The following is a 115343-nucleotide window of genomic DNA, read 5'->3' as shown; positions in this document are numbered from 1 at the left end:
TTATATAACAAACATAAAAATTGAAACAGGGAATTTATTTGATATCGGTTTTAGAATTGGAGACGGAATTAATACGCCAGATGATATTTTTATGTCTGACGGACCTTGGGGAGTTGATGATTCTCAAGCGAATACTAAAGTGATTGATTATGTTGTTTCGGCAAATACTCTTGATTTTGAAAATACCGATTTCCCAATAGAGCGAAATGTCGCGTTAGAGGTAACAACGGATTCTTATTTTGCAGTGCACAGAGCTTTAACGCCACGTTTTAAACCTGTAAATTTAGCAGATTATAATAGTTTTAATTTAACAGCAAAGGGAACAGGAAATGTTGAGGTTACATTTATAAAACAAAGTATTGCTACTTGGGAAGAGCAATTTAAAGCAACAATTGCTGTAACAGAAAATTTTGAAGATTATGTAATATCTTTTTCAGATTTTAAATCAACTAATGGAACAGAGCTTATTTTAAATGATATAACAACTATTGTATTTACCATGTTATCTGAGCAAGGAGCGATGGTTACAAAAAGAATTAATTTAGAAAATATCCGATTTTCGACAAGTACTAAAGTTGTAATACCTGAATTAATTACCAAAGGAAATGCTTTAAAAGCAGCTCCAAATCCGTTGGAAACAATATCTGAAATTTATTTTAATACCAAGCAGATAGCAATGGTGCGACTGGTTATTTACAATCAATTAGGAAGAGTAGTAAAGGAAATTCCTTACACAACAATAGTTGGTGAAAATAAGATAATACTTAAAAAAGGACGCTTAAGTACAGGTTTGTATTTTTGTAAAATTATAGGAGCCTCAGAAGATCATAAAGTTGTAAAGTTAATAATCAATTAGAAAATAAATAATTTCTTTATTATTAAAGGCTATTTTTTTAAGCGCAAAGAGTAAAAGAAAACTTTTACTCTTTTTTTCTAAATACAGGTTTTTTTAAGAGATACCATTTAAAGCGTAAACCAATTTCAGTAAAAGTGAAATCAGCACTACTTGAAATAGCCGAGGCAGAAGCAATATTACTTTGAGTACCATAGATATTTAATAAACTACGTTCTGAAAATTTATATCCTAATTTAGCTTGAATTCTGTAGGTACTTTGTTTTTTGTTTTTTTCAATAAATTGAAATCCTGTAGCGGCAGTTAGTTCATAAAACCACTCTTTATTTTTCGCAATATTTTCATCTTTTATAATATTGATGAAAATTTCAGCAGCACTAAATGTACGCGGGCTAAAATAAATTGTAGGAACTTGATTTTTAAAAGATATGTTCTGATAATTGACACCCGCTTTTAAAGATGGTTTCTTAAATATATTATAGTAAAGCGAAGTAAATAATAAGTTTCGTGTATTTTCATCACTTTGAGAAGTGTAGTAAAGTTGTGTGTACCAACCTAGATTAAAATTGGTATTCAAACTATAATTTATTAAAAAATTATTCTGAATAATTTCTTTGTCTAATAAATCGGCATTAAAATTTTGGACTTCTCTTTTGTAACCTATTTCTAAATCTTGAAGCTTAAAAGGTTTTATTTTTAAGGATAAATCTGCTAATAATTGACTGAATTTATTTGTATCAGTATCGGAAGCACTAATACCTAAAGTTCCTTTAAAAGTTGCATTGTTTAATAATTGATACGCTATTCCTGCTGAAAAATTATTAGAAATTCCACTTGCTTTAGTTACAGAATTACTTGTTGTTCTGTAGCTGTAATTACCAAATAATTTAAGTTTTGTTGAAAAAGGAAATTCTAAATTAGCAGCATATAAATACGCTCTATTATCAGCATTATCAAATGAATATGCTGTTTTAACTTCAACAAAAGGCGTAAATGATTTATCTAAGTTTTTAATAAAATTAGTCGCATCTTTCTGTTTTTTGTAAAAATTTAAAGTGTTTTCAGCACTTTTATAGGCATCTATAAAATAGCCAGAAGCTTTTAGTGCGTTTGCTTTACCTAAGTTACCATCAAAAGAAGCGCTATCTTTTTTTAATATCAAATTATAATCAGCAATACTTTTTTTAAAATCACTTTTATAAATATTTAAAGTGGCTCTTAATGAAAGTATCCAATTTTCAGGATCTTTATTATTGACTAATAGTTTATTAATCTCTTTTTGGGCTAAATAATATTTGTTATTCCATATTAAAGCTTGTATAAAACGTTCTTTTGTTTGATTTTTTATTAAGGTATTAGTTGTTTTATCTAAAAGATGAATAGCCTTTTTACTGATGATTAAAGCTTCTTTATCATCACTTTCAAGATGATTTGCCAACGAAAGCCCGTTTAAAGAGGTTAATTTACTTGCTGAATCTTCACCAATAATAATATATGTTTCTTTAGCTTTGTTTATTTGATTTGAAATTAGATAAAGATTAGCTAAGTTTAATAGAGTTTCTTTATCTTTTTTAAAATCGATAAAATTTTCTTTTAGTATATTTTCAGCTTCTATATATTTTTGATCTGTCACTTTACTATTTGCCAAACCTAAACGCATATATTTTTTAGAAATCAACGCATTTTGATTATTAGGCAATACGATTAACGCTTTGTTTACGTAAGTAATCGCTTTATTAAATTTTTTTAAATTAGATAAGGTATTCGCATAGCCTAAAAGAGCAGGAAAACTTTTATCATTTTCTGATATTAAATTTTTATAATATTCTTCAGCTTTATTATAATTTTTATTCCAAAGTAAAGATTCAGCGTAGTTTAATTTTACTTCAAAATCAGTAGGAAAATCATTTAAAAGATTCGTAAATAATGTAACTGCTTTATAGGAATCACCATTTAAACCAATAGCTCTACCGTAGCAAAGTCTTGCTGTTTTATTGGTTGGATATGTTTTTAAGATAGTTTTAAAAAAAACTTCTGCTTGTTGGTATTTTCCTGTTTCTAAATAGGTGAAACCATCTTTCATCTTTTGTGAAAAGATAGCAGTAGTTGTAATAAAAAACACTAAAAATGCAAGGAGTTTAATTTTCATATAGCTTTTTTCTTATTTGCAAGTTAAGGAATCGATTTCATCATTCAACTAAACAAAATAGTTTTTCATCGACAATAGTTAATTTTTTAATGGTTTTAATAAGATATTGGTGTAAGTATTAATCATTAAAAACAATAATTATGGCTTTACAAATTACAAGAAGAAATGGGAAGTTTCACCTAAAAGGAAAATTAAATAATACAACATCTAAATTCCTTATTGCTTATTTTGAGCATTTTATCGCTAGAAATAAAAAGGTGATAATAAAAATAGATAAAGTAAATGAAATTACTAGAGATGGTTTAAGAGCAATAAGTACGTTGATTTCGATTGCTTTTAAAAAGAATAAAAAATTTGCAGTTATAGGCTATGGAGCTAAAGAGATTTATGATGAATTTAATCAGATGGATGCAGTGTAATTAATTTTTAAAAATAAATAAAATGATTGAAGTTTTAAAACAAGTAAAGCATAAAATATCATCAGAACAATTGTTTATGATAAGTGTTTTACTTGTAAATGGCGGAAATTATGTATATAATTTAGCTTTAGGAAGAATTTTAGGTCCTGCAAAGTTTGCAGATGCGGCTATTATGATTACTTTTTTATTGGTGCTTTCATTTATAGCAATGACTTTTCAGCTAGTTACCGCTAAATTTTCAGTATTGTTTGAAGATATTGTTTTTAAAAATTTTATATCAAAAATATATAAGAATTCAGCTATTGTAGGAGTGGTTTTAGGGATAATAATCATTGTATTTTCATCAGAATTACAAGTGTTTTTTAAAACGACATCTGCAACAATGTTTATTGTATTTGGAATTGGAGTTCCAATTTATTTTTTAATGAGCGTAAATAGAGGTGTTTTTCAAGGTAAAAAACAGTTGAAAAAATTATCTGTTACTTATCAGTTAGAAATGATAAGCCGTTTATTAATTACTTTTGCATTATTATATTTTTTTAATATTGAATCTTCGATATTAATTGCTTTCGGAATTTTATGTTCTTTCGTATTTGGATTAATTCCATTTGAATTTAAAAATATTTCTTTTTCTAAAATAGTATCATTAGAAAAATCGGAATCTAAAATGGTTCGTAATTTTTTTATAATTACAGCATTTTACGAGTTAACTCAAATAATCATAAATAATAGTGATATTTTATTAGTAAAACATTACTTCGAGCCTTACGATGCAGGTTTGTACGCTTCACTTGCCTTAATAGGTAGAGTAGTTTATTTTATTGCATGGATGTTTGTAATGTTATTATTACCAACGGTTGTTCAATTAAAAAAAGAAGGAAAACCTACCGTGCCAATTTTACTAAAATATGTGGGGTATATTTTTGTAATTTCATCATCAATAATAATGGCGTGTTATTTTTTTCCTGAACAAATTATAGCCATTTTATTTGGAGATGAATATATGGCAATAACGCCTTTATTATGGAAATATGCTGTAGCGACAGGTATTTTTGCTATTTCGAATATTTTTGCATATTATTATTTATCTTTAGATAAATACATTCCAGTTGTTATTTCAGGGCTTTTCGGAATGCTACAAATAGGTTTAATTATGCTATTTCATAAAAGTCTAGAACAGGTTGTACACGTACAAATTTTGGCAATGGTTTTATTATTATTGATGCAATTATCTTTTTTCTTTTTGAATGATAAAAAATAGCGTTAAAAAATAATATCGAAACTTTTAAACCTTTTAACGATATGTGATTTCATTTCAACTATAGTAATACCTGTAAACTCTTTTTTATTCCGAAATTGAATATAATCAAAAAGAAAATACTATGAAACTAGCTATTGTAACGGCATATCCGCCAAGTAAAGTAACTTTAAATGAATATGCTTATCATTTGGTAAAAAGCTTTAGACAAAATAAAAAAGTAACGGAATTAATTTTATTAACTGATGTAACTCCAGCACAAAAAGACATTCATTTTACTGAAGATGGTTGTAAAATTACTGTAAAAGAGTGTTGGGAATTTAATAGCTATACAAATATTATAAAAGTAACAAAAGCTATACATGCTATAAAACCAGATGCGATATTGTTTAATTTACAATTTATGAAGTTTGGTGATAAAAAAGTTGCTGCCGCTTTAGGATTAATGTTGCCTTTAGTTTGTAAGATAAAAAAAATACCTACCATTGTATTATTACACAATATTTTAGAACAAACAGATTTAGAAAGCGCAGGTTTTGCTTCCAATAAAATAGTACAAAAAGTATATAATTTTATTGGAGAAACTCTAACTAAATTAATTTTAAAAGCTGATATTGTAGCTGTTACTATGCATAAATATGTAACTACTTTACAGGATAAATATAAAGTGAATAATGTAAAAATGATTCCTCATGGAACCTTTGAAATTCCAAATAAACCATCACATATATTGCCAAAAGGAGCTTTGAAAATAATGACTTTCGGTAAATTTGGTACTTATAAAAAAGTTGAAAAAATGATTGAAGCTGTTCAAAAAGTTAGAGCTTCAACAGGTTTAAATTTAGAAATAGTAATTGCAGGAACAGACAACCCTAATGTACCAGGTTATTTAGCATCTGTACAAGAAAAATACAAAAATGTACCTCAAATAACATTTACAGGTTATGTGGAAGAAGTAGCAGTAGCTCCTTTATTTAATGAAAGTGCTGTTGTAGTGTTTCCTTATACATCTACAACAGGTAGTTCAGGTGTTTTACATCAAGCGGGTAGTTATGGAAAAGCAGTTGTAATGCCTAATTTAGGCGATTTAGCAACTTTAATTGAAGATGAAGGATATAGAGGCGAGTTTTTTGAACCTGAAAGTGTAGCTAGTTTAGCGAATGCTATCGAGTTAATTGTAATGAATAAAGCACATAGAATCGCTTTAGGAGAAGCAAATTACAAAGCAGCTACCGCATTTCCGATGCAAAGAATTACAGCAATGTATTTAAATCAGTTTAAAGCGATTATAATGGTTAAAAAATTAGCTAAAAAAGTATTAGTTGAATCATAAATTATTTAGAAATATAGTTAAAAGCAGGTTTTTTACGTCCTTTTTTATCAATAAAACCAAATTCTTTTTGAGGGTTTATTCGCCAAGGAAGTTTACCAACAACTTCCTTTGGTACTTTGCGAAAATCATATAAAGTCCACGACATAAAAGGAATATTATTTTTTGTAAGTAGTTGTTGCATTATTTTATAATAATTAGCTTGTTTTTTTACGGAATTTCCAAAAGGTTTCCAAATACCATTATAAGACGAAACTCCAAATTCACCTAAAATAATAGGTTTTTTAGGTATTTTAGTTTTTAATGATTTATAGTTTTTTTCAAAATTATGAATGTCTTCATAATAATGAAAAGAAACAAAATCTACTTTATCTTTTAAAATAGGAGCACTTTCAATGTTTGACCAACCAATGGTAATAGCGTGTTTTTTATCAATAGATTTTACTAAAATAGCCATATGATTTAACCAAGCAATAACATTTTCTTTTCCTCTTGATATAAAATCTAAATTCGGTTCATTTTTAATATCCCAAGCAAGTATTGCTTCATGGTTTTTAAATTTTGATACAATAATTTCTGCATGTCTGTGGTTTAAAGTCCAATCTAAAACGTCGTAGTTTCCATAAAAATCAAATAAAGTAACAATAACTTTTAAATTGCTTTTTTCAGCAGTATCTAAAACTTGTTTTAATTTATTTAGTTTACTAATTTTTACATTTGCTTTACCAAAATCTTCATATTGAAGAAAAATTCTAATCGTATTTAAGTTTGCTTTTTTGATGATTTTAAAATCATTTTCTATAATTTCCATATCAAAATTATCACCAAACATATCCCAAGGTGTATCTTGTGGATAATAATTAATTCCTTTTATATTTAATGAATCGATAGGGGTTGTTTTAATGGTTTTATCAAAAATTGATGAATTTTCTTTAACTAAGTGTCTAATTCTCCAAAAACCATCTTCTAATAATAAGACCATTTTATAATCGGATACTTCGGTAGTTTCTAAAACTAGTTTTTTATCTTTAAGTATTTTTTTATATTCAACAACATTTTTATCTTCTAAAACAATTGATTGCCCATCTTCACTAAAAAATATAAGATTAGGATTATGTTGTAATGTGGTACTTTCAATAGTGATTTTTTCTTTTTTATTGTGTGCTATAAAATTGAATAAATTTTTGCGTGCATTTTTTGTAAAATAATCATTAATACCACTTTTTAGGTTTGTTTTATTGGCTATATGCTTTACATACCAAGCATCGATATAATCATTTTCGATATTATTTAAGGTTTGTTCATCAATCTGTCTGCCTTGGTTACCATCTTCTTTCCAAGTTATTTTAGGTACATATTGATCTACTTTTTTGACTTCAACATGTAACATTTTACGTCTATCTGCACCTGTGTTAAAATGAGTGTATAATGAGCTTATTAAAAAGATAACAATTGACATAATAAGAACATAGGACGAAATTAAAATACCTCTGATTATGTTTTTATTAGTCTTATCCATTTTTAAAATATTTTTGGTGTTTACCATAGTTTTTTAGCTTCAAAAGTCTCAGTTACTGATGCCGCAGTAATTTTTATAGTGTAATTTCCATTTTTATAGATGTTTGAATTTAGTTTAAAATAAACAAATCCATCATTAGATTTTTTTATAATATCGTTTAATAATTTTTCATCTTTATAAATGGCTAATTTTACTTTTAATCCGTCAGGAATCATCTGATTCATAAAACTGTTTAAAGGTCCAACTTTAACTGTTCTATTATTATCAGAAAATTTCACATCAAATTTATTTATAATTTTTTGATAACTTATTTTTAAAATATCACTTTCCGAAATACCAGTTATATAAGCTTTTACTTTCCAAGTATCTTCAAATTCGGGATGAATCATTTTAGCATAAGCAATACCATTTATAGTAGTTCCAGCTGTTTTTAGCATATTTCCTTTTTTATTAGTGATAAAAAAATCAACAAAACTACCATCACTAATAACATTCTTATTTTTATCTTTTATAATAGAAGTATAAAAGGTTGTTATTTGATTTCCGTCTGCATATTTATGATTTCGTTTAAAAAATAGTTTAAAATCAGTACCTATAGCAGGCATTATATTTAGACTGTATTCTTTAGAATTTAAACCTAAAGATGCTGATGATACAAGCATTCTTCCGCTTTTTAAAGGGGAGTATATTTTTTTAAATGCAATTAAATTATCCGTTAAAACGTTTGTTTTTCTTTCTGATTTTAAAAATTGATATTTCACTTTTACCGAAGTACCTTTTTTTAAAGGATTGTCTAAATCATCTGTAGGTATTACAACTAGCATAGTGTAATCTATGCTGCCTGCTTCAATACTTGGCGGACCTAAATAAGTTTCTAAAGAAACAGGTTTAGGTTTTGGTATTATTTTAAATTGTCCTGAAATATTGTTTTTATCATTTACAATTTTCCAATTTACAATTCCAGATTTATTACTGACGTAAGTAGGTATTTTAAAAATTATAGTATCATTATTAATTTCAGAATTAAGCAAAGTGCTTCCGTAACTATTGCTGCAATAAATTTGATAGTTTTTTTCATTATTAGCATTAAATTTTAAAAGAATAGTATCTCCCGCAATAAATTCTTTTTGTTGCGTTAATAATTTTATGGTATTTTGAGCTGTAGAAACATGTGTTACAAAGCACAAAAAAAGTAAAAAAAGGGTCTTTATAAAATTCATTATTTAGGATTTCCGATGTAATTATTCATTTCAATTTTGATAAAAGAATACAGCGGATGCTTTATTTTTTGAAATTGAGTATTTGCATGATTTTGTATTCTGTTAGGTATTATTTTATCTGAAATATCTTCATTTGGTAGCCCGTTAACGTAACAATTGGTCATATCATCATTAATAATAATAACTTCGTCATTTTTTAAAATAGTGTATTCAAAATATTGTTTTCGTTGTTGTCTTATTCCGTTTTCTAAAAATAAATGGTCTACCCAAACGAGTACTTTATCTTTATTATAATAAGTGATTAATAATTGAGGAATCGTTATTTCTTGTAAACCACTATTAAACAAAGTTCCTTGTATTTTTTTAGTATCGATATTAATATCGCTTAAAACGACATTTTTATAGAGGTCTGAATTAGAAACATTTCCTGCTGCTTGTAAATTGAATTTAGTAGGTTGTTCTTCAAATTCAACAGGTGTAAATTCATCAGGATTAAATGTTTTAGGAATAGCATCTTTTGTTTTAGACCATGCTATTCCTTCAAAATTAATTCTAAATGAACTAATTTCTTTAGGCATTAATTTGTGTTTTATATGATATTTAGCATTATAAGTAGCTAGTTTTTTGTTTTCATCATTATATAATGTTCCTTTTAAAACAACATCGGCAGGCACATTATCTATGTTTTGTACTTCTCCGATAAGTGCATAATGATTTTTAAATTTAACCAATTTAGCAGAAACAATTTCTAAAACAGGTTGTTTTAAAACATCTTCGTGATGTGTTTGTTCTGTGGTTATTTTTCGTCTACCTTGATTAAAATATCCTGTTACATTATTCGAATACAATTGATCAGGCGGTACATCAGAATCCATATTTTCGGGTAAAATAAACCATTTTCCTTTTCGATTAACTAATGTTTTAAAATCGGTTTTACTAATTTTTTCAAGAGGAGTAATCCAGTTTGTATGTATTTTTAAAATAGCCAAACTAGCTGTTTTTTTAGTGATTATAGTTTTTAAAGCATCTAATTTGGCATAAGAACCTAATAAACCATCAGAAACAGAAATTTCTAACATAAATTGTGCAATAGAGATACCACTTTTAGGGTCTATTAATTGATAACTTTTTTCATATTCTTTAAAATTAATGGCATCATAATAGGCTTTTATGACATTTTCAGGAGTTCTTTGTGAATCATTTTTTATATAAAATAAATAAGAACTATAAAATAAAATTCCACATAATATAATAGCCCAAATATGTGTTATTCTTAAAAGCCCTTTAGAAAAAACAGTGTATTTATTTTTAAATTTACTATTTAAATATGGTGGTAATATTCTTACTTTAGTTTTTAAACTACGTATAAAAATAGCTTGAATATTTAAAATAAAGGCAATAATAGCGGTTAAAAAAGGAATAATACCCCACATTATTTTTTGCCAAGTAGCAACATCTTCTTTTGGTAAAATAGAAGAAAGTGGTGGTACATTTAGTTTTTCCCAAACCATAATTCCGTTTTCTAGTTGTGGTAAGCGTTGCCATCCACAGAAATAGAGTATCGGGTCGTAAAACTTATCATTAGAAAAAATATACTTTAAATTGTATTTTTCTGGAGTTGTTAAAAATTGTTGTAAAGATCCAATTCCTGCAACACCCTTAAATTTTGAGTTTTCTAAACGTTCTATCGGTCTTGTTGTTAGTTCAGGTAAACGCCTTGCTGAGTGGTAATTTCCATCAACAGTCATTGCTTTTGTTTGTGCCGATAACCCCGCCATTTGATCGCCAAAACCTAAGGTTAAATATCTCCATAAATCATGTTGATCTTGATTAAGAAAGTTAACAATAGGTAACATTTTAATTTTTTGTGGTTGCGAGGGTCTAAAATAGCCCAAACTCATGGTGAAAATAGTCATCAATAAAAATAAAGAAGCTAATAATCCTCCTATTAAACGATGATATACTGCACCAAATTTACGTTGAATTAATACTTTTAAATCACCTTCTATAAAGCGATAAGCAAATTCACCAAATAGTGGTAAAGCCATAATCGATGCCCATAATGTAAATCTATCTAACGTTAAAATATTAAAGGCATTGTGTCCTAAAATCATTTTAGGAATAGGCGTTGTTCCTCCTGTGCCCAAAATCAATAACATTGTAAAAGAAATTCCGAAGAATAAATATCTTTTTTGAAAAAATCTGTAAAAAAAATATGGTAAAAGGAATAATAAAACACCCCAAGGAATTATAAAAAAAACAAGCCCCGATGAGGTGATTTCTAAAAAATTATCTCTAGAACCGTGGGGAATAGGAACTTGTGTAATCGGGTTTTTTTTAGAATTAATCCAATAAGGTAAGAGGCAGGAAATAATTATAATCAAAGAAAAAAAACCAAAACTAATATTTCGTTTAAATTGTTTACCGAAATTTTTTATAAATAGTTTAAAAGTAACTTCTTTATAGGAAGTTACTTGTTCACGAGAAATATCTAAAATAACCATTCCAATTAAAGGAAATATAAAAAAAATCATTCCAAAAATAGGTGTAACATGATGCGAGGTAACTGTAACGGAAATTAAAGAAAGTGCTGTAAATAAATAGCGATATTTACCTGTTTTTAGCCAAGAATATACCTCGGGTAAAGCGTGCATTAAAACAGCAATACCAATAATACTTGGTAACTGCCCGAAAAGATGAAGTGTTTCTACAAAAGAAGATGAAAAAACAGCTAAAATAGCCGCATAACCAGCCGCGGTTTTATTAGAAGTCATCAATACTGAAAAACGATAAACTCCTGTAATAAATAATAGAATTGCAATAATAGCGACACTAAAAAGCCCGAATTTTAAACCACCAATTAAAGATAAAGCCCCAATAGATTGATGTACTAAAGGCGGATAACTCATTACCGTAAAACCAGTGTACCATTTAAAGTTCCAAGGTTCAAACCAATTATTTGCGTAATGATCGGCAAAAAACAAGTGAATTAAAGCATCATAAGTAGTTTCTAAAGTGAAAAAAATAGTACTTCCATGAAAGGCAATAGCGAATAGTATTGCAGATATTAAATATTTATTAGAAGTCTCTTTCATAAAACAAAGTGCTCTTTTTCAGTAATGTAAATATAAATCATTTTAAAGGATGCTTGAATGATGCTTGAATTTTTTATTTAACAGCGCTAATCTTCCATTGGACTAAAGAAAAGCTCCTTTAAAGGCGGTGCTATTTTTTTTAGAAAAAACTACGTTATTTTTGAATTAAATGTTATTTGTTATGAAAATATTAGCGATAGATGATCAAAAATTAGTTTTAATACCATTAGAAGTTCGATTAAAAGAATTGGGTTATGAAGTTGTAACAGAAACAAATGCTTTAAAAGGAATTGCTTTATTCAGTTCTTTTCAGCCAGATTTAGTAATTGTAGATCTTAATATGCCAGGGATTTCAGGCATGGAAATAGTAAAACATATTAGAATAACTAAAAATTCAGACACGCCTATTATGATTTTGTCAGGTAATACCGACGATAACATGATAACACAAGGTTTTGATTTAGGTATTAATGATTATATGAAAAAACCGCTAAGTTTAGTAGAAGTCTGCGCTAGGGTAAAAAGACTGATAGGCATTGCAAAGGCTGTCAATAAAAATATAAAGTATAAAGGTGTCATTATACAACAAAGATGTGTTGGTGTTGTAATACCTTGTTATAATGAAGAAAAAAGACTTTTAAGTAAAGAGTTTACTGATTTTATTGATAAGAATTCAGGATATCATTTATGTTTTGTAAATGATGGTAGTAAAGATAAAACATTAGAGGTTTTAAATGATTTAAGAAAAGGAAGAGAGGAATTTATTACGGTATATAATTGCGAGAAAAATGGAGGTAAAGCAGAAGCTGTAAGGCAAGGAATGTTATATCTTTCAAAACAAGACGATTTAGATTATATAGGTTTTTTAGATGCCGACTTATCTACAGATTTATCTGATTTTGATGATTTAGTTTCTACTATTGAAAACTCTGATTATAAAATAGTGAGTGGTTCTAGAATTAGTAGAATGGGAGCAAATATCAATAAAGAATCTGCCAGAGAAATAATAAGTTTAACTATAAATTTTATCATAAGAAAAATTCTTTCAATGGATTTTAAAGACACTCAATGTGGGGCTAAAATTTTTAAGAAAGATGTTATTGAAATTTCATTTGGAGAAAAATTTGTAACACAATGGATTTTTGATGTTGAAATATTTAGAAGAATTACACTCCATTTTGGTTTAGAACAAGCAAAAAAAATACTGTGTGAGATGCCTTTAAAAAGATGGATTCATGCAGATGGTTCTAAATTATCGATAAAAGATTCTGTTAAAATCATAGGACAATTAGGGCAAATAGCCTGGTCTTATAAAAAATAATCATAACTTAATATTTAGCAAGTGTACTATGAAGAAAGGACTCATTATTATTTTTGAAAAAAAAGACGCAGCTATTTTAAATACTTTTTGTTTAAGGTCATTTATAAATCAAAAACTAAAAATAGTATTAATTAATAATGGCAATCATCAGGTGGTATTTGAGTTTTTAAATATTTTGAAAGATACATCAAAATGTGATGTTTCTATTTTAACACTACGGCGAGAAAAAAAAGTAATATCAGCTATAAAAGCAGGGGTACGCTTTTTATCAACTATAAAAAATATTGGTTTAATTATATATACAAACCCAAGAAATATGTTAAATGCTACCTGGATTGATCAAGAATTAGATTTATCTAAGATAGAATTACCACACAAAAAAAACGAAAGAATATTACTAAGAAAGGTGTATTCTATGAATGAAATAATTAATTATTAAAATAGGAGATGATGATTTTAGAACAAACTATTCATAAAATTTTTTTAATCGAAGGAAAAATACAGCGATATGATTGGGGAGGTAAAAAATTTATCTCAAATTTAATCAAAAGAAGAAAAAGCATCGCTAATTATGCCGAATATTGGTTAGGAGCGCATTTAAAAGCGCCATCAATTATTAAAACAAAGGCAGGTAATATTTCTTTAGATTTCTTTTTAAGACAAAAACCAATTGAGTTTTTAGGATTAAGAGTCGCTAAAACCTATGGTAAACTCCCGTATTTATTTAAAGTATTAGATGTTCATAAAATGCTGTCAATACAAGTGCATCCAACAAAAAAAGCAGCAGAAATAGGCTTTAAACGTGAAAATAAAAAAGGAATTTTATTAACGGCAAGAAATAGAAATTATAAAGATAAAAATCATAAGCCAGAGGTAATGGTTGCTTTAAGTGATTTTTGGCTGTTACATGGTTTTTTAGAAAGTGAAAAAATAATAAATAATCTTGAACAAACAAGTGAGTTGCGTTTTTTACTGTCAACTTTTCAAGAATCGAATTATTTTGAATTGTACAAAAAAGTGATGCAGTTTTCTCAAGAAGAAGTAAATGAAATTTTAAAACCTTTGGCGAATAGAATTTTACCAGATTTTTTAAATAATAAAATAGCCAAATCATCGCCAGCATATTGGGTTGGGAAAGCTTTAGAAAATAAAAGTCTAGAAAATATTGATAAAGGAATTTTTTCTTTCTACTTTTTTAATATTGTAAATTTATCAAAAGGTGAAGCTATTTTTCAAGACGCAGGAGTTCCGCACGCATATTTAGAAGGAAAAAACATTGAATTAATGGCTAATTCTGACAACGTTTTAAGAGGCGGTTTAACAACGAAACATATCGATGTTGAAGAACTTTTGAAAAATACCAAATTCGAAGAAACAATTCCAACTATTTTACACGGTGTTAAAAGTCCGCTTAACGATGAATTAGTATATCAAACAAAAGCAAAAGACTTTAAATTAAGTAAAATTCAATCAACCGATGCTATAAAATATAATTCAACATCAAAATCGATAGAAATTTTAATTATTTTAGAAGGTAATGCTACGGTTATAAGACATAAGAATCGTATTAATATTGAAAAAGGACAAGCTGTTTTAATAAAAGCAAATACTCGTTATAGAATTGTTTCTTCAAAAGGTGTTGAAATTTATAAAGCAAGTGTTCCTGATTCTGAATAATTTTATTACAATAAAAAAATATGCTTTAATTATTAAAGCATATTTTTTTTGAAAATTATTCTATAACTTGTTTTACACTTCCGCATTTTAGCATTTTGTTTCCAAAATAAGGATTTTGTACTTTTTCCTCTTTACTTAACCAATATCCGCCTTTATTATTGTCTGCCATTGGGCAGAATTGACGATACATTTTTTCATTGATACCAAAGGTTTCTACAGCGTTTATGAAAACTAATGACAGGTTTTTAAACTGATTTCTTTGTTCTTTTATAGTTGTTTCTTTTGATATAGCATAAACAGCATTTTTAATTTTTTTATCAAAAGACATCCATTTTAAATGTGCGTTATTGTTTTTTAATAGTTTCATATCAACATTTTTTAAATTATTTAAAATGTTTTTTGAAGCGATAACTACATTTTTTTCGTCTTCATTAATTAAATAATTTTTTAGATTGATATAATCATTAACAACTATTTTTAATTGTTCTTGAAATACTTTTGAAACTTTAATGCGTTCATTTTTAAGCGTGTTTTTTATTTCTTTTTCAAGATGATTTTTATGATTATTTATCACTTCCGTTGTTTCCTCATCTTTTACAGTATTTCTACTCATCATCGATTTTTTACCGTGTAATTGAGCAGAAGCATCAATAGTAAAAGTACCGTTTGTCACAATTTCGTCACCATTTACAAGTCCATCGATAACTTCATATTTATCACCCAATTGCTTTCCTATAGTTATTTCTCTCATTTCAAAAATAGGCTGGTCAGGCGTTGTTTTTATATAAACTACCGAGCGTTTTCCTGTCCATAATATTGCTGATGCAGGAATCATTAATAATTGTTTTTTATCAGAAAAACTGTTTTCAATAGCTCCTTCAACAAACATTCCTGTTTTAAATTCTCGTTTTTTATTATCTAAAATTACTCTTAGTTTTAGAGTTCTAGTTGCTGAATTAAAAGTTGGATCAATAAAATCGACTTTCTTTTTTAATTTTTTATTTGGATACGCATTTGTAGTAATTGTAATATTCTGACCTTTTTTAAAGAAGTCAATTTGATTTTCATAAACATCAAATAACGCCCAAACAGTCGTTAAATTTGTGATTTTTAATAGTGCCTGTCCTTGTTTAACGTAATCGCCTTGTGCAACTAATTTTTCTGATACTGTTCCTGAAACAGTTGCATATATTGGAAAGTTTTGTTTTACTTTTCCTGATTTTTCAATTTGATTAATTTGATTTTCAGAGATTTTCCAAAGTTTTAATTTATTACGAACAGCATTGTATAACGCAGGTTGTGATGTTTTTAAACTTGATGCCGTAATTAATTCTTGTTGTGCGGCAAATAATTCAGGTGAATAAATAGTTGCTAATAATTGTCCTTTTTTAACTTCTTCACCAACCGAACTAATATTTAAACGTTCTATTCTTCCAGAAAAATAACTTGCTTGTACTATTTTTTCATCTTCGCTTTCTGTTATTTTTCCAGATAATTTTAGTGTCGCATTTGTATTTATATTATCACCAACGACCAATGTTTGAATATTAGCCAATGCCATTGCATTTTTAGTTAGCTTAAATTCATTCGGATTAAGCCCTTCAGAAGTTGTTTCGGCAGGAATTAAATCCATTCCGCAAATTGGGCAATCGCCTGCTTCGGGTTGCATTATTTTAGGATGCATTGAGCAAGTCCACATTTTATTTACTGCTTCTTTTTCTGAGTGATTATGTGATGTTTTTCCCTTTGGAGAATTACCAAATAAACTCCATCCTAACAATAAACCAACAGTTAATATTCCTATATAAATTATATATTTTTTCATTTTAAAAGATATTTACTAACATTATTATCATCATTTTAACCTGATAAAAAAGAGCAATACAGTACTATTATATTCAAAATAAACAGTACTTGTATTGCTGATTTTTAAAATTTAGTGCTTATGACCGTTTGCGCTATGAATTTTATTATCTATGTAAGTCATTCCACAAGTTGGACATTTACCTTCTTTATCACTTCCGCTATTTTCACAATGCATAGGGCATACGTATGCTGATGTATGTTCTTTTCCTTTTTTTTCTACGGATGTTTTTTCAGTAGTTTTATTTTCTTTTTTAGCATCTTTACACGACATTGATGTAAATGTTAATCCGATTACTAAAGCGGTTAAAATTGTTTTACTGATGATACTGTTGTTTAATAAATTCATTTTGATTGATTTTAAGGTTAGTGAATAATTTAATTTGTTAAATAATTGATGTTAGTTTTTTGTAAATAATAAGCTGTAATTGCTTCAATTTTATTGATTTGAAATTTTAATTGTAATTCTTGAATATCTAAAATATCATTAAAATTAATAGTTCCTGTTTCGTAACTTTTTACCAAAATAGTTTCTGCATTTTTAGCTTTTTTCAAATTTTCACTTTGGATATTGAAACGTATTCTTGCCGAATTACTATTTTTAATAGCTTTATCAAGTAAGGTTTCTAAAGTATTTAATCTGTTTTCTTTTTTGGAGATAATTTCTCTTTGTTGTAACTTATTTTGTTTGCTTTTCGATTTGTATTTATTATTAAAAATAGGAATAGAAAGACTAATCATTGGCATCAAAATATCTTTTCCATTATCACTAAAATCCATATTTGGTCTTTCAGAAACGGCTACATAATCTAACCCAAAACCAAACATCGGATTACTTTCTTTTTGATTTAAAAGTTCAGATTTTTCAACTGATTTATAAAGTTTATCGTATTTTAATAATTCAGGATGTAAGGTTAAATTATTGTCATTTATCAAATTATTTTCTGAAGGAATTACAAATTCAGTATCAATAGTAATTTTAATATTTTTTTCTCTGTTTAATAATTTATTAATTACGGTTTGTTCTGCTAAGTAATTTTGTTCTAAAATCTGTTTTAATTGCTGTAATTCATTCTGACGTATTTGTAAACGCAATACATCAACAGCCGACGCTTTACCAACTTCAATAGCTGTTAAAGCTAATTTTTCATAGGTTTTAAGGAGGATTATATTATCCTCTAAAACCTCTTTTTTATCTTTTAAAGCATATAAAAGATAATAAGATTTAGATATTGAAGCGACCAATTTCCGTTTGATAATAACAATATCTTCATAAACGGCATCTGCAACAGAATTAAGATAATTTTCTCTAGCAGTTATTGTTCCAAAAGAAGGTAGCATTTGTTTTGCAGAAATTTTAAAACGTTGAGCACCTGTTCTTGTTTCGGGTTCGCTTACAAAATAACCAACACCTATTTGTGTATTAGGTAAGGTATTTGCTTCGTTTATTTTTTCTGATGCAATTTGATGTTTTAATTTAAAAGATTGAATTTTAGGGTTTTTTGATAATCCTTCTTCGATAAGTGTTTTGAGTTGTTGTGCATTTCCTTCTGTAAAAAAGCAAAAAAATGACATCAAAAAAACTGTTTTTAAGTATGATTTAAAATGTTTCATATTATTTCTTTTTAAGTTTTAATTCTTGTTTCCAACTAAATAAAACAGGTACTACAAACAAGGTGATTAAAGCAACTAACATTCCACCAAAACTAGGTATTGCCATCGGAATCATAATATCACTTCCTCTTCCAGTAGCTGTTAATACTGGTAATAATGCTAAAATAGTTGTAGCGGTTGTCATTAAACACGGGCGGATACGTTTTTCACCAGCCTCTATAATCGAAGCTCTAATTTCTTTTTTACTGATTGGTTTATTTTTATCAAATATTTGTGTTAAATAGGTTGCCATAACAACGCCATCATCCGTAGCAATACCGAATAAAGCGATAAAACCAACCCACACAGCAACACTCAAATTGATAGGATGCATCTGAAATAATGCTCGTAGATTTTCTCCAAAGAAATTAATATTCAAAAACCAACCTTGTCCATATAACCAAATCATAATAAAACCTCCAGCAAATGCGACAACAATTCCTGAAAAAACCATTAACGATGTTGCTACTGATCGAAATTGAAAATATAGAATCAAAAAGATAATACCTAATGCCAAAGGAACTACTACAGATAATGTTTTTTCGGCTCTTATTTGATTTTCATAAGTACCCGTAAATTGATAATTAATCCCTTTAGGAACGATTAATTCACCTGAATCTATTTTTGATTGAATTAAAGCTTGTGCATTTTCAACAACACTAACTTCAGCATATTTATTTAGTTTATCAAAAAGTACATAACCGATTAAAAAAGTATCTTCACTTTTAATAACCTGTGCACCTTGTTCGTATTTAATAGTTGCTAATTCGCTCAAAGGAATTGCGCTACCTTTTGTAACAGGAATATAAATGTTTTTTAAATCGGTAGGAGTGGACCTTAATTCTCTAGGATAGCGAACACGCACGCCATATCGCTCACGACCTTCTACTGTTTGTGTTATTTCCATACCACCAACGGCAACTTTTAGTACATCTTGAACATCTTGAATTGTTATTCCGTAACGTGCAATTTTTTCTCTATTAATATCGATAAGTAAATAAGGTTTTCCAACAATTCTATCAGCAAATACAGCTTCGGTTTTAACACCTTCTACTTGTTTTAAAATCGATTCTAATTGCATACCAAAATCTTCAATTTGTTTTAAATTTTGTCCTTTTACTTTTATTCCCATTGGTGCACGCATTCCTGTTTGTAGCATTACCAAACGGGTTTCAATAGGTTGTAATTTAGGAGCTGAAGTAACGCTAGGTAATTTTGTTACTCGTACAATTTCATCCCAAATATCATTTGCTGATTTTATTTTTGGTCGCCAATTTCTGTAAAAATCACCATTATCATCTTCAATAAGATTTTTGACTGTAATTTCAGGCATTGAAACATTATTTTCTGTATTATTTGGATTTTCAATAGTTGCTCCTGATTTTAAAACAAATAATCCATTATTAGTTGTTTTATAACGTTGTCGTTTTCCATTTTTATTCAGCATGTATTCTGGTTTATACTGAATTAAATTTTCATACATCGAAAGCGGAGCAGGGTCTAAAGATGAGCTTACACGACCTGCTTTACCAACAACTGTTTTAACTTCAGGAATACTGGCTACAGCCATATCTAATAATTGTAAAGTGCGTTTGTTTTCTTCAACACCTGCATGTGGCATTGATGTTGGCATCAGTAAAAAAGAACCTTCATTTAAGGAAGGCATAAATTCTTTTCCAGTATTTTTTAGGATAAAAAAACCACAAATTACAATAGTCGTAGGGATAGAAAGAAACAGTATTTTATTGTTTAAAGCCCAATTTAAAATACGAGTATAATATGTTCTGAATAAGGTGAAAACGCCTAAAAGTCCAAAACAAATGATAGCTACAAAAATTAAATTCCAAAAGATATTTTTATCAACACCTAATGGTCGCCAATATTCTGCTAAAAGAAACACAATTGCCAGCGCAGAAATACCGATATTAATATAATTTACTTGTTTCTCATTAATTTTTTGTTTCGATTTTAAAATAGCAGATATTCCAAAGGCAATCAAAATAATAGCAATCCAATATCCATAAATTACGGCTGCTATTCCAATCAAAATTAAAAAGCTACTGATAAAAATTCCTGATACTTTTTTGATGCTTCTTTTTTTGAATAAAAATGCCGCAAAAGGTGGAATTAAAAATAAGGCAACAATAATAGAAGCTGTTAAAGCAAAAGTTTTAGTAAATGCTAAAGGTCTGAATAGTTTTCCTTCAGCTCCAATCATGGTAAATACAGGAATAAAACTTATAATTGTTGTTAAAACTGCTGTTATAATAGCTCCTGAAACTTCGGTTGTAGCGGTATAAACTACTTCATTTATAGGGGATTTATCATTGTTTTCGTCTAAATGTCGAATGATGTTTTCTGAAAGAATTACGCCAACATCTACCATTGTTCCGATGGCAATTGCAATTCCTGAAAGTGCCACAATATTGGCATCAACATTAAAAATTTTCATGGCGATAAAAACCATTAAAACAGCAACAGGAAGCAAACTTGAAATAAGAATAGAAGCTCGAAGATTAAATGTCATAATAATGATGACCAAAATAGTAATTAATATTTCGAGTGTAAGAGCTTCATTTAGTGTGCCTAATGTTTCTGTAATAAGTTCTGATCTATCATAAAAAGGAACAATAGTAAGTTGAGAAGTTGTTCCATCTTTTAAAACCTTTGAAGGCAATCCTGCACTTAATTCTTTTATTTTTGATTTTACATTATTGATAACTTCCAGTGGATTTGCTCCATATCTTGCAACGACTACGCCACCAACAACTTCAGCACCTTCTTTATCTAAAATACCACGTCTTGCTTTTGGTGCAAGTGTTACTTTGGCAATATCTTTTATTTTGATAGCCGTAAAATCTTCCGAAGTAACGACTGCATTTTCGATATCTGAAATAGATTTTATATACCCTAAGCCACGTACTAAATATTCAACTTTGTTAATTTCTAGAGTTTGCGCACCAATATCTTTATTACTTTGTTTTACGGCTTTAACTACTTCATTTAACCCAATTTTATATTGACGCATTAATTCAGGGTTTACATCTATTTGATATTCCTGAACATATCCACCAATTGAAGCGACTTCTGAAACTCCGCTAGCGGATGAAAGCGCATATTTTACATAGTAATCTTGTACGCTTCTTATTTCGTGTAAATCCCAACCACCAGTTACATCACCTTGTTTGTTTCTTCCTTCAATAGTGTACCAGAATATTTGCCCGAGTCCTGTTGCGTCAGGACCTAAAGATGGATTTACCTCATTAGGAAGTAAATTATTGGGCAACGAATTTAACTTTTCGAGTATTCGACTTCTGCTCCAGTAAAAATCTACATCTTCTTCAAAAATGATATAAATACTAGAAAAACCAAACATAGAAGAACTACGAATTGTTTTTACTCCAGAAATACCAAGTAATGATGTTGTTAAAGGATACGTAATTTGGTCTTCAATATCTTGAGGTGAACGACCATCCCATTTTGTAAATACAATTTGTTGATTTTCGCCAATATCAGGAATTGCATCTACGGCAACAGGGTTGCTTGGTAAAAAGCCAGTATTCCAATTAAAAGGGGCGTGTACAATTCCCCAGCCGATAAAAATTAAGAGTATTAAAACGGCTACGAGTTTATTTTCTATTAAAAATTTGATGCTTTTATTTAGCATTGCTTTATTTTTTTAAACAGTTAGACATTGGTATTACGAGAATACCGAATACAAGAAAATATCCTAATGGAAAAAATCCATAGGACAATACAGTCTATTGTTTAAAAATTAAATTAAATAAGTTTCGTCAATTTTGTAGAGTTGCTTTATGACGAGTAGCGGTTTGTATGCCGTGTAAAAAGGTATGTTATTGTTTACAGTTTTAAAAAGAAGACTATAACTGTAAACAAATGATGATATAAATACTTGTTGTTCAAAAGAAATAGAATCAACTGTAATTTGTAATTCATCTTGTGCATCAACTGCAATTTGGGTATCATTACAACAATTTTTCTTTGTTATACTACATCCTTTAGTTGCTGATTTTTGCATTTTCATTCCACATGATTTTACTTTGTGAAATACTGCTGTATCGATTAAAGTATCGCCACAAAAGTGCATATCAATAGTAAACGACATAGTAGCGAACAACACTACTAAAGCCATTAATACAGACATTATTTTATGAGATATTTTTTTCATACAGATTACAAAGTTACTGAAATTTAAATAAAATTCATATTAAAAAAATCATAAAAGAATTATTTTTAGTGTTTTATAGCCTGTTTAAATTTCATTTAAAAAAGTTTTTTAGTATAAAACGAGAAATTTAATTTGTCAATTCGAGTGATTTTAATTACTAAGTAAAAGGAATTAAAATTGTATCGAGAATTTTATTTTGATTGATTTAGATACTAAAAAGTTCTCGATACAATTTTTTTGAAGGAAAAAAATCACTCGAACTGACAGTTTATTTAATTTTTAAACAGGATTTTAATAGATATCATTTAAATTTTAGAAATTAGAAAGATAAATAATAACTAAAATTCAAATGATATCTATTGATGATTTATTAGGTGTTAAACTCTCACTGCATCAGGGACTAAACCTGTATAATCGCCATCATTTCTAATTACATCACGTACAATTGATGACGAAATATAACTTTTTCCTGATGATGTTAATAAAAATACCGTTTCTATTTCTGAAAGTTTTCTGTTGGTGTGTGCAATAGCTTTTTCAAATTCAAAATCGGCAGGATTTCGCAAACCTCTTAAAATAAATGCTGCATTTTCTTCTTGACAAAATTTTACGGTTAATCCGCTATAAATAACAACCTTAATTTTAGGCTGATTTTTAAAAGTTTCTTCAATAAAACGTTTGCGTTCTTCTAATGAAAACATGTATTTTTTATCAGCATTTACGCCAATTGCAATAACAACTTGGTCAAATAAAGTAACGCCACGCTCAATAATATCTAGGTGTCCTAGCGTAATAGGATCAAAAGATCCTGGGAAAATAGCTTTTTTCATGTTTTTAATTATTTAAGATCGTTTTTTAAAGCCATTTCAATAGCGTTGCCAAATAAATCGGTTAAATTAATACCCGCACAATTTGCTTGTTGTGGTAAAATACTTGCTTGGGTTAAACCAGGAACGGTGTTTATTTCTAAGAAATGAGGTTCATCATTTATAAAAATATATTCAGAACGGGTAAAACCTTTCATTTTTAAAATATCATAGACTCGTTTTGATATTTCTGAAACACGGTTTTCTTGCTTTTTTGAAATTCTAGCAGGGGTAATTTCTGTTGATTTACCTTCGTATTTTGCTTGATAATCAAAAAAATCGTTTTCTGATACAATTTCTGTAATCGGTAAAACGGTGGTTGCTCCTTTATATTGAAAAACACCTACAGAAACTTCTGTACCGTCTAAAAAACTTTCAATTAATATTTCGGTATCTTCTTTATAAGCTACTTTTAAGGCAGGAAGAAAGGCTTCTTTGCTGTGTACTTTTGAAATACCAAAGCTAGAACCCGCATTATTGGGCTTTACAAAACATGGCAGGCCAACTTTTTCAATGATTTTATCAACATCAATAAGATCACCTTGGTTTAAATACACCGAAATTGCCGTTGATATTCCGTAGTTTTTTAAAACACTTAAGGTATCTCGTTTGTTAAAAGTTAATGCCATTTGATAAAAAGGAGCTGAGGTATGCTTGATTCCGATTAAATCAAAATAGGCTAAAATAGCTCCGTTTTCGCCAGGTGCGCCATGAATGGCATTAAAAACAACATCAAAAGTAATTTTTTTACCATGTACATCCGCAGAAAAATCATGCTTATTGATGCTATATTCTTGATCGTTATCATCAACTAAAACCCATTTATCTTTTAAAATATGAATTTTATATGCCGTATATTTTTCTTTGTCAAGATGCGTGTAAACTACTGTTCCGCTTTTTAAGGATATTGCTGCTTCCGAAGAATATCCTCCCATAATAATCGCTATATTTTTTTTCACGTTACTATTTTTAAATTATTTTTTTGTAAAAATTAAGGGTGTAAAACAGGCAAACTTACTAAAAAAACTCGTTAAAGACTTAATGAGCTAAAAATACTAATATTTTTACTGTAAATTTGCAACCGTATTAAAAATAATATTCAAAAAAACATATCGCTAAAAAAGATTCAAAAAAACAGCTAAAAAATATGAGTAATTTTTCAGAAAAACTTAAAAATTTATTTCAATTTATAAAAAGTAAAACATTTTTTATACAAATAGGAATTGCCGTAGTTTCGTTATTTATAACTGTTTTTGTATTAAAATGGTGGTTAGGGTTTACAACGAATCACGATCAAAAAATACAAGTACCTAATTTACATAAAATGTCGTTAGCACAGGTTGAAAAGAAATTAAAGGAACTTAATTTAGACTTTATTATTATTGACAGTGCTACTTATAATCCGGAGTATCCAAAAAAATCAGTGATAGAACAAAACCCAGCGGTAAACGATTTTGTAAAAGAAAAACGTAAAATTTATTTAACATTAAATCCGTCTAAATATAGAGATATTGAAGTGCCAAATTTAAACGGTCGAACAAAAAGGCAGGCAACAACACATTTACGATCGCAAGGTTTTATTGTTGGTAACGAAATTACATGGGTAGAAGATATTGGTAAAGATGTTGTAAGAGGCTTAAAATACAACGGGAAAGAAATTACAGTAGGAACAAAATTGCCTAAAAAAACAACGATCAACCTAATTTTAGGGGATGGTAATGGTAACTAATTTATATAATTGATTAATGCAGGAAGACACGAATTTAGAAATAGAAAATAGCGAATTGCACGAACATCACAGGTTTGTGGCAACAGAAGGTCAAGAACCATTAAGAGTTGATAGGTTTTTAATGAATTTCATTGAAAACTCAACTAGAAGTAAAATTCAGCAAGCAGCGAAAGCAGGGAATGTGTTGGTAAATGAGGTGGCTGTAAAACCAAATCATAAAGTAAAACCAAAAGATGTTGTTCGTGTTGTTTTAGCATATCCGCCAGCGGAAAATTTATTAGTAGCCGAAGATTTACCGCTTGATATCGTTTATGAAGATGATGACGTAATTGTGGTAAATAAAGCTCCAGGAATGGTGGTGCATCCAGGGCATGGAAATTATTCAGGAACTTTAGTAAACGGGTTAATTCATCATGTTGAAAACTTGCCTACCAACTCAAACGAGCGTCCTGGTTTAGTACATCGTATTGATAAAGATACTAGTGGTTTATTAGTGGTTGCAAAAAATGAATTTGCAATGACTCATTTATCAAAGCAGTTTTTTGATAGAACCACCGAACGTTTATATTACGCTATTGTTTGGGGTGATGTAAAAGAAGATACTGGAACTATCGAAGGAAATATCGGGCGTAGTTTTAAAAATCGTTTGCAAATGGATGTTTTTCCTGAAGGCGATCAAGGAAAGCATGCCGTAACACACTATAAAGTTTTAGAGCGTTTGACCTATGTTACATTAGTACAATGTAAATTAGAAACAGGAAGAACGCACCAAATTAGAGCACACTTTAAGCATATTGGTCATACCTTATTTAACGATGAGCGTTATGGTGGTGACGATATTTTAAAAGGAACAACTTTTACAAAGTATAAGCAATTTGTGAAAAACTGTTTTAAAACCTTGCCAAGACAAGCTTTACATGCTAAAACATTAGGATTTACACATCCTGTAAGTGGTGAGTTTATGCAATTTAATACAGAAATACCTGCTGATATTGAAGCCTGTTTAGTAAAATGGCGTACCTATTCTGAAAATTCTAAGTTACAAGAATTAGACGAAGAATAATTTTTTTCAGAAATATTTATATAAAAAAACCAGCTTTTTGGCTGGTTTTTTGCGTTTAATATTGTTTTAAATAGTAAAATATTTAGAAGCAATTTCCCGCTTTCCGCACTCGCTTTTTTTTGAAGAAAAATCAAAAAAAGAGCTCAAACAAAGCTTCAATCGGGGCTAGGCATTTGTGCTAGTTTTTTTATGAAGACAATCTCATTTTTACTAAGCTCATAATTCTATCAAATTGGTCTTCTAATCCCATATTAGAATTGTCAAATTCTATGGCATCATCGGTTAAAATTAAGGGCGAATCTTTTCGGGTAGAATCAATACGATCACGTTCTTGAACATTGTGTAAAATTTCTGGATAATTTACATTGTCGCCACGGTCTAATAATTCTTTATAACGACGTGTTGCTCGTTTATCGGCAGAGGCGGTCATAAATAATTTTAATTCGGCATCAGGAAAAACAACCGAACCAATATCTCTACCATCCATTACAATACCTTTATTTTTACCCATTTCTTGTTGTTCGCTAACTAATTTTCTACGAATCTCTGAAATGGTTGCAATTTTACTAACAAGTCTTGATACTTCAATGCTTCTAATTTGAGTTTCAATATTATTATTATTTAAGTACATTTCAGCAAACCCTGCTTTTTCATTAAAAATAAATTTAAGTGAAATATTCTGTAAATCAGCAATTAAATCAGCAGAATTAAAATGCGTGTCTGAAATATAATTATGTTGCATTGCGTACAAGGTAACCGCTCTGTACATAGCGCCTGTATCAACATAAATATAGCCTAATTTTGTTGCTAATTGTTTGGCAATCGTACTTTTTCCTGTCGATGAAAAGCCGTCAATGGCTATGGTAATTTTTTGTGTCATAAAATAATAAAAAATAGAGGTACGAATATACAATAGATTTTACGATTCTCTTTGGGGTTTCTAGTTAATAATTCTTTAAAAAAGCTTGTAACAAGTCTATTTTTATGGTTTTTATAGTTTTTTTGTTTATTTTTACATATATTAGATATAGATTTTGTATTTACTGTTTTTTTTCTGTAAAAAAGTTTACATTTGTTCTTTCTCCCCTCTAAGTAATATTTTAAAATGAAAATAATTAAAAGCACCTACATACTTTTAGGGATATTTCTCTTTTTTATGAGTACTTCCATTGTATCTCAAACATTGTTGAAGCCTGAATTAAAATTTACATCAGCGTGTGATGATACTACAAGCACCGATTACACGGTTACGTTTAAGTATAAAACATCTACATTCGCTACCGACAATACATTTACTATTGAATTGTCTGACGCAAATGGTACTTGGGATAGCCCTATAAACTTAGCGACAGTTGCTACTGAAAACGATACCTTTACTTTTTCAAGAACTTTTCAATTACCAGAAAACACTTTTGGTAAAAATTATAAAATAAGATTAGTTGCAACTTCGCCTGCAATGACAAGCCCCGATTCTGAATCTTTTGAGGCGTATAAAAAATTGAATGGAACCTTAATTTTAAATGATTTTGAAGATGTAGTGCTTTGTGATGGTGCTACCACTGAATTAACATTAAACACCGATCAACAAGGCGCATACACTTGGTATAGAGATGGCAGTATAATTACAACAACAACGGATCCTTTTTTAGAAGTTTCAGCTTCGGGTAAGTATCAGGTTAAAATAGATTATGGTGCTTGTGGTTTTAAAGATTCAACCTTAATAGACGTGGTTACTTTTAGTGAAACAGATGCACAAATTAATAGCCCTGATGTTGTTGAAATTTGTGGTGATGAAGCACATACTTTTCAAGCGAATGTTACGGACACTTCTTATATTTATACTTGGTTTTTAGACAATCAAGAGGTGCAGTCTTCAAATAGTTCAACATATACAACGCCCACTGTAGGGCAGTTAGGGGTTTATTCTTTAGAAATTGATACAGGTGTTTGTGTAACTACCTCAAATAATGTAAGCTTAAATCAAAAAAATGCGCCTAGTTTTACCATTACAGAAAATACCCCTTTAGCATCGGTATTATTACCAGGAGAAGCTAAAGATATATCGATTACAGTAAATAACGCCGCTAATTTTGAGGTTGAATGGTATAAAGATGATAAAAGATTATTTGGTGTAGATGGAACGTCTTTAAATGTGAATCAGCCAGGTACTTATATTGCAAATGTTGTAGAAACAGCTACAGGATTATGTTCTTCAGGCTTGTCATCACAGCCAATACGCTTGTTGAGTGTAAAAAGATTTGAACCTGTTATGATTACAGATGACAATTATGAAAGTTGTAACGCCACAGGTGTTGATTTAAAACTACAACAAGTAAATGTTATTGCTCAAGATGATAACGAGTATGTTTTAACAGCGGAACAATTAGAACTATTAAATTATCAATGGATTTTAGACGGTGTAAATATTGTTAATGCTACAGATAACAAATTAACACGTAGTTCATATACGCAAAACGGAATTTATACGTTAGGGATTAGCGCAGGACATTTAAATAATGTATCTTCTAGCGAATTAGATATTAAACTAATCGCTAAGCCAGCAGTAGTAACATCAGAACCGTCTTCAAACTCATTATGCCCAGGAGGTATTATTACCTACACAATAAAAGATGTAGTTGATGGTTATACGTATCAATGGTTTAAAAATGATGATCAAACAGCTTTAGGAACTGATGTAGCCGAGTTTGTAGTAAATGAAATAGGTACTTATACCTTAAAAATGACAGGCTTTGGTTGTGAAAAAATAATAGAAACACTAGAAGTTGTTTTGTTTGATGCAGCAGCGATTGTTGTAACACCATCAGAAAAGGTAGTGCTTAAAGAGGGAGAAAGTACTGCAATAACAGCAGCAGGTGCAGAGTCGTATGTGTGGTATGAAGGTGAAAATACCGATGGGATGCTTTTATCAACAAGTGAAACCTTAGAGGTAACATCTTTAGGTTTTTATACTGTAGTAGCCACTGCAGGAGCCTGTGGAATAGAAAAAACAATTGAAGTGATAGCGCAAGATGATCAGGTAATTGTACCAAATATTGTAACCCCTAATGCCGATGGTGTTAATGATACTTGGAGTATTTCAAATAAATATGCCTTTCAACCAACGGTAAGTGTACAATTATATAATGCCAACGGAAAAGAAATATTTAAAACAAATGATTATCAAAATGATTGGCCTTTTGAAAGCTTAGGCAATCAGCGAGTTTTTTATTATAAAATAATAAAAGAAAATATATTGATTAAAGCAGGAACAATATCTGTGTTAGATTAAATGTTTAAAGATGATTAAAAGAATTACATTATATATTATAACGCTATTTTTTACCGTTCTTTCATTAGAGGCACAGGTATCTAGTAGCGGGCAGCAGTACAATAGTTTTACTTCACGTAATTTTATGAAGTTTAATCGTTTTTTAACGATACCAACTTTTTCATCATTGCGAGAGAGTAAAACAACAATAACGGCTATTGCTCGTAACAGTAATATTGATTTTGAAGACAACCCAAGGTTGCATGTAGTTTCTTATGCAGGAAAAATGCGTGAAAACATAGGTGCAGGCTTTGCTATTTATCAGCAAGAAGTTGCAGGAATGAAAGATTTTGGCGCTATCGCGAATTACGCTCAGCGATTGCAGTTAAGCCAAAGCCTAGATTTAACTTTTGGTTTTAATTTTTTATATAGTAGAAGCAGTTTAGATTGGGCTAGGGTATTGGTAAAAAATAAAGAGGACTCTTTTTTAAGTAATTTTCAAGATATTCCTATTGTAATGCTACAGCCTGCGGTAACCTTATCGTTTGGTAAGTTTGATGTAGGAGTGTTTTTTGAAAATTTAGTTGATTTTAATTTGAAAAATAACGAATTAGCAACTACTTTTGGCGAAAAAACAATATCAGCTCACGCAATGTATTCTCACGAGTTTACTTATGCTTCAGGTATTTTTGAAGGTACAGATTTGAGAACATTAATAATTGCTAGAAAAGAAGGTACAGAAGGCTTTAGTGGTGCAGGTACTGTAATATTAGATTTGCCTAAAGCAGGTTGGATAAAAGCAGGTTACGATAAAACGTATGGTATGTCTGCTGGTTTAGGTGTTAATATTTCTGATAAACTAGCTATAGGATTTAGTTATGAAAAAAATAAATTTTCGGCAACGAATGAAGTTGGTTTGGTTTATACTTTAGGGCAAAAAAGATATACTCGAGAAATATCGAAGAGAAGAACGGGTAAAGTAAATATTACCTTGCCAAAAAGAAAACCTAAGAAAAAACCTGTATATAAAGACGAAGAACATCATGATTTATCTGATGAACTTCAGCAAGCACAAGACTCTATTAATAATTTAAATAAAAAAGTAGATGAGGTGCTTCGAATTTTAAAAAATCAACCAGCACTAATAAAAGAGGTAATAAAAGAACCAAAAACATTTATTCCTAAGGAGATTAAAGGCGATGAAAAAGACACTTCTTTAAAAAGAAGATCAAAAGCACCTTGGCGTGAAAGCACTATTACGAAATCTGACGGTGGCGGAGGCGGAACTATGTATTATGTAGTTTCAGATAGGTACAGAAATAAAGAAAATGTAGAGGTTCTAATAGAAAAATGGAACAGATTAGATATAGAAGCTAAATATATTTACGACCCTACCGATAAATGGTATTACGTATATATTGACAGATACGCAAAGGAGTCGGATGCTGAAGATAAAGTGTACGATTTTAACGATAAAACCCGTTTGTTTGAAAATAACGACAAAAATGATCAATCATCAATAAAGATGAAAAAAGGAGGTAAAGATCCTGTTTATGTAGTTAAATTAACTATTGGTGAAAAAGGTGATTCATATAAAGAGCCTAAAAAACAACCGCCAGCAAGGGTAAGAACTATGTCAAACTCACAAGGAATTGAGCCAGGGTATTATTTACAAGTTTATGTAAATTCAAAAAAACCATTAGCAGATAGAAATGTAGACGAGCTAAGAAATGACGATATTGAAGCAGGATATTTTATAAATCCAACCACGGGTTATATGCATGTGTATATAGCAAAAACAGATAATAGAGAAGAAATTATCCGTTTATATAATAGCAATTTAGATGGCGCGTTTTACGATCGTAAAACGATAGTACATATAAAATAATTAATTTTTTAAGGATTTCCCCCGATAAATTTTCATAATATGATAAAAAAAATACTTTTATTAGCTAGTTTATTTTTTACACTAATTTCATTCTCGCAAAAAATAGATGCTTCATTAGAGCATTTAAGAGAAGGTGAGAGTGTAATGATGGAAAGAACAATGCCTTTAGCATTAGGGCAGAGACCTTCAGGTTTTACGCAAAGTGATATTGATAAAAGCTCAGCAGGTATGGATTTAACTTTGCGAGGTAATATGACTTTTATAGGGAATAATAACCTTAGTGTTGATGTTAAAAAAACTAGAGATTTTAGAGAGTTAAATAAAGCATTTGATTTATATCGCTATCCTTATATTTTGAATAATGGTAGTGTTTATACAGGAAATGAGACGCCAAATGACTCATATGATTTAGATTTGTATATATATCAAAATGGTAATATAAGACAAGATTTAGGTAATGGTTCTGCTTACATGGATTATGTTGATGTTGATGGTTCTGTTGATGAGAATGGAGATGGAAAAGATGATACTTTTTCATCAAGCACATCTACTTTAAGTTTACCTAATTGTTCACGTGTAGCTTATGCAGGGTTGTATTGGGCAGGTGTATATCCAAGAGAACATTGGCTTACAACAACGAATCCCTTAAGGTCGGATGATTATGATAAGATAAAATTCAAATATCCTTCATCAACTACGTATAAAAATATAACAGCTGATGAAACTATTTACAATAACAATGAGCCTTATATCTGTTTTAAAGATATAACGACTGAAGTACAAGCAGAAGTAAACCCTAACGGAGTCTATACAGCAGCAAATATTAGAGCTACTAGAGGAGTCGATCATTATAGAGGTTTAGGAGGTGCTTCTGGTTGGGTAATGATTGTAGTTTATGAAAATGATAATGAGTCAAGTAAGAAGTTTTCAGTTTTTGATGGATTTGCAGATATACATGGAGAAACAAAAGATGCTAGTGGTAATGTAATAACTCCAGCAAATGAAGCGGAAATAACTTTTTTGAATTTTAAAACCATACCAAAAGGACCTGTTAATGTAGAGTTAATAATGGCTGCCTTAGAAGGGGATAAAGCAATTCCAGGGGATAATTATCAAATTAAAAATGCAGCAAACAATTATGTAAATGTATTTAACACTATTAGTCCTCAAGATAATTTTTTTAATGGGTCTATTAGTGTTTTTGATACTTATTTAGCTGGCAGAAACCCAGCGAGTACCAATACCCTTGGTTTTGATATAGATCATATTAAAATAAATAACCCAAATAATAGTATTATAGGTAATAATGAAACATCTTTAGATGTTAAGTTTACTACAGGAGGAGATGTTTATTGGCCATTTTTAAATGCGATGTCTGTTGAGGTTGTAGAGCCTAAAATAAAATTAGTAAAAACAATTACAGATGCTTCAGGGGGGAATATTTCGGGAACACCTGTAGGTTTAGGTAGTTCTTTGTTTTATGACTTAACCTTTAGTAGTGTAGGTACCGATAATGCTAAAAACACGGTAATAATAGATGAATTACCTAAAAATGTAAATTTATTACCAGGAGATATTTTACCTGCGAGTATACAGCTCGTGGCTACAGCACCTGCGTACCCAAACACAAACACAGATATTGTATATACTTATGAACCACCTGTTTCAGCAAATGGATTTAGAGGGAAGTTACGTTTTTATATACCTGATAGTTTTGTTAAAATAAAAGGCGCTGAGCACTCAATAAAATTAAAAATTGAAGTTGTTAGTGATTGTAGTAAATTACGAGATGTTTGTTCTGATAAAATAGAGAACCAAGCTTACGCTAATTATAGTAGGGATTTATCTGCATTAAATGTAGGGGATTTAGGCTATATTCCAGGGTATAACAGAATAGAAAATACACCAAGTTTTTCAGGAATTGACGCTTGTAATTTAGGGCAAGCAGGGAGTTCTAATTTTTTAATTGATACCAGTGGATGTACCTTTGAAAGAACAGAAATTCTTTGTGGTAAAAACATTCTTCTTGCTGCCGGAACAGGTTTCACATCATATTCATGGGTAAATGAAAATGCACCATTAACAGTGTTAGGTACAAGTCAAACATATAACGCAACACAAACAGGAACTTACCTTGTAACAAAAGTTGCGCCAACAGGTTGTGTTACTTCTACCGAAAAAATAATAGTTATTCCTTATAGTACAGCGCCAAACCCTTTACTACTTTTAGTAGATCAAACATTAACAAGTTGTACTAGTAATTCTGTTGAGTTGTCTCAAATATATTTATGTGGCGCGGGAGTTTCAAAAAAGATAGATTTACCATTTACAGGAGCAACAGGAACTACGGTAAAATGGTTTCAGTTAGATGAAACCTGTGCTTTTAAGGCCGTATCAAATTGTGCTAATTTAGACACTAGCTGTACTTGGAATGAAATAGGAACAGCTTATTCTAAAGAATTTTCAACAGAAGGACAGTATAAAGTAGAGGTTTTATACGATGGTAAATGTCCTTCTACCTATTATTTTAATGTCTATACATCAGCATTAAACCCTACCATTGTAAAAAAACATATTACTTGCGGTACTGATGCTAGTATTACTATAAATAGTGTGCCAGCAGGTTACGGATATCAATTAACAAAACCCGATGGAACTACTATTCCTGTTAATGGTTTTCAGAACGGAAATGCTTTTACAGGTTTAAAAGATTCAGGAGATTATGAGGTAACAATAAGATTACAAGGGTCACCAGCAACATCATGTAGTTATACCGAACCGTCTATAAATATTCAAAAACAAGCACTAGGTTTAACTGTTGACCCTGAATTTAATGCTGGCTGTGATGGAAAAGCAATAATAACAGCACAAGTAAACGGTACTTTACCAGGTAATTATATTTATACATTATTAAATAGTGTTGGTGGAGTTATTGAAACAAAGGCAGCAACTCCTGATAGAAGTGTGACTTTTGAGGTAACAACAGCAGGGGTGTATAGTGTAAAGGTAGCAACTACTACGACTACTTGTACAGAGACAGTAACAACCAGAGTTATTAAACCAACTCCGCTTATATTAACCGCAGTAGCAACTAAAAATATTACCTGTACTGCAGGTTCATCGGCAGGAATAATAACTTTAGCAGGAGCTAATGGTGTACCAAATGCTACAGGAGACAAATATTCATACGCATTATTATCAATAGATGGAGCAGCTGTTAGCCCAAAAACCTATTTTACAGATACAACATATAATGTGGTAAATGGTACAGAAGGTGATTATATTTTTGAGGTTACCGATAGTAAAAACTGTACAGCAACCGCTACCGCTACAATTAGTGTAGAAGCGCCTTTGCAATTTACACATAAAGAAACTCAAGTAAATTGTAATAAGAAAGGAACTATAACAGTTGATGTTACTAATAATACGGGTTATAAATTAGAATATAGTATTGATAATGCTACTTGGAAAACTACAGGTTTTTTCGATGGTTTGGATGCTACAACAGCAGCAACATTATATACCGTTTATATTAGAGCAACCAAAGGAACATATCAATGTAATTACCAAATACAAAATATTGCTATTACAGAAACTGGAGGTTTATCGGCAGGTAAAGCAGTTGCTACAGGTTTAGAATGTCGTTGGGGAAATACGCAGTCTAGTCCAATAGGAACAATTACGTTTACCCAGCCAACAGGAGGAACAGCACCTTTTACGTATTTTTATAAACTTGCTGCGGATACTAATTTTACAACAGTAACCTCTGGAACAACAGCTTCAGTTCCTGTTGCAGGAACATACAATACAAAGGTAGAAGATAAAAATGGTTGTTCTTTAGCTTTAGATACCATTACTATTGATGCTTTACCAACAGAGCCAACTATAAAACATGAAATATTAATTTGTGGTAATACAGCAACAGTTATTATAACACCAAAAGATGCGTCTTATAGCTATAGTATTGATGGTACAAATTTTCAAGCTAGTAATGTCTTTGAAAATGTACGTCAAGATTGGTATAAATTTAGCATAAAATATGGTAAATCGTGTACTGTAAAAACCCCGTATGTATCTCTTTATGGGCAACCACTGACAGGAAGTGTTACAGCTACTACCGATAGTGATTGTTCTGGTTCGGATAATGGAAGTATTACAGTTAATGCACGTAATTTTCAAGGAGGAAGCTATGAGTATTCTACGGATGGTGGAACTACTTGGGAAGAAACAGGAGATAATCCATATCGAATTGTAGGGCTAGCAAAAGGAGATTACGATTTAAAAATTAGAGAAACAATAGGAACAGCACCTAATCTGGTTAGCTGTGAAGTTGATTTAGGTAAACATACCATAGGTGAGCCGACTAAACTAGAATTAATAAATACAGGTATTACAACGCCTGCAACTTGTGTAACAGGGGCAACAATTACTGTAGAAGCATCAGGAGGAACACCACCTTATAAATTTAGTATTGACGGCGGTACTTCTTGGCAAAATGCAAATTTAAGCAACCAATATATATATACTGATGTAGCAGTACGCGCTAAAAAATACCAGGTAATGTTATTGGATAGTAAAAAATGTGATGAATGTGGTTGTACCGATAATCCTTTTGAAAATGGAAGTTTTGAAGATCGTTATTTTACAGGCAATTATCCTTATATAGCAGATGAGTCTAATTTTACAGGATGGGAAACTACCGCAGCCGATAATGAAATGGAACTTTGGTACAAAAATAATTTTGAAGGTGTTCCTTCTTATGATGGGAGTGATAATTTTGTTGAATTAAACGCTAATACAGTAGGGTCATTATATCAAGAATTTTGTACAAAACCAGGTGATGTAATTAATTGGTCTGTAGCTCATAGAGGTAGGTTAGGACGTGATGTAGCTACTGTAAAAATAGGGAAGAGTCTTGCGACTGCAGTGATTAAAGAAACAATGTCTGACGGTAAAACTTGGAAAGAATATTCAGGAGCTTATACTGTGCCAGCAGGTCAAACAACAACAGTAATTTCTTTTGATGCTGTAAGTACATTTACAGGGGATAAAAGTACTGGTAACTTTATTGATGCCGTAAAAATAGAAATTGTAAGAGCTACTTGTGTTCTTAAAGATATTGAAGTAACAGCTGCAGCGGCTGCAACACATACGGCAACAGTTACAGATAGTTGTACTGATCCTAAAATAGAAATTACAGCAACAGGAACAGCGCCATATCAATTTACTATTGATAATGGAGCTACTTGGCAAACGTCAAATAATGCAACGTTTGTATTTGATACTACCAACGGATTAGCATTGCCAACTACTACGGCTAAAGATTATCAGGTAAAAACAAAAAATGGGGGCGGTTGTGAATCGCCAGTGAGTACGCTTACTGTTTATCCGAAGTTAATAGCTACAGTAACACCAACAAATGAAATGTGTAAAAAAGGTTTTTTTACAATTATAGATGTAAAAGGAGGTAGCGATACAAATTATGTATATGCTGTTGTTCTAAAAGATGAAATACCAACAAATACCGATTTTAAACCAATAACGAATCCATCGACTAAAAGTGGTGGTTTATCGGCAGGAAACTATGATATTTATATAAGAGATAATGGAGGGAATGTTGGTTTTTGTGAGTATAAAAAAGCTTCAAAAATTTATGACGCAGGATATTACTCAGGAGCTCCTCATTATACTAATACAAAAATACCACCAATACAACCAAAGTGTTTTGGTGAAAAAGGAACTATTTATTTTTCAGTAGGAGGTAACGGACTAGCGCCATTTACTTATACTTTAAATGGATTAAACCCTAAAGTAATCGATGATTATGTTTATTATACAATAGATAATTTAGACCCAGGGAAATATGTAATTGGGGTTACTGATGCTAGTGGTTGTACCTCTAATTTAACTCAAGAAATTTTTAAAGCTCCTGAGAAACTAGAAAAAGATGCAGATGCAACACCTATACATTTTACGTGTAAAGCAGTAACAGCAAAAGGTGGAATTAATTTTATGAACCCTACGGGAGGAACAAAACCTTATACTTTTTATTATAAAGCAAAAGATCCTTCTGTTGTAAATTATAGTGTAGTTACAGGAAATATAGCAACAGGTTTACTTGAAGGAACTTATGTAACGAAAGTAGTAGATGCAAATAAATGTGAAATAAATTTAAATGATGTTACAATAAAACCTTTACCAACAGCACCAACATTAATAGAATCGGTAGCTTATAATTGTGATGGAAAAGGAACGATTACAGTAAAGCCTTTTGACGCTAGTTATACATATAGCCTAGACGGAGCAACACCACAAACAGGAGCTAATCCAAATGTATTTACTGATTTAGTTGCAGGTTCTTATACGGTTTCTGTAAATTATGGAAGCGATTGTACTACGGATGTTATTGTTGAGGTTAAAGCTGGTCAGAATTTTACGGCAGTGGCTAGTTTTGTTGAAAACCCAAGATGTAAAGACGGAACAGACGGAAAAATTAAAGTTGTCGCTTCTTTTGGTTTGGTTACTGTTGATAAATTTCAATATTCTATTGATGATGGAAATAATTGGATTCCTGTAATAAATTCAGATGAAGTTATAATTGATACATTTGGTGAAGGAACTCATACAATAAAAGTTCGTCAAAATGCAACAGGTTGTAAAACTACTTCAAATGCAATAACATTAACAGCACCAACATCAGCAGTAATTGTAAATCCATCAACAAAAATATTAACTAAAGAAATTACGTGTAATCCAAATACAGGAGCAACTATAACGCCAACAGCAAGTGGAGGAAATGGAGCGCCTTATACTTTTGAATTATTTGATAATGCAGGAACATCTAAAGGTGATACATTTACAAATTTATCTGAAGGAAAATACACCATAATTGCAACAGATAAATTAGGATGTAAGTCAGCACCAATAGATGTAGAAGTTGAAGCACCAAAAGACATTAAATTTACCGCAACACCATCTGTTTGTCATAAAGGAAGTGATGCAAAAATTGAAGTTACAGGTATTACAGGAAACGATGCTAATTTTACTTTTAGTGTACATGATGGAACATCAATAATAAGAACAGGAAGTGTAACAGGAACTGCACATACAATTTCTGGTTTATCAAAAGGAACATATAAAGTAACTGTAACTGATGGTTTTGGTTGTTCAGAAACAGAAGATGTTATAATTAATGAGAACTTAACAGTTTCAGCAACAACAACACAGCAAACTTGTAAAGATGGAATATTAGATATTACAGCATCAGGAGGAAAAGATACAAATTATGTTTATGCGGTTGTAATTAGTGGAGCAGGAGTTCCAGCAGATACAAGTTTTAGTGCTACAAAACCTACAACAATTACCGCAGGAATTTGGGATATTTATGTAAGAGATAATGGAGGAACAGGAACTTTAGGTACGGATTATTGTCAAGCAATATTTACGACCAATAAAGTAACTAAAATTCCAGACTTAAAAGTAGAAACAGTAACGGCTATACAACCAAAATGTAGCACTGACAAAGGAATAATAAATGTAACAGTTTCAGGAGGAACAACAGATTACACAGTAACTTTAACAGGTTTATTGGGAACAACATCAGTACAACCACAAACAGGAAATTCATTAAACTATGAATTTAAAGATTTAGTTGCAGATACTTATACAATTACTGTAGAAGATATTAATACTTGTACAGGTACGGCAGCTTCTACCCAAGAAATTGTAGTTCCATCAGTATTAAAAGATGGTAAAGCTGCGCCTACTGATTTAGCTTGTGGCGTATCAGGAGGAAGTATTACGTTTACAAATCCTACGGGAGGAACACCAGATTTATCAGGGAATTATACTTTTTATTATAAACTTACAACTGATGCAAATTTCACACCAGTTTTAGGAAATAATACAAATACGGTTACAGTAACAAATTTATCGGCAGGAGATTATTTAACGAAAGTAGTCGATTCTGAAGGTTGTTCTTTAGATTTAAACACAGTTACAAATCCAATTACAATAAAAGCATTACCAGCTGTACCAACTTTTGACCCTACAGCAATTACCTATAATTGTGATGGAACAGCAACTATTAAAGTAACACCTACAGTTGCACCAACACCTACAGTTGCACCAACACCAGTAACAGCATATAGTTATATGCTAGATAAAGATAAAACAACAACTAATAATACAGGAGAATTTACAGCTGTAGCACCAGGTTCTCACACGGTTTCTGTAGATTATGGAAGTAATTGTTCTACGGATATTATTGTTGAGGTTAAAGCAAATCAGCAATTTACGGCAAGCATAACAGGAGAAACAAATCCTGTGTGTAAAGATGAAGCAAACGGTAAAATTGAAGTAACGGCTTCTTTTGGTTCGGTGGCTGTAACAGAATTTCAATATTCTACGGATGGAACAACTTGGAAAGATGCAAATACAAACCCATTTACAATTGATGGATTTAATGTAGGAACTACTGCTCACACGATAAATGTTCGTCCAACAGGAAAAACATCGCCATCAGCTTGTGATGTTACTTTAACTAAAATATTAACAAACCCAACGGAAGTAAAAGTTACAAAAGCACCGCATACAAAAATTACGTGTACTTCAACAACAAGTACGATAACACCGTCAGCAAGTGGCGGAAATGGAGCAGTTTATACTTTTGAATTATTAAATAGTGCAAAAGCTTCATATTCTCCAGTAAAAACAACGACAACTACATTTACAAATGTAGCTGCAGGAACTTATTATGTTGTAGCAAAAGATAAAGAAAATTGTCCATCAGCACCTTTTGAAGTAACTATTGCTGATAAAGAAGATGTTGAATTTACAGCAACAGCATCAGCTTGTCATACAGGAAATGATGCGTCAATTACACTAGATGTTACCAAAGGAAACGGAACTTATAGTTTTGCTTTAACTGGAACATCAACAGGAGGAGGAAATATAACAGGAACATCACATACAATTCCTAATTTATCCGCAGGAATTTATACCGTAACTGTAACAGATGGTTTTGGTTGTGAATTGGAAGTAAAAGACATTACAATTAATGCAAAAATTACAGCAACACTAAGCACAACACAAGAAACCTGTAAGGATGGAACTTTAACAATAGCAAGTGTCGCAGGTGCAAGCGGAGCAAATTATGTGTATGCCGTTGTAGCTGAAGGAAGTCCTGTACCTACTACTTTTATAGCAATAACAAATCCACTAACAACAGTTAGTTTATCCAAAGGAAAATACGATGTTTATGTAAGAGATAATAACGGAACAGGAACTTTAGGAACTGATTATTGTGAATTTAAAATATCAAAAGAAATAACTAAAATCCCTGATTTAACAGCAACAGCAAAAACGCCAATACAACCAAAATGTAATGGTGAAACTGGTAGTGTTGTTTTTGAAATATCAGGAGGAAAAGCAACTTATACTTATACTTTAAATGGGGCAGCAGTTCCAGCAACAGCAACAGTTACTGTAGTAGGAAATACACATACAATTGCAGGTTTAGCTGATGGAACTTATAAAATTACTGTTACAGATGCAAATACTTGTACTGCTACAATTCCAACTCAAACAATTAAAGCTCCAGGTAAATTAGAAAAAGTTGGAGAAGCAACGCCGATACATTTTACTTGTAAAACAACAAAAGGAGGAATTGATTTTGTAAGTGTGAATCCTAAAGGAGGAACAGGTGTTTATACTTATTCTTATAAACTTACAACTGCTGCAAATTACACATCGTTATTAGCAGGAATAACATCAGTATCAAATTTAGATGCAGGAACTTATAATATTAAAGTAAAAGATGCGAATAATTGTGAAATATCTTTAAACGATGTTACAATTAATCCATTACCAACAGCACCAACATTAACAGAATCGGTAGCTTATAATTGTGATGGAAAAGGAACGATTACAGTATTGCCTTCTAATTCGGCTTATACTTATACTTTAGATGATACTGCAAAAACAAGTAATGCAACAGGTATTTTTGCTGATTTAGATGCAGGTTCTTATACGGTATCTGTAGGTTATGGAAGTGATTGTTTTACAGATATTGATGTAATTGTAGCAGCAAATCAAGAATTTACGGCAAGCATAACAGGGCAAACAAATCCTGTGTGTAAAGATGAAACGAATGGTAAAATTGAAGTAACAGCTTCTTTTCCATCAGTAACACCAATATCTTTTGAATATTCTACAGATGGAACAACATGGAAAGATGCGAATACAAACCCATTTATAATTGATGGATTTAATGCAGGGACTCCTGATATTATTCACACAATAAAAGTTCGCCCAACAAACGAAACATCAACAGCTTGTGATGTTACTTTAACTAAAATATTATCAAACCCAACAGCAGTAGTTGTAAGTCCATTAACAAAAGTAACCAAAGAAATTACTTGTGACCCAAATACAGGTGCTACCATAACATTATTTGCGGGTGGTGGAAACGGAACTCCTTATACTTATGAATTGTTTGATGGAGTTACTTTAAAAGAAACGACATTAGCAGGTGTAAATACATTTACTGATGTTGCAGTCGGAAATTATACGATTAAAGCAAAAGATTCAGAAGGTTGTGAGTCAGTGGCTTTCTCGATAGAAGTTGAAGCTAAAATTGACGTAAGTTTTGATGCAAAAGCATTGTGTTACGATGGAAGCAACGGAACAATAGAGGTTACTAATGTCCTAGGAAATGGTGCATTGAAATATACTCAAAATGGCGGTACGACTTTAAATGCAATACCTGCAGGAGCTACTTCATTTACAATAACAGGTTTATCACCAGGAGTTCATAAAATAAAAATAATCGATGAAAGAGGTTGTTCTTTAGAAAAAACAATAACTATTTATCCTGAATTATCGGCTACTGCAACACCAACAGATTTAAGTTGTACACCAGCAGGAGCTCCGACAGGACAAATATTAGTAGTGCCAAGTGGTGGTACTGGTGTTGTTACTCCTACAGATTATCAATTTTCAGTAGTAACAGCAAATGCCACAGCACCAGCAGCAGGAACATATTTAGCAACAAACCTAATTACAGGTTTAGCCGCAGGAACTTATGACGTTTATGTAAAAGATGCTCAAAATTGTCAATATATAGTAGAAGACGTAATTATAAAAACAATAACGCCTGTTGAAATTACCTTAACACCGAACAACCCTACATGTACTACCAATGGAAATGTAAGTGGTATAATTACGGCAAATACTGGGCAAATTGAACATACAATTACTTTAAAAGATAATGCAGGAGTTTTAATAGAAAACATAGCAAATCATAGTTTATCTACCTTTAGTTTTAATGATATTCCTGGGGGAACAGGTTATGAAGTTGAAATAATCGATAGCCTTGGTTGTACAGATACTAAAACTTTTGATTTAGTAACTCCACCAGTTTTAACGGCAACATTAGCATCAATATTACCTGATTGTGATGTGCCTTTTGTAGGAAATGAAACGCTATTTGGTTTTAAATTTGAAAATATTACAGCTGTAGCATCTCCTTATGCAATTGAGTATAGTAAAGATAATGGGATTACTTGGGAAACATCTCCAGTTTTTACGAGTATTAATCAAGGAACTGTAGTGTACCCAGTAATACGATTATTAGAAAATGGTGTTGTAAAATGTATAGAAACATTTAATTCGTATGAAATACCTTTTAATGTAAGTGGTTTAATTGTAGATCCTATTGCTGACCCTGCAAATTGTGCTTTAGGTTTTTCTGTAACAGTACAGGCAATTAATGGTGTAGGTCCTTTTGAGTTTGCTATAAATGATATTACCTCGCCAACAGCATGGCAAAGTGCAGATAATTTAATTAATACTGATAAGAACGGAGTTGTAATTGATGCGGATAGAACTTTAACATATAACGGTTTAACCCCAGGTTTAAGTTATGTGTTTTATGTAAGAGACTCTAGAGGATGTATTGAAAAAAATAGTGAAGATTTATACGTAGATTTTAATCCGAGTGTGCCTATTACAGGACTTGTAAATAACCAAACCTGTGCAACGACCGATAATGGAAGTATTACTTTTTTAATAGATAATAACTCTGGTGATTTATCTAATGATTTTACTTGGACATTATTTAAAAGAGATGAAATAACTAATTTAGGAGTAAAAGTTTCTTCATATATAGACAAACCACAAACAGGATTTACTGATATTATAGTAAATGGTTTAGGAAAAGGGAAGTATTATCTTGAAATAGAAAATAATATAAAAACCTGTATATTTGGTAGTCAGGATGTTAAAATAGAACCAATTGCACCTATTAACGGAACTTTTAAGAAAATTAACGATATTACTTGTTCTGTTGATGGAAAGGTTTTAATTGAAAATGTAACAGGAGGTCTTCCTGCAACAACAGGAGCAGCTTATACTTACAAGGTAATTAATCTAGTAAATGCTACAACTGCTACCGTAACAGGTAATAGCATAACAGTATCCCATGCTGATGTAACAGATGAAGCATTACCAGTAACCTTTGATATAGAAGTTGTAGATGCAAATCCTGCTCCAAATTCTTGTACAAAAACGATAGGAAATGTAAGCTTAACAGTAAGCGAAAAGCCAACAACTAACATTGTAAATGTAAATAGTTGTGGAGCTGTAAATACTATTGATATTAATACAACAGGCGGATTAGCTCCTTATAGATATTCTATTGATAATGGCGTAACTTTTACTGCTCCTTTTACACCTGTAAATCCTACGGATAAATATACAATGAATGTTACTGATGGTTTAAATCAAACATTAACAGTAAAAGATGCAAACGGTTGTATTGCTACTGCTACTGCTACATTTAATGTTTATCCTGATATTACTTTTGATATTGATAACATAACAGTACCAAGTTGTGATACTAGTAATAATTCAGCGGATAATGCAACAGCAACTATAACCGTAAATACAGGTTCAGGAAATTATGAATATAGTTTAGATGGTGTTTTACCAGCTGTAGATATTATAGGAACTACGGTTACTTTACCTATAACTTTAACACCAGGGGATCATACTATTAAAATTATTGATAAACTGAATATTACTTGTACATTAGAGAAAACATTTACAGTATCAGAACCGATAAAACCTAGTTTTACGCATACGTTTACCGATAGTAAATGTGCTACGGATAATTCAGGAACAATAACATTAATAAGTACTGAAGCTTTAACATATACGATATTACCAGTACCAACAAATATAGAATATAGTTATAACGGAACAGATAAATTTACAGGTTTACCACCAAATACCTATACCGTAACAGGAAAAGGAACTAACGGTTGTACAACTGAAATTAAAGATATAATAATAACAGAATTTAAAGCAATAACAGTACCTACACCAACGGTAGCAAATGGAGGTATAACAGAGTTTGCGTGTACAACAGGAAACACAAGAAACAGTGCAATTGTAAAAGTTGATAAAACAGCCATAACAGAAGGAAGTGGAACTTATACAAAAGCAGAATTTGTATTTACGCCAAACGGTGGAGGAGCTATAGAAACACAAGCAGCTTCATCAAGTTTTGAATTTACTACGGATAATGTTTTAGGTGGAACAGTTGATATTACTGTTTATGATGACCAAGGGTGTAAAGGAACAACATCAGCAACAATAGCTGCTTTTACACCGATTGCAGATTTATTAGCAATACCAAAAACAGCAATCACTTGTTCAACAAATGAAAGTATTGAAGTAACTTTTACAGGAATTGCAACGGAAATTAAAGTCGTAGATGCTAATGGAATTAATTATAATTCAACGCCAGCAACAGCATCAGCATCAGGAACAATATTTACAGGTTTACCAGTAGGAAAATACACAATAACGGTTAAACAAGCAACAGGTTGTACTTATGAAATTCCTCATACAGTAAAAGAAATTCCTGCTTATACTATTCTTCTTTCTGATAAAGTACCTACAACTTGTGTAGGTTCAAGTACAGGAAGTATTAAATTTGATGTTGATAATTATACAGGAAATTATGATTATACAATAACAGGAGCTACATTAGTAACTGCAATTACAGGAACAGGAACAGGGACAATACCAGTAAGAACATTAACTGAGATTAAAGATTTAAAAGCTGGAAATTACACAGTTAATATAACAATTGGAGCAGCAGGTACAAATCCTCAAAATTGTACAGTTACTCCAATAGATTTTAAAATTGAAGATGCTCCAGCAGTTTTAAGTGTAAAAGCAGAAGAAACATCAGCAGTACAATGTATAGATGATGCAAATGCAACAATTACTGTAACCGAAACAAAAGGCGGTTGGGGTAGTTATGAATATCAATTAGAAATAAAAGATGCAACAGGAACAAATTATACTGTTGTAAAAGATGCTTTATCAAATGATATTAATTTTGTAAATAATGGAAATAATAAAATATTTACAGGTTTATCTCATGGAACTTATAAAGTAAAAGTAAAAGATGCTTTAGGGTGTATTTCAGAAATTACTGATGCGATAATAATTACAAACCCAACAGAAGTTAAGTTTATAGTAACTAAAGATGATACGGTTTGTGATGTAAATATCGCAGGAAGTATTACTGTTGATTTAAAAGATGCAGTATCAGGATTAGCAGGCGGAAAACCTCCTTATACTTATACTTTAACAAATACAACTTCAGGAGTTGTAAAAACAAAAACTATAACCGATACAGAATACACATTTACAGGTTTATCAAAAGCAAATTATACGGTAAGCGTAAAAGATGCGAATTTATGTGATGGAACAGTAACAGGAAGTACGAATGCCGTAGAAATTTATGATGATATTGTATTTAATGAGCCAACACTTGTTACAGGATTAAAATGTCAAGCAGGAGTTTTTCCAAATACAAATACAGAAGCCGTTTACAATATAAATGTAAGTGGCGGAAGTGGAAACTTTACGTATTCAGTTATTGATAAAAATGATACAAGTAAGGTTATTACAGTTACACCAGCAACATTAACAACTCCACCAACTTTTACAACAAGCGAAGCAGGAGATTATACCATAACAATTACAGATAAAGTAGGAAATTGTCCAATAACAAGAGATTTTACAGTTAAAGAATCTGTTAAGCCAGAATTTGTACCAGAAGCAACAACAACGAAGATTTGTAACGGAAGTTCAACAGGTGTAATTTCGATAACTTCAGAATTACAAAATGGAATTAATGATTTAACTTATACGATAAGTCCGAATATTAATAATGTAATTCCTTATACTGGAACTTTTAATACTACAACAAAAAGTTTTGAAAATTTACCAGCAGGATTTTATACAATTACAGGAAAAGGAACAAATGATTGTACATTTCCTTATCCTGATGAAATAGAAATTGAGCAATTAGATGAGGTTAAAATTGAAGCAAATGCAATAAGTGATGTTGCATATAATTGTACAAATCCAATGGCAACGATAAAAGTTGATGAAACAAAATTATCAGGAGGAAGTGGGAATTATAATGTAGCATTTGTGTTTACGCCAACAGGTGGAGCAGCAGAAGCACCAATTTCAAACTTTACGTTTACTACGGATAACACTTCAGGAGGAAAAGTTAAAATTATCGTTTCTGATGACCAAGGATGTTCATCTACGGAAGAAGAAGTAATAATTCCAGCTTTTGCACCGATTTTAGATTTAAAAGTAACTCAGAAAACTCCAATAACTTGTTTAGCAAATGAAAGTATTAAAGTAAGTTTTACAGGAACGATAAATAAGATTACAGTTGTAGATGATAATGGAACAACTTATAATTCAACTCAAGTAAATCCATTAACATCACCAATAGAATTTACAGATTTACCAACAGGAAATTATACCATATCAGTAATCGATGCAGTAACAGGTTGTGATGCAACAACATTCCATACGGTAGAAGCTGCACCAGTTTATAATGCAGTAATTACAAACCCTGTAAATGTATCTTGTAAAGGAGATACAGGAACTGCAATTTTAAATATTAAAGAAACAGGAACAGCATTACCTTATACAGGTGCTTATGATTATGAAGTATTGGATGAATTAGGGGTTTCATTTAGTCCTAAGAAAGAAAAAATAAATGTTTCAGGACAAGAAACAATTTCAAATTTAAAAGCAGGGAGATACACCGTTAAAATTACGATGAAGGCTTCTCCAAATTGTTCGCCAATATCTAAAGTCTTTGAAATTAAAGAACCAACAGATGATTTAAGTGTAACAGGAACACCAACAAAAGTAAGTTGTATCGGGCAAGAAGATGGAACAATTACTGCAACAGCAACAGGCGGTTGGAATAGTTCTTATGAATATCAATTAGAAGATACTTCGGGAACTGCTATTACAGTAAAAGATGCTTTAGGAGCTGATGTTATTTATGATTTTGCAAATAACGGAAGCAACAACATTTTTGAAAACTTACCTGCAGGAACTTATAAAGTTAGCGTAAAAGATGCTTTAGGTTGTGATGTTAAATCTGTTGATGAGGTAAAAGTAGAAAATCCAATACCTGTTACATTTAGTCTAATAGAAAATAGTACATCTTGTGATAATAAAATCGGTGGAGAAATTACGGTAACAGGTTCTGGCGGAACAGGAACTTATACTTATGTTTTAACAGATGATTCAATTCCTGCAATAGTAAGAACACAAACAGGAGTTACAGCAGATTACACATTTACAAATTTACCAGCAGCAGTATATACGGTAAGCGTAACAGATACTAATTTATGTGTAGGAACAGAAAACCCAACAAGTATAAACCCAATAACAATTAATCCTGATATTGAATTTACATTAGTAGAAACAAAGAACGTTGATTGTTCAACATCTCCAAATGGAATAGTTACAGTTACTTTAAAAAATTGGAGTACAACATCAAATTATACATATAGTGTTTCATCTCTATTAAATCCAGGTTCAATATCAGGAGGTAATGTTACGAGTAAAATATTTACGATTGCAATTCCAAGCATAAACACAACGCCACAAACTTATACTGTAACTATTAGTGAAAATGGTTCAAACTGTGGGATTTCAAATACAATACCAATAGCACCGAAATTAAAACCAAGTTTTGAAGCAACTCCTTCAGATAAAATCTGTAACGGAACTGCAACAGGTGTAATTACAATTACTGATGAAGTTTCTAACGGAATTAAGGATATAGAATATACAATAAGTTTAAATGGTGGAACTTTAACTTCAACTCAAGAAACTTTTGATGCAGTAACAAAAACTTTCACAGGTTTACCAGAAGGAACTTATACAATAACAGCAAAAGGAGATAATAAATGTCCGACAACTAAAACTAGAGAAATTGAGCAATTAGATAAAGTTACAATTGGAGCAAATGCAATACAGAACGTTACTTATATTTGTGATGTAGCAAACCCAGCGGCAACGATAACTGTTGATAAAACAGATATTAAAGGCGGAACAGGAAATTACAATGTAGAATTTATATTTACGCCAACAGGCGGAACAGCAGAAGCACCAATTTTAGATTCTACATTTACAACGTATAATGTTTTAGGAGGAACAGTTGAAATTAAAGTTACAGACGACCAAGGCTGTGATTCAGATATAAAAACAGTTACTATCCCTGCTTTTGCACCGATATTACCAAGCGATATTCAAATATCACATACACCAACTTGTGAAGTTGATAAGCAAAGTATTACTGTTAAATTAGATAATTTAGATGTTTCAATAAAAGCTCAGGCTTCTGTTCAGAATCCAATAAAAGTTGAAATTAAAAAAGCAGATGGAACAGGAACTGCAAGTTTACAAGAAATAACAGCGACTCCTTTTGAAGTAACTTTTAATGATTTACAAGTAGGAGAATATGAAATTTCAGTAACGCATCCAATAACAAAAAATTGTGTTACAACTAAAACCTATACAATTGAAGAACCTGTTTATAATGTTCTTTCTTCTAGTATTGAAAACACAACTTGTACAGGTTCGGAAACAGGAAGCGTGGTTATAGATGTCCAAAAAGGAAATTCACAAGAATTTTATACAGGAAAGTATGAATATGAAGTTTTTGAAGGAAATTTATTAGTAAAAGATGGAAATGTACAACCAGCAACAGGAACAACAAACCCGCTTAAAATTTCAGGTTTAAAAGCAGGAAGTTATGTTGTGAAAATTACAGATATTGATAATGCTACAGCGTGTAGTTTTACATCCGAAGTATTTACAATTATAGATGCTCCAAATGGAAAATTAGAAGTAACAGCAGATATTTCATCAGAAATAACTTGTAATAACGATAACAATGCAACAATTACTGCAACAGCAACAGGCGGTTGGGGAAGTAATTATGAATATCAATTGGAAGATAATTTAGGAAATACTATTACAGTAAAAGATGCTTTAGGAGCTGATGTTATTTATGATTTTGCAAATAATAAAGGCAATAACATCTTTAAAAACTTACCTGAGGGAACTTATAAAGTTCAGGTAAAAGATATTTTAGGATGTGACAACGTGTATTCTAAAGAGCAAATTATAGTAAACCCAAAACCAGTTACTTTTGAAACGGAAATGATTGCCAATATTTGTTCAGATACAAAACCAGCAATTAAAGTAACCGCAAAAGGAGGTTCAGGGGAGTATATTTATACATTAAAAGATAGTGCAGGAATCGAAGAAAGTATTAAAACAACTTCTTTAACACATACTTTTGAAAATTTATCTGTAGATAATAACGAAAATTATACGGTAAGCGTAAACGATGTAAAAGGATGTGTCGGAACTCCTGAAACAGTAAATGCAGATGTCGTAACAGTTTATCCTGATATTGCTTTAGGCTTAACTCCAGGTAAATTAACCTGTCAATCTGATGGAACAACTACTGAAAATGCAGAGTATATCATAAATGTAACAGGCGGAAGTGGTAGTTTTAGTTATTCAGTTGTTGATAAAAATGATGTGAATAACATAGTTACATTTATAACAGGAACAAATCCTCCAACTTTTAGTATCAGTAAAGCGGGAAGTTATAGCGTAACTATTACAGATTCAATAGTAGCATCTTGTAATTCAATTACAAAAGATTTTATAGTTGATGATAAATTAGTACCAGATTTTGAACCAGTAAAACTTGTTGATAATATTTGTAACGGAAGTTCTGATGGCGTTATTTATATTCCAAACGGAGCTAATCCTTTAACATATACGATAACATCGGATCCTACTAATGCAATTGCATATAGTGGAACTTTCAATCTAACAACAAATAAATTTGAAGGATTATCAGCAGGAACTTATACTATTACAGGAAAAGGAACTAACGGCTGTATAGCAACTGAAGATGTAACGATTGTTGAAAAATCAGAAATTACTATTGATATTGTTGAAATTCAAAATTCGGTAGTAGAATTTTCTTGTGCAACAGGAGCTAACCAAACAAATATGGCAACGGTAAATGTTACAGATGCAATTAAAGGCGGAACAGTTCCTGGAGGCGTTCAAAATATTAACAGAATCGTATTTGTGTACGATAACGGAACACCTTTAGATGCTACGGATGATATTGAACAAGATGAAAATGATTTGATCTTTAATATTGTTAATAATAATAACGATATTAAAGCAGGAACTGTTACAATTACGGTTTACGATGCACAAAATTGTTCATCAGCAACAACAACAGTTGCTATTGGTGCTTTTCAAAAAATAGGAGATGCAGAAATTAAAATAATTCAAAAATTAGATTGTACCAATAAAGAAACAATTACTGTAAAAGCAGACCTTGATATCGCAAACTTAATTTATACGATAAAAGGAACGAACACAACTTATGATGAGCAAGAAACAATTGTTTCTGCAACAGGTATTGCAACATTTACAGGTTTAGATCCTGATGTTTATAACATAACAATTACAAACCCAGCAACAGGTTGTATATTCACAACAAATCATACTGTAAAAGATGAACCAACATTTAATATCAAAATTGGTGGTAATAAAAGAACTTGTTTTGACGCAACAGGAATTGCAACGGCAACAGTAACTTTAGATATTGAAACTATTATTGCAGATGCTGATTACACAGGCGCTTATACTTATGAAGTTGTAGATAATACAGGAACTTCATTAACAGCTCCAATAACAGGAAACGGAACAGGCGGAGTTCAAAATATGATTTCAGGCTTAACTGCAGGAACTTATAAAGTAAAAGTAACGATGACCGATGCTCCTGGATGTGATGTTTTATCTGAAGAATTTACGATAAAAACGCAACCTGAATTAACTTTAGATGATAGTATTGTAACGTTTATCAGTTGTAATTCTGGTGAAGGAGCTATTATTTTAAAAGCCGATGGCGGTTGGGGTAATTACCAATATCAATTAGAAGAAGCAACAGCAGGTATAGTAAAACCTTTTAGTAAAAATAATAAATTTGAGAAATTACTAGAAGGAATCTATACTGCAACGGTAAGAGATATTAATAACTGTGAAGCAACGTTTGATTTTGTATTAGAGAAAGGAGTAAAATTAACTGTGAAAACTGAAGTTAAAAATAATGTTTGTGAAGGTGAAAAAAATGCAAGTATTAAAGTAAACGTAATTAGTGGCGGGCAAACGCAAGACACTTCAATAAGAGCTTACAGTTATATTTTAAAATACCCGACTGAATTAGGTGGATTAGAATTAGAGCAAACCTCAAATATTTTTACAGGCTTACAAGCAGGAAATTATCAAATAAGAGTGATTGATAATAAATACGGTTGTACCACAGGAGCTTTAAAAAATGTTGAGGTTGAAATTAAAGATCCTAATAAAGTAATAATATCATCTGTAAATATTACAAAAGATATTACTTGTGAGAATAATTCAACAGCAAGCGTTGAGGTTACAGCAGGTGGCGGAAAAGCACCATACGAATTTAGTACCGATGGAATTAATTATACAGCATCAGCAAGTACTACTTATGCTTTTACAGGGCTTAACCCAGGGTTAAATACATTTTATGTAAAAGATACTGAGCAGTGTGTAACAACAACAACCGCTACAATTGCTAAATATGTGCCTTTAAAAGCAACTTTAAATGTAGATTTAGGTTTTATTACTTGTAAAGATGATAGCAACGGAGTGTTATCGGCAACAGTAACAGGTGGTTTTGGAAATTATGAATATCAATTACTAAATAATGCAGGTTTTCCAATTACAGGAATCTGGCAAACATCAAATACTTTTTCAGGCTTAGGAGTAAATACCTATAAAATTAAAGTTAAAAGTATCAATAGGTTTGGCAAGGAATGTTTTGCTGTAACAGGTGAACATAAAATAGAAGAACCTGAAGTATTAAAGCCTTTTATTAAATCAGTGAAACATGTAACCTGTAATGGTGGAAGTACAGGTGTTATTACAGCATCGGCAACAGGTGGTAATTTAGATGAAAATGGAAAAGGAAAGTATGAATATAATATTTACACCATTCCATCAAGCGCTGAATATCCTGAAAATAAATTTGTTCAAAGTGGTGTGTTTACAAACTTACCTGCTGGAGAATATTATATAATGGTAAAAGATGTTATTCGTGGTTGTATTTCGCCAGACCCCGACAAAGCACCAATAAAAGTAACTGTTAAAGAGCCAAATGTTTTAGAGATAAACCCTGGAACGATAACTCAACAAATTTGTATTAATGATGCAACACCAACCATAACAGTTAATGTTACAGGAGGAACACTGCCTTATTACATCAGTATAAACAATGAAGATGAATTTGAAGCTCCATTTGATTCAAGTACAAATCTAATTACATTAGGTAAAGATGAAGGAATTGAAGCAGGAAAAAAGTATTCAATTAGCGTTCGAGGAAAAGACGAAGGTTGTTCAGTAGAAACCTTAGCTACACAAACAACAGAAGCTATTGATTTAGAAGTAGAAGCCGTTTCTAATTATACTTGTGATTCAGGGAATTTTATCAAAGCCTTTGTTGCTGATAAATATAAAGATGATGTAATTTTTACTTTAGATAACGGTATAAATACTCCTTTAACTAATACAACAGGTGAATTTATAGATGTAGCCCCAGGTGATGGTTATAAAGTAACGGCAACGCATACTGCTTCTAGTTGTACAGAAACTTCTACGGATGAATTTGATATTCAAGACATTCAGGCATTAGCAATGACTATTGATGATTCGCAGAAAAATAAATTAATCGCCAATGTTAATTTCGGTTTACCGCCATATAATTTCACTCTTGACGGCGTAGATTATGGACAAGACAATGAGTTTACCATTTTACAAACCAAAGAATATGAAATTAAAGTAACCGATGCTAGAGGTTGTGAGGTAATGTTACTTGTAACAGGAAGATATGTAAGTATAAGTGTATTGAACTTATTTACACCAGATGGTGATGGAATTAACGATTTCTGGTATCCTTTAGAAGTAGAAAATTATCACAATATAAAAGTGTATATCTATGACCGATACGCTCGTAAAATTCAAAACTACCAAGGATTAACCCAAGGATGGGACGGAACTTACCAAGGGAAACCATTACCAGCAGGAGATTATTGGTACACCATTTATTACAATGAATTATCAGGAGAAGAGAAAAAATTAATGGGTCACTTTACTTTATACAGATAAAAAATGAGAAAAATATTCATAACAATAAGTATTCTAATTTGTAGTGTAAAGTTAGTGGCTCAGGAAATTAATTTACCACAATATGTAAGCCACATGGCAGATAATCCATTTTTAATATCGCCAAGTTATGCCGGTATTGGATCGGAATTTAAGGTTCGATTAAATGGGGTAAGTCAGTGGCTTGGGGTTAAAGGATCTCCTGACACACAATCGTTAATTATAGACACTCGTTTGGCAGAGCGTTTTGGTGGCGGTATAACTATTTTTAATGATAAAAATGGGTTTACAAGTCAAAAAGGAATTAAATTATCGTTGGCAAGTCATTTAACGCTAAGCCAATTTCACGATAGTTTTTTATCCTTCGGATTAACCTATAATTTTGTGCAATTTGGTATTGACACCTCTCAAAATAATTCAGGGCAAATAGTACCTAACAAATCAGAAACAAATTCTAATTTTGATGTAGGGCTGTTGTACCGTTACGAACGTTTTAGTATCAGTGTAAACGCAAATAATATTTTAGATAAAAAAATAGAGAATCTATTAACAAGTGAACCTGAATCTTTAGGGCGTTATACACTTTATACTTCCTATGTTTTAGCCAGAATTAGTAATAAGATAGAAATAGAACCCTCTATATTTATAGAATACTATGAATCTGACAAAAGATCAAGAACAGATTTGAACGTAAAGGTTCGAAAAGGTATTTATGATGGTTATGTTTGGGTAGGGGCAAGTTACACCTCATTAAATGATCAACTATTTAAGCCTCATGCTATTGCACCTTTAGTAGGTTTAAAAAAGAATAATTTATATATGTCGTACGGTTTTAGTATCGATTTAAATAAAACACAAAATTTTAATTACGGAACACATATGATAACCCTTGGTTTTGATTACGATAGACGCCCAAGTTTAGCACGATGTACCCAAAAAATGATTATTTTTTAAAATAATAATAATAATTAATGAACATCCTCAAGTAAAACTTGGGGATTTTCTTTTTCTTTGCACTAATGGAAAATCAAAAAAACAACAATAAAGTTTCAGTAAATCTTAATAAATTTATCAGTAGTACCGGGATTTGTTCTCGTAGAGATGCTGAAAAATATATTAGATCAGGTAGAGTTACCATCAATAAAAATGTAGCACAATTAGGAAATCGAGTTTCTAAAGGAGATGACGTTCGGGTTGATGGCCGACGTTTAATAGTAAAAGAAACGATACTTTATATCGCTTTAAATAAACCCGTAGGTATTGTTTGTACGACCGATAGTCGAGAAAAAGACAATATTGTAAAGTTTGTAGGGCATCCCGACAGATTATTTCCGATAGGTCGTTTAGACAAACCATCGGAAGGGTTAATTTTTTTAACCAACGATGGCGATATTGTTAATAAAATTTTAAGAGCAGGAAACAATCACGAAAAGGAGTATATTGTTAGTGTTGATAAAAAAATAACTGACGAGTTTATTGCTAAAATGAGTAACGGAATACCGATATTAGGAACAGTAACTCAAAAATGTAAGGTTGAAAAAATAACAGATTTTATCTTTCAAATTACCTTAACACAAGGATTAAACCGTCAAATTCGTAGAATGTGTGAATATTTAGAGTACGAGGTAACTAAATTAAAGCGTAATCGTATTATGAATGTTTCTTTAGGAAATTTAAAATCTGGAGATTGGCGCGAGTTAACCGAAGAGGAAATGAACGAAATTAATGAAATGATTTCAAGTTCGTCTAAAACCGAAGAAGCTTCTGATTTTAAGAGTGATAAGTTGATGCAAAGCAAGCTAGCAAGGGAAGAAAATCAAGCAAGGCAAGCAAGGCAAGCAAGTAAATCAGGTCAAAAAGGGCAGGCAAAACAAGCGAAAAAAGCAAAGAAAAAAGAGCTAGTTAACAAAAAAAGTGCTGCTTTTAGAAAAAATTCTCCTAAAACCATACGAACTGTAAAAGCAAGTGCAAAAGGAAAATCGGCAAGAAGACGTAAATAAAGTACGTTTTATAACGGATAAAAAATAATAGCTAAAAAAAACCTAAAAACACCCCATACGTTTATTTTTTAGTAAATAAACGTATATTTGTCGCCTATGCAATTCGACTTAAAAATAACAGACCCAAAAAGTAAAGCCCGCGCAGGAGTTATTACTACAGATCACGGAACAATTGAAACACCAATTTTTATGCCAGTAGGAACTGTTGGTACAGTAAAAGGTGTGCATCAATCCGAACTAAAAGATGAAATAAACCCCGATATAATTTTAGGAAACACCTATCATTTATACTTACGCCCAAAATTAAAAACTTTAGAAGCCGCAGGTGGTTTGCATAAGTTTATGAATTGGGACCGCAATATTTTAACTGACAGTGGTGGATATCAAGTATATTCATTATCAGGAAGAAGAAAAATAAACGAAGAAGGCGTAAAGTTTAAAAGTCATATTGATGGTTCAATGCACTTTTTTACACCAGAAAATGTAATGGAAACTCAGCGTACTATTGGTGCTGATATTATCATGGCTTTTGACGAATGTACGCCATATCCTTGCGATTATAACTACGCAAAACGTTCTATGCACATGACGCATCGTTGGTTAACACGTTGCGTAAATCACTTAGAAAAAGTACCTTTCAAATACGGGCATAAACAAGCATTTTTCCCGATTGTTCAAGGAAGTACTTATAAAGATTTAAGAAAACAATCTGCAGAATATATCGCATCCGTAGGAGCAGAAGGAAATGCCATTGGAGGATTATCAGTAGGTGAACCAGCCGATGAATTATACGCAATGACCGAAGTTGTAACGGCTATTTTACCTGAAGACAAACCTCGTTATTTAATGGGAGTTGGTACGCCAATTAATATTTTAGAAAACATCGCACTAGGTATTGATATGTTTGACTGTGTAATGCCAACACGTAACGCTCGTAATGGAATGTTATTTACCGCACACGGGTCTATCAATATTAAAAATAAGAAGTGGGAAAACGATTTTTCTCCTATTGATGATATGGGAATTACCTATGTAGATACCATGTATTCTAAAGCATATTTACGCCACTTATTTGCGGCAAAAGAAATGCTAGGAAAGCAAATTGCTTCTATTCATAATTTAGGGTTTTATTTATGGCTTACAAGAGAAGCTAGAAAGCATATTATTGCTGGCGATTTTGTACAGTGGAAAGATAAAATGGTCAAACAAATGGATAACCGTTTATAAAATATTTTTTTTTGAAGATACTTGATTGGTACATATTAAAGCGTTTTTTGGCAACATTTCTATTCACCTTATTAATATTAATACCTATTGCGGTAGCTATTGATATTGCCGAGAAAATAGACAAGTTTTTACGAGAAGAAACCTTAACATTTTTTGAGGTTGTAAATGATTATTATGTGAATTTTATTATTTACTACGCCAATACATTTATGCCCTTGGCATTATTTATTGCGGTAATATTATTTACCTCAAAACTAGCAAACAATACCGAAATTGTAGCGATAAATGGATCGCAAGTATCTTTTACCCGATTTTTATATCCTTATTTTATAGGAGCAACAATTGTGTGTTCGGTGGCTTTATTGATGAATCATTTTTTTGTGCCATCGAGTAGTAAAACCAGAAAGAAGTTTGAAAGAACCTATTTAAAAAAGCGAAAATACTCCGATCATACCATTAGAGAGTTTAGTTTACAATTAAATGACAGTACGTATATTTATCTTCAAAGTTTTGATTTAAAAAGAAATACAGGCTATAATTTTACCACCGAAATTTACGATGGAATTCAATTAAAACAGCAATTATCGGCCGATAATATTAATTGGAGTGAAAAAGACAGTACTTTTAAGCTTTATAATTGGAAGTTAAGAAAAATTTTCAAAGCCCGTGACAGTATTTTTTCAGGAAACAATGTAGATACCACCTTTGCTTTTACCCCTAAGGACTTTAACTATAAAAATGTAATGGCGCAAGAAATGCGAACGCCAGAACTAATAAAATTTATAGAAATGTCTAAAGATAGAGGGATTAAAAACTTAAATATGTATTTGGTTGAACTGTATAAACGTACCAGTTTGCCAATAGCCTGTTATATTTTAACCTTAATTGCGGTAGGCTTGGCATACAAGAAAACCCGAGGAGGAATAGGGGCTAATTTAGCATTAGGTATTTCGTTAATGTTTCTTTATGTATTCTTTTTAAAGGTAGCAGAGGTACTAGGAGCGGTGGCAGGAGCAAACGCCTTGCTAAATGTGTGGATACCAAACATCGTTTTTGGTTTGTATTCACTTTATTTATATTTAAATGGAAGAAAATAAGTTAAAAAACTATCTTCATTTACATTTCATTGTATTTATTTGGGGTTTTACCGCCATACTTGGTGCGTTAATTTCAATAGATTCAGTACCCTTAGTTTGGTATCGAATGTGTTTGGCGGTGGTTTTTATAGCTATTTATTTTTTTTTTCAAAAAACATCCTTTAAAGTTGATAAAAAAGGACTTTTAAAATTTGCTATTTCAGGCGTAATTATTGCCGTTCACTGGATTACTTTTTTTGAAGCGATAAAGGTATCAAACGTATCGGTAGCCTTAGTAACTATGAGTACAGGCGCTTTTTTTGCAGCACTTATTGAACCCTTATTTTTTAAACGAAAAATAGCCATTCTCGAAATTGTATTAGGGATGCTAATTATAGGCGGTTTATACCTAATTTTTAATTTTGAAAGTCAATATACCTTAGGAATTATATACGCCTTGATATCTGCTTTTTTATCGGCATTATTTGCGGTTTTAAATGGTATTTTTATCAAAAAATATGAGGCAAAGATTATTTCATTTTATCAATTATTATTTGGAGCTTTAGCCATTACTTTGTATTTGATTTTTACCCATAAATTTACTGTTGATTTTTTTCAGATACCAACAAACGATTGGTTATATTTACTGCTTTTAAGTAGTATTTGTACGGCGTATGCGTTTATTGCTTCGGTAAAAGTGATGAAATACATAACACCTTACACGGTGATGTTAACCATAAATTTAGAACCCGTTTACGCTATTATTTTAGCCTTAATAATATTTGGTGAAAAAGAACAAATGAGCGCTGCTTTTTATTACGGAGCAGTGGTTATTTTATTAATTGTTTTAGCCAATGGAATTTTAAAAAATAGAAGTGAAGTAAAAAAGAAATTCACTAAAAAATAATCTTTTTTAAAAAAAGTAAAAAGCTAAAAATTACAATTTTTTAGTATGTTTGCTTTTACAAACAACAAAAATATAATCAAACTATATATAATGGAATATTTAGATTTTGAACTACCTATAAAAGAACTAGAAGAGCAGTTAGCAAAATGTATTGCTTTAGGAGAAGAGAGCGATGTTGATGTTACAGAAACGTCTAATAAGATTGAACTAAAATTAGCAGAAACCAAAAAAGAGATATATAAAAATATAACCCCTTGGCAGCGTGTACAATTATCACGTCATCCAAACCGTCCTTATACTTTAGATTATATTAAGGCTATTTGTGGCGATACTTTTATGGAATTACACGGTGATCGTAATGTAAAAGATGACAAAGCGATGATTGGTGGTTTAGGTAAAATAGGCGATCAGTCGTTTATGTTTATTGGTCAGCAAAAAGGATATAACACCAAAACACGTCAGTACCGTAATTTTGGTATGGCAAACCCTGAAGGATATCGTAAAGCGTTGCGTTTAATGAAAATGGCAGAGAAATTTGGTATTCCTGTGGTTACTTTAGTAGATACTCCTGGAGCATATCCTGGTTTAGAAGCTGAAGAACGTGGACAAGGAGAGGCAATTGCTCGTAATATCTTAGAAATGACCCGTTTAAAAGTGCCTGTTATTACCATTGTTATTGGTGAAGGAGCATCAGGAGGTGCTGTAGGTATTGGTGTTGGAAACAGGGTTTATATGATGGAAAATACCTGGTACACGGTAATTTCACCAGAATCTTGTTCTTCTATTTTATGGCGTAGTTGGGAGTATAAGCAAAAAGCTGCCGAAGTGTTAAAATTAACGGGGGAAGATATGAAGCGATTAGAATTAATTGACGGAATTATTGAAGAGCCATTAGGAGGAGCACATGCTAACAGAGAAGGCGCATTTAAAGCGGTACAAGCACAAATAATAAGTGCTTTTGCTGATTTAAAAGATTTAAGCGAAGCAGAATTAATTACCCAACGTATGGATAAATACGAAAAAATGGGTGTTTATAATGAGAAATAAAAACTATTTTTTAGTTATTACATAATAAAAAAGCAACCTATTAAGGTTGCTTTTTTGTTGTTTTTATTAATTATTTAAGGAATATTTAAAAATTTATGCGTTTGTAACGAAATGCGCCATTTTGGGTTTTTCATCACATAATCTATTATTAACGGAGTCATTTCTTCTTTTTTACTCCATTCAGGTTGTAAAAATAATTGGCATTTTTTGCCAACCTTATCAGCTTGTTCTTCCGCAAATTTAAAATCATTCTTATTATGAATAATCATTTTTAACTCATCGGCTTCTTTGTAGCATTCCTTTGTAGGTAATTTTGTTTTTTTAGGAGATAAGCAAAACCAATCCCAAACACCAGAAAAAGCATACGCTCCTGAGGTTTCGATATGTGTTTTCATGCCGTGATCCTGTAGTTGTTTTGTAATATAATCTAAACTCCACATTAAAGGCTCTCCACCAGTAATTACTACGGTTTTAGCTAGTTTTTTAGCGTTTGAAACAATAATATCGGTTTTGGTTGGCGGATGCAAATTAGCATCCCAACTTTCTTTAACGTCGCACCAGTGGCAACCCACATCACAACCTCCGATTCTAATAAAATAAGCCGCAGTACCTGTGTGCGATCCTTCTCCTTGAATAGTATAAAATTCCTCCATTAATGGAAGCATTTGCCCTTTATCAATTAACTCTTGTACTTCTTTTTTCAACATAAGGATGCAAAGATAGTTAACATTAAAATTTTATGGATCATTTTTGTTACTTTTACGTTATTTATCAAGAAAAAAATAATGCAACCTAACTTTTAACTTTAAATAATTAATAAAAACTAGATGAAAAGTATAATCAAACCATTAATAATCGCTTTAATATCAGTAGTATTCATACAATGTGAAAATAGTAAATATGATATTTCTAAAGGAAAAGTAGGTGAATTAACCAGTAAAACAACCCTGAAACAGGTAGATGTCATTTTTAAAAATGATTCTATTGTAAAAGTTTTAAGCGAAGGAGCAAAGGGAAGCGACTTTTTTCAAGAAGATGATAAGTATTTAATTTTTGAAAAAGGCGGGAAGCATTTATTAACAATTGTACCAAAAGAACAGTTAGATTCAGTATCAACAATTAAAAGTATCGAGGTTTTTGATAAACGATTTAAAACCGCTTCTGGTTTAAATATTAATTCGTCATTTCAAGAAATTAATACGAATAACAGCATTAGCAAAGTAGAGTCATCATTTTTATCAGTAACCTTATTTATTGATGATTTAAACGCTACAATTTCTTTAGATAAAGAAGATTTAGGTTTAAAAGATTTTAGTACTCAAAAAGTAAGCATTGAGCAAATTCCTGATTTAGCAAAAATTAAATCATTTACAATTTGGTTTAATTAAAAAACACAAAAAGTAGAGACGCGATTTATCGCATCTCTACTTTTATATATGGAATTATAAATTAAAGTGTAAAAACAGTAAGCAAAACGCCTAAAATAATTGCTGTAAATTTCTTTAAATTAAATTTATGATTTTCTGAACTTTCAAAAAGTATGATGGTTGAAATATGCAGAAAAACCCCAATAATTAAAGCGGTAATTTCTGTGTGATAATCGCTAAAAAAAGCTACTTTATCAGAAACTAAAACACCTAACGGGCTCATAAACGCAAAAATACTTAAAAATAAAATAATTGTTTTTTTACTGTAGTTTGTTTGTAATAAAAAGGTAGTTAAAACAATAGCAATCGGAATTTTATGCACAATAATTGCTCCTAGCAAGTTATCGCCAGCATGATGTATTGGTAAGCCTTCCGAAAATGCGTGAATACACAAACTAATAAACAACAACCACGGAAATTGTGATTTATCGGAATGTACATGAATATGCCCGTGTTCAGCTCCTTTTGAAAAAGACTCTAATACCGATTGAATAACAATTCCAACCAAAATTAAAATTCCAATTTTTTTAGCATTGTGCGTGTGCATATAAACCTCGGGAAGTAAATGTAAAATAGTTACCGATAACAAATAAGCACCACTAAAGGCAAGTAATAATCGAACGTGTTTATTGTTTGGTTTTAATATTAAAACGAGCAAAGCGCCAATTAAAACGGCAATAATTAATAATATATAACTCATGCTATTCTCCAATCAAAATTAATCTATCCGAAGTGTTTTTATCAAATTCATTTAAAGCATAATCACCAAAAACATGCTTTAATTTTAAGCCAGCTTCTTTAAAATACAATTCCATTTTATCAAGGGTTAAAAATTTTACCTGCTCAGTGTAATTGTGTTGTTTTTTATCGGCAATAAATGAAATGTGTTTTAAAATAAAACCATCTTTAATTTCTCTTTTAATATTGAATTCAATGCCATCAATGGTTTTTACTTCTGCATTAACCAATGATTTTTTTACTTTTTCAACATTTAAAAAATCTAAAACGAATACACCTTGCTTTTTTAAGCCATTTTTAACACTTTTTAAAATAGCAATATCTTGCATATCGTCATCAAAATAGCCAAAACTGGTAAATAAATTAAAAATAGCGTCGTATTTACTTTCTAAAGCATTTCGCATATCCCAAACTTCAAAATTGAGTGTTTCATTTTCAAACTGTTTAGCATATTCAATACTATTTTTACTTAAATCACCACCTGTTACTTTGTAATTAAGGGAGTTTAAATAAAGCGAATGTCGTCCTTTACCACAAGCTAAATCAGCAATATGGCTTGTTTTAGGGAGTTGTAAAAATGTTGTTATATTGCGCATAAAAAACTGTGCATCGGCATCGTTTCTGTGCTTGTATAACGTGTGATAGTAAGTTGTGTCGAACCAAGAGGTAAACCAGTCTGTTGTTTTCATAAGTATAAAAGGTCTGCAAAAATACATAAATCTTAGCTTTTTTAGATTGAAACAAGAAAAGATTCCTATCAAGCCAAAATTAGCTGTACTTTTGTAACGAAATTTTACAGTTATATGGAGAAAGATTTTAAAATGACTGCCGTTACGATGGCAGGTTTAGAAGGTGTACTAGCAGATGAACTAAGAAAGCTTGGTGCCCAAGAAGTTAAAGAAGGAATACGTAATGTTTCTTTTAAAGGAGACACGGGGTTTATGTACAAGGCAAATATTGCGTTGCGCACAGCAATTCGTATTTTAAAACCAATTAAAAAAAGTAAAATTTTTGATGAGGAAGATTTATACGAGGCAATTCAACGTATAAAATGGGATAAATACATTGATGTTGATGGAACTTTTGCTATTGGAGCGGTTGTAAATTCTAAGAATTTTACAACAAATTCACATTATATCAGTTTAAAATCAAAAGATGCGATTGCTGATTATTTTGTGAATAAATATAAAAAGCGCCCGAATGTCGATTTAAAACACCCTGATGTTAAAATTCACATACATATTCATAACGAATGGTTAACAATTTCGTTAGATTCTTCTGGTGATTCATTACATAAAAGAGGCTACAGAAGCGCTACAAATATTGCGCCAATCAACGAGGTTTTAGCAGCAGGATTAGTATTGTTATCGGGGTATAAAGGTGATGAAAACTTTATTGACCCAATGTGTGGTTCGGGAACTATTTTAATTGAAGCAGCAATGATTGCTAATAATATTCCTGCAAATATTAACCGTAAGCATTTTGCTTTTGAAGGCTGGAAAGATTACGATGAAGATTTATATTTTGTAATTCAGGATGCTTTGTTGAAAAAAATTACAAGCTCTCATTTTAAAATAATGGGGTTTGATAAAGCACCTTCGGCAGTTACCAAGGCGAAGCAAAATGTTATTAATGCTAATTTAGAAGAATTTATAGGAATTCACCACGTAAACTTTTTCAATTCTAAGAAAGAGGTATTTGGAAACACTACTATTTTATTTAATCCTCCTTATGGAGAGCGTTTAAATATTGATACTGAAGAGTTTTACAAGAAAATTGGAGATACTTTAAAGCATAATTATCCAGGCTCAATGGCATGGTTAATTACTTCAGATATACAAGCATTAAAACATGTTGGTTTACGAACTTCAAAAAGAATACCGCTTAAAAATGCCGATTTAGATTGTCGTTTTGTAAAATATGAACTTTATGAAGGAAGTAAAAGAATTAAAAATGATTTTGATGATGAAAGAGAAGCTTAATATTATTATATAATAAAAAAAATCCGAAGTAAAATTACTTCGGATTTTTTTGTGCTTTATTTTAATTGTTCACCTAACAGGGTTATTTTTTCTATCCATTTGTTTCTAAACGAAATACTAGAGTTTTTAATAGGCGAAATATAGGTTGTTTTAACAGGGCTAATACCACAAAATTCTAAAGTTCCTTTTTTAAATTGACGTAGGGCAGGGCTTTTCATCACTAAAAAATCATACCATCGAGGCGTATCGGTGGTGATAATTATTCTTGCCGATTTTCCTTTTAATAATTTTTCAGGAAATGGTTTTCCTTCTATAGGTTGATAGGTAATACCTGGCAAAAATGTACGGTCAATAAATCCTTTCATAATAGCGGGAGTGCCTTGCCACCACATCGGGAATATCCATACGATATGTGTTGCTTTTTTTATTTTATCAATAGCGATTAATAAATCGGGCTCTAGTTCGGTTCTTTTACGATATCCAAAGGCTAAATTCGGGTTAAAATCTAAATCAGCAATATTAATTTGAGATAAAACCGCCGTTGTTTTACTAGCACCTTTTAAATAAGCTTCGGATAATGCGTAATTATAACTCTGTTTATCTGGGTGTCCGTTAATAATTAAAACATGTTTCATGATCATTGTTTTAGAATAATACTAAAGTATAAAAATCAATAACAAAAAAAACAGCATTTAGTTTCCTAAATGCTGTTTTAAAATATATTTTAAGAAAAATTCTTAGTTGTTTACAGAATCGCTTAAACCAGCACCTGCCTTAAACTTTACTACATTTTTAGCAGCAATTTGAATTTCTTTTCCTGTTTGAGGGTTTCTACCAGTTCTAGCAGCTCTTTCAGAAACAGACCAAGTTCCCCATCCAACTAAAGCAACTTTTTCTCCAGCTTTTAAAGAAGTAGTAACGTTAGTAGTTAAAGAGTCTAATGCAAGTTTAGCAGAAGCTTTAGAAATTCCTGCATCAGCAGCCATTGCATCGATTAAATCTGATTTGTTCATAATTTTAATATTTTTAAAAATTAATTTTTGTTTTTCGCTTAATAGCTCAACAAATATAGTAGGAATGGAGTTCCTTGCAAGTTTTTAGATCAAAAAAACAGTCAATTGTTAATAACATTCCTGAAATTGTTAATAACCCTACTTGTTTTTCGTTAAAAATGGCTAAAGCCGATGTATAAAGGCTTACAGGGCTTTTGCATCTTCAGAAAATTGAAAACCATTTAATAAACTTTTAGCATCCATTAATTTTTTACCTGAAATTTTAATTTCATTAATAATAAGATACCCCTCTTTTACGGCAATTTTTAATTCTTTTTTAGAAGTTACAAGAGTTCCATTGGCTAAATCATGCTCGGCAAATTCTTTTGTTGTTCCGTATATTTTAGCTGAAATTTCTGTTTCGCCATTTTTTATGCTTGTCCAAGCGGCAGGATATGGGTTTAATCCACGGATATGATTGTAAATATCATTTAAAGATTTAGACCAATCTATTTTACAGTTATCAGCAAACAGTTTATGTGCAGGCTTTTCTTCTAATTCGGGTTGTTTTGTCGTAGGAACATTTCCTGTGGCGATTAAATCTAAGGTTTCAGCAACTAAACCAGCACCTAAATTCATTAATCGGTCGTGTAGCTGCCCAACAATTTCATCATCTTTAATAGCTACCGATTTTTGTAAAATAACTTCACCTGTATCTATTTTATCATCAATAAAAAAAGTAGTAACACCTGTTTTAGTTTCGCCATTAATAATAGCCCAATTAATAGGAGCGGCACCACGATAATCAGGCAATAAAGAAGCGTGCAGGTTAAAAGTACCAAATTCAGGCATTGCCCAAACTGTTTTTGGCAACATTCTAAAAGCAACGACAATCTGTAAATTAGCGTTCCATTTTTTTAAATCTGCCTGAAAGGCTTCATCTTTTAAATTTGTAGGCTGTAAAATAGGAAGCTCTTGAGAAAGCGCATATTTTTTTACAGCAGATTGGTTTAGTTTACGACCTCTACCAGCAGGTTTATCTGCCGCGGTAATTACGCCAACTACATTATAATCATTTTCGATAAGGTGTTTTAAAATGGTTACCGCAAAATCAGGCGTTCCCATAAAAACGATGCGTAAATCTCTCATTTATAGTAAAGTTTATAGTAAAAATTATAGTAAAAAATATTTATTGTTAGTAACGCTAATTTTTTCTTCGGATAAAAGCGTTCGTAAAAGTATTAAAATGTTAGCTTCTTTTTGGTGCAGGGCTGTAGCTATTTGAGCAACAGTTAAAGCATCTTTTTTGTTTAATAAGCTAATAATTTGCTTCGGATTAATATAAAACGTTTGTTTATGTTGTAGGCAAACATCGCAAATACCACAATTATTAGTAGTCTCTTCATTAAAATAATTTAATAATTGCACGCTTCTACAAAGGTCATTATTTTTTAAAAAATGAATTAAATCTTGCTGTTTTTTCTTTTTTTGAGCTAAATACAGCTCAATATTTTTTGAAACCCTATTAATTGTTTTATCATCTTCTCTTGGCTGTAAAAAAAATAATTCAGAATTATCATTTGCTTTTTGGTATTCAAGTATATTTTTTTCAAGCATTCGTTCTAATTCCTTTACAACTTGCCAGGAGGTAATGCCTGTTTTTTTGGCGATATAAAATTCATCAATTTTTACAGGATTTTCAAAAACTCCGCCATATAAACGCAAAAGTGTTTGTATAAAATTTTTTGCTGCTGGATTTTGCTGCCAATATAAAATCACCTGTTTGCTTGAAACGATAAAATAAATGCTTGATTTTTGTTGAAAATTGGCATTTAATTCAATAATTCCGTTGCTATTTAACAGTTGTAGAACAGCATGTGTTTTAGTTGCGTTAAAGGTATATTTTGTACAAAATTCTAAGAAATTAAAATCGAAAGCTGTTTCAATCAATTCGCCTTTTGTAATTTGAAATTGCTGATATAATTTTCGATGAACTAATTTTATATCAGCAATATTAGGAAGTGATTTTTCTAATAAATCAGTACTTTTTTTGAGGTCATTCTGATTGTTTAAAACTACTGAGAAAGCTTTGTTTCCGTCTCGTCCGCCACGCCCAGCTTCTTGAATATAATTTTCGATAGATCCAGGAAGGTTTAAATGAATTACCACCCGCACATTTGGCTTGTCTATTCCCATTCCAAAGGCATTTGTGGCAACTATAATGGGTGTTTTTTCGGTCATCCAATTATCAAAAGCACGTTCTTTTTCTTGAATTGTTAAGCCTGCATGATAAAAAGAACTCTTAAATCCTTTCGCATTTAAATAGCTGGCAATATTTTTTGTTTTGGCTCTTGAATTTACATAAACAATTGCCGAACCTTTTGTTTTGGTAAAAATCTGATTTAGTTTACGAAGTTTATCATCGGTTTGAAAAATTTGATAGGCTAAATTTTTTCGATAAAAAGATTTTTTGAAAATTTTAGGGGTATCAAGTTTTAGCGAAACAATAATATCGTTCACAACCTTTTTAGTTGCCGTTGCTGTTAAGGCGATAAAAGGGACTTTTGGTTGCAGTTCTTTTAAAATAGCAATATTTTGATACGAAGGACGAAAATCGTGTCCCCATTCTGAAATACAATGCGCCTCATCAATGGCAATTAAATTAACCGCTAGTTGTTTTATCTTTTCTTGAATAAAACGCGACTGTAAACGTTCGGGAGAAATGTATAAAAATTTCGTTTTTCCGAAGCGAATATTGTCAAAAAGTGTAATTATTTCGTCTTGAGAACTTCCTGAAGGAATTATTGTTGCTTTTATTCCTCTATTAACAAGGCTATCTACCTGGTCTTGCATTAGGGCAATTAGTGGCGAAATAACAATGCAAACGCCATCGTTAATTAAAGCAGGAATTTGAAAACAGATAGATTTTCCACCGCCCGTAGGTAACAAGGCGATGGTATCTTTTCGGTTTAAAACAGCCGTTATAATTTCTTGTTGAGGTGCTCTGAAAGATTGATGCTTCCAGTAATGCGTTAATATTTCTATCGATTTTTCATACATTTTTTTAAATCGATTGTAAAATAAAATCGCAGCGTTCCCTTACAGTTCCAAAAGGAACAGTTATAATTTCATAACCAATTTCTAGGTATGATTTTTTTAAAAATTCATCAATCTCGACTGCTTGTTCAAAGGTTTCATATCTTTCATTATCAGATTTATAAATACTTTTCCATGGTGGGCACATAAATACTTTAGTATATAAATACTGACCACTTTTTTGTTTGAAAATAGGCGGGTATTCACTTCCTAAATAATTCATGTACGCATGTACATCTGGTATTCCTCTGTCAAAAAAAATGATATCTGCATCATTCTTTTCAGCATCTAAATATTGTTGTTCTCTACCTTGCAGTAGCATTTCACTAAAAAGCAAAGGTTGTTCTAAAAACAATTGCTCTATTCCTTCTTTTTTGGCCTTTAGCGTTACTTCTCTCGAAATTTCAGGCATGCAATTATAACCAAGATTTATAAACTCGTTTAAAATTGAAGACTTGCCTGTGCCAGGACCACCTATTAAAACTATTTTTTGTTGCATGCTGCAAAAATATAAGTTTCAATTTATAAATGTAATAAATAGTGTAATTTTGTGCCAGATCATTTTTTAAGGATGAAAAATTAATTTTAAAAACGATAATAGTTAAGTATTATGTCAGATAGAGAAGCATTTTATATTAAATTGAAAGGACAATTAGAAGACACAACAACATTTCCTACGAAATATTTGTTTAAATTTATTGTACCTACGGATGAAAATCAGGCAGAAGAAGTAAAAGAAGTGTTTAGTAATGGGGGGGCGGTTATTAAAACCAAACAGTCAAAAACAGGTAAATATAACAGTCTTTCTATTTTTTTAAATGTTAAAAATGCCCAAGAGGTAATTGCTTATTATAAAAGAGCAGATGTTATTAAAGGTATTATTTCATTATAATATCAAAAAAAATTTTTGAATAGCCTTAAAAATTTTAATAGTTTTTAAGGCGTTAAAAACCGATTTGTAGTTGTTGCAAATCGAAAAAAAGAAGTAAAAATAAACGCAAGTATATTTAAGTGAGTTTAAAAAAACATATAATCAGTAAAAAAATAATTAAAAAAACACTCTTTTTTTTAATTGCATTATCTGTTGTTTCCTGTGATTTTATCAGTTTAAAAACAAAAAAAGTATCAGAACAGCACAAACCTATTGCAACGGTTTATAATAAAAATCTTTATAAAAAAGATATTGAAGAGCTGTTACCAAAAGATATAAACCCAAAAGATAGTGTTGTTATGGCACGAGGGTTTATTTACTCATGGGCAAAAAAACAATTATTATTAGCTAAGGCAGAAGAAAATATATCGGAACTTAATAGTAAAAAAATAGCGGACCTAGTTCATAATTATAAAAACAGTCTGTATATAAATGGCTACAAAGAACGTTTAATAAAACAACAGTTAGATACTGTTGTAGCCTTGCAAGAAATAGAAACGTATTATTATAAAAATAAAGAAAATTTTAAATTAAACGAAGAAATTTTACAATTTGAATATATTAACTTTGGAAAAGATTTTTTAGATAAAGCCGAGGTTATTAAAAATTTTAAATCATCAAAACAATCCGATAGAGAAGAATTAGAACGTTATTTGTTAAACTTCAAATCGTATCGATTAGGAGATACAACCTGGGTGCCATTTTCTTATTTGCCTAAAATAATCCCTCCTTTTCAGCTGCAAACCACGCAAAGTTTGTTAAAAATTTCAAAATACATACAAAAAGAAGATAGTTTAGGAGTATATTTGGTGGCTGTAAAAAAGAGGTTGCCAAAAAATGCGAGCGCCCCTTTAATATTTGTACGTCCTAGGATTAAGCAAATAATTTTACACAAAAGAAAATTAGAATTAATTAGAGAGATAGAAAAAACCTTGATAAATGATGCAATTCAAAATAAAAACTTTAAAGAATACTAGCCTGTTATTTACCTTTTTTTTGGTAGGTTTAGGGAGTGTAAATGCACAACAAAACAAAGTTGATGGTGTGGCTGTGGTTGTTGGTAAAAACATTGTTTTAGATTCTGATATTGATAAATTTAAACAAGAAGTTGAGGTTAGAAGCGAAGGGAAAATAAAAATTTCTAACTGTGAAATGTTAGAGGAACTAATGGAACAAAAATTATTAGCTCACCATGGAGTTATTGATAGTGTTGTTGTTGCTCAGTCAGATGTTGATAGTAAAGTACAACGAAGTATTTCTTATTTTACCAACCAATACGGAAGTGAAGAAAAAGTAATTAAAGCCTATGGTTTTAACGATATTGAAGACCTTAAAAAAGAATTAGCGAGGGTACAAAAAGAAAATATTCTTATTGAAAAGGAGCAGTTAAAGATTACAGAAAAAGTAGATGTAACTCCCGAAGAAATACGTGTTTATTTTAAAGGATTAAATGATAAAAATGAATTGCCAGAAATTCCTGCGCAAGTATCGATAGCGCAATTAGTTTTAAATGCAGAACCAACACCGCAAGAAATAGAACGTGTTATTAACAAGCTTAATGAAATTAAAAAGCAGGTTGAAAATGGTGCTAGTTTTAAATTAAAAGCAATTATAAACTCTGAAGACCCAAGTGCTGCTCAAAACAGCGGAAACATGGGGGTTATTACCAAAGAAACTAACTTTGTAAAAGAATTTAAAGAAGTAGCTTTTTCATTAGAAGAAGGGCAAATATCAGCACCTTTTAAATCGCCTTTTGGATACCATATTATTTTACTAAATAAAATAAGAGGTAACGGACGTGAGGTTTCTCATATATTACTACAGCCAGAAATTGCTGATGAAAAATTAAAAGAAACAAAACAAGCTATTCAAAATATTGTAAAAGATATTAAAGAAAAGAAAATAACTTTTGAAGATGCTGTAAAAAAATATTCAGAAGAAGAAGAAACTAAAAACAATGGCGGGTTATTAATTAACCCATATACACAAGAAACTACTTTTGAATTAACTAGAATGGCACCAGAATTATTTGGTAGAATTAGCGAGCTTAATCAAGGAGATTTATCAGATATTCATTATGATGAAACTCGAGAGGGTAAAAAAATGTATAAAGTGATTTTATTAAAAACAAAAACACAAACACATAAAGCAAATCTGGTAGATGACTATGTGAAATTACAAGAATTTGCCTTGGCGAAGAAAAAAGAAGAAAAAATTGCCAAGTGGTCTAAAGAAAAAATACAAGAAACCTACATCAAATTATCAAGCGATTATAAGAAGTGTGTCTTTAAAAAAGACTGGAAAAAAGAACATAAATAATCCCTACTAATTTTAGTAAAACAAGAATCCCGCCTTTAGCGGGATTCTTGTTTTTTAATAGTTTCTAAAACACTATTTTTGAAATACGTAAATTTAAAATTTATTCTATGTCAGATGTAGCCGCTGTAAATAATTTAGTTAAAAAATTCAGTCAATTACAACAAGAAATAGGTAAGGTTATCGTTGGGCAGCAATCGGCTGTTGATTATACGCTATTATCTGTTCTTTGTGGAGGTCATTCTCTTTTAATAGGTGTGCCAGGATTGGCAAAAACACTGCTAGTAAATACCATATCGGAAGTATTGGGTTTGCAGTTTAGTCGTATTCAGTTTACACCCGATTTAATGCCTTCGGATATTTTAGGAAGCGAAATTTTAGATGAAAACCGTCAGTTTAAATTTATAAAAGGACCTATTTTTTCTAATATTATTTTAGCTGATGAAATTAACCGTACACCGCCAAAAACCCAAGCTGCTTTATTAGAGGCGATGCAAGAAAAATCAGTAACTATTTCTGGAAATCACTATAAATTAGACCTGCCATTTTTTGTGTTAGCCACCCAAAATCCTATAGAGCAAGAAGGAACATACCCGTTGCCAGAAGCCCAATTAGATAGGTTTATGTTTTCTATTCATTTAGAATACCCTACATTTGAAGAAGAAGTTCAGGTAGTAAAAAATACCACATCAACAAATAAACCAGCCGTAAATTCTATTCTTTCTTCTCAAGAAATTATTGAAATGCAACACCTAATTCGAAAAATTCCAGTAGCCGATAATGTTATTGAATATGCTGTTGGTTTGGTGGCTAAAACACGCCCAAAATCGGAAAAATCAATGCCTTTAGTTAAAAAATATATCGATTGGGGAGCAGGACCAAGAGCTTCACAAAATTTAATATTAGCCGCTAAAGCATACGCAGCTATAAAAGGTAAGTTTTCGCCCGATATTGAAGATGTTCAAGCAGTTTCAGTACCAATATTATCGCACAGAATTGTTAAAAATTACAAAGCCGAAGCCGAAGGAATTACTATTGAACAAATTATTAAATCATTATTTTAAGATGAAAAAAGTATTTATAGCAACACTGTTATTATTAATTAGTTTCTCTTGTCAAAAGGAAGTGTCAGAAAAAGAAGCAAAGAAAGAAATTTTAGCCGTTATGAAAGCCCAAGAAACCGCTTGGTCAAACCATAATTTAGAAGGCTATATGCAAGGCTATTGGAAAAGCGATTCTCTAAAATTTTACGGAAGCAACGGGCTTACCTATGGATGGAACAAAACCCTATCGAACTATAAAAAAGGCTATCCAACAAAAGCGCATTCAGGAGTTTTAAAATTTAAAGTAAATGATATTTCAAAAATAACCAATGGCTCTTATTTTGTAATGGGCGAATACCATTTAACCCGAAAAGTAGGGAATGCCAAGGGTGTTTTTATGATTATTTTTAAGAAGATAAAAAATCAATGGAAAATTATAGCAGATACTTCTTGTTAATAAATTAGCTATTTATAAAATTAAAAACCCGCTTTTAAAGCGGGTTTTTTGTTGTTTTTAATGTTTGAAAAAATATCAAAATTATTTTTTCGCCTTATTTTTAAAGCGGTTAAATTTACTTGTTTTTTTCTTAGGCCAGCTGTTATTTGTAGTGTCAATATCAGCAGTTTCTAAATCAGGATCTATTACAAAGCTTTTTATTTCTTTATCCGAAGAAAAAACACGGAATGCTTTTTGATCATTATTCATCCAAATTTGAGCAGGAAAAGTTTCTCTCTTTTTACTGCCATCAGCGTATGTTAATTCGATAATAATTGGCATTGGTAAACCTCCTGGCTTTTCAAATTCAACCTGATACATATACTTTGGTAATGCTTTTAAACGTGCTTTTTTATCGGCAGGTAAACTATTAATATAGTTTTCTACTTCCGATGAATTTGCAGCTTTTTTATCGGTTGTTAAAAAAACTAATTTACCTAAACCAGCAAAGTAAGAAGGATATTTTTCTTGTAGTTTTTTCGTTTTTTCGTTTGGTTTATTCGATAAAAATAACGATTTTACTTCTTTTATTGCAATATCAGTATAATCTGTTGAATAAAACCAACCTCTCCAAAACCAGTCTAAATCCATACCAGATGCGTCTTCCATAGTTCTAAAGAAATCAGCAGGAGTAGGGTGTTTAAACATCCATCTTTTAGCATAGGTTCTAAAAGCATAATCAAATAATTCAGGTCCCATAATGGTATGACGTAACATATATAAACCAGCGGCAGGCTTTGTATAAGCATTTGGTCCGAAGTTTTTTACGTAATCACCCTGCGACATAATTGGCGATAATCTGTTTTGATCTAAACTCATATAACGCACAATATCTTTGGGTAAATTACCCGTATTGAAGTTTGGGTCGTAGTCTAATTCTGCTAAGGTTTCAACAAAAGAATTTAAACCTTCGTCCATCCAAGTCCATTGACGCTCATCAGAATTTACAATCATCGGGAAAAAGTTATGCCCAACTTCGTGTGTAATAACACCAATCATTCCGTTTTTAACCCTATCAGAATAGGTTCCGTCGGCATTAGGACGTCCGTAGTTAAAACAAATCATCGGGTATTCCATTCCTTGTTTTTTTGCATGAACAGAAATTGCTTTTGAATACGGATAATCAAAAGTCATTTTAGAATATTCTTCTAAAGTATTGGCCACAACCCTTGTTGAATGTTGCTCCCATAAAGGGTTTCCTTCTTTTGGATACAAAGAAACCGCCATAATATTTTTACCATTTATTTTTACAGCCATGGCATCCCAAATATATTTTCTTGAAGATGCAAAAGCGTAATCACGTACGTTATTTGCCTTAAAGTGCCATGTTTTGGTTTTGGTAGATCTTCCTTTTTCGTTTGCTTCTGCTTCTTTTTGGGTAACAATAAAAACAGGGTTTTTGTACGATTTTCTAGCCTTTGCAAAACGCTTACGTTGTTCTTTGGTTAGCACCTCTTTTTCATTTTGTAATTGACCAGTAGCATCTACAATATGATCGGCAGGAACGGTTAATTTAACGTCGTAATCGCCAAATTCTAATGCCCATTCACTACGTCCCCAAAATTGCATGTTTTGCCAACCTTCAACGTTGTCATAAACAGCTAAACGAGGGAAAAACTGCGCAATAGTATAGTTTTTGTTTCCGTCAGGAAATAATTCAAAACCAGAACGCCCACCGTCATCAACAGAATTATTAATTAGGTAGTTCCATTTTATTTTAAAACTAAAAATTTCGCCCGATTTTAATGCTTTTGGTAAATTAATACGCATCATTGTGCGATTAATGGTATATGATAAATCATTTCCATTTTCATTTTTTACTTCTTCTATTTTGAATCCAAAATCTTTAGAAATCCCTAAGTTTTTTGCTACAAATTTTTCAGGAGTTTGAAAAATACTCGCTTTTTTAGACTCCGCAAGCGGGCTTTTAGAATCTGGAGCACGCATATTTTGATCTAACTGCACCCATAAATAGTCTAAATTATCTTTAGAATTGTTATGGTAGGTAATTGTTTGGTCACCATATAATTTATTAGCAGCTTCGTCTAAATGTAAGTTCATTACATAGTCAACTTTTTGCTGAGTATATTGATGTCCAGGCGCTCCTGATGCTGTGTGTTGGTCGTTTGGTGTAGCCAACACATTTTTTAATTGACGAAATTTGTTCTGATCAATATGACCTTTTTGAGGCTCTTTATTTGTTGTTTGTGCAAATAGTGATGCAGATACAAAAAGAGCTGAAAATAGTAGTGTAGAATATTTTCTCATTTTCTTTTTTTAATTTTAAAATATCGTGGTAAGTTACTGAAATTTGAGTAGTAGAAAAATTTGTTTTAAAACTTTAACAAACCTTTTATAGCCTGTTTAATTTGTATAAAAAAAGCGATACTTTTAAGAGCATCGCTTTTTTATAAAAGATGATTATTTGTTTTTTATAAAAGATGATTATTTGTTTTTTATCTGTAGAAAATAGTTAGATTATTAAAATCAAGTGATAAAAAGGTAAGTAGATAGTTTTGAGTATTTTAATAAAAATAACCTTAAAATTTCAACAATCCTGTATTGTTTTTTTTATCTAAAAATAAACTTTTACGTTCTTTTTTTACAGAAGCTTTTACTAAATTTTGTTGTTCAGCAAAGTACTTAATTAACATGTTATTTTCTATTTCAATGGTTTTTAGGCTTGCTATGTTTTCTATTTCCAAATAAAAATAGATAATATCGCCATCGTATTCTTTACCAATAAAATGATAAGCAACCTGTTTTTGGTTAATTTTAATCTTAAAATTTTTTTCTAAATACTTAACAAAAAGTGAGTCAACATTTTTCAATTCTTTGTTTGATGTTAATTGTAAATCGACATTATACTCTTTATTTATGGCTGTTTCTATGTCGTCCATAAAAACATTCATAATCATTTGTACTGATTTTGTTTCTTCTTGATAGCTAATTTCAGTTAATGAAATATAGTATTTATGAAGGCTAAAAGCGAGTAGTGGAAGGATAAAAAAAAGTAGGCTTATTTTTATGATATTTTTATTCATGTATCTTTTTAAGTTTATTTTTTGATGTTTTTATACTGATAAATGCGCCAAATTACTCTTTTTTACTCTTTGTAATCGTTTAAGTTTAATTTTTTGAATTTTTCGGCCTTCTTTTTTAAAAATAAAATCATATTTATTTCGCCAGCGTGATAGGTTTCTTCAAATTTTTCATCCGAAGTACAATAATAAATAAATTTATAAATGTCTGCTTTTTTTATCTTGTATTCTTGCACAATAGCCGCCGAATAACTGTTTTTTATCTTGTGTACTTTTACTTCTAAACTTTCGATGGCTTTTAGTTTTTTAAGCTTTTTTATCCTTCCAGAAGCGCTGTTTATAATGTAGTCTAACGAAATTACATTCGCCAAACCAAAGGTAAAAGGCTTACTTCCTCCCATAGCGGTTTGCAGTGTTCTTTCGGCAGGTGTTAGTTGTTTAGAGCCTGCATAAGGCAGGTTTAATGTTGTCGCATTTATTTGAGCTGTTGTTTTTATATTTTTTATATCGGAGGATAAAAAGCCTAGCAAATCATTTTTTTTAAGGGTTATTTCATCTAATTCATAGGCTTGTTTATGTAGTTTAAAGCTGTTTTTTTGAATCCCGAAATGATTTGTGTTCACTTTAATACGGATTGATTTATAACCAACAAACGATATTTTTAAAGAATCATTTACTTTAGCTAAAATTCTAAACTCCCCCGCTTGATTGCTAAAAGTTCCTTGTTTTGTGGTTAAGTTGATGATGTGCGCATTATAAATAGCGGCAATTTTATCGTTCACGCTTCCGTATAAAAATTTTCGAGGTATTTGTTGTTTTTGCGCCTGTATTTTTAAACAAAAAAGTACTAAAAACAAGATATAAACTATTTTTTTCATTCTACTGAATTTATAATTTTTAAATAATTTTCACTTTGTTGTTGAAGTATTTTAAGCATTTCTAAAACCCTGCCTTTTTTGTATAATTCTTCAATACCTAAATAATTGCAATAATTTAAAAAGTGATGGTATTTTTCTTTGGGGATTTTCAACTCGATAAAAAAGAATTTTTCACCAAATTCCGATAGCAATATTTTAGGAAAGTTCTCTTTAAATTGAATTTCTTTTCGAAGCCTTCTTTTTTCGGCGGCATATTGGTCAATTCCTGCTCCAGATTTGATAGAAACACCTTCAAACCTTGCTGTAGGATCAACTTGCTTTCTCATGTCGGGCGCTTTGATACGCGCTGTTGCATCAATTTTTGAAATAACAATTTGGTTAAAATCAATCATTGAAAAATCTACTGCTTTTTTTGATTTTATCGCCCCAAAATTTGTAGGAACTTCTTTTAAATCGCTGAATAAACGCCCTTTTAATTGATGCTTTTTTAAGGTAACTTCGTCTAGTTCAAAAGTTTCTTTACTTAAAATAAAGCTGTTTTTTTGAATCCCAAAATGATTTGCGCTCACTTTAATACGGATTGATTTATAACCAACAAACGATATTTTTAAAGAATCATTTACGCTTGCTAAAATTCTAAACTCACCAGATTGGTTGGTAAAAGTTCCTTGTTTTGTCGTTAAATTGATGATGTGCGCATTATATAGGTTTCCAATAGTATCTTTAAGGTTTCCGTATAAAAATTTTCGAACTGTTTTTTGCTTTTCTTGAGAGATAGTAACTTTAATAACACTAAAAAGGAATAAAATTAACAGGTATTTTTTTTTCATATATTTTTTTTGAACACTGGTTATTTTTATTTTTAAAAATCGTCAAAAGCACTTCATGTTACAAATAAACCACCTAATTGTCTTAAAAATGTTGTAATGCTATGGTAAATTTTTGTTAATTTGACCTATGAAAAACATGATAATAGCAAGTACATCGACTGTTCACGCAAGTGGATATTTAGAATATATAACCGCAACACTGATTAATTTATTTAAAGATACCGACACTATTTTATTTATTCCCTACGCACGCCCTGGTGGAATTACCTATGACCAATATACCGATATTGCCAAAAAATATTTTGCAAAGCTTGATAAAAAAGTAAAAGGAATCCATGAATTTGAAAATCCGAAGGAAGCTTTAAAAGTAGCAAAAGGAATTTTTACAGGAGGCGGAAACACTTTTGAATTGGTAAATCAATTATATAAAAATGATATAATTGACACTTTAAAAAATGTTGTAGAAAACGGAACAGCTTATTTAGGAACCAGTGCAGGAAGTAATATTTGTGGCGTAACGATGATGAATACCAACGATATGCCTATTGTATATCCGCCGAGTTTTAACACCTTAAATTTGATTCCTTTTAATATTAACGCGCATTATTTAGATCCTATAAAAAACTCAACTCATATGGGTGAGACTCGTGAAACTCGTATCAAAGAATACCATGTTTTTAATGAAACACCCGTTTTAGGATTGCGTGAAGGAAGTTGGTTAGCGGTAACAGGAGATGAAATTGTTTTAAAAGGAACTTTATCGGCACGTTTGTTTCAAAAAGATAAAGAACCAATAGATTTACCTACAGGAAAAGGGTTAAATAGTTTTTTTTAATAAATTATAAGAGCCTGTTTAAAAATTAAATAAAGACTAAATTCAGGTTGACGTATGCGATTTCTTATTTTTATGTCATATTTTTTTTCAAATGAAATTTAAACAGGCTCTAAATTATAAATAAAAATCCCGCTTAGTAAATAAGCGGGATTTTATTATATATCAAAAAATAGTTTAAAAAAACACTATTTTTTATAATTTTATTATGAATTTCTATGGCAAGCTAACAAGGTGTTTTTTAATAACATTGCAATAGTCATAGGACCAACACCGCCAGGAACAGGCGTTATAAATGCTGATTTTTTTGAAACTTCATCAAAAGCAACATCACCAACCAAGCGGAAACCGTTCTTTTTAGACGAATCGGCAACACGGGTAATTCCTACATCAATTACCGTTACATTTTCCTTTACCATATCAGCCTTTAAAAATTCAGGAATTCCTAAAGCAGCAATAATAATATCAGCCTGTAAGGTAATTTCTTTTAAATTTTTAGTTCTACTATGTGTTAAAGTAACAGTCGCGTTTCCAACGCTTCTTTTTTGAGATAATAAAATACTCATTGGGCTACCAACAATATGACTACGCCCAATAACTACGACGTTTTTACCAGAAGTTTCTACCTTATAGCGGTCTAATAATTCTAAAATTCCAAAAGGAGTTGCTGAAATAAAAGTAGGTAAATTTAATGCCATTTTACCAACATTCGTTGGATGAAAACCATCCACATCTTTGTCGGGGTTTATTGCCATCAATACTTTTTGTTCATTAATATGATCGGGTAGTGGTAATTGCACTATAAAACCATCAATATCATTATCAATGTTTAAAATAGCAATTTCATTTAATAATTCTTCTTCTGTGATATCTTCTGATAATCGAATTAAAGAAGATTCAAAACCGACACGATCACAGGCTTTTACTTTTGCATTAACGTAGGTTAAACTTGCGCCATCGTTACCAACTATAATAGCAGCTAAATGAGGGGTTTTTTTATCCTGATTTTTTAAATCTAATACATCAATAGCAATTTCTTCTTTAATATCTGCTGATGTTTTCTTACCGTCTAGTAAAATCATTTTGTAGAGTGTTGTTGTTAATAATTATATCTAAATAAAAAGAGAAGCCACGGCTTCTCTTTTTAATATATTGTATTTTAATTATTTCATGTTTTGCATCATTTGCATCATCTTTTTTCCGCCACCACCTTGCATCATTTTCATCATTTTGCTCATTTGGTTAAACTGCTTCATCAATTGGTTTATTTCTTGAATTGATGTTCCAGAACCTTTTGCAATTCGTTTTTTACGACTCGCATTAATAGTCGAAGGTGTACTTCTTTCTAGCGGAGTCATTGATTGAATAATTGCTTCAATCCCTGTAAAAGCGCCTTCATCAATATCGACATCTTTTAAGGCTTTACCCGCCCCAGGAATCATTCCAACTAAATCTTTCATGCTACCCATCTTTTTGATTTGTTGAATTTGACTTAAAAAGTCATCAAAACCAAATTGATCTTTTGCAATTTTTTTCTGAAGTTTTCTAGCTTCATCTTCATCGTATTGCTCTTGGGCACGTTCTACTAATGAGATAACATCTCCCATTCCTAAAATACGATCTGCCATACGATCGGGGTGAAAAATATCAATAGCATCCATCTTTTCACCAGTACCAATAAACTTAATCGGTTTATTTACGACTGATTTAATCGATAATGCAGCTCCACCACGAGTATCACCGTCTAATTTTGTTAGTACAACACCATCAAAATTTAAAATATCGTTAAAGGCTTTTGCGGTGTTTACAGCATCTTGCCCTGTCATTGAATCTACTACAAATAACGTTTCCTGCGGATTAACAGCTTTATGAATGTTTGAAATTTCATCCATCATTTCTGTATCAACAGCCAAACGACCAGCGGTATCAATAATTACGACATTTTTCCCCGTTGCTTTTGCATGCTTAATAGCATTTTGAGAAATTTCAATCGGGTTTTTATTGTCAACCTCGGCATAAACTTCAACACCAATTTGCTCACCAACAACTTGTAACTGATTAATAGCGGCAGGACGATACACATCACAACCTACTAATAATACTTCTTTCGACTTTTTAGTTTTTAAGAAGTTTGCTAATTTACCTGAAAAAGTAGTTTTACCAGATCCTTGTAAACCAGACATTAGGATAACGCTCATTGAACCTCCTAAATTAATACCAACAGTGTCACCACCCATTAAATCGGTTAATTCATCTTTAACTAATTTAACCATTAATTGCCCTGGGTTTAACGTAGTTAATACGTCTTGTCCTATGGCTTTTTGCTGTACTCTTTTAGTAAATTCTTTGGCGATTTTAAAATTAACATCGGCATCTAATAAAGCTCTACGAACTTCTTTTAGTGTTTCGGCAACGTTAACTTCTGTAATCTTTCCGTGTCCTTTAAGCGTATGTAACGCTTTATCTAACTTTTCACTTAAATTATTAAACATGTATCGGCTTCATTTTTAGAGCTACAAATATAATAATTTAGTTGTTAGGACTATGGTTTTTTAAGAGCAGTTTGTTCGATTTTGTTCAATTTGTTGCTTTTTATTTAAATTAAAATAACTTTTATAAGCAATGTAGTTTGTATTTTTAATAAAAGCAGCAAATTCCTAGCCCCGATTGTAGCAATTGTTTGAGCTCCTTTTTTGATTTTTTTTCAAAAAAGAGCGAGTGCGGAAAGCGGGAAATAGCTTCAAATAATTTTTTTTAAAAAGAAAATTGAACTTTAGAGTAGTAAAAAGCACCGCTAGTACCCATTTGAGTAGCATCCCAAACGCCGCCGCTATCGGTATATTTATCTTGAATTGTTGGATAGATATTAAAAATATTGGTAGCGCCTGTTTGTACAATTATATTTTTAAAAAGATGGTATTGAAATTGTAGGTCAACCGTGTATTTTGGAAGGTAAATATCGTTATTCATTTTCCAGTCAATTAATGTAACACCGCTAAACCTAGTAATATTTGTGTTGATATTGATTTTTTCTTTTTGGTAATTAAAATTTAAGATAAATTTATTTTTAGGGGCAGAGGCTAGTAAAAAATGACGCTCTCGAAGCCCAAAAAAAGTTTCTTTATCGAGGTTTTTATGCGCTATTTTATCTATTTTCATCGTATTGATGTTTCCAAATAAATTTATTGAAATTTTAGCGGTATTAAACTTTTTAAACCAATTTATTTTTACATCTAAACCGCGGGTAGTGCTGTGTACGCCGTTGGCAAAAAATTGAATATTTTGGGCAGGTAAATTTAAGGGAGCAGCATTAAAATTACCACTTAATATAATTCGGTCTTTTATTGATATTAAATAAGCATCAAGATTAACAATAAAATTATATTTAGGAGTATAAGCAATTCCAAAGCTCGTATTTTTAGTTTTTTCCTCTTTTAATTTATCGACTCCAAATGTGCGGGAAATAGGGCTGTTATTGGCAATAAGTACCGATTCGCTAGGAGTATTTCCGATGTAATTTGTAAACGAAAAATTATAATAAACCTGTGCCAACGAAGGTGCTCTAAAGCCTGTGCTAAAAGAAGTTCTTAAGTTAAGTGTGGGCAAAAGTTTAATTCTGCTAGCTAATTTATAATTAATGGCATTGCCAAAATCGGTATAATGTTCATATCTGAAAGCGGTGGCAAGCATCCATTTTTTGGTGAAATCTACTTCAGAATCTAGGTAGAAACTTAAATTGTTACGGCTTTTTTGTAGCTCATTTTTAGGTGAATACCCAGGAAATCCTTGCGATGCCCCAGGTCTTATTTTCGTGTTTAAAGTAACTAATTTTTCCTTTAATGTTAAAGGAGTAACTAAATTACCCTGTGTGTCGTAGGAACTATAAGAGGCTTGTTCGCCTGAAAAAATTTGATATTTTTCTAGCCGATGCTCTGTTCCAAAGGCAATATTAATTCCTTTAAAAAATGTAGGAACGTTTTTAGAAAAATCAATACTTGTGGTATTTTGACTCAATAAATGACCGCCTGCATTAAAGGTTTTAGGCGATTTTTCTAACAAGGTAGCATTTAAGGTGTTTTTAATAAAATAGTGAAAATTGTTTATTCCAAAGGTGTTATTAACATCAATATTCCAATTATTGTGGGTTAATTTTAAACCTGTAGAAAAAGATTTATCTGAAATTTTGGCTGTTATTAAAGGGTCAAAACCTTTCGGGTAAAGCGCTGTTATATTTCGTTCGCTATCCGTTTTTCGTGAAAATGCATAGGCAGCAGTGTTTTTAAAATGATATCCGCCGTTTGCATAGAACACTAAATTTTTAGCAATAGGGATTTCTGAGTTAAAAAAGCTACTTGTTTTTTTTATAGCGGCATCGCCATATTTTCTTCTAATATCGGTTCCTAATCTGCTGGTTTGGTCTTTTGATAAAAAATCTGACGAAATATTTAAAAATCCTTTATTAAATAATTTAGTGCCGTAATTAATAGCAATTTTATAGGTAAAACCATCAATATGACCATCAATATTATTTGTAGCATTGGTGTTTTTACTAGCGTTATTAAAACCAAGAGTTGTCTGTACGTTTAGTGAATTAGAATCGTTTTTTAAGAGGATATTTATAACCCCCGCAATAGCATCAGAACCGTATTGTGCCGATGCGCCATCTTTTAAAATTTCAATTTTTTTAATCGCCGATACAGGAATGGCGTTTAAATCGGTACCTGAATTTCCTCTTCCACGAGTTCCGTGTAAATTAATAAGCGATGCTTGATGCCTTCTTTTTCCGTTAATAAGTACCAAAGTTTGGTCGGGCCCTAAACCTCTGTACGTGGCAGGAATACTGTGGTCAGCGCCATCGGCACCAGATTGTTTGTTGGCATTAAAAGAAGGAATGTTTTTTTGTAAAAAGTCATTGATTTCTAGCAAACTGCTTTTTGAGGCTATTTTATTTAAATTGATAATATCAGTAGCAATAGCAGCATCTTTTGTTGCTCTAAGATTATTTCGAGAACCAGTAACTAACACTTCGTCAAGCTGTAAATTAGCTTTTAACGTGGTGGTTGTTTTTTTATCCGAAGTAAAAATACGTTGCGGTTTTGTAGCATATAATACATAATAATTATTGCCTAGTGCATCAATATTTAACGGTGTGATTTTTTTTAAAAGATGTAATGATTCTTTTAAAGATAGCGTTTTAAAAGGCACTTTTTTAAAAGTAAAATTGCTTAAAATCTGTGGATTGTAAGTAAAGTGTACGGAGTGTTTGTCGCTTAAATAAGTTAGTAATTGAGCAAGCGAAAGGCTATCTTTTTTATTAATGTTATTTTGACCACAAAGCGAAAGCGTCGTAAAAAAACATAAAAACCAAAAGAGGATTATGTTTATTGATATACTTTTTTTTAAAGAGACAGATTGTTTGATAAAATGAAAAATTACTTTTTAGAAACAACTAATTTAGTGTTTTCTTTTCTAATGTGAATATTAGCAGCCTTTTCAATCGCTTTTAAACAAATAGATAAGTTTCTTGTTGGTATACTTCCTGAAATTAACGTGTTTTTAATCGCAGTATTTTTAAAGAGAATTTTATAGCCGTAAGTATCAGCAACCTTTTTAAATACCTCGGATAGTGTTGCGTTGTTAAATGTGAAGTATCCATTTTTCCAGGAAGTATTTTCAGAAGCATTTACTTGTGTACGTGTTTCTAAAAATTGCTGTTTTTGGGCAGAATAAGAAATAAAATCACCGGGAAGCATTTTTTTAGCAGTGCCATTTTTTAAGTCGAGCCATATATTTCCTTCTTCTAAAAACACCTGTGTCTTTTTTTTATTAGAATTTACATTAAACTTTGTACCATAAACTTCAATTTTTAAGGCATTTGTACAAACCCAAAATTTGGCATTGCTAGTTTCTTTTTTAGTAATATTAAAATACGCTTCTCCTTGTAGTTTAATTTTTCGTGGAGCATCTTTTGAATAAGAAATAGATGAATTGGCATTTAGAGTAACCAAACTACCATCTTGAAGTTTAACCTGTAAAACTTCACCAAAACCACTATTATAGGTTGTAGTAGGGTTGTTAAAACTATAAAAACCGATGCCTATAAAAAGTGCAATACTAGCGGCAATACCAAGCCATAACAGTTTACTAACAGCAGTGTTTTTATTGGTTTGTTGTTTTTCTAAAATTTTAGCTTCAAAAGTATTCCAAGCAAGGTTTACTTGTTTGGTATCAATAGGATTTTCTTTAAATTGAATCCCTATAATAATTGCTTTAGCTTCTTGGGCGAGTTCTTTTTTATCGGCATTATTTTTTAGCCAATATTCCCAAAAAGAAACATCGCTTAGGTTTGAATTTAAAGCCCAATTTTTAAACGAAGTATCTTTTAAAAAATCGGTAATGTTATGGTATGTTTTGTGTGTCATTTTGCAATAGTGCCAAAGAAATATACTATTAGAAGTAATTTACTAAAATTATATACTCTTTTTAAGATTGCAAATTTAAGCATTAAATAATTGTAAAATTAAAACGTCTTCGCGCAATCGTTTTATAGCTTTATGAATATGATTAAGTACACTTTGGTAGTTAATATCCATAATTTCGGCTATTTCAGGTGTTTTTAGGTTGCAATTATATTTTAAATACAATACTTCTCGTTGTTTTTTAGAAAGTTTATTTAACGAAGCTGTTAAATTTTTGTTTCTAAAAACCGTTGCTTCTTGATGCGTAAGAAATTCTTCAGGGGTAAAATGAATATCAACAATAAGTTGGTTTATATCTCGAACAAGTTTATTTTTTTGATTTTTTTGAAGAACTTTAATTAAAAACCTTCGGTAAGAAACAAATAGATAAGGCGCAATTTTGGTTAAATCGCTTAAGTTTTCACGATGTTCATATACATAGATAAAAAAATCTTGAAGAGAATCTTCGGTAATTATTTTATTTCCTGAAATTTTTAGACCGTATTTAAATAAAGGCTCGTAATGGTTTTTAAAAAGCGCTTCAAAAGCAATTAAATCACCTTCTTTTAATGATTTCCATAAAATTTCGTCAGACAATTTTTTCATAAAGAAGGCTTGATATTTAGGTTAATACGTTTTAAATGTAGTGAAAAATATTTTAATCAATTTTTATTTCGTTTTAAAAAAGTCAATTCAACTTTAAATAAACGGTTAAAATTGAAAGCAAACAAGTATATTTGCAAACGCAAATTTTCAATAAAAACAATACATAATAATAGTATGAAAGCCGGAATTGTAGGATTACCAAACGTAGGAAAATCAACATTATTTAACTGTTTATCAAACGCAAAAGCGCAAAGTGCCAACTTTCCATTTTGTACGATAGAACCTAATATTGGTGTGGTAAACGTACCAGACCCACGAATTCAGGTTTTAGAAGGTATGGTAAACCCAGAAAGAGTAATGCCTGCAACGGTTGAAATAGTAGATATTGCTGGTTTAGTAAAAGGAGCAAGTAAAGGAGAAGGTTTAGGGAACCAATTTTTAGCAAATATTAGAGAAACAGACGCTATTATTCACGTATTACGTTGTTTTGATAATGAAAATATTATTCACGTTGATGCTTCTATTGATCCTATTAGAGACAAAGAAACCATTGATATTGAGTTACAATTAAAAGATTTAGAAACCGTTCAAAAACGTTTAGAGCGTGTAAAAAGAACGGCTAAAACTGGTAATAAAGAAGCGCAAATAGAATTAGAAATTTTATTAAAAGTCGAAGAAACTTTATTACAAGGAGTATCAGTAAGAGCCATTGATTTTTCAGAAAAAGACCAAGAAATTGTAGCGAGTTTACAATTTATTACGGCAAAACCAGTATTATACGTTTGTAATGTTGATGAAGGATCGGCAGTAAACGGAAACGATTATGTAACCAAAGTAAGAGAGGCTGTAAAAGACGAAAACGCACAAGTAATTGTGTTAGCTGTAGGTACCGAAGCTGATATTACCGAGTTAGACGACTACGAAGAACGTGAAATGTTTTTAGCCGATATCGGTTTAAAAGAAGCAGGAGCATCGGTTTTAATTAGAGCCGCTTACAGGTTATTAAACCTACAAACTTACTTTACTGTAGGAGTAAAAGAAGTACGTGCTTGGACCATTAATATTGGCGATACTGCACCACAAGCAGCAGGTGTTATTCATACCGATTTCGAAAAAGGATTTATTAGAGCTGAGGTTACAAAATACAACGACTACATTACTTTAGGTGGTGAGCAAAAAGTAAAAGAAGCAGGTAAATTAGGGGTTGAAGGAAAGGAATATATTGTACAAGATGGCGATATTATGAACTTCAGATTTAACGTTTAATTTTTTAACTTTTAAAATAATAATTAGGGCGTTCGGGCGGGCTTTCACTACTCGCTTTTTTTAAATAGAAAAAATTTAAAAAAGAGCTCAAACAAGCCGTTCAATCCCTAACGCAAAACCAGAACGCTGTAGATTAATTCTGCAGCGTTTTTTTTGTATCTTATCAAACATAAAATAGCGTTAATAAATATGCAGGTAGATAAATCAATATTTCAATATTTAGAAAATTTAAAACAAAATAACAATAGAGATTGGTTTACCGATCAAAAACCACGTTTTGTTGAGGTTCAAAAAAGCGTAAAAGAGTTTTATGGAAAAGTAAGCGAAAACCTAGAAACACACGATGTTATTGATAAGTTTAAATTATTCCGAATTTATAGAGATGTTCGTTTTTCAAAAGATAAAACGCCGTATAAAACACATTTTTCAGGGTCATTTTCACGAAAAGGAAGTCATTTAAGAGGTGGTTATTATTTACAAATTGAACCAGGAAACAGTTTTCTAGCTGGTGGATTTTGGCAGCCCAATAAAGAGGATTTACTACGTATTAGAAAAGAAATTGAACTCGATGCTTCTGAGTTTAGAGAAATTTTAAACAACCCTGAGTTTGTAAAAAATTTCGGAACTAAATTTGAAGGCGATGAATTAAAATCGGCACCTAGAGGTTTTGATAAAAACCATCCTGATATTGATTTATTACGAAAAAAAGGCTTTATCGCTGTGCGTAATTTTACCGATAAAGAGGTGTTGTCTAATAATTTTTTATCAGAAATTGATACTTCTTATAAAGCGTTGCGACCTTTTTTTAATTTGATGAGCGACGTATTAACAACCAATTTAAACGGTGAAAGTTTACTTTAAAATCCTCAAAAGAAACAGACCTCACAGGTTTTTAAAACCTGTGAGGTCTAGGAGCTTGTTTAAATTTTTTCTACGATTTTTTTGATGATTTTTGTCAAGATTTTTGTCAATTCGAGTGATATTAATGACTAAAAAGAATTAAAATTATATCGATAATTTGAATTATTTTAGGCTAAAAAAGTTCTCGATACCATTTTTTTGAAGGAAAAAAACCACCCGAACTGACAGGTTGTTTTGAGTTTTTATAATAGAATGTAAGAATTTAAACAGGATTTAAAGAATTACAGGTTATAATCAAAAGAATCGAATGGCTTGAAATTAGTACAAATGCCTAGCCCCGATTGAAGCTTTGTTTGAGCTCTTTTTTGTTTTTCTTTTAAAAAACAAAAAAAGCGAGTGCGGAAAGCGGGAAATTGCTTCAAAAAATAATAATTTGCCTCGGTTATAATGTTACTGAAATAAAAATGTAATTAGAAAGAAAATTAAGTGGTATTTTAAGTAACATTCATGTAGTTTTGTTTTATGAATTTTTATGAAAAAATATATACTGTTACCACAAACGAAATTGATGAATACCAACATGTTAATAATGTAGTGTATGTACAATGGATGCAAGAGGTATCTGCCGCACACTGGTTATTGCTAATTAAAAATATTGCTAAACCTGATTATGTTTGGTTTGTAATTCGTCATGAAATTGATTACAAAAAACAAGCGGTTCTAGGCGATGAAATAAGTGTAAAAACATGGGTTGGTAAAACCGAAGGAATTCGTTCTGTTCGTCATTTTGAAATACACAAAGGCACTGATTTATTAGTGAAATCGGAAACTACCTTTTGTTTATTAGATGCAAAAACACAAAAACCAAAAAGAATAACTAAAGAAGTTACAAACGTACTTTTAGGAAAAAAATAAGCAATATCTTTGCATATTATATATAGAAATAATGACAACATTTACAGGGTTAGGAGTACAAAAGCAATACGTTGAAGGACTGAAGGAATTAGGGATTACAAAACCTACCGAAGTACAAGAAGCGGCAATACCATATTTATTGCAAAATAATGCTGATTTTATTGGGTTAGCGCAAACAGGAACGGGTAAAACTGCGGCTTATGGCTTGCCTGTTTTACATAAAATTGACGCTTCAAAAGATACGGTTCAAGCTTTGATTTTATCGCCAACAAGAGAATTGGTGCAGCAAATAAAAAAACAATTATTTAAGTTTACAAAATATGTAGATGATAAAATTTTTATAGAAGCTGTTTACGGTGGTGAAAAAATTGATCGTCAAATAAATAATTTAAAAAGAACGACACACGTAATTGTAGCTACTCCAGGGCGTTTAATCGATTTGATTGAAAGAGGTGAAGTAAATTTAAAAGATATCAATACTTTGGTACTTGACGAGGCTGACGAAATGCTAAGTATGGGGTTTAAGTTAGACTTAAATCGTATTTTAAAATACACTTCAGGTACTAGAAAAACATGGTTATTTTCGGCAACAATGCCCGATGAAATTAGAAATATCATCAAAAAATACATGGATTCATCGGCAAAACAAGTGGAGGTGAACAAAAATTCGTTGGTAAATGCTAATATTACGCATCAGTTTATACAAACGACTATTCCTGAAAAAGTAGATGTAATTGTAAAGTTTTTAGAAAAAAGACCTAGCGAAAGAGGTATCATTTTTGCTAGAACAAAAGCAGGTGTGCAAAAATTAACAAAATTGTTACAAGATGATGGTTTTTCGGTTGCCGCTTTAGAGGGTGATATGCAGCAAAGAGATCGTGAAAAGGTAATGCGTGCTTTTAAAAACGAGAGTCTTCAAATTTTAGTTTCTACAGATGTTGCTGCAAGAGGTATTGATGTACGAGATTTAGGTTTTGTAGTACACCATCAATTACCAGAACAATTAGAATATTACACACACCGAAGTGGAAGAACTGCAAGAGCAGGGAAAAAAGGTGTTTCTTTAGTATTAATTTTAAATAACGAAAGAAATAATATTAAAGAGGTGGAAAGAACATTACAGATAAAGTTTTCAGAAATTAATATTTAATTAGTATTTTCAGTGGATATTATTTACGCTCTTGATATTGCAGGAACATTTGCCTTTGCCATTAGTGGTGCTTTGGTGGCAATGAAAAAAGATTTTGATGTATTTGGTGTTGTTATTATCGCCTTTGTTACCGCTGTAGGTGGTGGTATGATACGAGATGTTTTGATTAACGCGCATCCTATAAATTGGATTAGTGACCTTAATTATATTTGGACAATTTTAACTGCCGTTGGTTTTACTTTTTTATTTAGAAGTAAAATAGCGCCACTACGTAAAACCATGTTTTTATTTGATACTATTGGTATTAGCGTATTTACTTTGTTGGGCTTAGAAAAAGGTTTATCGTATGATTTACATCCTTTTGTAGCCTTGGTTATGGGAATGGTTTCCGCAGTTTTTGGAGGTGTTCTTAGAGATGTGCTTACCCGAAAAGTTCCTTTAATATTTAAAAAAGAAATATACGCATCCGCTTGCCTAGCAGGTGGAGTCGTATATCTTATTTTAGAAGAATTTAAGATTAATAAAGACCTTCAGTTTGTAATACCAACACTGGTTGTTTTTTTAATAAGATCAATTGTAGTAAAGTATAAATTAGAATTACCAAAAATAAAAGCCGATGCTTTGGGTGAATTGGGGTAGTTTTAAAAAAAATGTTTTATCAAAATTAAAATAAACGAGATGAAGAAAGAATTTAGTTTAGTGTTTTTATTGTTTATAAGTATAACTGTTTTTTCACAAGATAAAAAATTACCAGCAGGATGGGATGTTATTAGCTTAGATAATAAAACAGCTTATATGAATTTAATTACAGGAAGTATTTCTAAAAAATATCCTACAAAAGCTGCGGTAAAACCTTCGGGGAAGCTAGCCTTTGATCCAACAATTACACATAAAGTAAAAAAAGGAGAAACATTAAGTACTATTTCAAGAAAATATGATGTAAAACTATCTAGGTTGTACCGATTAAATAGCATGACTAATTTCGATACCTTAAAAATAGGACAAGAAGTTGTAATTGGTTACGGGCAAAGTAAAGCAGAAAAAGTTGCTTTTTTTAAGAAAGTGAACTCTAAAACTCAGGTAGAAACAACGCCTAAACCGTTAGATAAACCAATTGCTAAAAATAAAGTAATAATAGCAAACAAAGCTAAGGTTAAAGCTGAAATAAAAACTAAAACGAGTTCTAAAGATACCCCTAAAACTAAAACGGCTTTAAATAAAGAATATGCAAAACGTTTTGCGCTTATTGTAGAAAAAGATCCTGTTGTTGAAAAGAAAGTTATAGCAAAAAAAGTAGCTGTTGTTACAGGTAAAAATGCGGTAGTTAAATATCATACTGTTACAGCAACAGAAACTTTATACGGAATTGCTTCTAAATATAAAATAGCTGTAAAAAAATTAAAAGAATTAAATAATATTAAAAATAATACGATTGCTATTGGACAAAAGTTGAAAATAAAATAATAATTCTTTATACATTAAAAAAGCTCGAAACTTTAAAGTTTCGAGCTTTTTTTAATGTATGAAATGTCGCAAAAAATTATTTTCTTACTAATTGTGCCATGTAAAAACCGTCAAATCCAAATTCATGGGCTAATACTTTATGGTCTTTTACAAAGGTAAAATCTTTTCCATCTTCCGATGCTAAAAACAGTTCAACTTGTTCTTGATTTTCCGAAGGTAACACAGAACAGGTAGCATATACTAATTTACCACCTGGTTTAACCATTCGTGAATAACGCTGTAAAACGTCTTGCTGAATTTCTTTGATATTATCAATAAATTCAGGTTGTAATTTCCATTTACTATCAGGGTTTCTACGTAAAACACCTAAACCAGAACAGGGTGCATCAATTAAAACTCTATCGGCTTTACCGTATAATTTTTTAATTACTTTGGTAGAATCAATTACTTTTAAATTGATATTACTAACACCATTTCTACGAGCTCTAATTTTTAACTTTCTCAATTTACTTTCGTAAATATCCATGGCAACAATTTGCCCTTTATTTTTCATTAATGCCGCTAAATGTAATGTTTTACCACCAGCACCCGCACAGGTATCAATAACTTTCATTCCTGGAGCAACATCTAAATAAGCCGCTACTAGTTGCGAAGAAGCATCTTGAACTTCAAAAAATCCTTTATGAAATGCTTCTGTTTTAAAAACATTGGCACGTTCTACTAAACGTAATGCATCGTCACAGCCTTCTATAAATTCTGTTTCAATACCTTCTTGTTGTAAATCTTTTTGTAAATGCTCTTTGGTTACGTTTAATGTATTGGTACGTAAAATAACATCGGCACGTTTGTTTAACGCCGCCATTTCTTTAGTCCAAACAGTTTCGCCTAATTCTTTAACACCTAATTCATCAATCCAATCAGGAATAGATTCTCTGTATTTTCTAATTTGAGAAAGTTCATCGAAACGTCCTTTGATTCGTCTTGTAGGCGTTTCTTCAATCTGATTCCAATCTGGTAATTTGATTCCTTTTAATACACACCAAACTACTAGCAAACGCCATAAATCTGGTCGTGAATATGGAGTTTTTACATCTGCAATTTCGGCGTATAAACGCTTCCATCGTACGATGTCATAAATAGTTTCGGCAACAAATTTTCTATCACGTGCGCCCCATCTTTTATCTCTTTTTAATGCCTTTTCAACAGCTTTATCGGCATATACGTCATCATTAAAAACGTCACGTAAACTGTCAATAACTGCGTAAACTAAATTTCTATGTAATCTCATTTGGTGAATTTATAGGCGCAAAGATAGTGGATTTTAATGGTTTTTTGTACTTTCGTTTTGAGTAAAAAATCATGCTAAAAAAGTAATAAATGAACAACTGATGCTAATTTTAATACTGTTTTTAATGTAACAGCTCAAGAAAACATCTTTGGAAAAGAAAATGAATTTCCAGCGAATTAAATAAGATATGTTTTTGGAGATAATGTAAAATTAAGAGAAGCTTCCAATAGTAACTCTAAGGTGATTTCATTATTAAAAATAGCATATAAAAATTCGATAGGTTTTATTTTAGGTGGGCTTATTTCTTTAGATAAAAAAGAAGTTGATAATTCTAAATATTTACTTTCTTTGAAAAAAGAAAATTCAGCCTATTATATAATAGTAAGAGTTGTTAATAAAGATAAACCGTATTTAGAAAATTCATCTTTATTAGGGCTTGAACAAGGTTTTTTAATGAAAACTTTTGATAATCAAGGTGTAGTGTCGATAGAAAACATGGCTTATATCGATTTTATGGTAGAATCATGTGGTTTTAACGGCGGAGGTTATTATTTGTTTAATGATGTAGAATTAACTCAAATAGGAGATGGAGGAAATTGGTTTGGAGAGGAATTAATTTTTCCGACAAATAAAAATGGTAAGGAAGGAGTCATTTTATATGAAAAAGAAATAGGAGATGTTTTAGACGAAAAAACAAACCATACCAAAATAATTATAGAAAAAAAAGAGTTAATTTGGAAAGGAAAAACATTTATTCAACATAAAGATTAGTTAGTATTTAATGAATTTAAATCACCCGATAACATATATAAAAGGCGTTAGTGTAGCGCGTGCCGAATTGTTAAATTCCGAATTAGGGATTAAAACCTGTAATGATTTATTACACCTTTTTCCGTTTCGTTATATTGATAAAACACAGTTTTATACGATTAACCAATTGGCTCAAAATACGGCTGAGGTTCAGGTAGTTGGTAAGATAACAGCGATTAAAGAAATTGAACAAAAACGAGGAAGTAGGCTAGTGGCAACTTTTTCTGATGGCACAGGTTTTTTAGATTTGGTGTGGTTTAAAGGTGCTAAATGGATAAAAAACAGCTTAAAAACCGATGTTCCGTATGTAATTTATGGAAAATTAAATTGGTATAACGGCAGGGCAAATATGCCACATCCAGAAATGGAAACAGTAAAAGAACACAAAAGTAATGTTCAAACAGCCATGCAACCCGTATATCCATCGACTGAAAAATTAGCCAATAGAGGAATTACTAATAAAATATTGCGGGGTTTTATTCAAGAACTTTTCAAAGAAATAGTTCAGCAAATAGAAGAAACATTACCTGATTATGTATCCGAAGAAAATAATTTATTAGCCAAAAAAGAAGCCTTACTAAATATCCATTTTCCTAAAAGTCAAGAATTATTAGCAAAAGCACAATATCGCTTAAAATTTGAAGAATTATTTTTTATTCAAATTCAATTATTACAGAAAAAACGCATCCGTAAATCAAAAATAAAAGGCGCTGTTTTTGAAAAAGTAGGTGAAAATTTCACTGATTTTTACACCAATAAATTACCTTTTGAATTGACAAATGCTCAAAAAAGAGTGTTAAAAGAAATCAGAATAGATGTGGGTTCGGGCAAACATATGAACCGTTTATTGCAAGGTGATGTTGGTTCAGGAAAAACAATTGTGGCGCTGTTAAGCATGTTAATTGCCATTGATAACGGCTATCAGGCAACTATTATGGCGCCAACTGAAATTTTAGCGATTCAACATTATAACGGAATTACGGAGCTTTTAGAAGGAACAACGATAAAAGTTGAATTATTAACAGGTTCAACCCGAATTAAAAAAAGACGTGAAATTCATACGAATTTAGAAGAGGGTTTAACGCATATTTTAGTAGGAACACACGCTGTTTTAGAAGATAAAGTCTGTTTTAAAAACTTAGGGATTGCTATTATTGATGAGCAACATCGCTTTGGTGTGGCACAGCGATCTAAATTATGGCAGAAAAATCAACCGCCTGCAATTCTGAATGAAAAAGGTAGAAATCTTCATCAAAAATATAAGGATGAAAATTCAGAGTCTTATCAATTAATTAAAGAAATCGCCTTTAAACGAAAAAATAAAACATCGAAAGCCGAAAGAGCCTTGTGGGAGGTTTTAAGCAGTAAACAAACAGGTTTTAAGTTCCGAAGATATTATATTATTGATGGATTTTTAATTGATTTTATCTGCCTAGAAAAAAAACTGATTATAGAGGTTATAGGAAAATATCACACGACCGAAAAACAGCAAGAAGCCATGAATTTGCGTACCGAAATTCTAACAGCATTCGGTTATAAAGTGGTTCGGTTAGGTGAAAATCAAATTCTAAATTCGTCTGAAAACAGCCTAAAAAATAGCCTTGAAAATAGACTAGATAAAACAACAAAAAGAATCATTGCAACTTTAAATAGTTTGCCTACGGTTTCAGTAAGAAAATCGGTTCCGCCACATGTTTTGGTGATGACTGCAACGCCAATTCCACGAACTTTAGCGATGTCGGTTTATGGTGATTTAGATATTTCGGTAATTGATGAATTACCGCCAGGGCGTAAGGAAATTAAAACGGTACATCGGTATGATAGCAATCGTTTATCGGTGTTTAAATTTTTAAAAGATGAGATAAACAAAGGGCGACAGGCGTATGTGGTGTATCCGTTAATTGAAGAGTCGCAAGCGATGGATTATAAAGATTTAATGGACGGTTACCATAGTATTGCTCGTGATTTTCCATCGCCAAAATATCAAATAAGCATCGTTCACGGAAAAATGAAACCTGCGGATAAGGAATTTGAAATGAATCGTTTTATAAAAGGCGAAACCCAAATAATGGTGGCAACAACGGTAATTGAAGTTGGTGTAAATGTGCCAAATGCGTCGGTAATGGTTATTGAAAGTGCCGAGCGTTTTGGCTTGAGTCAGTTGCATCAATTACGAGGTAGAGTTGGGCGTGGAGCGTCACAAAGTTATTGTATTTTATTGTCGAGTTTTAAATTATCATCCGATAGTAAAACCCGTTTGCAAACCATGGTTGATACTACCGACGGTTTTAAAATTGCCGAGGTAGATTTAAAACTTCGAGGTCCTGGAAATATTATGGGAACCCAACAGAGTGGTGTGTTAAACCTAAAAATTGCCGATGTGGTAAAAGATACGGCAATCCTACAAAAAGCCCGTCAAACCGCAATCGCTGTTTTAGAAAATGATGCAACTTTTTCTAAACCTGAAAATGCAAATCTATTGAAAGTCTATACGCAATTACAAAAATCAAACGGGCTTTGGAGTAATATTAGTTAAGAGGTTTTTAAAAATATAAAATTATTTAGGAATTAATAATGATGGCAATGGGCTAAAGCCCGTTGTTGAGGTGTTTTTTTAAAAAATATAAAATTCTTGGTCTAAACCTTTTTTTTCGATATTAATAATTTGAATAAGTTTTAATAATTCATTTTCTTGAATATTTTTTATATCAAAATTTATTTTTTGAATATTATATCGTTCTCTATTTCCGTTTTCGTGTATTGCTTTTTGAATATTTTTAGGAATAAAAAATGTTGCTTTTTTAGTAAGATGTTTTTTATACTCATTGATATAAATTCCAATACCTGCAATATCAAAATCGCCAAAATGCAGGTAATTATTAGGAATAGATTGCATCCATTTTATAAAATCTTTGTTTTGATTTTGTGGATAGCGAGAAATAAAAAGTGGATTTATATCTTTAAATAAATATTTTTGCTCGTGAATATGTCTAAAATTTCTAGAATTTTCAACACCAATAATAATCGTGTTTTCAGGTATTTTAAAAGTTTCAAAATCAGAGATAAAAATAAAACTTCCAATTGTTGGATGTATAATGAATTCTTGATTATTTAATTCGGCTTTAATAGGCGTGTAACTATTGATTAAAAAACCTTTAAAAGCTCTTTCTTTTGAGTTTTTTGAATCCGCAGTAATTTTAACAAAAGCGGCACGAGTTGTATTTTCGTTTTCTGAAGCCGAAATATAATTTTCTAAATCATTAATTTCTAATTGATTTGAAATATAGGTGATTAATGCTTTTTCATTTTTAAGGTGTATTGTTTTCTGATGTTTTCCTTTTGTCCATAAAATATTTTCAGCAATTAAATCGGCGATTAATTTACTTTTAGCAGAACTTGCAGTCACTTTTTCACCAGCAATTAGCCGTATTAATATTTTTGCTGTTTTAAGAGCTAATTTCATTTTTTATATTATTAATTAAGAACTTTTGCGGTTACTTTTACTAATTGTGTAATTTTTGTGATGTATTTTTTACGGTCATTTTTTGATTGTTCTTTAGATAATCGATAGGTATATTTATAATTGGTAGCATTTTGGCTTGTTGGCGAGCCGTTAATTAACAAGATATTTCTTTGATTGGCAAAGCCTAAAATTCCTTTTATATTATTTGGATGTAATCGACCAATTTCGTCCATCATACAATGTAATTTAAAGTTTTCATCTTTTTTAGACGCATTGTTTTTAAAGACATTTAAAAGGGAAATATTAATCATTGCTTTTGCTAAAACATCGGTTCCTTCACTTCCTACGTTCGATAATTTTTCAACCCAACCAGAATCATTATCATTTTCAACAATTCTGAATTGTAAATCAAAAGATTCTGAAAGTGTTAAATTTGATTTTTTTGACTTATTGATTTCTTTGACTAATAGTTTTAATAAATCGATAGCTTTATTGTTTTTGTTTCCCGATTCGTTTGTTGTAAATAAATTTTCTATGCCTAATAAATCACTATTTTCATCATTAAAATTTTTGATTTCAATTAATAATTTTACAATAGGATTCGAACTTTCTTGAGTTCTCATTTCCATGTTTTTGATAGCTTCAACAAAGTTTTTAGTTCTAAAATCAGTATTTATTTTTCGGATAGTTTTTTCAATTTCGGCTTCTTTCGATATAATTTCTTTAGTATCTCTAGCGATTTGCTCAACAATACTGGCAAAGTGTTCATTCACTCGTTTTTCAAATTCTTTTATTTTATCTTCGTTTATAAATTCTTTTAATGTGATTGCAAAATCATAAAATTCAGCATCTTCATTAATATTTATTTTAAATTTAAAAATATTTTGTTCTTCAAAATTATCTGTAAATAAATTGATGTTTTGTTTTAAATCGTTAAGTTTCTGAATACTTCCGTAATATTTTTGAGTTAATTCTTCTATAATTAAAACGGCTGAAATACCTGTTTTAGAAGTGTTTGTTTCTGTACTATTTTCTTGATTTTCATTTAAAAAATAATCTTCGATAGTTAAAAAAATATCGGTTGTTTTAAAAGTATTGAATCTCTCTAAATCGGCATTAAATTCTTTTATTTTAGCATCAATAATTTGAACTTTTTCTTGTTGATGTTTAACTTTTTTATCGAATTTATGTTGTTCAATTTTTTGTTCTTTTACTAAAGAATCTTGTTTTTTTACAAAATCATTTTTGAATATTTTAAATTCAGGAACTTTATCAAAAAGTTCTCGTTTATCTTTTTGATATTCGATTACCGATGTTTCATTTTCTTTGATAAAAGTTAAATTATTTTCAATTTTCGATACTCTTTTTTCAATTTCTGATATTCTTTTATTGTCGGCTCCTTTGGTTTCTAATTCCGAATTTTGTTGTTTTTCAAGTTCTTTAATTCTGTTGTCGGAAGTTGTTTTTTCTTTTGAAATCGCATTTTTATATTTTTGAATAGCTGTATTTTTTATATTTTCAATGCTATCTATTTCAGTCTTTTTTTTATTTTTTTTGGTCGATATTTCACGGGTAATTCCTTTTTCGATACGTTCTAAATTTGTCGTAAACGTATCTTTTTCGCTATAAATTTTAGCTAAAGATTCTTCTTTTTCTTGGAGAATTTTTGTTTTTTCTGAAGTAGATTTTTCTATCCACTCATCTAGCGTAATTTTATTCGTTTTTAACTTTTGATTATTTTTAGAAATTAGGTATTCATTTTCTGAAATACAATCATTTAAAATACTTACTTTTTTTCTGAATTTTATTTTCAGTTTTTTTAAGTCGTTGTTTTTGTCTTCGTTAATTTTATTGATTTCATTTTGAATATCGGCATTTTTTTGTATTAAATTTTCTATTTCTTTTTGATATTCTTCAACTGTTTTAATGCGATTATCAATAGCATTTAAATTCAGTTCAATGCCAAAAAAATTAGTGTTATTTTTATCTAATTTCTTGGTTAATTCTAGTTTTTTGGGATTCAAATTGGTTTGAAAAAGTACATTTTTTTCATCAATGACTTTTCCAATCGTGTTTCTCCAATTAGGAATGCTATCATTTAGCCAACCATATAAAGACGATTTATTTTTTTTCAGATTATTTTGAATCTGTATAATTTCATTTGAATTATTTTGTTGATTTTCTTGTTTTTTTTCAAGAATATTTTTGACTTTTTCGTTAATTTTTGCCTCTTCTAATTCCCATTCTTTACGAACGATTTTTATTTCTTTATTAGCGTTAGAAATTTCAGTTTTAGCATCTGAAATTTCTTTTTTTAATGTAGTTTTTACGTTGTTACAATTTTTTATTTCATCGTCAAAGAAAATTTTATGTTTTAATTCGGCTTTTTTTCTTTTGATGTTATTTTCATTATCTATAAGAAATTTTAGTTCATTATTGTTTTTTGTAATTTCTTCTTGATTTGCTAATTTAATTTTAGCGATTACATCATTATAAAAAGTATCAATTGCCAATTTTTCATCTGAAAAGATACTTTTAGCTTTATTAATTTCGGCATTTTTATCATTTTCAAATTGGTTATATTGATTTTTATTTTGTGAAATTAAATTTTTATACTTTTCTGTTATTCCTGAAAATTGGGATGTTAAAAGTTGTTTTTCATTTATTTTGGCTTCTTTTTCATTTGTCAGCGTATCTTTTTGGGCAACTTTTTCAATTACGGTGTAAATATTTTGATTTTCGTATTTTATTAATTTTTGTTTGGCTTCTTTTATTTTTTGGTCAAGAACTTTTATGTCAGAAATTATATTTTGTTCTCTTTTTTTGTGTACATTTTTTAAATTTTCTTTTTTATCAGATAAAACACTTAGCGTATTTTTTTCGTTCGATACACTAACAGATAAATTAGGATTTTCATTTTTAATATATTGCAATCTATTGGCTAAATCGACGGTTAATTTTAGTGTATCTTTTTTTAAATAATTTAGCGTTTGATAGGTGTTAATAATTTTATCAGCTTGATTTCTAATCGTTATTTCACCTTTTCTATTTTTTTTAAACCAAAGATTAATATCCTTTATTTGGGTTTCAAAATCTTTTAAATGAGTTTTGGAATAATTTTCAATATCTATTTTAAATTCATTTTCGCTGATAGAACTAATAATCGTATCTTTAATATCTTTGGCTTCTAAATTAGCGTTTAGCAGTACGTTTTGTATGGTTCTAGGGATATTTTGATATTGTTTGCTATCCATCAAAGCATACTGTTTAAATTCAGAATTTAAACTTTTATTGTCGCCATATAATATTTTTCGATATTCCTCATAGCTCGATATTATTTTAGTGTAATGAATATCTTTCCCGAAATTACGTCTAATTCCTTCCCAATTTTCAGCTTTTCCATTTTGGTCGATAAAAAGTGTTCTTTTATATTCCGATTTAAAAAAACGAAACGCCACTTTTCCATTTACTTTATATGCTAAAATAGAAAAAGGAATGTGGTCTTTTATCACTTCATAAATAATGTAAGAGTTCTGATATTCAAAATAATAATCATCAAAACGTTTCTTTTTACTAGGGATTCCTAATTTATTTTTATTAGCATTATAGAAAAATAAAATAGCACGTAAAAGCGTACTTTTTCCAACTCCTTGCGTCCCTATTAAATGCACATTTCCGTTGAGTCCTATTTCTGCATATTTTACAGAAGCACTATTTATAAAAATTATTTTATTCAGGTATTTCATTTTCAGTTTCTTGAGGAATATTAATAGTATTGATAAGGTCTTTTAAATAGTGAAAAGAAGTAAGAACTTTGTAAGTTTCTGTCAATTCATTTTCGAGACTTATATAGTTATCTTTTACTAATTTGTCGATTATTTTTTTAATGCTATCCAGTGTTTTTATTTCCTTGTTTTCCTTACCGATTCCTTTTAAGTTTTTTAATTTATTTTTTAAATCGGCGTTATTTTTTAATTGACTATCAATTTCTGATGCTGTAAATCGAACACCGACATCAAAAGAAGAATCGTAGGTTTTAAAGAAATCTAAAATATCAATCCATTCAAAGGCTTTGTTTATTTTTCGTTCTAAATCTATGTTTTTTTCACGAGGACGACTAAAATAAAAATAGTCATCGCCTTGTTCTAAAATGTAATTTATAGGATAAAAATAGTCGTATAATTGCTCAAAAGTTTCTTCATCGTCTAAAGTTTTATACAATGTTTTTATTTTTTCATTCGGGCTATTCGAACTTATAAAGTGTCCTTTTCTTAGTGTTTCAAAAATAGTAGCGGTGTGTTTTGATAGCATTTTTTAGTCTTTTTTTAAATCTTTTTTTTGAATTTTTATTTTTCTTTATTTCGGATAAATTAAAGCATATTCAATCCCATTATTTTGTTGATATTCATTTTCGAATTTTAACTCTAATTCAAATTGTGAGGCTACTTGACAAAAAATAGTAACACGCTCGTTAAAATTAACTTCTTTTAAAAAATCGTAATTAAGAATGAAATTAAAAAGATTATCGCTTGTTCCTACAAATTCATTTCGTATTTCTTCTAAATTTATCATCACTTCTTGTTCGATACTATTTTCTAAATATTCATCAGAAATACTATCGGCAATTAGCGGTTTATAATGTAGTTTATCGAGGTTTTTGGATGCAATTTTTTTAATAATCGTAAAAGCATTTTCATCATCTCTTAAAAAATCAATAGATAAATTTAATGGTTCTGCAATACGTTTTTCAAAAATCACATCATTTTTAAGCGATAGAATTTTTTTAATATCGGTTTCCGATTTAATTCGAAATTGGTCTTTTAAATATTTAACTTTTCGTAATTTTTCTAAAAACTCGCCTTGATGTTTTATTTGATTTAGATAATTAATGAGCTGTTTTTGAATAGCAATAAGATTGTGAGCACAGTCACTTAAATTATATTTTAAATCGATAAGAATCCGATTTAATTCCTCGTCTTTTGCTTGTTCAAAAAACGTAAGTTCTTCGGTATTTATTAAGCTTAATGTTTTGTCAATTAATTTTTTAACAGCATTTCTTTTTTCATCGAGGCTTTTTAATTTTAATTTTTTGACTTTATAATTAGGCTCATTTTTAAAGGTGTTTTCGATATTTCGTCGTATATCGATTACATTTCGTAGCGTGATATTGCCTATTTTACGAAATGTTTTTTTGATGAATTTTAGATGATTGTTTTTTTGTTTTTCATTATTTACTTCAAGATAATAAATTATTCGTTCTTTTATTTCCCTGATGTTTTCATCAATAAAAGAAACATTTATTTCTTCATTAACTTCTAGTATTTTTTCAAAAAAATCAAGAAATACATCATCTATTTCTAAACAATTATCATTCTCTCGAAGCACCGATAATTCTAAAAGTGAGTTAATTTTCGATTCATCATTCAACAATATCTAAAGCGTAACTTTTTTTATAATGAAGCAATTTTCGTTTGCTAAACATTTCAGAAAGTAATTTCTCTTCTCGATAAAGAATAGATACTAATTCTTTTATATTCTTAAAAGTATTCATAAACCAATTTTTTTTCAGCAATTTAAACATCACCAAATTCCATATTTGGCGATGTTCTATCAACATACAAAAATAAATATTAAACACTTAAAGTAGATTCATTTTAAACCAAATTATCATGATGTTGAAATAAATCTTATTTAATATTATGTAGTTTGATATAAATTAAAGATAAACAAGAAAAAAGGGATAATCCAAATACTAATATTTTGTTTTTTTTTAATTAAAAAAAATATCGAAAATAGAAGTATTAAAAAAGTATTTATTATTAAAAAAAAGAATGTTTCTATAGATATCATAGCATGAGGATGTACAAGAGGAGTATCAAAAATATAATATAAAACGAAACATAGTAGTTGTATAATAGAAAAAGCTACGGGGATTTTATTTTTATTTAATAGCATTGGTTTTTGGATATATTATTTTGATAATTTTAGTTTTAATTTTCTGAACATCTGTAAATTAAAGATAAATAAGTAAAATGATTATTTATCTAATTTTATCAAAATCAGATATATCTATATTTTCGTTCATCAATATTTTATGTATATTTTTAAATAAAATGATTTAATAAAGTTACTTCAATTTATTAATCAAAGTAGGAAATTTCTTATAAACATAAATATGTTTAGATGTTTTTCTATCGTAACCACCTTTTAGGTCTTTATCCAATAAACCTTTATTGTGAAAATGAGTTTCTAACGCCAATGATAGTCGAACAGATTTCATATTCCATGTTTTCCAATACAGACATTGTATATTATTCTTGTTTTTGTGTTCTCTTTTTCGTCTGCTAGGATCATTGGTAATTCCTACGTACCATCTTGCGTTTTTTGTAATTAAAAAAGAATTTTTACGCATCCATTTTTTAATTTCTTTTTGAACTTTATTGTAAGTTTTGGTTTTACTTGCGGATGCTATATTTGCGTCTTTCATTTATTTGAATAAATAATTTTTATAATTTTAAAAGAGGATAAAGATACAATTCTATTATTTTCTATTATTTTTGAAGCTTAATTTATCCTCAATAATAATCGCTTTAATTCATTATCAATAATAATCTATAAATGAATAATTTAACGACAAATCCTAAACCTTCAAAAACCCCATGGCCAACAAAAGAGGCAATGCAACAGGTTTATGAACTAAATTTATGGGGAAATAACAACAGCGCTTTTTATTCGGGAGCGGGTTCACATCAAGCGGAAATTGTAACGCCTTATTTATCGGTGGTAAGTTCATTTTTAACCTCTTTTAAAACGCCTTTAACCGTTTGCGATTTAGGCTGTGGCGATTTCAATATCGGAAAAGAATTAGTAACACACACAAAGCAATATATTGCGGCAGATATTGTGCCAGAACTCATAACATATAACACCGAAAAATTCAAAAACCCGAATTTAACTTTTCAAACCTTAGATATCGCAAAAGATACCTTACCAACTGCCGATTGCGTAATTTTAAGGCAAGTTTTACAACATTTATCGAACAATGAAGTACAAGAAGTGCTAGCTAAATTAAGTAATTATAAATACGTTATTTTAACAGAACATTTGCCAAGTGCAGAATTTATTCCAAATAAAGATATTATTTCAGGGCAGGGAATTAGGATAAAAAAGAAAAGCGGATTAGCTATTTTAAAAGCTCCTTTTAATTTTCAAGTGAAAGAGGAAAAAGAGCTTTTATCAGTTGTTTTAGAAGATAAAAAAGGCATAATTATAACCACACTTTATACTGTTTTTTAAGTGATTTTTATGCTTTTATTTTGTGTCGTCATGCTGAATTTATTTCAGCATCGCATCAGAGTATCAGAGTAGAACTACGGCAAATCAGGATGAGAATCTGAAATAAATTCATATTGACAGGTTCGATTTGATACTCTTTTTAACAAGGGGTTTCAACCCCTTGCTTTTATCCTTGCCATTCTTAGTTTAATTTTAAAAGCTATTTATAAATCAAATATTTCGCTCTAATTTTTTTGAATTCTGATAACTCTTTTTGCCATGAATTTTTAATCTCTTTTTCTGATAAACCTTGTTGAATTTGTTGCTGTAACTTTTTTGTTCCAGCAAGTTTGGTAAAAAACACGGTAAAAAAAGATTTTTTAGGCGATTCTTTATAGGCTTTTAGTAGCCAAGACAAGTTTAAGCCCGAAAGTTTATCGCTTTTTTGCAAGTTTTCACCATAGCATAACTTCCCTTTATACTTTGGGTATTTTGAACCATCGTTGGCTTTTGGGGTAAAACTAAAAGGCGTTTTTTTCAAATAAGGCGCACCATAAATTTGAAACTGCTTGTTAGTTCCTCTACCTGCCGAAACTGTTGTTCCTTCAAAAAAACAAAGGCTAGGGTATAGGTTTATAGAAATTTCATTGGGTAAATTAGGCGATGGTTTTATCGGTAAATTATAACTTGTATTATGCGTATAATTTTCTAAAGGAATTACGGTTAAATCACATTTCAGACTAGATTTTACATTTCCTGAAGTGTTTTTAAGCCATTTTTCGCCATTTATCATTTTTCCATACTCGCCGATAGTCATTCCATAAACCACGGGAACAGGGTGCATTCCTACAAAACTTGTATGCGCCATTTGCAAAACAGGACCATCAATATAATGAGCGTTAGGGTTGGGTCTATCTAAAATAATTACAGGGATATTTGCCTGGGCACAGGCTTCCATCACATAATGCAACGACGATATATAGGTGTAAAAACGAGCACCAACATCTTGAATATCAAAAATCACAGCATCGATATTTTTTAATTGCGCTTGCGAGGGCTTTTTATTTTTTCCGTACAACGAAATAATCGGTAATTGCGTTTTAGTATCAACGCCATCAATAACCGTTTCGCCAGCATCTGCTTTACCACGAAAACCATGTTCGGGTGCAAAAACTTTTTGCACGTTGATGTTTTTATAACCGTGTAAATAATCAACTAAATGATATTGTACTGTTTTTAAACCCATTGTATTAGGCGCTACTTCGGCACGTTGTAAAACATTTAAAACAGAAGTTTGATTGGCTACAATAGCGATATTTTTTCCTTTTAATTTATGTAGATATAAATTGGTTCTATCAGCGCCAATTTTTAAAGGAAGTGTTGTTTTTGTAGGGGTTGTAGTTGCTATTGCTACCTTTTTAGGCATTGATTTCTGTTGCTGAGCGCAAGAAGAAAATTGAAAACTAAAACAGATTAATAATAATAAAAAGTAACTAAAATTGTTTTTCATGTAAATATCTTTAAAAAAGATAAAATTACTACTTAAAAATCTTTTACGAATAAAAACCACGAAAAATTTAATTGCTACTAAGCATCGCCTAAAATTAAGCAATAATTAAGTACTTTTGAATCTGAAAAAAACATATAACTTTTGAATTTCGAATTATTTATCGCCAAACGAATTATTGCAGGAAAAGAACGTGAAAGCAGTATTTCATCGCCTATTATTAAAATTGCGACTATTGCCATTGCTTTAGGTATTGTAATTATGTTAATTTCCGTAGCAATCGCATCAGGTTTTCAGAAAAAAATCAGCGATAAAATGACGGGCTTTAAAGGGCATATTCAAATTGTAAATTACGATACCAATAACTCAGATATTTCTACCGTACCGATTTCTAAAACCCAAGATTTTTATCCGAAGTTTACAAATATTCAAGGCATTAAAAACGTGCAAGTTTTTGCCAATATCGGCGGAATTATAAGAACCCCAACCGATTTTGAAGCTATTGTTTTTAAAGGCGTTTCTTCCGATTATGATTTTTCATTTTTCAAAGAATATTTAGTCGAAGGACGCTTGCCAAATTTTGAGTTGCCTCGAAACAAAGAAATACTAATTTCTCAGGCAATTGCCAGCAGGTTAAATTTGAAATTAAACGACACCATTCAAACCCTTTTTAGCGCTACCAAAAGCAAGCTAAAATATAAAATGCGAAAGCCAATTATTGTAGGGATTTACAATACAGGTTTCGCCCAATTTGATAAAACCATGCTACTTGGCGATATCCGAGAAGTTCAACAAATTAACCGCTGGACAGCCGATCAAATTGGCGGTTTTGAAGTTTTAATTGATAATTTTGAGGAGTTAACCCAAAAAGGAAACGAGATTTATAGCAACATCGGATCTACCTTAAACAGTATGACGATTGTAGAAAATTACCCATTAATTTTTGATTGGATTAAACTTTTTGATAATAATGTATGGTTTATCATTGGAATTATGATTTTAATAGCCGGAATTAATATGATAACCGCCTTGCTGGTTTTAATATTAGAGCGTGTACAAATGGTCGGGATTTTAAAAGCCTTAGGAAGCAGTAATTGGAGCATTCAAAAAATATTTTTATACAACGCCTCTTATTTAATTTTAAAAGGACTTTTTTGGGGTAATTTAATAGGAATATCGCTGTTATTAATTCAAAAATACTTTAAAATAATCGAGCTAAACCCCGCAACCTATGCAGTGGCAACCGTACCTGTTGATATCAGTATTTTAGCGATTATTACACTAAGTTTAGGAACGTTATTTTTATGTTTTTTAATGCTGATAATCCCTTCATATATTATCACAAAAATAGCCCCATCAAAAGCCATAAAATTTGCGTAGATAATTATTTTCATACTTTTTTTTTGGAGCTATTTCCCGCTTTCCGCACTCGCTTTTTTTGAAGAAAAATCAAAAAAGAGCTCAAACAAATGCTACAATCGGGGCTAGGGATTTTTAGGTAATTTACAGCTATTAGTTTCCTTGTGAAAATCAATCAAAATACTGCTTGTTTTAGGTTTTTTTAGTAAAAAATAGTATCGAGAATTTGTAAAGTCAATTAAAATTCTCGATACTATTTCAATTCCTTTTAGTCATTAAAATCACTCAAATTGACAAAGAGTAATCAAAAAAACTTAAAAACTACAGCAAATCAGAATGAGAAGCTGAACTAAATTCAGGTTGACAGTTTCGATTTCTTATTTTTCTGTTATAAAACTTTTTTAGATGAAATTTAAAACAATCTCTTAATCGATTATTGTAGTTAATTCCTAAAAAAGCTTTTAATTAAGGTAGGTGGTTAATAACACAAGAGAGTTATAATTAAAAAAACGTATATTTGTAATATGATTAATTCAAACAGAACAAAAGGTTTTTGGTTTTCTAGTACACCTGTCACAAGTGAAAAAGGTAGTAAAGTAATCAGTAATACTAATCAATCTGAAATTTTAATAAAAGCTATCAGAGAAACTAGACACTCTAAAGTCAGTGGTTCTACACAACGAAAAGTAGGGTTTTCACCAGAATTTGTATCAATGTTAAAAAGATAATAAGTGAATATTGCCGTTTCAACTCTATTAATTTTAATTTTAATTCTACCAGGTATTGTTTTAAGGAAGTTTTATTATTCTGAAGAATTTTCAAGTCAATATACTTCTAAAAATTTATTTGAATTAATATTATCTTCTTTTATACCTAGTCTTTTTATACCTAGTCTTTTTATACATGGAATTAGTATCATTATTGTAGGGTTTTTTAATTACAAAATAGAATTCCAAATTCTGGGTCAATTATTAAGTTCTAGAAATTATCCAAAAGAAGCTTATGAGAATATTGACTTAAATATATTAAATATATTCGTATATTTAATAATTTCAATATTAATATCGAGCATCTTAGGGTATATTTCTAAAAAAATAATTCGAAAAAACTTATTAGATTCTAAATTTAAAATATTTAGATTTCAAAATTCTTGGCATTATATTATAACAGGTGAATTTTTTAATTTTAAACGAGCTTCTTACGACTTACCTAAAGATAAAATTAAATCGATTGATTTTACTCATGTAGATGTACTTGTCGAAACTCAAGAAGGGACAATAATATATGATGGTTTTTTAGTTGATTATGAACTATCTAATAAAAATGATTTAAAATATATAACGTTAAAAAATGTTCAGAGAAGATACCTAAACGCCTCTTCAATCAATGAAGGTAATAACCCAGAATCATTATCAGAGAATGACGGTACAATAAATCAAAACAATCCATATTATCAAATACCTGGTCATATTTTAGTTATTCCTTATGAAAAAATTATTAATATAAATTTTTCATATTATAGGTTTATAGAAATAGACAACGGAATAGGTTTTGAATTAGTAAATTAAAATAACCCCCGCTAGCGCCAAGCATCTTGCTTGTGCCAAGTATGATTCGGTTTAACAGATGCAAAAATATAAATCCTCGATTCCCCGCTATTTTTTAACTAGTGGCGTATATAAGCAAGCGATAACAATAGTAAAAATATAAAGTCATAACCGTAAAATGGTATGGCTTTTTTTAATTTTAAGAATAAGCGACTGCTTTTAGTATGATGGATAACCTGAGGCGTTAAAAACAGAAAATATAGTAATTATATGATGATTTCTCTTGCTATTAATAACAAATACTAAACAAATAGGATACTTGTAAAACGTTTAAAAAAAATTACCTTTGCCTTTGTAAAACGAAGAAATGAAATACGCAAAAAATATTTTAGAAACTATTGGAAACACGCCATTAGTTCAGTTAAATTCTGTAACCAAAGAAATCGATGCTTTAGTTTTAGCCAAAGTAGAAACCTTTAACCCAGGGAACTCTATTAAAGATAGAATGGCAGTAAAAATGATTGAAGATGCTGAGGCAGACGGTCGTTTAAAACCAGGAGGAACTATTATTGAAGGAACTTCAGGAAATACAGGAATGGGATTGGCTTTAGCGGCAATTATAAAAGGCTACAAATGTATTTTTGTACTTTCTGATAAGCAGTCTAAAGAAAAAATGGATATTTTACGTGCCGTTGGCGCACAGGTTATTGTTTGCCCAACAAATGTAGAACCAGAAGACCCTCGTTCATATTATTCAGTTTCTAAGCGATTAGGAGCAGAAACACCAAACTCATGGTATGTAAACCAATATGATAATCCATCGAATGCTTTAACACATTACGAGCAAACAGGTCCTGAAATTTGGGAACAAACTGATGGTAAAATTACACATTTAGTAGTTGGAGTAGGAACAGGAGGAACTATTTCAGGAACATCAAAGTATTTAAAAGAGCAAAACCCGAATATAAAAGTTTGGGGAATTGATACCTACGGTTCTGTGTTTAAAAAATACCACGAAACAGGTGTTTTTGATGAAAATGAAATTTATCCATATATCACCGAAGGAATTGGAGAAGATATTTTACCTAAAAACGTAGATTTTTCTGTAATCGATGGTTTTACCAAAGTTACCGATAAAGATGCAGCCGTTTATACCCGTAAAATAGCCAAAGAAGAAGGGATTTTTGTTGGGAATTCAGCAGGATCGGCAATAAAAGGAATGTTACAATTAAAAGAACATTTCAAAAAAGACGATGTAGTAGTTGTTATTTTTCATGACCACGGAAGTAGATACGTAGGGAAAATGTTTAATGACGATTGGATGCGTGAACGTGGTTATTTAGATAAAGAAGTAACTACCGCTGAAGATTTAATTAAAGGACACCTTGATAAAGCTTTAGTAAGCGTTCAAACTGAAGAATTAGTGTCGCATGCTATTGAAAGAATGCGTGCATTTAAAATTTCACAAATCCCGGTAAGAGATGCCAATGGTTTTGTAGGTTCTATTGACGAAGCAGATTTATTACACCGTTATATTGCCGATAAAAACATTGCCGATACGCCAATAAAAGATATAATGGGCGCTATGTATCCTATGGTAAAGTTAGACGCTTCAATTGATGCTGTATCTAAGTTAATTACAAAAGAAAATCAAGCAGTTTTAGTTGATTTAGGAAATGGAAAACACCATATTATTACCAAGTACGATATTATAAGTGCTATTTAATATTTTTTATTTAAAAGTATTTTATATAAAGTAAAAATAATTAAAAAGCCCACTCATAAGAGTGGGCTTTTTTAAATTAATTCAAATAATTTAAATTATGAAAAACAGTTTACAAAGTTGTTTTAAAGCATTTATTAACTAAAGGCACTGCAAAATTAAAACTTAAACAGTTGGTGTTGCTTAAAAATAAATTATTTGACATTTTTTTAACGCTATCGCCTTATTTAAGGAGCTAAAACGTTAAGAAGTTCTTAATATTATTGTGCATGTTTATGCGCTTTGTAAGACGAACGCACTAAAGCGCCACTTTCTACATACATAAAGCCCATTTCTAAACCTAAAGTTTCATATTTTTTAAATTGATCGGGGGTAATAAATTGCTTAACAGGTAAGTGTTTTTTACTAGGCTGTAAATACTGACCAATAGTAATAATATCTAAACCAACAGCACGTAAATCTTTCATGGTTTGAATAACTTCCTCTTCCTTTTCGCCTAAACCAAGCATAATACCCGATTTTGTACGCATTCCCTTTTCTTTTAAGTATTTTAATACGCCTAAACTTCGGTCATATTTTGCTTGAATACGAACTTCACGGGTTAATCTACGAACGGTTTCTACATTATGAGAAACTACTTCAGGAGCAACTTCAATAATTCGATCAATTAGTTTTTCGTTTCCTTGAAAATCGGGAAGTAATGTTTCAATGGTTGTTTTAGGATTTGCTCTACGCACTGCATTTACAGTTTCTGCCCAAATAATAGAACCACCGTCTTTTAAGTCATCTCTATCTACTGATGTTAAAACGGCATGTTTAATACCCATTAATTTAATAGAGCGCGCTACTTTTTCAGGTTCATCCCATTCTACGGTTTCTGGCCTTCCTGTTTTTACTCCGCAAAAACCACATGAACGGGTACAAATATTTCCTAAAATCATAAAGGTAGCCGTTCCTTCCCCCCAACATTCTCCCATGTTTGGGCAGCTTCCACTGGTACAAATGGTATTTAATTTATATTTGTCTACTAAACCTCGTAAGTCGGTATATTTTTTTCCAACAGGAAGCTTTACACGCAACCATTTTGGTTTTTTTACTCTTTCTGGTACTATTACTGATTCGTTTGCCATTTCAATAAAAATTCGATAAAAAATTGAATAGCAAATTTACAAAGAAAACTGTTATAAATTGATTAAAAACCAAAGACTAAATCCGATTAAAAAAATAATACCAGCAATACTTAATATTCGTAAAGGTAATTTTGGTTGATTTTTTTTAGGCGTATGTTTTCCTGTTATCAATACATAATTTAAAATAGCATAAAATGGAGCTGTTAAAAACGATAAAACAGTGGCTATTTTAACTAAAAATCCCATATCAGTTAAAAAATAGTTTAGAATAATAAAAGTACCAATGGCTAAAAAAAGTATCCAAAAAGAATAATTTAGCCTATTTTTTTTAACAAATAATAAATTAGAAGCCTTGGTCATTGCTCTTGGAGAAGCATCTAAAGTAGTTAAAGCGGTGCTAAACATGGTGGTAAATGCGGCTATTCCTATAAATAAATAAGAAAAATCACCTAAATTTTCGGTGTATAAATTGATTAATTGCTGAGCAAAACGACTTCCTTTATTTGAAAAAGATTCTCCTGATTGATGCATTACCAATGCGCCAAGTACCACAAAACAAACCCCTAAAAAGAAGGTTGCTATGTAGCCAACATTAAAATCAAAAACAGCATATTTGGGTTTTATTTGTTCGAAGGTGGTTTTACTTTTTTCTACAGACCAGAGAGAGTGCCAAATAGAAACATCTAAAGGCGCAGGCATCCATCCTAAAAAAGCAATTAAAAAGGTAATTTGTGCAGTTCCACTAGGTAGTATTTGCTGAAAATTAAATCCTTTTTTGGTGCTAAAAAGCGCTACTATTACCGCTATAATGGTACTTATTGTTAAAATAATGATGAGGTATTTCATCAAGTTATCAAGTAATTTATACTTTCCGAAGCTTAAAAGCACAATACTAATACCTAAAATAATAACAGCCCAAATAACCAAATTATTTGTAAACCCAAAAATACTAGACGCCAAGCTCGCTGTAACAATCGTTACTGCTGCTTGAATGGTAAACATGGTTGCAAAATTTAAAATAAAATAAGCAATTAATACCCCTTTGCCTAATTTTTTATAGCCGTCTAATAGCGTTTCGCCAGTAGCTGCAGCATACCGAGGACCAAATTGGAAGAAAGGGTATTTAAAAAAGGATACAATTAATAAAGCCCAAAGCAGCCCAAAGCCAAAATCGGCACCCGCTTTTGTAGCCTGTACTAAATGAGATACGCCTATTGCTGCACCAGCAAATAACAAGCCAGGACCAAGTATTTTTGATAGTGATTTTTTCATAAAAAGGGGAGCTGAAAAAAAGTTTAAAATAAAAGCTGTCTTTTAAATTTCAAGGTAATACGTTGATTTTTAAAACTAAAAGTAGGGTAAGTTAAGGTTTTTTGATTATTTCAGCTAATAATTTTTTAGCTCTTAATAATTTAATTTTAACATTATTCATCGGTTCTCCAATTTTATCTGAAATCTCTTTATAGCTTAATTCTTGAAAAAACCGCAAATTAATAATTTCCTGATATTTTGGTTTTAATTTCTTAATATCTCTTAAAAGTTTGGCTAAGTTTTGTTCGGTAATAAGCGTGTCTTCAGCCGATGGTGTGTTGTCTATAATTCTAAAAGCGGCTTCCTGTTGTTCCTTGGAAGTATTTAATAAAAAAGCGCTATTTTTTTTTCTTAAAGAATCAATATACACATTTTTCGAAATGGTAATTAGCCATGTTTTAAATTGATACTCATCATTAAAAGTATCAATTTTATCAAAAGCTTTAGAAAATGTTCGAATGGTAATATCTTCAGCATCATTATCATTTTTTATTCTCGATAATTGATAACTATATACATTTCCCCAAAAAGTATCTAGTAAAAAATTAAAAGAAGCTTGATTTCCTTTTTTAGCTAGCTCAATATGTTGAAGTACTTTTTCTTTAGGTATTTCCAAGAGGTGTGTTTAAAGTGCAAATATAGCAATAAAAAATAACGCTACTAAAAATAGGCAGTTTTTACCACCTATTATAAGAAAAAATGTTTTGCTTGCTGTGTTTAGTTTTGGTGTTCAGTATCATTACAAGAGTCAAATTGATCTGGCGTTTTACCACAAAAACCACAAGATTCACCACTTTCATTTAAAACAGGATTTTGACTAGCACAAGTCCCTGCAAATTCACCGTCTTTTTTTGCCCAAATTTTTATAGCAATCCCTGCAAAAGCAATAGCCAATAATCCGATGGTAATAAAAACTAATTTCATAATATTAAATTTTGTAGTGCAAAGATACGAACTTCCTTTTTTAGAGAATTATTTTATTGTAAATTTATGGCTGTGACTTTTCATTTTTTTGAGGGTCATAAAAATAATTATTTAATTTAAACTTTAATATATGAAAAAGTATTTAGCAGAATCATTTGGAACATTTTGGTTGGTTTTTGGAGGTTGTGGTAGCGCCATTTTTGCTGCTGGTTTCCCTGAATTAGGTATTGGTTTTATGGGCGTATCTTTAGCCTTTGGTTTAACCGTTTTAACCATGGCGTATGCAGTTGGGCATATTTCTGGAGGGCATTTTAACCCTGCGGTATCATTAGGTTTATGGGCAGGAGGGAAGTTTTCTGCAAAAGAATTAGTACCTTATATTGTTTCTCAATTAGTAGGTGCAATTTTAGCTGCGGCTGCGTTATTTTTAATTGTATCAGGAAAATCAGGTTTTGAATCTATCGGCGGTTTTGCTGCTAACGGATATGGCGAATTATCGCCAGCAGGTTATAATATGACATCGGCTTTTGTTGCTGAATTTTTATTAACCATGTTTTTCTTGTTGATAATTCTAGGAAGTACCAACGACAGAGCGCCTAAAGGTTTTGCTCCAATCGCTATTGGTTTAGGCTTAACGTTAATCCATTTAATCAGTATTCCAATCACTAATACTTCGGTAAATCCTGCACGTTCTATGAGTCAGGCTTTATTTGCAGGAGGCGGTTATTTAGCACAATCGTGGTTGTTTTGGGTTGCACCTATAGCAGGAGCAATTGTTGCAGGATTTATTCATAAAGCATTATTTGACAAAGCGTAAAAACGTTCTATTTCTATACAAAAAGCACCTTTTTTAGGTGTTTTTTTTGGTTTTAAAGTATTTTAAAAGTTTTTTTTGAAGCAATTTCCCGCTTTCCGCACTCGCTTTTTTTGTTTGAAAAAAACAAAAAAGAGCTCAAACAAATGCTTCAATCGGGGCTAGGCATTTGTGCATCAAACTTTATTTTTCAACTAAAATTGAATAATCCTGTTCAAAAATCAAGAACGGTCAGTTCGAGTGTTTTTTCCTTCAAAAAAATGTATCGAGAACTTTTTTAGTATCAAAAGAAAACAATTCAAATTCTCGATACTATTTTAATTCTTTTCAGTCATTAAAATCACTCGAATTGACAAGGATCATCAAAAAAAAACGGTTAGTTCGAGTGTTTTTTTCCTTCAAAAAAATGTATCGAGAACTTTTTTAGTATCAACAGAAAACAATTCAAATTCTCGATACTATTCTAATTCCTTTCAGTCATTAAAATCACTCGAATTGACTAGGGTTATCAAAAAAAACGGTCAGTTCGAGTGTTTTTTTCTTTCAAAAAATGTATTGAGAACTTTTTTAGTATCAAAAGAAAACAATTCAAATTCTCGATACAATTTTAATTCCTTT

General features: G+C 30.6%; 80 protein-coding genes (1 of these 80 only partly in view). 39 read left to right on the top strand and 41 right to left on the bottom strand.

The features are described 5' to 3' along the window. A protein-coding gene (locus DPIF8902391_RS11080) for a T9SS type A sorting domain-containing protein (protein ID WP_244951351.1) crosses the window boundary here: on the top strand, positions 1-856 show its final stretch. 1694 nt of this gene lie to the left of the window's left edge; the window shows 856 of its 2550 coding nt (coding positions 1695-2550); its start codon lies off the left edge, out of view; its stop codon occupies positions 854-856. 64 nt (positions 857-920) lie between these two features. On the opposite strand, the gene DPIF8902391_RS11075 is transcribed toward DPIF8902391_RS11080, so the two are convergent. After that, entirely contained in the window at positions 921-3002 is a 2082-nt protein-coding gene (locus DPIF8902391_RS11075) for a tetratricopeptide repeat protein (RefSeq protein WP_172505857.1), read from the bottom strand. Between the two features lie 140 nt (positions 3003-3142). Here DPIF8902391_RS11075 and DPIF8902391_RS11070 point away from each other — a divergent pair, with 140 nt between their 5' ends. The 3 genes from DPIF8902391_RS11070 to DPIF8902391_RS11060 all read left to right on the top strand — a co-directional run bounded on the left by DPIF8902391_RS11070 (position 3143) and on the right by DPIF8902391_RS11060 (position 6012). Continuing rightward, on the top strand, positions 3143-3421 hold the full coding sequence (locus tag DPIF8902391_RS11070; RefSeq protein ID WP_058885202.1) for a hypothetical protein: 279 nt from the start codon (positions 3143-3145) through the stop codon (positions 3419-3421). A 22-nt stretch (positions 3422-3443) separates the two neighbouring features. After that, entirely contained in the window at positions 3444-4682 is a 1239-nt protein-coding gene (locus tag DPIF8902391_RS11065) for an MATE family efflux transporter (RefSeq protein ID WP_172505856.1), read from the top strand. Positions 4683-4803: 121 nt separating this feature from the next. Next, a complete protein-coding gene (locus tag DPIF8902391_RS11060; protein ID WP_172505855.1) occupies positions 4804-6012 on the top strand; it encodes a glycosyltransferase in 1209 nt (402 codons plus the stop codon). Position 6013: 1 nt separating this feature from the next. Here the strand turns inward: DPIF8902391_RS11060 and DPIF8902391_RS11055 are convergent, their stop codons facing one another. Genes DPIF8902391_RS11055 through DPIF8902391_RS11045 form a run of 3 tightly spaced genes read right to left on the bottom strand, consistent with a single transcriptional unit; the run spans position 6014 to position 11843 of the window. After that, positions 6014-7528, bottom strand: a complete 1515-nt coding sequence (locus DPIF8902391_RS11055; protein ID WP_172505854.1) for a glycoside hydrolase family 2 TIM barrel-domain containing protein — start codon at positions 7526-7528, stop codon at positions 6014-6016. Positions 7529-7548: 20 nt separating this feature from the next. Continuing rightward, complete coding sequence (locus DPIF8902391_RS11050) at positions 7549-8748, bottom strand: hypothetical protein (protein ID WP_172505853.1); 1200 nt, start codon at positions 8746-8748, stop codon at positions 7549-7551. After that, positions 8748-11843, bottom strand: coding sequence for a hypothetical protein (locus tag DPIF8902391_RS11045; RefSeq protein ID WP_172505852.1), 3096 nt, complete (start codon positions 11841-11843; stop codon positions 8748-8750). Before DPIF8902391_RS11045 ends, DPIF8902391_RS11050 begins: the two co-directional genes overlap by 1 nt. 181 nt (positions 11844-12024) lie before the next feature. Here DPIF8902391_RS11045 and DPIF8902391_RS11040 point away from each other — a divergent pair, with 181 nt between their 5' ends. Genes DPIF8902391_RS11040 through manA form a run of 3 tightly spaced genes read left to right on the top strand, consistent with a single transcriptional unit; the run spans position 12025 to position 14841 of the window. After that, positions 12025-13164 (top strand): response regulator, encoded by a 1140-nt coding sequence (locus DPIF8902391_RS11040; RefSeq protein WP_172505851.1) that lies wholly within the window; start codon positions 12025-12027, stop codon positions 13162-13164. Between the two features lie 28 nt (positions 13165-13192). Further along, complete coding sequence (locus tag DPIF8902391_RS11035) at positions 13193-13603, top strand: hypothetical protein (RefSeq protein ID WP_172505850.1); 411 nt, start codon at positions 13193-13195, stop codon at positions 13601-13603. Between the two features lie 11 nt (positions 13604-13614). Further along, on the top strand, positions 13615-14841 hold the full coding sequence (gene manA / locus DPIF8902391_RS11030) for a mannose-6-phosphate isomerase, class I (RefSeq protein WP_172505849.1): 1227 nt from the start codon (positions 13615-13617) through the stop codon (positions 14839-14841). A gap of 55 nt (positions 14842-14896) precedes the next feature. On the opposite strand, the gene DPIF8902391_RS11025 is transcribed toward manA, so the two are convergent. The 7 genes from DPIF8902391_RS11025 to DPIF8902391_RS10995 all read right to left on the bottom strand — a co-directional run bounded on the left by DPIF8902391_RS11025 (position 14897) and on the right by DPIF8902391_RS10995 (position 24371). Next, positions 14897-16666 (bottom strand): efflux RND transporter periplasmic adaptor subunit, encoded by a 1770-nt coding sequence (locus tag DPIF8902391_RS11025; RefSeq protein ID WP_058885195.1) that lies wholly within the window; start codon positions 16664-16666, stop codon positions 14897-14899. Between the two features lie 111 nt (positions 16667-16777). After that, complete coding sequence (locus DPIF8902391_RS11020; protein WP_058885194.1) at positions 16778-17053, bottom strand: heavy metal-binding domain-containing protein; 276 nt, start codon at positions 17051-17053, stop codon at positions 16778-16780. 29 nt (positions 17054-17082) lie between these two features. Then, complete coding sequence (locus DPIF8902391_RS11015) at positions 17083-18318, bottom strand: TolC family protein (protein ID WP_058885193.1); 1236 nt, start codon at positions 18316-18318, stop codon at positions 17083-17085. Position 18319: 1 nt separating this feature from the next. After that, positions 18320-22024 (bottom strand): efflux RND transporter permease subunit, encoded by a 3705-nt coding sequence (locus tag DPIF8902391_RS11010; RefSeq protein WP_172505848.1) that lies wholly within the window; start codon positions 22022-22024, stop codon positions 18320-18322. Between the two features lie 108 nt (positions 22025-22132). Next, a complete protein-coding gene (locus DPIF8902391_RS11005; RefSeq protein ID WP_235586511.1) occupies positions 22133-22546 on the bottom strand; it encodes an HYC_CC_PP family protein in 414 nt (137 codons plus the stop codon). A 377-nt stretch (positions 22547-22923) separates the two neighbouring features. Further along, positions 22924-23376, bottom strand: a complete 453-nt coding sequence (gene coaD, locus DPIF8902391_RS11000; protein WP_058885191.1) for a pantetheine-phosphate adenylyltransferase — start codon at positions 23374-23376, stop codon at positions 22924-22926. Between the two features lie 8 nt (positions 23377-23384). After that, entirely contained in the window at positions 23385-24371 is a 987-nt protein-coding gene (locus DPIF8902391_RS10995) for a D-alanine--D-alanine ligase (RefSeq protein ID WP_058885190.1), read from the bottom strand. Positions 24372-24559: 188 nt separating this feature from the next. Between DPIF8902391_RS10995 and DPIF8902391_RS10990 the strand changes: the two genes are divergently transcribed. After that, complete coding sequence (locus DPIF8902391_RS10990; RefSeq protein WP_058885189.1) at positions 24560-25141, top strand: PASTA domain-containing protein; 582 nt, start codon at positions 24560-24562, stop codon at positions 25139-25141. 16 nt (positions 25142-25157) lie between these two features. Continuing rightward, complete coding sequence (locus DPIF8902391_RS10985) at positions 25158-26204, top strand: RluA family pseudouridine synthase (protein ID WP_172505847.1); 1047 nt, start codon at positions 25158-25160, stop codon at positions 26202-26204. A 187-nt stretch (positions 26205-26391) separates the two neighbouring features. Here DPIF8902391_RS10985 and cmk read toward each other — a convergent pair whose 3' ends face one another. Beyond that, entirely contained in the window at positions 26392-27084 is a 693-nt protein-coding gene (gene cmk / locus DPIF8902391_RS10980; RefSeq protein WP_172505846.1) for a (d)CMP kinase, read from the bottom strand. A 225-nt stretch (positions 27085-27309) separates the two neighbouring features. On the opposite strand from cmk, the gene DPIF8902391_RS10975 reads away from it, so the two are divergent. From DPIF8902391_RS10975 to DPIF8902391_RS10935, 9 genes are all read left to right on the top strand, one after another. After that, complete coding sequence (locus DPIF8902391_RS10975; protein ID WP_172505845.1) at positions 27310-29493, top strand: T9SS type B sorting domain-containing protein; 2184 nt, start codon at positions 27310-27312, stop codon at positions 29491-29493. Between the two features lie 10 nt (positions 29494-29503). Next, positions 29504-31360 carry a PorP/SprF family type IX secretion system membrane protein gene (locus tag DPIF8902391_RS10970; protein ID WP_172505844.1) on the top strand — a complete coding sequence of 619 codons (1857 nt, stop codon included), beginning with the start codon at positions 29504-29506 and terminating at the stop codon, positions 31358-31360. Positions 31361-31399: 39 nt separating this feature from the next. Continuing rightward, positions 31400-53998: a T9SS type B sorting domain-containing protein gene (locus DPIF8902391_RS10965; protein WP_172505843.1), complete on the top strand. Its 22599-nt coding sequence runs from the start codon at positions 31400-31402 to the stop codon at positions 53996-53998. A 3-nt stretch (positions 53999-54001) separates the two neighbouring features. Then, entirely contained in the window at positions 54002-54949 is a 948-nt protein-coding gene (locus DPIF8902391_RS10960; protein ID WP_172505842.1) for a PorP/SprF family type IX secretion system membrane protein, read from the top strand. A 65-nt stretch (positions 54950-55014) separates the two neighbouring features. Next, positions 55015-55995, top strand: coding sequence for a 23S rRNA pseudouridine(2604) synthase RluF (rluF, locus tag DPIF8902391_RS10955; protein WP_172505841.1), 981 nt, complete (start codon positions 55015-55017; stop codon positions 55993-55995). A 96-nt stretch (positions 55996-56091) separates the two neighbouring features. Next, entirely contained in the window at positions 56092-57222 is a 1131-nt protein-coding gene (tgt, locus tag DPIF8902391_RS10950; protein ID WP_172505840.1) for a tRNA guanosine(34) transglycosylase Tgt, read from the top strand. A gap of 11 nt (positions 57223-57233) precedes the next feature. Further along, positions 57234-58319, top strand: coding sequence for an LptF/LptG family permease (locus tag DPIF8902391_RS10945; RefSeq protein ID WP_083501072.1), 1086 nt, complete (start codon positions 57234-57236; stop codon positions 58317-58319). Further along, a complete protein-coding gene (locus DPIF8902391_RS10940; RefSeq protein ID WP_058885179.1) occupies positions 58306-59205 on the top strand; it encodes a DMT family transporter in 900 nt (299 codons plus the stop codon). The genes DPIF8902391_RS10945 and DPIF8902391_RS10940 overlap by 14 nt, the downstream gene beginning before the upstream one ends. Before the next feature lie 90 nt (positions 59206-59295). Further along, positions 59296-60252, top strand: a complete 957-nt coding sequence (locus DPIF8902391_RS10935; protein WP_058886270.1) for an acetyl-CoA carboxylase carboxyltransferase subunit alpha — start codon at positions 59296-59298, stop codon at positions 60250-60252. Between the two features lie 74 nt (positions 60253-60326). On the opposite strand, the gene DPIF8902391_RS10930 is transcribed toward DPIF8902391_RS10935, so the two are convergent. Continuing rightward, on the bottom strand, positions 60327-60959 hold the full coding sequence (locus DPIF8902391_RS10930) for a 7-carboxy-7-deazaguanine synthase QueE (RefSeq protein ID WP_058885178.1): 633 nt from the start codon (positions 60957-60959) through the stop codon (positions 60327-60329). Between the two features lie 120 nt (positions 60960-61079). Here DPIF8902391_RS10930 and DPIF8902391_RS10925 point away from each other — a divergent pair, with 120 nt between their 5' ends. After that, positions 61080-61640 (top strand): hypothetical protein, encoded by a 561-nt coding sequence (locus tag DPIF8902391_RS10925; RefSeq protein ID WP_058885177.1) that lies wholly within the window; start codon positions 61080-61082, stop codon positions 61638-61640. 61 nt (positions 61641-61701) lie between these two features. Here DPIF8902391_RS10925 and DPIF8902391_RS10920 read toward each other — a convergent pair whose 3' ends face one another. Together DPIF8902391_RS10920 and DPIF8902391_RS10915 are read right to left on the bottom strand one after the other, a co-directional pair. Continuing rightward, a complete protein-coding gene (locus DPIF8902391_RS10920; RefSeq protein ID WP_172505839.1) occupies positions 61702-62379 on the bottom strand; it encodes a ZIP family metal transporter in 678 nt (225 codons plus the stop codon). Position 62380: 1 nt separating this feature from the next. Continuing rightward, complete coding sequence (locus DPIF8902391_RS10915) at positions 62381-63106, bottom strand: class I SAM-dependent methyltransferase (RefSeq protein ID WP_058885175.1); 726 nt, start codon at positions 63104-63106, stop codon at positions 62381-62383. Positions 63107-63220: 114 nt separating this feature from the next. Between DPIF8902391_RS10915 and DPIF8902391_RS10910 the strand changes: the two genes are divergently transcribed. Beyond that, positions 63221-64399, top strand: coding sequence for a THUMP domain-containing class I SAM-dependent RNA methyltransferase (locus tag DPIF8902391_RS10910; protein WP_058885174.1), 1179 nt, complete (start codon positions 63221-63223; stop codon positions 64397-64399). A gap of 56 nt (positions 64400-64455) precedes the next feature. Here DPIF8902391_RS10910 and DPIF8902391_RS10905 read toward each other — a convergent pair whose 3' ends face one another. The 5 genes from DPIF8902391_RS10905 to DPIF8902391_RS10885 form a co-directional block, all read right to left on the bottom strand. Then, positions 64456-65034: an NAD(P)H-dependent oxidoreductase gene (locus DPIF8902391_RS10905; protein ID WP_058885173.1), complete on the bottom strand. Its 579-nt coding sequence runs from the start codon at positions 65032-65034 to the stop codon at positions 64456-64458. A 102-nt stretch (positions 65035-65136) separates the two neighbouring features. Then, positions 65137-65412: an HU family DNA-binding protein gene (locus tag DPIF8902391_RS10900; protein ID WP_058885172.1), complete on the bottom strand. Its 276-nt coding sequence runs from the start codon at positions 65410-65412 to the stop codon at positions 65137-65139. A gap of 183 nt (positions 65413-65595) precedes the next feature. Continuing rightward, entirely contained in the window at positions 65596-66540 is a 945-nt protein-coding gene (gene fmt / locus DPIF8902391_RS10895; RefSeq protein ID WP_172505838.1) for a methionyl-tRNA formyltransferase, read from the bottom strand. 24 nt (positions 66541-66564) lie between these two features. After that, on the bottom strand, positions 66565-68451 hold the full coding sequence (locus DPIF8902391_RS10890) for a RecQ family ATP-dependent DNA helicase (protein ID WP_058885171.1): 1887 nt from the start codon (positions 68449-68451) through the stop codon (positions 66565-66567). Between the two features lie 4 nt (positions 68452-68455). Beyond that, a complete protein-coding gene (locus tag DPIF8902391_RS10885; protein WP_172505837.1) occupies positions 68456-68986 on the bottom strand; it encodes an AAA family ATPase in 531 nt (176 codons plus the stop codon). A gap of 111 nt (positions 68987-69097) precedes the next feature. Between DPIF8902391_RS10885 and DPIF8902391_RS10880 the strand changes: the two genes are divergently transcribed. The 5 genes from DPIF8902391_RS10880 (at position 69098) to DPIF8902391_RS10860 (ending at position 73234) form a co-directional block, all read left to right on the top strand. Further along, positions 69098-69379, top strand: coding sequence for a DUF493 family protein (locus tag DPIF8902391_RS10880; protein WP_172505836.1), 282 nt, complete (start codon positions 69098-69100; stop codon positions 69377-69379). A 119-nt stretch (positions 69380-69498) separates the two neighbouring features. Further along, positions 69499-70395 carry a hypothetical protein gene (locus DPIF8902391_RS10875; RefSeq protein WP_058885168.1) on the top strand — a complete coding sequence of 299 codons (897 nt, stop codon included), beginning with the start codon at positions 69499-69501 and terminating at the stop codon, positions 70393-70395. Next, entirely contained in the window at positions 70358-71737 is a 1380-nt protein-coding gene (locus tag DPIF8902391_RS10870) for a peptidylprolyl isomerase (protein ID WP_232127430.1), read from the top strand. Before DPIF8902391_RS10875 ends, DPIF8902391_RS10870 begins: the two co-directional genes overlap by 38 nt. A gap of 107 nt (positions 71738-71844) precedes the next feature. Beyond that, on the top strand, positions 71845-72798 hold the full coding sequence (locus DPIF8902391_RS10865; RefSeq protein ID WP_172505835.1) for an AAA family ATPase: 954 nt from the start codon (positions 71845-71847) through the stop codon (positions 72796-72798). Between the two features lies 1 nt (position 72799). Beyond that, positions 72800-73234: a nuclear transport factor 2 family protein gene (locus DPIF8902391_RS10860; protein WP_172505834.1), complete on the top strand. Its 435-nt coding sequence runs from the start codon at positions 72800-72802 to the stop codon at positions 73232-73234. Between the two features lie 81 nt (positions 73235-73315). Here the strand turns inward: DPIF8902391_RS10860 and DPIF8902391_RS10855 are convergent, their stop codons facing one another. The 4 genes from DPIF8902391_RS10855 to DPIF8902391_RS10840 form a co-directional block, all read right to left on the bottom strand. Next, a complete protein-coding gene (locus DPIF8902391_RS10855; protein ID WP_172505833.1) occupies positions 73316-75541 on the bottom strand; it encodes a M1 family metallopeptidase in 2226 nt (741 codons plus the stop codon). 272 nt (positions 75542-75813) lie between these two features. Beyond that, positions 75814-76317, bottom strand: a complete 504-nt coding sequence (locus DPIF8902391_RS10850; RefSeq protein WP_144430045.1) for a DUF6702 family protein — start codon at positions 76315-76317, stop codon at positions 75814-75816. A gap of 62 nt (positions 76318-76379) precedes the next feature. Continuing rightward, positions 76380-77192, bottom strand: a complete 813-nt coding sequence (locus tag DPIF8902391_RS10845) for a carboxypeptidase-like regulatory domain-containing protein (RefSeq protein ID WP_172505832.1) — start codon at positions 77190-77192, stop codon at positions 76380-76382. Then, positions 77189-78022, bottom strand: a complete 834-nt coding sequence (locus tag DPIF8902391_RS10840) for a carboxypeptidase-like regulatory domain-containing protein (RefSeq protein ID WP_058885164.1) — start codon at positions 78020-78022, stop codon at positions 77189-77191. Before DPIF8902391_RS10840 ends, DPIF8902391_RS10845 begins: the two co-directional genes overlap by 4 nt. Positions 78023-78149: 127 nt before the next feature. On the opposite strand from DPIF8902391_RS10840, the gene pepE reads away from it, so the two are divergent. Then, the gene (gene pepE, locus DPIF8902391_RS10835; protein ID WP_172505831.1) at positions 78150-78857 is read left to right on the top strand and encodes a dipeptidase PepE; all 708 of its coding nucleotides are present in this window, start codon (positions 78150-78152) and stop codon (positions 78855-78857) included. Between the two features lie 203 nt (positions 78858-79060). Here the strand turns inward: pepE and folD are convergent, their stop codons facing one another. The 5 genes from folD to DPIF8902391_RS10810 all read right to left on the bottom strand — a co-directional run bounded on the left by folD (position 79061) and on the right by DPIF8902391_RS10810 (position 85918). Beyond that, positions 79061-79936 carry a bifunctional methylenetetrahydrofolate dehydrogenase/methenyltetrahydrofolate cyclohydrolase FolD gene (folD, locus tag DPIF8902391_RS10830; RefSeq protein WP_058885162.1) on the bottom strand — a complete coding sequence of 292 codons (876 nt, stop codon included), beginning with the start codon at positions 79934-79936 and terminating at the stop codon, positions 79061-79063. An 81-nt stretch (positions 79937-80017) separates the two neighbouring features. Continuing rightward, positions 80018-81346, bottom strand: a complete 1329-nt coding sequence (ffh, locus tag DPIF8902391_RS10825; RefSeq protein WP_058885161.1) for a signal recognition particle protein — start codon at positions 81344-81346, stop codon at positions 80018-80020. 262 nt (positions 81347-81608) lie between these two features. Further along, on the bottom strand, positions 81609-84059 hold the full coding sequence (locus tag DPIF8902391_RS10820; protein ID WP_244951350.1) for a TonB-dependent receptor plug domain-containing protein: 2451 nt from the start codon (positions 84057-84059) through the stop codon (positions 81609-81611). 227 nt (positions 84060-84286) lie between these two features. After that, positions 84287-85276 (bottom strand): FecR family protein, encoded by a 990-nt coding sequence (locus DPIF8902391_RS10815; RefSeq protein ID WP_172505830.1) that lies wholly within the window; start codon positions 85274-85276, stop codon positions 84287-84289. Between the two features lie 75 nt (positions 85277-85351). Beyond that, positions 85352-85918 carry an RNA polymerase sigma factor gene (locus DPIF8902391_RS10810; protein ID WP_172505829.1) on the bottom strand — a complete coding sequence of 189 codons (567 nt, stop codon included), beginning with the start codon at positions 85916-85918 and terminating at the stop codon, positions 85352-85354. 174 nt (positions 85919-86092) lie between these two features. Between DPIF8902391_RS10810 and ychF the strand changes: the two genes are divergently transcribed. The 6 genes from ychF (at position 86093) to DPIF8902391_RS10780 (ending at position 91574) form a co-directional block, all read left to right on the top strand. Beyond that, positions 86093-87184: a redox-regulated ATPase YchF gene (gene ychF, locus DPIF8902391_RS10805; protein WP_172505828.1), complete on the top strand. Its 1092-nt coding sequence runs from the start codon at positions 86093-86095 to the stop codon at positions 87182-87184. Between the two features lie 189 nt (positions 87185-87373). Then, positions 87374-88045, top strand: a complete 672-nt coding sequence (locus DPIF8902391_RS10800; protein WP_172505827.1) for a DUF2461 domain-containing protein — start codon at positions 87374-87376, stop codon at positions 88043-88045. 522 nt (positions 88046-88567) lie between these two features. Further along, positions 88568-88960, top strand: a complete 393-nt coding sequence (locus DPIF8902391_RS10795) for an acyl-CoA thioesterase (protein WP_058885155.1) — start codon at positions 88568-88570, stop codon at positions 88958-88960. 31 nt (positions 88961-88991) lie between these two features. Beyond that, entirely contained in the window at positions 88992-90110 is a 1119-nt protein-coding gene (locus tag DPIF8902391_RS10790; RefSeq protein WP_058885154.1) for a DEAD/DEAH box helicase, read from the top strand. A 12-nt stretch (positions 90111-90122) separates the two neighbouring features. Then, positions 90123-90749: a trimeric intracellular cation channel family protein gene (locus DPIF8902391_RS10785; RefSeq protein ID WP_172505826.1), complete on the top strand. Its 627-nt coding sequence runs from the start codon at positions 90123-90125 to the stop codon at positions 90747-90749. A 39-nt stretch (positions 90750-90788) separates the two neighbouring features. Then, positions 90789-91574, top strand: coding sequence for a LysM peptidoglycan-binding domain-containing protein (locus DPIF8902391_RS10780; protein WP_058885152.1), 786 nt, complete (start codon positions 90789-90791; stop codon positions 91572-91574). A 76-nt stretch (positions 91575-91650) separates the two neighbouring features. Here DPIF8902391_RS10780 and DPIF8902391_RS10775 read toward each other — a convergent pair whose 3' ends face one another. Further along, complete coding sequence (locus DPIF8902391_RS10775; protein ID WP_058885151.1) at positions 91651-92862, bottom strand: RsmB/NOP family class I SAM-dependent RNA methyltransferase; 1212 nt, start codon at positions 92860-92862, stop codon at positions 91651-91653. A gap of 240 nt (positions 92863-93102) precedes the next feature. Between DPIF8902391_RS10775 and DPIF8902391_RS10770 the strand changes: the two genes are divergently transcribed. Together DPIF8902391_RS10770 and DPIF8902391_RS10765 are read left to right on the top strand one after the other, a co-directional pair. Next, a complete protein-coding gene (locus DPIF8902391_RS10770) occupies positions 93103-93633 on the top strand; it encodes a hypothetical protein (RefSeq protein ID WP_172505825.1) in 531 nt (176 codons plus the stop codon). A 10-nt stretch (positions 93634-93643) separates the two neighbouring features. Next, a complete protein-coding gene (locus DPIF8902391_RS10765) occupies positions 93644-96208 on the top strand; it encodes a DEAD/DEAH box helicase (protein WP_172505824.1) in 2565 nt (854 codons plus the stop codon). A gap of 78 nt (positions 96209-96286) precedes the next feature. Here the strand turns inward: DPIF8902391_RS10765 and DPIF8902391_RS10760 are convergent, their stop codons facing one another. From DPIF8902391_RS10760 to DPIF8902391_RS10740, 6 genes are all read right to left on the bottom strand, one after another. Next, positions 96287-97135 carry a DUF7281 domain-containing protein gene (locus tag DPIF8902391_RS10760; RefSeq protein WP_172505823.1) on the bottom strand — a complete coding sequence of 283 codons (849 nt, stop codon included), beginning with the start codon at positions 97133-97135 and terminating at the stop codon, positions 96287-96289. 11 nt (positions 97136-97146) lie between these two features. Continuing rightward, positions 97147-100881: an ATP-binding protein gene (locus DPIF8902391_RS10755; protein ID WP_172505822.1), complete on the bottom strand. Its 3735-nt coding sequence runs from the start codon at positions 100879-100881 to the stop codon at positions 97147-97149. Continuing rightward, complete coding sequence (locus DPIF8902391_RS10750; protein ID WP_172505821.1) at positions 100865-101446, bottom strand: condensin complex protein MksE; 582 nt, start codon at positions 101444-101446, stop codon at positions 100865-100867. The genes DPIF8902391_RS10755 and DPIF8902391_RS10750 overlap by 17 nt, the downstream gene beginning before the upstream one ends. A 45-nt stretch (positions 101447-101491) precedes the next feature. Continuing rightward, positions 101492-102562, bottom strand: coding sequence for a hypothetical protein (locus tag DPIF8902391_RS10745; protein WP_242037278.1), 1071 nt, complete (start codon positions 102560-102562; stop codon positions 101492-101494). Beyond that, positions 102555-102686 carry a hypothetical protein gene (locus tag DPIF8902391_RS12555; protein ID WP_262886455.1) on the bottom strand — a complete coding sequence of 44 codons (132 nt, stop codon included), beginning with the start codon at positions 102684-102686 and terminating at the stop codon, positions 102555-102557. The genes DPIF8902391_RS10745 and DPIF8902391_RS12555 overlap by 8 nt, the downstream gene beginning before the upstream one ends. Before the next feature lie 576 nt (positions 102687-103262). Next, positions 103263-103622, bottom strand: coding sequence for a hypothetical protein (locus DPIF8902391_RS10740; protein ID WP_101901602.1), 360 nt, complete (start codon positions 103620-103622; stop codon positions 103263-103265). Positions 103623-103753: 131 nt separating this feature from the next. On the opposite strand from DPIF8902391_RS10740, the gene DPIF8902391_RS10735 reads away from it, so the two are divergent. After that, complete coding sequence (locus DPIF8902391_RS10735) at positions 103754-104431, top strand: class I SAM-dependent methyltransferase (RefSeq protein WP_172505820.1); 678 nt, start codon at positions 103754-103756, stop codon at positions 104429-104431. Between the two features lie 199 nt (positions 104432-104630). Here DPIF8902391_RS10735 and DPIF8902391_RS10730 read toward each other — a convergent pair whose 3' ends face one another. Continuing rightward, entirely contained in the window at positions 104631-105920 is a 1290-nt protein-coding gene (locus tag DPIF8902391_RS10730; RefSeq protein ID WP_172505819.1) for an exo-beta-N-acetylmuramidase NamZ family protein, read from the bottom strand. Between the two features lie 141 nt (positions 105921-106061). Here DPIF8902391_RS10730 and DPIF8902391_RS10725 point away from each other — a divergent pair, with 141 nt between their 5' ends. The 3 genes from DPIF8902391_RS10725 to DPIF8902391_RS10715 all read left to right on the top strand — a co-directional run bounded on the left by DPIF8902391_RS10725 (position 106062) and on the right by DPIF8902391_RS10715 (position 110549). Beyond that, positions 106062-107297, top strand: coding sequence for an ABC transporter permease (locus tag DPIF8902391_RS10725; RefSeq protein WP_172505818.1), 1236 nt, complete (start codon positions 106062-106064; stop codon positions 107295-107297). 710 nt (positions 107298-108007) lie between these two features. Continuing rightward, positions 108008-108844 carry a hypothetical protein gene (locus DPIF8902391_RS10720; RefSeq protein WP_172505817.1) on the top strand — a complete coding sequence of 279 codons (837 nt, stop codon included), beginning with the start codon at positions 108008-108010 and terminating at the stop codon, positions 108842-108844. Between the two features lie 346 nt (positions 108845-109190). Continuing rightward, positions 109191-110549 (top strand): pyridoxal-phosphate dependent enzyme, encoded by a 1359-nt coding sequence (locus DPIF8902391_RS10715; RefSeq protein WP_172505816.1) that lies wholly within the window; start codon positions 109191-109193, stop codon positions 110547-110549. 257 nt (positions 110550-110806) lie between these two features. Here the strand turns inward: DPIF8902391_RS10715 and lipA are convergent, their stop codons facing one another. The 4 genes from lipA to DPIF8902391_RS10695 form a co-directional block, all read right to left on the bottom strand. Next, the gene (gene lipA / locus DPIF8902391_RS10710; RefSeq protein WP_058885138.1) at positions 110807-111676 is read right to left on the bottom strand and encodes a lipoyl synthase; all 870 of its coding nucleotides are present in this window, start codon (positions 111674-111676) and stop codon (positions 110807-110809) included. Positions 111677-111727: 51 nt separating this feature from the next. After that, the gene (locus DPIF8902391_RS10705) at positions 111728-112948 is read right to left on the bottom strand and encodes an Nramp family divalent metal transporter (protein WP_172505815.1); all 1221 of its coding nucleotides are present in this window, start codon (positions 112946-112948) and stop codon (positions 111728-111730) included. Positions 112949-113039: 91 nt separating this feature from the next. Then, complete coding sequence (locus DPIF8902391_RS10700) at positions 113040-113603, bottom strand: RNA polymerase sigma factor (RefSeq protein WP_058885136.1); 564 nt, start codon at positions 113601-113603, stop codon at positions 113040-113042. A 101-nt stretch (positions 113604-113704) separates the two neighbouring features. Further along, a complete protein-coding gene (locus tag DPIF8902391_RS10695; RefSeq protein ID WP_058885135.1) occupies positions 113705-113911 on the bottom strand; it encodes a hypothetical protein in 207 nt (68 codons plus the stop codon). Positions 113912-114041: 130 nt separating this feature from the next. Here DPIF8902391_RS10695 and aqpZ point away from each other — a divergent pair, with 130 nt between their 5' ends. After that, positions 114042-114728 carry an aquaporin Z gene (gene aqpZ / locus DPIF8902391_RS10690; protein ID WP_058885134.1) on the top strand — a complete coding sequence of 229 codons (687 nt, stop codon included), beginning with the start codon at positions 114042-114044 and terminating at the stop codon, positions 114726-114728. Positions 114729-115343: the final 615 nt, after the last annotated feature.

Origin of the sequence: Tenacibaculum finnmarkense genomovar ulcerans, assembly GCF_900239495.1 — a bacterium.
Taxonomy (GTDB): Bacteria; Bacteroidota; Bacteroidia; order Flavobacteriales; family Flavobacteriaceae; genus Polaribacter; species Polaribacter ulcerans.
This window is presented reverse-complemented; position numbering and strand designations above follow the sequence as displayed.

What these genes read in the sequence shown, in the direction of transcription:
- DPIF8902391_RS11075 (WP_172505857.1), bottom strand. Translation starts at nt 3,002, where the DNA reads ATGAAAATTAAACTCCTTGCATTTTTAGTGTTTTTTATTACAACTACT.
- DPIF8902391_RS11070 (WP_058885202.1), top strand. Translation starts at nt 3,143, where the DNA reads ATGGCTTTACAAATTACAAGAAGAAATGGGAAGTTTCACCTAAAAGGA.
- DPIF8902391_RS11065 (WP_172505856.1), top strand. Translation starts at nt 3,444, where the DNA reads ATGATTGAAGTTTTAAAACAAGTAAAGCATAAAATATCATCAGAACAA.
- DPIF8902391_RS11060 (WP_172505855.1), top strand. Translation starts at nt 4,804, where the DNA reads ATGAAACTAGCTATTGTAACGGCATATCCGCCAAGTAAAGTAACTTTA.
- DPIF8902391_RS11055 (WP_172505854.1), bottom strand. Translation starts at nt 7,528, where the DNA reads ATGGATAAGACTAATAAAAACATAATCAGAGGTATTTTAATTTCGTCC.
- DPIF8902391_RS11050 (WP_172505853.1), bottom strand. Translation starts at nt 8,748, where the DNA reads ATGAATTTTATAAAGACCCTTTTTTTACTTTTTTTGTGCTTTGTAACA.
- DPIF8902391_RS11045 (WP_172505852.1), bottom strand. Translation starts at nt 11,843, where the DNA reads ATGAAAGAGACTTCTAATAAATATTTAATATCTGCAATACTATTCGCT.
- DPIF8902391_RS11040 (WP_172505851.1), top strand. Translation starts at nt 12,025, where the DNA reads ATGAAAATATTAGCGATAGATGATCAAAAATTAGTTTTAATACCATTA.
- DPIF8902391_RS11035 (WP_172505850.1), top strand. Translation starts at nt 13,193, where the DNA reads ATGAAGAAAGGACTCATTATTATTTTTGAAAAAAAAGACGCAGCTATT.
- manA (WP_172505849.1), top strand. Translation starts at nt 13,615, where the DNA reads ATGATTTTAGAACAAACTATTCATAAAATTTTTTTAATCGAAGGAAAA.
- DPIF8902391_RS11025 (WP_058885195.1), bottom strand. Translation starts at nt 16,666, where the DNA reads ATGAAAAAATATATAATTTATATAGGAATATTAACTGTTGGTTTATTG.
- DPIF8902391_RS11020 (WP_058885194.1), bottom strand. Translation starts at nt 17,053, where the DNA reads ATGAATTTATTAAACAACAGTATCATCAGTAAAACAATTTTAACCGCT.
- DPIF8902391_RS11015 (WP_058885193.1), bottom strand. Translation starts at nt 18,318, where the DNA reads ATGAAACATTTTAAATCATACTTAAAAACAGTTTTTTTGATGTCATTT.
- DPIF8902391_RS11010 (WP_172505848.1), bottom strand. Translation starts at nt 22,024, where the DNA reads ATGCTAAATAAAAGCATCAAATTTTTAATAGAAAATAAACTCGTAGCC.
- DPIF8902391_RS11005 (WP_235586511.1), bottom strand. Translation starts at nt 22,546, where the DNA reads ATGAAAAAAATATCTCATAAAATAATGTCTGTATTAATGGCTTTAGTA.
- coaD (WP_058885191.1), bottom strand. Translation starts at nt 23,376, where the DNA reads ATGAAAAAAGCTATTTTCCCAGGATCTTTTGATCCTATTACGCTAGGA.
- DPIF8902391_RS10990 (WP_058885189.1), top strand. Translation starts at nt 24,560, where the DNA reads ATGAGTAATTTTTCAGAAAAACTTAAAAATTTATTTCAATTTATAAAA.
- DPIF8902391_RS10985 (WP_172505847.1), top strand. Translation starts at nt 25,158, where the DNA reads ATGCAGGAAGACACGAATTTAGAAATAGAAAATAGCGAATTGCACGAA.
- cmk (WP_172505846.1), bottom strand. Translation starts at nt 27,084, where the DNA reads ATGACACAAAAAATTACCATAGCCATTGACGGCTTTTCATCGACAGGA.
- DPIF8902391_RS10975 (WP_172505845.1), top strand. Translation starts at nt 27,310, where the DNA reads ATGAAAATAATTAAAAGCACCTACATACTTTTAGGGATATTTCTCTTT.
- DPIF8902391_RS10970 (WP_172505844.1), top strand. Translation starts at nt 29,504, where the DNA reads ATGATTAAAAGAATTACATTATATATTATAACGCTATTTTTTACCGTT.
- DPIF8902391_RS10965 (WP_172505843.1), top strand. Translation starts at nt 31,400, where the DNA reads ATGATAAAAAAAATACTTTTATTAGCTAGTTTATTTTTTACACTAATT.
- DPIF8902391_RS10960 (WP_172505842.1), top strand. Translation starts at nt 54,002, where the DNA reads ATGAGAAAAATATTCATAACAATAAGTATTCTAATTTGTAGTGTAAAG.
- rluF (WP_172505841.1), top strand. Translation starts at nt 55,015, where the DNA reads ATGGAAAATCAAAAAAACAACAATAAAGTTTCAGTAAATCTTAATAAA.
- tgt (WP_172505840.1), top strand. Translation starts at nt 56,092, where the DNA reads ATGCAATTCGACTTAAAAATAACAGACCCAAAAAGTAAAGCCCGCGCA.
- DPIF8902391_RS10940 (WP_058885179.1), top strand. Translation starts at nt 58,306, where the DNA reads ATGGAAGAAAATAAGTTAAAAAACTATCTTCATTTACATTTCATTGTA.
- DPIF8902391_RS10935 (WP_058886270.1), top strand. Translation starts at nt 59,296, where the DNA reads ATGGAATATTTAGATTTTGAACTACCTATAAAAGAACTAGAAGAGCAG.
- DPIF8902391_RS10930 (WP_058885178.1), bottom strand. Translation starts at nt 60,959, where the DNA reads ATGTTGAAAAAAGAAGTACAAGAGTTAATTGATAAAGGGCAAATGCTT.
- DPIF8902391_RS10925 (WP_058885177.1), top strand. Translation starts at nt 61,080, where the DNA reads ATGAAAAGTATAATCAAACCATTAATAATCGCTTTAATATCAGTAGTA.
- DPIF8902391_RS10920 (WP_172505839.1), bottom strand. Translation starts at nt 62,379, where the DNA reads ATGAGTTATATATTATTAATTATTGCCGTTTTAATTGGCGCTTTGCTC.
- DPIF8902391_RS10915 (WP_058885175.1), bottom strand. Translation starts at nt 63,106, where the DNA reads ATGAAAACAACAGACTGGTTTACCTCTTGGTTCGACACAACTTACTAT.
- DPIF8902391_RS10910 (WP_058885174.1), top strand. Translation starts at nt 63,221, where the DNA reads ATGGAGAAAGATTTTAAAATGACTGCCGTTACGATGGCAGGTTTAGAA.
- DPIF8902391_RS10905 (WP_058885173.1), bottom strand. Translation starts at nt 65,034, where the DNA reads ATGAAACATGTTTTAATTATTAACGGACACCCAGATAAACAGAGTTAT.
- DPIF8902391_RS10900 (WP_058885172.1), bottom strand. Translation starts at nt 65,412, where the DNA reads ATGAACAAATCAGATTTAATCGATGCAATGGCTGCTGATGCAGGAATT.
- fmt (WP_172505838.1), bottom strand. Translation starts at nt 66,540, where the DNA reads ATGAGAGATTTACGCATCGTTTTTATGGGAACGCCTGATTTTGCGGTA.
- DPIF8902391_RS10890 (WP_058885171.1), bottom strand. Translation starts at nt 68,451, where the DNA reads ATGTATGAAAAATCGATAGAAATATTAACGCATTACTGGAAGCATCAA.
- DPIF8902391_RS10885 (WP_172505837.1), bottom strand. Translation starts at nt 68,986, where the DNA reads ATGCAACAAAAAATAGTTTTAATAGGTGGTCCTGGCACAGGCAAGTCT.
- DPIF8902391_RS10880 (WP_172505836.1), top strand. Translation starts at nt 69,098, where the DNA reads ATGTCAGATAGAGAAGCATTTTATATTAAATTGAAAGGACAATTAGAA.
- DPIF8902391_RS10870 (WP_232127430.1), top strand. Translation starts at nt 70,358, where the DNA reads ATGATGCAATTCAAAATAAAAACTTTAAAGAATACTAGCCTGTTATTT.
- DPIF8902391_RS10865 (WP_172505835.1), top strand. Translation starts at nt 71,845, where the DNA reads ATGTCAGATGTAGCCGCTGTAAATAATTTAGTTAAAAAATTCAGTCAA.
- DPIF8902391_RS10860 (WP_172505834.1), top strand. Translation starts at nt 72,800, where the DNA reads ATGAAAAAAGTATTTATAGCAACACTGTTATTATTAATTAGTTTCTCT.
- DPIF8902391_RS10855 (WP_172505833.1), bottom strand. Translation starts at nt 75,541, where the DNA reads ATGAGAAAATATTCTACACTACTATTTTCAGCTCTTTTTGTATCTGCA.
- DPIF8902391_RS10850 (WP_144430045.1), bottom strand. Translation starts at nt 76,317, where the DNA reads ATGAATAAAAATATCATAAAAATAAGCCTACTTTTTTTTATCCTTCCA.
- DPIF8902391_RS10845 (WP_172505832.1), bottom strand. Translation starts at nt 77,192, where the DNA reads ATGAAAAAAATAGTTTATATCTTGTTTTTAGTACTTTTTTGTTTAAAA.
- DPIF8902391_RS10840 (WP_058885164.1), bottom strand. Translation starts at nt 78,022, where the DNA reads ATGAAAAAAAAATACCTGTTAATTTTATTCCTTTTTAGTGTTATTAAA.
- pepE (WP_172505831.1), top strand. Translation starts at nt 78,150, where the DNA reads ATGAAAAACATGATAATAGCAAGTACATCGACTGTTCACGCAAGTGGA.
- folD (WP_058885162.1), bottom strand. Translation starts at nt 79,936, where the DNA reads ATGATTTTACTAGACGGTAAGAAAACATCAGCAGATATTAAAGAAGAA.
- ffh (WP_058885161.1), bottom strand. Translation starts at nt 81,346, where the DNA reads ATGTTTAATAATTTAAGTGAAAAGTTAGATAAAGCGTTACATACGCTT.
- DPIF8902391_RS10815 (WP_172505830.1), bottom strand. Translation starts at nt 85,276, where the DNA reads ATGACACACAAAACATACCATAACATTACCGATTTTTTAAAAGATACT.
- DPIF8902391_RS10810 (WP_172505829.1), bottom strand. Translation starts at nt 85,918, where the DNA reads ATGAAAAAATTGTCTGACGAAATTTTATGGAAATCATTAAAAGAAGGT.
- ychF (WP_172505828.1), top strand. Translation starts at nt 86,093, where the DNA reads ATGAAAGCCGGAATTGTAGGATTACCAAACGTAGGAAAATCAACATTA.
- DPIF8902391_RS10800 (WP_172505827.1), top strand. Translation starts at nt 87,374, where the DNA reads ATGCAGGTAGATAAATCAATATTTCAATATTTAGAAAATTTAAAACAA.
- DPIF8902391_RS10795 (WP_058885155.1), top strand. Translation starts at nt 88,568, where the DNA reads ATGAATTTTTATGAAAAAATATATACTGTTACCACAAACGAAATTGAT.
- DPIF8902391_RS10790 (WP_058885154.1), top strand. Translation starts at nt 88,992, where the DNA reads ATGACAACATTTACAGGGTTAGGAGTACAAAAGCAATACGTTGAAGGA.
- DPIF8902391_RS10780 (WP_058885152.1), top strand. Translation starts at nt 90,789, where the DNA reads ATGAAGAAAGAATTTAGTTTAGTGTTTTTATTGTTTATAAGTATAACT.
- DPIF8902391_RS10775 (WP_058885151.1), bottom strand. Translation starts at nt 92,862, where the DNA reads ATGAGATTACATAGAAATTTAGTTTACGCAGTTATTGACAGTTTACGT.
- DPIF8902391_RS10765 (WP_172505824.1), top strand. Translation starts at nt 93,644, where the DNA reads ATGAATTTAAATCACCCGATAACATATATAAAAGGCGTTAGTGTAGCG.
- DPIF8902391_RS10760 (WP_172505823.1), bottom strand. Translation starts at nt 97,135, where the DNA reads ATGAAATTAGCTCTTAAAACAGCAAAAATATTAATACGGCTAATTGCT.
- DPIF8902391_RS10755 (WP_172505822.1), bottom strand. Translation starts at nt 100,881, where the DNA reads ATGAAATACCTGAATAAAATAATTTTTATAAATAGTGCTTCTGTAAAA.
- DPIF8902391_RS10750 (WP_172505821.1), bottom strand. Translation starts at nt 101,446, where the DNA reads ATGCTATCAAAACACACCGCTACTATTTTTGAAACACTAAGAAAAGGA.
- DPIF8902391_RS12555 (WP_262886455.1), bottom strand. Translation starts at nt 102,686, where the DNA reads ATGAATACTTTTAAGAATATAAAAGAATTAGTATCTATTCTTTATCGA.
- DPIF8902391_RS10740 (WP_101901602.1), bottom strand. Translation starts at nt 103,622, where the DNA reads ATGAAAGACGCAAATATAGCATCCGCAAGTAAAACCAAAACTTACAAT.
- DPIF8902391_RS10735 (WP_172505820.1), top strand. Translation starts at nt 103,754, where the DNA reads ATGAATAATTTAACGACAAATCCTAAACCTTCAAAAACCCCATGGCCA.
- DPIF8902391_RS10730 (WP_172505819.1), bottom strand. Translation starts at nt 105,920, where the DNA reads ATGAAAAACAATTTTAGTTACTTTTTATTATTATTAATCTGTTTTAGT.
- DPIF8902391_RS10715 (WP_172505816.1), top strand. Translation starts at nt 109,191, where the DNA reads ATGAAATACGCAAAAAATATTTTAGAAACTATTGGAAACACGCCATTA.
- lipA (WP_058885138.1), bottom strand. Translation starts at nt 111,676, where the DNA reads ATGGCAAACGAATCAGTAATAGTACCAGAAAGAGTAAAAAAACCAAAA.
- DPIF8902391_RS10705 (WP_172505815.1), bottom strand. Translation starts at nt 112,948, where the DNA reads ATGAAAAAATCACTATCAAAAATACTTGGTCCTGGCTTGTTATTTGCT.
- DPIF8902391_RS10695 (WP_058885135.1), bottom strand. Translation starts at nt 113,911, where the DNA reads ATGAAATTAGTTTTTATTACCATCGGATTATTGGCTATTGCTTTTGCA.
- aqpZ (WP_058885134.1), top strand. Translation starts at nt 114,042, where the DNA reads ATGAAAAAGTATTTAGCAGAATCATTTGGAACATTTTGGTTGGTTTTT.